Origin of the sequence: Spirillospora sp. NPDC048824, assembly GCF_043198455.1 — a bacterium.
Classification (GTDB): domain Bacteria; phylum Actinomycetota; class Actinomycetes; order Streptosporangiales; family Streptosporangiaceae; genus Spirillospora.
Window position 1 is genome coordinate 110,640 of the sequence record NZ_JBICUS010000005.1, and the last position, 110,070, is coordinate 220,709.

General features: G+C 70.8%; 118 protein-coding genes, 2 pseudogenes and 1 riboswitch (2 of these 121 running past the window's edge). Of the genes and pseudogenes, 58 read left to right on the forward strand and 62 right to left on the reverse strand.

The features are described 5' to 3' along the window. On the reverse strand, positions 1-255 hold the 5' end (the start) of the coding sequence (locus ACGFIS_RS11640) for a glycoside hydrolase family 11 protein (RefSeq protein ID WP_392912893.1). 747 nt of this gene lie to the left of the window's left edge; the window shows 255 of its 1,002 coding nt (coding positions 1-255); its start codon is at positions 253-255; the stop codon falls past the left edge of the window. Between the two features lie 481 nt (positions 256-736). Beyond that, positions 737-1,012 carry a hypothetical protein gene (locus ACGFIS_RS11645; RefSeq protein WP_392912820.1) on the reverse strand — a complete coding sequence of 92 codons (276 nt, stop codon included), beginning with the start codon at positions 1,010-1,012 and terminating at the stop codon, positions 737-739. A gap of 136 nt (positions 1,013-1,148) precedes the next feature. Here ACGFIS_RS11645 and ACGFIS_RS11650 point away from each other — a divergent pair, with 136 nt between their 5' ends. Beyond that, positions 1,149-1,643 carry a hypothetical protein gene (locus tag ACGFIS_RS11650; RefSeq protein WP_392912821.1) on the forward strand — a complete coding sequence of 165 codons (495 nt, stop codon included), beginning with the start codon at positions 1,149-1,151 and terminating at the stop codon, positions 1,641-1,643. 27 nt (positions 1,644-1,670) lie between these two features. Here the strand turns inward: ACGFIS_RS11650 and ACGFIS_RS11655 are convergent, their stop codons facing one another. Genes ACGFIS_RS11655 through ACGFIS_RS11670 form a run of 4 tightly spaced genes read right to left on the reverse strand, consistent with a single transcriptional unit; the run spans position 1,671 to position 4,450 of the window. After that, on the reverse strand, positions 1,671-2,132 hold the full coding sequence (locus ACGFIS_RS11655; RefSeq protein WP_392912822.1) for a pyridoxamine 5'-phosphate oxidase family protein: 462 nt from the start codon (positions 2,130-2,132) through the stop codon (positions 1,671-1,673). Beyond that, positions 2,129-2,374 (reverse strand): non-oxidative hydroxyarylic acid decarboxylases subunit D, encoded by a 246-nt coding sequence (locus tag ACGFIS_RS11660; RefSeq protein ID WP_392912823.1) that lies wholly within the window; start codon positions 2,372-2,374, stop codon positions 2,129-2,131. The genes ACGFIS_RS11655 and ACGFIS_RS11660 overlap by 4 nt, the downstream gene beginning before the upstream one ends. A gap of 29 nt (positions 2,375-2,403) precedes the next feature. After that, positions 2,404-3,828, reverse strand: coding sequence for a non-oxidative hydroxyarylic acid decarboxylases subunit C (locus ACGFIS_RS11665; RefSeq protein WP_392912824.1), 1,425 nt, complete (start codon positions 3,826-3,828; stop codon positions 2,404-2,406). Between the two features lie 16 nt (positions 3,829-3,844). Beyond that, positions 3,845-4,450 (reverse strand): UbiX family flavin prenyltransferase, encoded by a 606-nt coding sequence (locus tag ACGFIS_RS11670; protein ID WP_392912825.1) that lies wholly within the window; start codon positions 4,448-4,450, stop codon positions 3,845-3,847. 98 nt (positions 4,451-4,548) lie between these two features. Here ACGFIS_RS11670 and ACGFIS_RS11675 point away from each other — a divergent pair, with 98 nt between their 5' ends. Continuing rightward, positions 4,549-5,448, forward strand: coding sequence for a helix-turn-helix domain-containing protein (locus ACGFIS_RS11675; protein ID WP_392970500.1), 900 nt, complete (start codon positions 4,549-4,551; stop codon positions 5,446-5,448). Between the two features lie 380 nt (positions 5,449-5,828). Next, complete coding sequence (locus tag ACGFIS_RS11680; protein WP_392912827.1) at positions 5,829-7,370, forward strand: methyltransferase domain-containing protein; 1,542 nt, start codon at positions 5,829-5,831, stop codon at positions 7,368-7,370. Between the two features lie 59 nt (positions 7,371-7,429). Here ACGFIS_RS11680 and ACGFIS_RS11685 read toward each other — a convergent pair whose 3' ends face one another. After that, positions 7,430-8,191, reverse strand: a complete 762-nt coding sequence (locus ACGFIS_RS11685) for an ABC transporter permease (RefSeq protein ID WP_392970503.1) — start codon at positions 8,189-8,191, stop codon at positions 7,430-7,432. Next, entirely contained in the window at positions 8,188-9,144 is a 957-nt protein-coding gene (locus ACGFIS_RS11690; RefSeq protein ID WP_392912894.1) for an ABC transporter ATP-binding protein, read from the reverse strand. Before ACGFIS_RS11690 ends, ACGFIS_RS11685 begins: the two co-directional genes overlap by 4 nt. Positions 9,145-9,290: 146 nt before the next feature. On the opposite strand from ACGFIS_RS11690, the gene ACGFIS_RS11695 reads away from it, so the two are divergent. From ACGFIS_RS11695 to ACGFIS_RS11710, 4 genes are all read left to right on the forward strand, one after another. Next, complete coding sequence (locus ACGFIS_RS11695) at positions 9,291-10,403, forward strand: sensor histidine kinase (RefSeq protein WP_392912831.1); 1,113 nt, start codon at positions 9,291-9,293, stop codon at positions 10,401-10,403. After that, the gene (locus ACGFIS_RS11700; protein ID WP_392912832.1) at positions 10,400-11,071 is read left to right on the forward strand and encodes a response regulator; all 672 of its coding nucleotides are present in this window, start codon (positions 10,400-10,402) and stop codon (positions 11,069-11,071) included. The genes ACGFIS_RS11695 and ACGFIS_RS11700 overlap by 4 nt, the downstream gene beginning before the upstream one ends. 421 nt (positions 11,072-11,492) lie before the next feature. Beyond that, positions 11,493-11,879, forward strand: coding sequence for an STAS domain-containing protein (locus tag ACGFIS_RS11705; RefSeq protein WP_392912833.1), 387 nt, complete (start codon positions 11,493-11,495; stop codon positions 11,877-11,879). 41 nt (positions 11,880-11,920) lie between these two features. Then, a complete protein-coding gene (locus ACGFIS_RS11710; RefSeq protein WP_392912834.1) occupies positions 11,921-12,541 on the forward strand; it encodes a GAF domain-containing protein in 621 nt (206 codons plus the stop codon). A 151-nt stretch (positions 12,542-12,692) separates the two neighbouring features. Here the strand turns inward: ACGFIS_RS11710 and ACGFIS_RS11715 are convergent, their stop codons facing one another. Then, entirely contained in the window at positions 12,693-12,920 is a 228-nt protein-coding gene (locus ACGFIS_RS11715; RefSeq protein ID WP_392912835.1) for a hypothetical protein, read from the reverse strand. A 256-nt stretch (positions 12,921-13,176) separates the two neighbouring features. On the opposite strand from ACGFIS_RS11715, the gene ACGFIS_RS11720 reads away from it, so the two are divergent. From ACGFIS_RS11720 to ACGFIS_RS11740, 5 genes are all read left to right on the forward strand, one after another. Continuing rightward, entirely contained in the window at positions 13,177-13,380 is a 204-nt protein-coding gene (locus tag ACGFIS_RS11720; protein WP_024936225.1) for a cold-shock protein, read from the forward strand. 394 nt (positions 13,381-13,774) lie between these two features. After that, complete coding sequence (locus tag ACGFIS_RS11725; RefSeq protein WP_392970506.1) at positions 13,775-15,250, forward strand: DEAD/DEAH box helicase; 1,476 nt, start codon at positions 13,775-13,777, stop codon at positions 15,248-15,250. Between the two features lie 73 nt (positions 15,251-15,323). Next, positions 15,324-16,364, forward strand: a complete 1,041-nt coding sequence (locus tag ACGFIS_RS11730; protein ID WP_392912837.1) for a permease — start codon at positions 15,324-15,326, stop codon at positions 16,362-16,364. Further along, positions 16,361-17,116, forward strand: coding sequence for a TIGR03943 family putative permease subunit (locus ACGFIS_RS11735; protein WP_392912838.1), 756 nt, complete (start codon positions 16,361-16,363; stop codon positions 17,114-17,116). The genes ACGFIS_RS11730 and ACGFIS_RS11735 overlap by 4 nt, the downstream gene beginning before the upstream one ends. Positions 17,117-17,299: 183 nt before the next feature. After that, positions 17,300-18,904 carry a GMC family oxidoreductase gene (locus tag ACGFIS_RS11740; protein WP_392912839.1) on the forward strand — a complete coding sequence of 535 codons (1,605 nt, stop codon included), beginning with the start codon at positions 17,300-17,302 and terminating at the stop codon, positions 18,902-18,904. 63 nt (positions 18,905-18,967) lie between these two features. Here ACGFIS_RS11740 and ACGFIS_RS11745 read toward each other — a convergent pair whose 3' ends face one another. From ACGFIS_RS11745 to ACGFIS_RS11770, 6 genes are all read right to left on the reverse strand, one after another. Next, the gene (locus ACGFIS_RS11745) at positions 18,968-19,405 is read right to left on the reverse strand and encodes a protein-tyrosine phosphatase family protein (RefSeq protein WP_392970509.1); all 438 of its coding nucleotides are present in this window, start codon (positions 19,403-19,405) and stop codon (positions 18,968-18,970) included. A 97-nt stretch (positions 19,406-19,502) separates the two neighbouring features. Then, positions 19,503-22,016 (reverse strand): ATP-dependent Clp protease ATP-binding subunit, encoded by a 2,514-nt coding sequence (locus ACGFIS_RS11750; protein ID WP_392970512.1) that lies wholly within the window; start codon positions 22,014-22,016, stop codon positions 19,503-19,505. Positions 22,017-22,056: 40 nt separating this feature from the next. Further along, positions 22,057-23,055 (reverse strand): TIGR01777 family oxidoreductase, encoded by a 999-nt coding sequence (locus ACGFIS_RS11755; RefSeq protein ID WP_392912842.1) that lies wholly within the window; start codon positions 23,053-23,055, stop codon positions 22,057-22,059. Positions 23,056-23,165: 110 nt separating this feature from the next. After that, the gene (locus tag ACGFIS_RS11760; protein WP_392912843.1) at positions 23,166-23,363 is read right to left on the reverse strand and encodes a hypothetical protein; all 198 of its coding nucleotides are present in this window, start codon (positions 23,361-23,363) and stop codon (positions 23,166-23,168) included. Positions 23,364-23,380: 17 nt separating this feature from the next. Further along, positions 23,381-23,566, reverse strand: a complete 186-nt coding sequence (locus ACGFIS_RS11765; RefSeq protein WP_392912844.1) for a DUF397 domain-containing protein — start codon at positions 23,564-23,566, stop codon at positions 23,381-23,383. Further along, positions 23,550-24,437 (reverse strand): Scr1 family TA system antitoxin-like transcriptional regulator, encoded by an 888-nt coding sequence (locus tag ACGFIS_RS11770; protein ID WP_392970515.1) that lies wholly within the window; start codon positions 24,435-24,437, stop codon positions 23,550-23,552. The genes ACGFIS_RS11765 and ACGFIS_RS11770 overlap by 17 nt, the downstream gene beginning before the upstream one ends. Before the next feature lie 50 nt (positions 24,438-24,487). Here ACGFIS_RS11770 and ACGFIS_RS11775 point away from each other — a divergent pair, with 50 nt between their 5' ends. Then, positions 24,488-24,778: a hypothetical protein gene (locus ACGFIS_RS11775; protein WP_392912846.1), complete on the forward strand. Its 291-nt coding sequence runs from the start codon at positions 24,488-24,490 to the stop codon at positions 24,776-24,778. Between the two features lie 370 nt (positions 24,779-25,148). Here ACGFIS_RS11775 and ACGFIS_RS11780 read toward each other — a convergent pair whose 3' ends face one another. Both ACGFIS_RS11780 and gdhA read right to left on the reverse strand, forming a co-directional pair. Continuing rightward, positions 25,149-26,243 carry an STM4015 family protein gene (locus tag ACGFIS_RS11780; RefSeq protein WP_392970518.1) on the reverse strand — a complete coding sequence of 365 codons (1,095 nt, stop codon included), beginning with the start codon at positions 26,241-26,243 and terminating at the stop codon, positions 25,149-25,151. 172 nt (positions 26,244-26,415) lie between these two features. After that, positions 26,416-27,792, reverse strand: a complete 1,377-nt coding sequence (gdhA, locus tag ACGFIS_RS11785; protein ID WP_392970520.1) for an NADP-specific glutamate dehydrogenase — start codon at positions 27,790-27,792, stop codon at positions 26,416-26,418. Between the two features lie 259 nt (positions 27,793-28,051). Here gdhA and ACGFIS_RS11790 point away from each other — a divergent pair. Next, a pseudogene (locus ACGFIS_RS11790) lies at positions 28,052-28,812 on the forward strand (RNA-guided endonuclease TnpB family protein); the annotation flags it as partial. Between the two features lie 7 nt (positions 28,813-28,819). Here ACGFIS_RS11790 and ACGFIS_RS11795 read toward each other — a convergent pair. After that, complete coding sequence (locus ACGFIS_RS11795) at positions 28,820-29,215, reverse strand: DUF488 domain-containing protein (protein ID WP_392912850.1); 396 nt, start codon at positions 29,213-29,215, stop codon at positions 28,820-28,822. Between the two features lie 115 nt (positions 29,216-29,330). On the opposite strand from ACGFIS_RS11795, the gene ACGFIS_RS11800 reads away from it, so the two are divergent. Further along, a complete protein-coding gene (locus ACGFIS_RS11800; protein WP_392912851.1) occupies positions 29,331-30,575 on the forward strand; it encodes an MFS transporter in 1,245 nt (414 codons plus the stop codon). Between the two features lie 18 nt (positions 30,576-30,593). Here the strand turns inward: ACGFIS_RS11800 and ACGFIS_RS11805 are convergent, their stop codons facing one another. Beyond that, positions 30,594-30,956, reverse strand: a complete 363-nt coding sequence (locus ACGFIS_RS11805; protein WP_392912852.1) for a hypothetical protein — start codon at positions 30,954-30,956, stop codon at positions 30,594-30,596. A gap of 85 nt (positions 30,957-31,041) precedes the next feature. Here ACGFIS_RS11805 and ACGFIS_RS11810 point away from each other — a divergent pair, with 85 nt between their 5' ends. After that, positions 31,042-31,239 (forward strand): hypothetical protein, encoded by a 198-nt coding sequence (locus tag ACGFIS_RS11810; RefSeq protein ID WP_392912853.1) that lies wholly within the window; start codon positions 31,042-31,044, stop codon positions 31,237-31,239. Positions 31,240-31,301: 62 nt separating this feature from the next. On the opposite strand, the gene ACGFIS_RS11815 is transcribed toward ACGFIS_RS11810, so the two are convergent. Continuing rightward, complete coding sequence (locus tag ACGFIS_RS11815; RefSeq protein ID WP_392912854.1) at positions 31,302-32,102, reverse strand: hypothetical protein; 801 nt, start codon at positions 32,100-32,102, stop codon at positions 31,302-31,304. Between the two features lie 9 nt (positions 32,103-32,111). Next, positions 32,112-32,369, reverse strand: a complete 258-nt coding sequence (locus tag ACGFIS_RS11820; protein WP_392912855.1) for a hypothetical protein — start codon at positions 32,367-32,369, stop codon at positions 32,112-32,114. 555 nt (positions 32,370-32,924) lie between these two features. Here ACGFIS_RS11820 and ACGFIS_RS11825 point away from each other — a divergent pair. Next, entirely contained in the window at positions 32,925-34,151 is a 1,227-nt protein-coding gene (locus ACGFIS_RS11825; RefSeq protein WP_392970523.1) for a PucR family transcriptional regulator, read from the forward strand. A 101-nt stretch (positions 34,152-34,252) separates the two neighbouring features. Here ACGFIS_RS11825 and ACGFIS_RS11830 read toward each other — a convergent pair whose 3' ends face one another. Then, on the reverse strand, positions 34,253-35,173 hold the full coding sequence (locus ACGFIS_RS11830; protein ID WP_392970526.1) for an alpha/beta hydrolase family protein: 921 nt from the start codon (positions 35,171-35,173) through the stop codon (positions 34,253-34,255). Positions 35,174-35,615: 442 nt separating this feature from the next. On the opposite strand from ACGFIS_RS11830, the gene def reads away from it, so the two are divergent. Then, positions 35,616-36,155 carry a peptide deformylase gene (gene def, locus ACGFIS_RS11835; RefSeq protein ID WP_392970529.1) on the forward strand — a complete coding sequence of 180 codons (540 nt, stop codon included), beginning with the start codon at positions 35,616-35,618 and terminating at the stop codon, positions 36,153-36,155. Positions 36,156-36,175: 20 nt separating this feature from the next. Here the strand turns inward: def and ACGFIS_RS11840 are convergent, their stop codons facing one another. The 4 genes from ACGFIS_RS11840 to ACGFIS_RS11855 form a co-directional block, all read right to left on the reverse strand. Further along, complete coding sequence (locus ACGFIS_RS11840; RefSeq protein ID WP_392970532.1) at positions 36,176-37,822, reverse strand: CocE/NonD family hydrolase; 1,647 nt, start codon at positions 37,820-37,822, stop codon at positions 36,176-36,178. 110 nt (positions 37,823-37,932) lie between these two features. Next, entirely contained in the window at positions 37,933-39,072 is a 1,140-nt protein-coding gene (locus ACGFIS_RS11845) for a hypothetical protein (RefSeq protein ID WP_392970535.1), read from the reverse strand. 59 nt (positions 39,073-39,131) lie between these two features. Next, entirely contained in the window at positions 39,132-39,734 is a 603-nt protein-coding gene (locus ACGFIS_RS11850; RefSeq protein WP_392912861.1) for a DJ-1/PfpI family protein, read from the reverse strand. Positions 39,735-40,258: 524 nt separating this feature from the next. Continuing rightward, the gene (locus ACGFIS_RS11855) at positions 40,259-40,777 is read right to left on the reverse strand and encodes an ATP-binding protein (RefSeq protein WP_392970538.1); all 519 of its coding nucleotides are present in this window, start codon (positions 40,775-40,777) and stop codon (positions 40,259-40,261) included. Positions 40,778-41,110: 333 nt separating this feature from the next. Here ACGFIS_RS11855 and ACGFIS_RS11860 point away from each other — a divergent pair, with 333 nt between their 5' ends. The 4 genes from ACGFIS_RS11860 to ACGFIS_RS11875 all read left to right on the forward strand — a co-directional run bounded on the left by ACGFIS_RS11860 (position 41,111) and on the right by ACGFIS_RS11875 (position 44,428). Continuing rightward, the gene (locus ACGFIS_RS11860) at positions 41,111-42,508 is read left to right on the forward strand and encodes a sensor histidine kinase (RefSeq protein ID WP_392912863.1); all 1,398 of its coding nucleotides are present in this window, start codon (positions 41,111-41,113) and stop codon (positions 42,506-42,508) included. 126 nt (positions 42,509-42,634) lie between these two features. Further along, positions 42,635-43,504 (forward strand): arylamine N-acetyltransferase, encoded by an 870-nt coding sequence (locus ACGFIS_RS11865; RefSeq protein WP_392912864.1) that lies wholly within the window; start codon positions 42,635-42,637, stop codon positions 43,502-43,504. A gap of 78 nt (positions 43,505-43,582) precedes the next feature. Further along, positions 43,583-44,134, forward strand: a complete 552-nt coding sequence (locus ACGFIS_RS11870) for a hemerythrin domain-containing protein (protein ID WP_392912865.1) — start codon at positions 43,583-43,585, stop codon at positions 44,132-44,134. A 75-nt stretch (positions 44,135-44,209) separates the two neighbouring features. Further along, entirely contained in the window at positions 44,210-44,428 is a 219-nt protein-coding gene (locus ACGFIS_RS11875) for a hypothetical protein (RefSeq protein ID WP_392912866.1), read from the forward strand. A gap of 107 nt (positions 44,429-44,535) precedes the next feature. Here the strand turns inward: ACGFIS_RS11875 and ACGFIS_RS11880 are convergent, their stop codons facing one another. Then, positions 44,536-44,892, reverse strand: a complete 357-nt coding sequence (locus ACGFIS_RS11880) for a DUF3140 domain-containing protein (RefSeq protein WP_392912867.1) — start codon at positions 44,890-44,892, stop codon at positions 44,536-44,538. A 150-nt stretch (positions 44,893-45,042) separates the two neighbouring features. On the opposite strand from ACGFIS_RS11880, the gene ACGFIS_RS11885 reads away from it, so the two are divergent. Then, positions 45,043-45,876: a phosphoribosylaminoimidazolesuccinocarboxamide synthase gene (locus ACGFIS_RS11885; RefSeq protein ID WP_392912868.1), complete on the forward strand. Its 834-nt coding sequence runs from the start codon at positions 45,043-45,045 to the stop codon at positions 45,874-45,876. A 16-nt stretch (positions 45,877-45,892) separates the two neighbouring features. On the opposite strand, the gene ACGFIS_RS11890 is transcribed toward ACGFIS_RS11885, so the two are convergent. The 5 genes from ACGFIS_RS11890 to ACGFIS_RS11910 all read right to left on the reverse strand — a co-directional run bounded on the left by ACGFIS_RS11890 (position 45,893) and on the right by ACGFIS_RS11910 (position 50,071). Continuing rightward, the gene (locus ACGFIS_RS11890; RefSeq protein ID WP_392912869.1) at positions 45,893-46,282 is read right to left on the reverse strand and encodes a YccF domain-containing protein; all 390 of its coding nucleotides are present in this window, start codon (positions 46,280-46,282) and stop codon (positions 45,893-45,895) included. Positions 46,283-46,352: 70 nt separating this feature from the next. Further along, positions 46,353-46,667 carry a thioredoxin gene (gene trxA, locus ACGFIS_RS11895; protein ID WP_392912870.1) on the reverse strand — a complete coding sequence of 105 codons (315 nt, stop codon included), beginning with the start codon at positions 46,665-46,667 and terminating at the stop codon, positions 46,353-46,355. Beyond that, positions 46,549-47,043 carry a MerR family transcriptional regulator gene (locus tag ACGFIS_RS11900; RefSeq protein ID WP_392912871.1) on the reverse strand — a complete coding sequence of 165 codons (495 nt, stop codon included), beginning with the start codon at positions 47,041-47,043 and terminating at the stop codon, positions 46,549-46,551. The genes trxA and ACGFIS_RS11900 overlap by 119 nt, the downstream gene beginning before the upstream one ends. Positions 47,044-47,159: 116 nt before the next feature. Continuing rightward, on the reverse strand, positions 47,160-48,512 hold the full coding sequence (locus ACGFIS_RS11905; RefSeq protein ID WP_392912872.1) for a carbohydrate-binding protein: 1,353 nt from the start codon (positions 48,510-48,512) through the stop codon (positions 47,160-47,162). A gap of 509 nt (positions 48,513-49,021) precedes the next feature. Continuing rightward, positions 49,022-50,071, reverse strand: a complete 1,050-nt coding sequence (locus ACGFIS_RS11910; protein ID WP_392912873.1) for a nitronate monooxygenase — start codon at positions 50,069-50,071, stop codon at positions 49,022-49,024. A gap of 37 nt (positions 50,072-50,108) precedes the next feature. Here ACGFIS_RS11910 and ACGFIS_RS11915 point away from each other — a divergent pair, with 37 nt between their 5' ends. Continuing rightward, a complete protein-coding gene (locus ACGFIS_RS11915) occupies positions 50,109-51,017 on the forward strand; it encodes an NAD(P)-dependent oxidoreductase (protein WP_392970541.1) in 909 nt (302 codons plus the stop codon). Here the strand turns inward: ACGFIS_RS11915 and ACGFIS_RS11920 are convergent. The 3 genes from ACGFIS_RS11920 to ACGFIS_RS11930 all read right to left on the reverse strand — a co-directional run bounded on the left by ACGFIS_RS11920 (position 51,014) and on the right by ACGFIS_RS11930 (position 55,250). Continuing rightward, positions 51,014-52,108: an NAD(P)-dependent alcohol dehydrogenase gene (locus ACGFIS_RS11920; protein ID WP_392912876.1), complete on the reverse strand. Its 1,095-nt coding sequence runs from the start codon at positions 52,106-52,108 to the stop codon at positions 51,014-51,016. The genes ACGFIS_RS11915 and ACGFIS_RS11920 overlap by 4 nt on opposite strands. A 10-nt stretch (positions 52,109-52,118) precedes the next feature. Beyond that, positions 52,119-53,366 (reverse strand): cytochrome P450, encoded by a 1,248-nt coding sequence (locus ACGFIS_RS11925; protein WP_392912878.1) that lies wholly within the window; start codon positions 53,364-53,366, stop codon positions 52,119-52,121. 117 nt (positions 53,367-53,483) lie between these two features. Beyond that, positions 53,484-55,250 carry an acyl-CoA dehydrogenase family protein gene (locus ACGFIS_RS11930; protein WP_392912879.1) on the reverse strand — a complete coding sequence of 589 codons (1,767 nt, stop codon included), beginning with the start codon at positions 55,248-55,250 and terminating at the stop codon, positions 53,484-53,486. A gap of 91 nt (positions 55,251-55,341) precedes the next feature. Here ACGFIS_RS11930 and ACGFIS_RS11935 point away from each other — a divergent pair, with 91 nt between their 5' ends. Continuing rightward, positions 55,342-56,073, forward strand: coding sequence for a PaaX family transcriptional regulator C-terminal domain-containing protein (locus tag ACGFIS_RS11935; protein ID WP_392912880.1), 732 nt, complete (start codon positions 55,342-55,344; stop codon positions 56,071-56,073). Between the two features lie 16 nt (positions 56,074-56,089). Here the strand turns inward: ACGFIS_RS11935 and ACGFIS_RS11940 are convergent, their stop codons facing one another. Then, entirely contained in the window at positions 56,090-56,758 is a 669-nt protein-coding gene (locus ACGFIS_RS11940) for a lysophospholipid acyltransferase family protein (RefSeq protein ID WP_392912881.1), read from the reverse strand. Between the two features lie 187 nt (positions 56,759-56,945). Between ACGFIS_RS11940 and ACGFIS_RS11945 the strand changes: the two genes are divergently transcribed. The 8 genes from ACGFIS_RS11945 to ACGFIS_RS11980 all read left to right on the forward strand — a co-directional run bounded on the left by ACGFIS_RS11945 (position 56,946) and on the right by ACGFIS_RS11980 (position 69,351). Beyond that, positions 56,946-57,617: a TetR/AcrR family transcriptional regulator gene (locus ACGFIS_RS11945; protein WP_392912882.1), complete on the forward strand. Its 672-nt coding sequence runs from the start codon at positions 56,946-56,948 to the stop codon at positions 57,615-57,617. A 21-nt stretch (positions 57,618-57,638) separates the two neighbouring features. Further along, entirely contained in the window at positions 57,639-58,298 is a 660-nt protein-coding gene (locus tag ACGFIS_RS11950; protein ID WP_392912883.1) for a DNA-binding response regulator, read from the forward strand. 147 nt (positions 58,299-58,445) lie between these two features. Continuing rightward, positions 58,446-61,100: an AAA family ATPase gene (locus ACGFIS_RS11955; protein WP_392912884.1), complete on the forward strand. Its 2,655-nt coding sequence runs from the start codon at positions 58,446-58,448 to the stop codon at positions 61,098-61,100. Positions 61,101-61,367: 267 nt separating this feature from the next. Next, on the forward strand, positions 61,368-63,260 hold the full coding sequence (locus tag ACGFIS_RS11960) for a sensor histidine kinase (protein WP_392912885.1): 1,893 nt from the start codon (positions 61,368-61,370) through the stop codon (positions 63,258-63,260). A gap of 10 nt (positions 63,261-63,270) precedes the next feature. Beyond that, positions 63,271-65,604 carry an HAD-IB family hydrolase gene (locus ACGFIS_RS11965; protein ID WP_392970544.1) on the forward strand — a complete coding sequence of 778 codons (2,334 nt, stop codon included), beginning with the start codon at positions 63,271-63,273 and terminating at the stop codon, positions 65,602-65,604. Continuing rightward, a complete protein-coding gene (locus ACGFIS_RS11970; protein ID WP_392912887.1) occupies positions 65,601-66,857 on the forward strand; it encodes a zinc-binding dehydrogenase in 1,257 nt (418 codons plus the stop codon). The genes ACGFIS_RS11965 and ACGFIS_RS11970 overlap by 4 nt, the downstream gene beginning before the upstream one ends. Then, complete coding sequence (locus tag ACGFIS_RS11975; protein ID WP_392912888.1) at positions 66,857-68,434, forward strand: lactate racemase domain-containing protein; 1,578 nt, start codon at positions 66,857-66,859, stop codon at positions 68,432-68,434. Before ACGFIS_RS11970 ends, ACGFIS_RS11975 begins: the two co-directional genes overlap by 1 nt. Continuing rightward, entirely contained in the window at positions 68,431-69,351 is a 921-nt protein-coding gene (locus ACGFIS_RS11980; RefSeq protein ID WP_392970547.1) for a lysophospholipid acyltransferase family protein, read from the forward strand. The genes ACGFIS_RS11975 and ACGFIS_RS11980 overlap by 4 nt, the downstream gene beginning before the upstream one ends. A 110-nt stretch (positions 69,352-69,461) precedes the next feature. On the opposite strand, the gene ACGFIS_RS11985 is transcribed toward ACGFIS_RS11980, so the two are convergent. The 3 genes from ACGFIS_RS11985 to ACGFIS_RS11995 all read right to left on the reverse strand — a co-directional run bounded on the left by ACGFIS_RS11985 (position 69,462) and on the right by ACGFIS_RS11995 (position 71,105). Then, positions 69,462-69,905, reverse strand: coding sequence for a hypothetical protein (locus ACGFIS_RS11985; protein ID WP_392970550.1), 444 nt, complete (start codon positions 69,903-69,905; stop codon positions 69,462-69,464). Positions 69,906-69,923: 18 nt separating this feature from the next. After that, on the reverse strand, positions 69,924-70,601 hold the full coding sequence (locus ACGFIS_RS11990) for a DUF433 domain-containing protein (protein ID WP_392970553.1): 678 nt from the start codon (positions 70,599-70,601) through the stop codon (positions 69,924-69,926). 351 nt (positions 70,602-70,952) lie between these two features. Further along, a complete protein-coding gene (locus ACGFIS_RS11995; RefSeq protein WP_392970556.1) occupies positions 70,953-71,105 on the reverse strand; it encodes a hypothetical protein in 153 nt (50 codons plus the stop codon). 178 nt (positions 71,106-71,283) lie between these two features. Between ACGFIS_RS11995 and ACGFIS_RS12000 the strand changes: the two genes are divergently transcribed. After that, entirely contained in the window at positions 71,284-71,526 is a 243-nt protein-coding gene (locus ACGFIS_RS12000) for a hypothetical protein (protein ID WP_392970559.1), read from the forward strand. Between the two features lie 291 nt (positions 71,527-71,817). Here the strand turns inward: ACGFIS_RS12000 and ACGFIS_RS12005 are convergent, their stop codons facing one another. Next, positions 71,818-72,012, reverse strand: coding sequence for a DUF397 domain-containing protein (locus tag ACGFIS_RS12005; RefSeq protein WP_358455957.1), 195 nt, complete (start codon positions 72,010-72,012; stop codon positions 71,818-71,820). Continuing rightward, positions 72,009-72,821, reverse strand: coding sequence for a helix-turn-helix transcriptional regulator (locus tag ACGFIS_RS12010; RefSeq protein WP_392909287.1), 813 nt, complete (start codon positions 72,819-72,821; stop codon positions 72,009-72,011). Before ACGFIS_RS12010 ends, ACGFIS_RS12005 begins: the two co-directional genes overlap by 4 nt. A gap of 103 nt (positions 72,822-72,924) precedes the next feature. Here ACGFIS_RS12010 and ACGFIS_RS12015 point away from each other — a divergent pair, with 103 nt between their 5' ends. Further along, positions 72,925-73,350 carry an ATP-binding protein gene (locus ACGFIS_RS12015; protein ID WP_392970562.1) on the forward strand — a complete coding sequence of 142 codons (426 nt, stop codon included), beginning with the start codon at positions 72,925-72,927 and terminating at the stop codon, positions 73,348-73,350. Between the two features lie 23 nt (positions 73,351-73,373). On the opposite strand, the gene ACGFIS_RS12020 is transcribed toward ACGFIS_RS12015, so the two are convergent. The 5 genes from ACGFIS_RS12020 to ACGFIS_RS12040 all read right to left on the reverse strand — a co-directional run bounded on the left by ACGFIS_RS12020 (position 73,374) and on the right by ACGFIS_RS12040 (position 76,711). Further along, positions 73,374-74,111 carry a LarC family nickel insertion protein gene (locus ACGFIS_RS12020; protein ID WP_392909289.1) on the reverse strand — a complete coding sequence of 246 codons (738 nt, stop codon included), beginning with the start codon at positions 74,109-74,111 and terminating at the stop codon, positions 73,374-73,376. Next, entirely contained in the window at positions 74,108-74,728 is a 621-nt protein-coding gene (larB, locus tag ACGFIS_RS12025; protein ID WP_392970565.1) for a nickel pincer cofactor biosynthesis protein LarB, read from the reverse strand. Before larB ends, ACGFIS_RS12020 begins: the two co-directional genes overlap by 4 nt. Further along, positions 74,725-75,408, reverse strand: a complete 684-nt coding sequence (locus ACGFIS_RS12030) for an AIR carboxylase family protein (RefSeq protein WP_392970568.1) — start codon at positions 75,406-75,408, stop codon at positions 74,725-74,727. The genes larB and ACGFIS_RS12030 overlap by 4 nt, the downstream gene beginning before the upstream one ends. Continuing rightward, positions 75,405-76,262 (reverse strand): ATP-dependent sacrificial sulfur transferase LarE, encoded by an 858-nt coding sequence (larE, locus tag ACGFIS_RS12035; RefSeq protein ID WP_392909295.1) that lies wholly within the window; start codon positions 76,260-76,262, stop codon positions 75,405-75,407. Before larE ends, ACGFIS_RS12030 begins: the two co-directional genes overlap by 4 nt. Positions 76,263-76,417: 155 nt before the next feature. Further along, positions 76,418-76,711, reverse strand: a complete 294-nt coding sequence (locus ACGFIS_RS12040) for a hypothetical protein (RefSeq protein WP_392909297.1) — start codon at positions 76,709-76,711, stop codon at positions 76,418-76,420. 134 nt (positions 76,712-76,845) lie between these two features. On the opposite strand from ACGFIS_RS12040, the gene ACGFIS_RS12045 reads away from it, so the two are divergent. Then, on the forward strand, positions 76,846-77,553 hold the full coding sequence (locus ACGFIS_RS12045; RefSeq protein ID WP_392909299.1) for a HEAT repeat domain-containing protein: 708 nt from the start codon (positions 76,846-76,848) through the stop codon (positions 77,551-77,553). Between the two features lie 71 nt (positions 77,554-77,624). Here the strand turns inward: ACGFIS_RS12045 and ACGFIS_RS12050 are convergent, their stop codons facing one another. From ACGFIS_RS12050 to ACGFIS_RS12065, 4 genes are all read right to left on the reverse strand, one after another. Beyond that, entirely contained in the window at positions 77,625-78,746 is a 1,122-nt protein-coding gene (locus ACGFIS_RS12050) for a hypothetical protein (protein WP_392909301.1), read from the reverse strand. Between the two features lie 167 nt (positions 78,747-78,913). Then, complete coding sequence (locus ACGFIS_RS12055) at positions 78,914-79,072, reverse strand: hypothetical protein (protein WP_392909303.1); 159 nt, start codon at positions 79,070-79,072, stop codon at positions 78,914-78,916. A 77-nt stretch (positions 79,073-79,149) separates the two neighbouring features. Continuing rightward, positions 79,150-80,340, reverse strand: coding sequence for an MFS transporter (locus ACGFIS_RS12060; RefSeq protein WP_392909305.1), 1,191 nt, complete (start codon positions 80,338-80,340; stop codon positions 79,150-79,152). 32 nt (positions 80,341-80,372) lie between these two features. Next, positions 80,373-81,302, reverse strand: coding sequence for an EamA family transporter (locus ACGFIS_RS12065; protein WP_392909307.1), 930 nt, complete (start codon positions 81,300-81,302; stop codon positions 80,373-80,375). Positions 81,303-81,408: 106 nt separating this feature from the next. On the opposite strand from ACGFIS_RS12065, the gene ACGFIS_RS12070 reads away from it, so the two are divergent. After that, on the forward strand, positions 81,409-81,909 hold the full coding sequence (locus ACGFIS_RS12070; RefSeq protein ID WP_392909309.1) for a MarR family winged helix-turn-helix transcriptional regulator: 501 nt from the start codon (positions 81,409-81,411) through the stop codon (positions 81,907-81,909). Positions 81,910-81,947: 38 nt separating this feature from the next. On the opposite strand, the gene ACGFIS_RS12075 is transcribed toward ACGFIS_RS12070, so the two are convergent. Both ACGFIS_RS12075 and ACGFIS_RS12080 read right to left on the reverse strand, forming a co-directional pair. Continuing rightward, on the reverse strand, positions 81,948-82,943 hold the full coding sequence (locus ACGFIS_RS12075; protein ID WP_392970571.1) for a ribonucleotide-diphosphate reductase subunit beta: 996 nt from the start codon (positions 82,941-82,943) through the stop codon (positions 81,948-81,950). 23 nt (positions 82,944-82,966) lie between these two features. Beyond that, positions 82,967-85,306 (reverse strand): ribonucleoside-diphosphate reductase subunit alpha, encoded by a 2,340-nt coding sequence (locus tag ACGFIS_RS12080; RefSeq protein ID WP_392970574.1) that lies wholly within the window; start codon positions 85,304-85,306, stop codon positions 82,967-82,969. 124 nt (positions 85,307-85,430) lie between these two features. Next, positions 85,431-85,650: riboswitch (cobalamin riboswitch) on the reverse strand. Between the two features lie 106 nt (positions 85,651-85,756). On the opposite strand from ACGFIS_RS12080, the gene ACGFIS_RS12085 reads away from it, so the two are divergent. The 6 genes from ACGFIS_RS12085 to ACGFIS_RS12110 all read left to right on the forward strand — a co-directional run bounded on the left by ACGFIS_RS12085 (position 85,757) and on the right by ACGFIS_RS12110 (position 90,958). After that, entirely contained in the window at positions 85,757-86,395 is a 639-nt protein-coding gene (locus ACGFIS_RS12085; protein WP_392909315.1) for a hypothetical protein, read from the forward strand. A gap of 79 nt (positions 86,396-86,474) precedes the next feature. Then, on the forward strand, positions 86,475-86,618 hold the full coding sequence (locus tag ACGFIS_RS12090; protein WP_392909317.1) for a hypothetical protein: 144 nt from the start codon (positions 86,475-86,477) through the stop codon (positions 86,616-86,618). Positions 86,619-86,637: 19 nt separating this feature from the next. Next, positions 86,638-87,267, forward strand: a complete 630-nt coding sequence (locus ACGFIS_RS12095) for a copper resistance protein CopC (protein ID WP_392909319.1) — start codon at positions 86,638-86,640, stop codon at positions 87,265-87,267. A gap of 74 nt (positions 87,268-87,341) precedes the next feature. Continuing rightward, a complete protein-coding gene (locus ACGFIS_RS12100) occupies positions 87,342-88,112 on the forward strand; it encodes a group II truncated hemoglobin (RefSeq protein WP_392909321.1) in 771 nt (256 codons plus the stop codon). 126 nt (positions 88,113-88,238) lie between these two features. After that, entirely contained in the window at positions 88,239-90,365 is a 2,127-nt protein-coding gene (locus ACGFIS_RS12105) for an MMPL family transporter (protein ID WP_392909323.1), read from the forward strand. A 14-nt stretch (positions 90,366-90,379) separates the two neighbouring features. After that, positions 90,380-90,958 (forward strand): TetR family transcriptional regulator, encoded by a 579-nt coding sequence (locus ACGFIS_RS12110; protein WP_392970577.1) that lies wholly within the window; start codon positions 90,380-90,382, stop codon positions 90,956-90,958. Positions 90,959-91,029: 71 nt separating this feature from the next. On the opposite strand, the gene ACGFIS_RS12115 is transcribed toward ACGFIS_RS12110, so the two are convergent. Further along, complete coding sequence (locus tag ACGFIS_RS12115; RefSeq protein WP_358456011.1) at positions 91,030-92,028, reverse strand: NADPH:quinone oxidoreductase family protein; 999 nt, start codon at positions 92,026-92,028, stop codon at positions 91,030-91,032. Positions 92,029-92,140: 112 nt separating this feature from the next. Here ACGFIS_RS12115 and ACGFIS_RS12120 point away from each other — a divergent pair, with 112 nt between their 5' ends. Next, entirely contained in the window at positions 92,141-92,767 is a 627-nt protein-coding gene (locus ACGFIS_RS12120; RefSeq protein WP_358456013.1) for a TetR/AcrR family transcriptional regulator, read from the forward strand. Positions 92,768-92,807: 40 nt separating this feature from the next. Here the strand turns inward: ACGFIS_RS12120 and ACGFIS_RS12125 are convergent, their stop codons facing one another. The 4 genes from ACGFIS_RS12125 to ACGFIS_RS12140 form a co-directional block, all read right to left on the reverse strand. Then, on the reverse strand, positions 92,808-93,320 hold the full coding sequence (locus ACGFIS_RS12125) for a transcriptional regulator (RefSeq protein WP_392909328.1): 513 nt from the start codon (positions 93,318-93,320) through the stop codon (positions 92,808-92,810). A gap of 424 nt (positions 93,321-93,744) precedes the next feature. Beyond that, positions 93,745-93,939, reverse strand: coding sequence for a DUF397 domain-containing protein (locus ACGFIS_RS12130; RefSeq protein WP_392909330.1), 195 nt, complete (start codon positions 93,937-93,939; stop codon positions 93,745-93,747). Between the two features lie 2 nt (positions 93,940-93,941). Then, positions 93,942-94,145, reverse strand: coding sequence for a DUF397 domain-containing protein (locus ACGFIS_RS12135; protein WP_392909332.1), 204 nt, complete (start codon positions 94,143-94,145; stop codon positions 93,942-93,944). Next, entirely contained in the window at positions 94,142-94,936 is a 795-nt protein-coding gene (locus ACGFIS_RS12140; protein WP_392909334.1) for a helix-turn-helix domain-containing protein, read from the reverse strand. The genes ACGFIS_RS12135 and ACGFIS_RS12140 overlap by 4 nt, the downstream gene beginning before the upstream one ends. Before the next feature lie 209 nt (positions 94,937-95,145). Here ACGFIS_RS12140 and ACGFIS_RS12145 point away from each other — a divergent pair, with 209 nt between their 5' ends. Genes ACGFIS_RS12145 through ACGFIS_RS12155 form a run of 3 tightly spaced genes read left to right on the forward strand, consistent with a single transcriptional unit; the run spans position 95,146 to position 95,854 of the window. After that, positions 95,146-95,346, forward strand: a complete 201-nt coding sequence (locus ACGFIS_RS12145; RefSeq protein ID WP_358456028.1) for a hypothetical protein — start codon at positions 95,146-95,148, stop codon at positions 95,344-95,346. After that, on the forward strand, positions 95,343-95,657 hold the full coding sequence (locus tag ACGFIS_RS12150) for a hypothetical protein (RefSeq protein ID WP_358456030.1): 315 nt from the start codon (positions 95,343-95,345) through the stop codon (positions 95,655-95,657). The genes ACGFIS_RS12145 and ACGFIS_RS12150 overlap by 4 nt, the downstream gene beginning before the upstream one ends. Beyond that, positions 95,654-95,854 (forward strand): hypothetical protein, encoded by a 201-nt coding sequence (locus ACGFIS_RS12155; RefSeq protein ID WP_392909337.1) that lies wholly within the window; start codon positions 95,654-95,656, stop codon positions 95,852-95,854. Before ACGFIS_RS12150 ends, ACGFIS_RS12155 begins: the two co-directional genes overlap by 4 nt. A 61-nt stretch (positions 95,855-95,915) precedes the next feature. Here ACGFIS_RS12155 and ACGFIS_RS12160 read toward each other — a convergent pair whose 3' ends face one another. Further along, on the reverse strand, positions 95,916-96,446 hold the full coding sequence (locus ACGFIS_RS12160) for a hypothetical protein (RefSeq protein WP_358456033.1): 531 nt from the start codon (positions 96,444-96,446) through the stop codon (positions 95,916-95,918). A gap of 324 nt (positions 96,447-96,770) precedes the next feature. Then, entirely contained in the window at positions 96,771-97,373 is a 603-nt protein-coding gene (locus ACGFIS_RS12165; RefSeq protein WP_358456283.1) for a TetR/AcrR family transcriptional regulator, read from the reverse strand. Positions 97,374-97,486: 113 nt separating this feature from the next. Here ACGFIS_RS12165 and ACGFIS_RS12170 point away from each other — a divergent pair, with 113 nt between their 5' ends. Next, positions 97,487-98,308, forward strand: coding sequence for an SDR family NAD(P)-dependent oxidoreductase (locus tag ACGFIS_RS12170; RefSeq protein ID WP_392909339.1), 822 nt, complete (start codon positions 97,487-97,489; stop codon positions 98,306-98,308). A gap of 72 nt (positions 98,309-98,380) precedes the next feature. Here ACGFIS_RS12170 and ACGFIS_RS12175 read toward each other — a convergent pair whose 3' ends face one another. Both ACGFIS_RS12175 and ACGFIS_RS12180 read right to left on the reverse strand, forming a co-directional pair. Next, positions 98,381-98,812, reverse strand: a complete 432-nt coding sequence (locus ACGFIS_RS12175; protein ID WP_392909341.1) for an EF-hand domain-containing protein — start codon at positions 98,810-98,812, stop codon at positions 98,381-98,383. A gap of 54 nt (positions 98,813-98,866) precedes the next feature. Further along, positions 98,867-99,169 carry a hypothetical protein gene (locus ACGFIS_RS12180; protein ID WP_392909343.1) on the reverse strand — a complete coding sequence of 101 codons (303 nt, stop codon included), beginning with the start codon at positions 99,167-99,169 and terminating at the stop codon, positions 98,867-98,869. Between the two features lie 439 nt (positions 99,170-99,608). Between ACGFIS_RS12180 and ACGFIS_RS12185 the strand changes: the two genes are divergently transcribed. The 7 genes and pseudogenes from ACGFIS_RS12185 to ACGFIS_RS12215 all read left to right on the forward strand — a co-directional run bounded on the left by ACGFIS_RS12185 (position 99,609) and on the right by ACGFIS_RS12215 (position 106,508). Continuing rightward, positions 99,609-100,127: a DinB family protein gene (locus tag ACGFIS_RS12185; protein WP_392909345.1), complete on the forward strand. Its 519-nt coding sequence runs from the start codon at positions 99,609-99,611 to the stop codon at positions 100,125-100,127. Between the two features lie 112 nt (positions 100,128-100,239). Continuing rightward, a complete protein-coding gene (locus ACGFIS_RS12190; RefSeq protein ID WP_392909347.1) occupies positions 100,240-100,890 on the forward strand; it encodes a hypothetical protein in 651 nt (216 codons plus the stop codon). Further along, on the forward strand, positions 100,887-101,894 hold the full coding sequence (locus tag ACGFIS_RS12195; protein WP_358456048.1) for a nucleotidyl transferase AbiEii/AbiGii toxin family protein: 1,008 nt from the start codon (positions 100,887-100,889) through the stop codon (positions 101,892-101,894). Before ACGFIS_RS12190 ends, ACGFIS_RS12195 begins: the two co-directional genes overlap by 4 nt. Before the next feature lie 26 nt (positions 101,895-101,920). Continuing rightward, positions 101,921-101,995 (forward strand): annotated as a pseudogene (locus ACGFIS_RS12200) (DUF664 domain-containing protein); the annotation flags it as partial. 142 nt (positions 101,996-102,137) lie between these two features. Next, complete coding sequence (locus ACGFIS_RS12205) at positions 102,138-103,865, forward strand: AMP-binding protein (RefSeq protein ID WP_392909350.1); 1,728 nt, start codon at positions 102,138-102,140, stop codon at positions 103,863-103,865. Next, entirely contained in the window at positions 103,862-105,496 is a 1,635-nt protein-coding gene (locus ACGFIS_RS12210; protein WP_392909352.1) for an AMP-binding protein, read from the forward strand. The genes ACGFIS_RS12205 and ACGFIS_RS12210 overlap by 4 nt, the downstream gene beginning before the upstream one ends. A gap of 181 nt (positions 105,497-105,677) precedes the next feature. Next, positions 105,678-106,508: a response regulator transcription factor gene (locus tag ACGFIS_RS12215; RefSeq protein ID WP_392909354.1), complete on the forward strand. Its 831-nt coding sequence runs from the start codon at positions 105,678-105,680 to the stop codon at positions 106,506-106,508. Between the two features lie 308 nt (positions 106,509-106,816). Here the strand turns inward: ACGFIS_RS12215 and ACGFIS_RS12220 are convergent, their stop codons facing one another. Next, on the reverse strand, positions 106,817-107,284 hold the full coding sequence (locus ACGFIS_RS12220; protein ID WP_392970580.1) for a MarR family winged helix-turn-helix transcriptional regulator: 468 nt from the start codon (positions 107,282-107,284) through the stop codon (positions 106,817-106,819). Between the two features lie 87 nt (positions 107,285-107,371). Between ACGFIS_RS12220 and ACGFIS_RS12225 the strand changes: the two genes are divergently transcribed. The 3 genes from ACGFIS_RS12225 to ACGFIS_RS12235 form a co-directional block, all read left to right on the forward strand. Next, complete coding sequence (locus tag ACGFIS_RS12225) at positions 107,372-107,833, forward strand: ester cyclase (protein ID WP_392909358.1); 462 nt, start codon at positions 107,372-107,374, stop codon at positions 107,831-107,833. A gap of 172 nt (positions 107,834-108,005) precedes the next feature. Continuing rightward, entirely contained in the window at positions 108,006-109,076 is a 1,071-nt protein-coding gene (locus ACGFIS_RS12230) for an IS481 family transposase (protein WP_392909360.1), read from the forward strand. Positions 109,077-109,468: 392 nt separating this feature from the next. Then, on the forward strand, positions 109,469-110,070 hold the 5' portion of the coding sequence (locus ACGFIS_RS12235; RefSeq protein ID WP_392909362.1) for a TetR/AcrR family transcriptional regulator. It continues 28 nt past the right edge of the window; the window shows 602 of its 630 coding nt (coding positions 1-602); it begins with the start codon at positions 109,469-109,471; its stop codon lies beyond the right edge, outside the window.

A 110,070-nucleotide genomic window follows, 5' to 3' on the forward strand; every position in this document is an offset into this window, starting at 1 on the left:
GGCGACGAAGTTCCCGGTGTTGCTCCACGAGGTGCTGTAGTTGCCGCCGGACCCCAGTTCCATGGAGACCGTGCCCTGGCTGTCGGTCCAGAACGAGTAGAAGTAGCCGTCGTGGTTGCCGGTCTGGTTGGTGGTCACGGCCGCGTTGGCGACACCGGGCAGGGCCGCGACCATCACGACGGCGGAGGCGGCGCCGATGAACGCCCTGAGCCGGCCGCGTCCGCGGCTCCTCGGTCGGGCGGGGGCGGCGCTCATGCGCGCGGGTTTCGGATGCGTGATGCTCATGTGCGTTCTTCCTCCTCGTGAACGCTGGCGGGGGTGGCCAGGCAGCGCGACATGACCCGGCGAGGCCGCCGATGGCCGGACGGCAGCCGCCGCGGCGTCCTGCTGCGTGGCGGGTTTCGAGGGTGGAGGCGGGGGTGGGGTGGGGTGGCGGGGGTTGGCCGGTCATCGTGCGCCCGACGACCGGGGGACTGTCACGGGCGCCTGGCCCGCATCGACAGGGGACTAGGTCTGTCGATGGCGACAGTGTTGGACCGGCCCGGTAGACGTGTCAACACTTTTCGAAAAATTTCGATGACCCTAATTCATCATGGAAAGCATTGACCCTGCTCAGGGCCTACAACTGCTCGACCGCTCTCGAACTTGTCCATTGAGGACTCGATCGGGTGATCACGTTCCACACCGATGTACCGAAAGTTTCGACCGCCCTTGCTCCCGAGGCGACGGTCGTCGTTCACATGGTGTGGCGGTACCAGCCGCCGTCGGATCCGGTGGTCAGCCACGAGCGGTCTCCGAGGGGGACGATGTCCTCCCTGGTGATGAACTCGGAGGGGAGGGGGCCGAGTACCCGCCCGGTCCGGGTGTCGACCAGGTGGTTCCGGTGGAAGTCCAGATCCATGGGCTCGTCGGAGTCGTCCGGGGCGGTGCGCTCGCCGTGAACGGAGACGATCGCGGTGTCGGCGTCGGGGGACGCCGCATGGCCGTGCGGTTCGCCCTCGGCGGGGAACACCGCCGCCCGTTCGAGGAGGCCCCCGTTGACGACCGGCCGGGAAAGGTCGTAGGCGACAACGTGGTTGTGCGTAGCCTTTGTCAGGATGCGGCGATTCTCGGCCGTGGGCAGGTAGGTTAGCCGACTGCCCGCCGGGGTGACCGAGGTGTTCCGCCTGTTCTACCGGCTGGGCGGCAACTACATCTGCTTCAAGCAGCCCGATGAGATCCGCGGTCCGCACGAATGGGCGTTGCGGAGGTCCAATGAGCATTGCCCGCTGGGCGATCCCCTGGAGATCGGCCATGAACGTTACGGAATTCCGCCGGACGTCCTCGAAAGAATCGACGGCGGCGCCCCCATTCGCCTGGACCTCAGCAATGCTAGCGTCTACTACGTCGACCCGGACGACTACATCTTCTTTTACAAGAATGTTGAGATAGAGCAGATTGACAGCGAGGATTTCGCGGACGACATCGTGGCGTTCTTCAACCACCACGTTCTCGGCGAAGGCTATCCCCGGCTCGTCGAGGCCGTCCTGGGCAAGGGTGCCGCCACGGAGCATGACAGGCGCGGTCGGCACAAGGACAACTGGATGAGGCTCCTCTCAGCGAGCGGGCTTCTCACCGGCGGCGAATCCGGGGCCGCCGGGTAGGGCGCCGGGCGGAGCGGTCCGCGCCGTTCATCGCGGATCGGGGGCGGGCCATTCGGTCGTGTGGCCGAAGCCCTGGGAGTTGTCGATCAGGCGGAGCCGGGTCGGGCGGATTCGCCAGTGGCCGGCCGCCGCGAGGGCGCGGGCCAGGCGGTCGTCGACCGCCACGAAGGGAAAGCGCGCGGTGTAGGTCGTGCGGGCGTCGGCGAGTTCGGCGCCTTCCAAGTGGTGGCAGACGCCGCGGCCCTGCACGCCGCGCAGCGTCTGCCAGGTCTGGCGGTCGTCCTGGACGGTGAAGGCCACCGGAGTGCCGTCCGGGTCGGCGGCCAGGACGCGGCCGTGCCGGGTCGTGCGGGAACTGACGAACACCAGGGAGCCGTCGGCGGCGGGGGCGTAGAAGACGGCGCAGACCCGCGGGCCGCCGTCCTCGGCGACGTAGGCGAGGTTGAGGACGGTGCATGCGGCCAGCGCCTCCTCGAACGCGCCGGTCACGGGACGTTCTTCAGCGGCGGGACCGGCGGGAACTCGGGGGCGGAGGCGACGTCCTCGGCGGTCATCCTGAAGCTCTCGGGGTAGCACTCGCGCCGGGTGCGGCGGTCCGGCTCGGTGGTGCGCCAGCAGTACAGGCACAGGCGGCACTGAAGCACGTCCCACATTCCGGGGACGGGCGAGGTGAACAGCCGGTCGATCGTCTCGTGTGCGCAACGCGGGCAACTCGGGGTCGTGGTGGTCATCGCAGGACCTTCTTTGTGTCGGGGGGGGGTCAGCGGCGGGCGGCCAGTTCACGCAGGCGGACGAGCCATTCGGCGGCCTCGGGGAGGTCGCGGACCTGGTTGCCGTAGTTGCCGCGGACGTCGGGGGCGACCGGGGTGGTGGCGTCCATGACGAGTTTGTCGGTGATGCCCGGCGTCGTGGCCTGCGGTGCGAGCCCCAGGACGGGCATGTTGGGGATCTGGACCAGGTCTCCCGCCGGGTTCATCTTGGTGGACACCGCCCACATGACCTGCGGCAGGTCGAACGGGTCCACGTCCTCGTCCACGACGATGACCGTGGTGGCGTATCCCAGGCCGTGCGGCGTGCTGAGCACGCGCAGGCCGACGGCCTTGGCGAAGCCGCCGTAGCGCTTGGCGGTGGAGACGATGACGACCAGGCCGTGGGTGTACATGGCGTTGACCGCCCGCACCTCGGGAAACTCGGCTTTGAGCTGCTGGTACAGCGGAACGGAGGTGTTGGCCGCGATCATGTGGTCGATCTCCGTCCACGGCATGCCGAGATACAGGTGCTCGAAGATCGGGCCGGTGCGGTGGGAGATTCGGTCGATCCGGATGACGGGCATGTTGCGTCCCCCCGAGTAGTGCCCGGTGAACTCGCCGAACGGCCCCTCGATCTCGCGTACGCGTCCTTCGATGACGCCCTCGATCACCACTTCGGCTCCCCACGGCACCGGCAGGCCGGTCAGCGGCGCCGCGGCGATCGGGGCGGGCGCGCCGCGCAGGGCGCCGGCCAGCTCGTACTCGTTCTCGTCGTAGCGCATCGGGGTGGACGCCGCGATGGAGACGACGGGGTCGTTGCCGATGGTGATGGCGACCGGCAGGTCCTCGCCGGCCTCCTCGGCCTTGCGCAGGTGCTGGGCGATGTCGTGCATCGGGACCGGCTGAAGTGCGAGCCTGCGCGTGCCCTTGACCTCGATGCGGTAGACGCCGACGTTCTGCTTGCCGCTGTCGTCGGGGTCCTCGGGGTCCTTGGAGACGACCGAGGCCTTGTCCACGTAGAAGCCGCCGTCGCCGTCGTTGAGGCGGATCAGCGGGAGCACCTTGAAGATGTCCGCGTCGTCGCCGTCCATGGAGTTCTCGGCCCACGGCGGGTCATCGCGCCATTCGGGCGCGACGGGGAACCTTTCCCAGCGGCGGCTGAACTCGTTCACCTGTTCCTTGACGCGGGTTTCCTTGGGCAGTTCCAGCGCGAGCGCGTGGTTGGCCCAGGAGCCGTGGACGTTCATGGCGATACGGGCGTCGGTGAATCCCGCGATGTCGTCGAAGAAGAGGGCGGGGGCGTCGTCGCCCATCCGGGACGCGGCGTTGGCCGCGGCGGCGACGTCGGGCTCGGGCATGACCTGGTCGGTGATGCGCAGCAGTTGCCCCTCCCGGTCGAGGGTTTCCAGAAAACTCCGGAGATCGTCGTAGGGCACGGTTACTCCTCAGTGGTCAGACGGTCTGGCTGAGCCCGCGAGCGGCCCGCCGCCCGCGGGCTGCCTGCATGCCCTCCCAGCGGCGCGCGGGAACGGGCAGGTCGAACTGGTCCAGGACCCTGGCCGCGATGTGGTCGACGATGTCGTCGGCCGTCACCGGCTGGTTGTAGAAGGCGGGCATGGGCGGCACCACCTGCGCACCCATGCGAGCCAGGGCGAGCATGTTCTCCAGGTGGATCTCGCTGAGCGGCGTCTCACGGGGGACCAGCACGAGCCTGCGCCGCTCCTTGAGCACCACGTCCGCGGCGCGGGCGAGCAGTCCCTCGGCGTATCCGGCGCGGATCGCCGCCAGGGTCTTCATGGAGCACGGCGCGATGACCATCCCGTCGGTGCGGAATGAGCCGGAGGAGATGACCGCGCCCTGGTCGTCCGGTGCGTACGTCTCGTCGGCGAGGGCCGCGACCTGCCGCACCGACAGCCCGGTCTCCAGTTCGATGGTGGCCCTCGCCCAGCGGGACAGCACCAGGTGCGTCTCGACGTCCGGGAGCCGGGCGAGGTTCTCCAGAATGCGGATGCCCAGGACGGCGCCCGTCGCACCCGTCATTCCGACGATCAGCCGCATGGCGGTCAACTCCCTGAGATGTCGGTCACCCTTTTCCATCGCCGTTGATCACGCTATGGCCGGCGCCGATAATTTCTGGAATAGATCAAGGACAGCTGATGAAGAAAAACGGACAACCTCGGCGCACGGAGGTTCCGCACATCCCTTACCGGCCCGCCGCCGGCGCTCCGCCCGGCGTGGAGGTGATGGACTTCGCCCGGCTCGTCGAGCGCGCCCGCGGCCACGGGGTCGACATCTACGCTCCCAGGCGACCGGAATTCCATGAATTCATCGCCGTGCACGCAGGGGCGGTCCGTTGCTCTGCCGACTTCCTCGAACACCGCGTTCCCGCCGGGGGCTGGTTCTGGATGCGCCCCGGCCAGATCCACCGGTACATCAGCGACCTCACTGAGACCGAGGGGACGGTGGTCGTGTTCGCTCCGGAATTCCTTGACGCCGCGACCCGCGACGCCGTCGGACTCGACCGGCGCGTCCCGCAGCGTCCCGTGACGCCCGAAGGCACGCAGAAAGGGGCCTTGGACTCCACCCTCAGCCTCCTCAGGACCGAGCATGAGCGGCTCGCCGAACTCCCGCTGGAAGCCCACATCGACGTCATGCGGCATCTGCTCGCCGTCATCCTGCTGCGGCTGACCCACCTGAACGGCGGCCCCGGCGACCGGGCCGCGGGCCACGAGGTCTTCCTGCGCTTCCAGGAGGCCGTCGACCAGGACCTCGCCACCAGCCACCGGGTCGCGGACTACGCCGCCCGGCTCGGCTACAGCGTGCGCACCCTCACCCGCGCGACCCGCGCCGCGGCGGGATGCGGCGCCAAACGCTTCATCGACGACCAGATCCTGCTGGAGGCCAAACGCCTGCTGTCCCACACCGACCTGCCCCCGTCCGGGATCGGCGAACGTCTCGGCTTCGCCTACTCGACGGCGTTCAGCGCGTTCTTCCAGCAACGCACGGGCATGACCCCCACGGCGTTCCGCGCCGCGGCCCGCGGCACCGCCCCCTGAGACGTTCCACCGCGCCGGTCTGCCGCCGCCCCTTTCAGGAGCGCTGAGGGTGTCCTCGGAGACGCCGAATCTCCTGCGTACGCGGCCTCGATGTGGCGACGATCACACCGCGTGTTAGCAAGATCTACCGCGGTGACCCCTTATTTCCGGCCGTGCCCATGGCTAACGTTCGCCCTGTCCGTCCTGTCCGCACCAGTTCGTCACACAATGTGACGATATGACCGACCAGTGGTGACCACCGTGCGTTCCACGAGGGCCGCGGACGGTCACCAGGAGGCACGTCCACAGGAGGCATTCCGATTCAGCGCCAAGAGTTCGGGGACAATCCGACCGAGGTTCGCGACACCGATCACTACACGGAAGAGTACGTCCAGGGCTTCGTGGAGAAGTGGGACGAACTCATCGACTGGAAGAGGCGCTACGAAAGCGAAGGCAGCTTCTTCATCGACCAGCTCAGGGAGCGGGGCGTCCAGAAGGTACTCGACGTCGCCACCGGTACCGGCTTCCATTCGGTCCGGCTCCTTCAGGAAGGCTTCGACACGGTCAGTGTCGACGGCAGCCCGGAGATGCTGCGCAAGGCGTTCGACAACGGCTACGCGTTCGGCGGCCACATCCTCCGCGTGGTGCACGCCGACTGGCGCTTCCTGAACCGTGACGTCCACGGCGAGTTCGACGCGATCATCTGCCTGGGCAACTCGTTCACCCACCTGTTCTCGGAACGCGACCGGCGTAAGGCCCTGGCCGAGTTCTACGCCATGCTCAAGCACGACGGCGTGCTCATCATCGACCAGCGCAACTACGACTCCATCCTGGACAACGGATTCTCCAGCCAGCACTCCTACTACTACTGCGGTGAGGAGGTGCTGGCCGAACCGGAGTACGTCGACGAGGGACTCGCGCGATTCCGGTACCGGTTCCCGGACAACAGCGAGTACTGCCTCAACATGTATCCGCTGCGCAAGAACTACATGCGGCGGCTCATGCGCGAGGTCGGCTTCCAGCGCATCGACACGTACGGTGACTTCCAGGCGACCTACAATGACGACGACCCCGACTTCTTCATCCATGTGGCGGAGAAACGGTACTGGGAAGACGACATGAACACCGCCTACTCCACCGCGGTGAACACCGCCCGCGACTACTACAACTCCAGCGACGCCGACGCCTTCTACCACTCCGTGTGGGGCGGACAGCACATCCATGTCGGCGTCTACGAGGACGACGACACGATCGACGCGGCCAGCGACCGCACCGTCCAGCGGATGGCGTCCGGCCTGAACCTGACGCCGGAGACGCAGGTCGTCGATCTCGGCGCGGGATACGGCGGATCCGCCCGGCATCTCGCCCGCACCTACGGCTGCCGGGTCACCTGCCTCAACCTCAGCGAGGTGGAGAACGCGCGGAACCGCGCGATGAACGAGGAACAGGGACTCGACCACCTGATCGACGTGGTGGACGGCTCCTTCGAGGCGCTCCCGTTCAACGACAACGCGTTCCATGTCGTGTGGTCGCAGGACGCGCTGCTGCACGGCGGCGACCGGATCCGGGCACTGGAGGAGATCGCCCGCGTGCTCAAGCCGGGCGGTGACTTCGTCTTCACCGATCCCATGGCGGCGGACGACTGCACCCGGGACGCCCTGCGGCCCATCCTCGACCGCCTGCACCTCGACACGATGGGGTCACCCGGCTTCTACCAGCGCGAGATCGCCCGCCTCGGCATGACGCCGAGCTTCGACGACCTCACCACGCACCTCACCACCCACTACGGGCGGGTGCTCCAGGAGACCGAGCGGCGGGAGGCCGAGTTCACCGGGCAGATCAGCAGCGACTACCTCGAGCACATGAAGGCGGGCCTGCGGCACTGGGTCCGGGGTGGCGAGTCCGGCCACCTGAAATGGGGGATCTTCCGCTGTAAGGCGTGACGGAGGACGAGGCCGGGAGAGGGCGTTTCCTCTCCCGGCCTCGCCATGCCCCGCCCCCGTCAGTCCCAGCAGAACGCCTTGGCGGCCGCGGCACCGGCCAGTACGGCCGCGCCGGCGAGGGCGGCGAGGTGCCACAGGTCCGGTGCCACCCCCATCCAGGTGGCGCTCAACGCCTCCACTCCCGCCCCGTACGGCAGATATTCGCCGAGCGTGGCCAGCCCGTCCGGGAGGTTCTCCCGGGGTCCGAACCCGCCGCCGAGCGCCATCGTCGCGAAGAACAGCACCAGGCCGATGGCGACCGCCGCGTTCGGGGTGGGCGCGATCGCCGCCACCAGCATGCCGAGCGCGTACATCGCCGCCGTCACCAGGCAGAACACGCCGATCGCGATGAGCGGGTCCCGGGGCATCGACATGCCGAAGGCCAGCCGGGCCACCAGCAGGGCGAGCACGACGCCGACCAGCACCTGGGCCAGCGCGGCCACCACCTGCGCGACCAGGATCATCACCGGACGCGCGGGCGTCACCTCCAGCCGCCGCAGCACACCCGACCTGCGGTAGGCGGCGAGGACCGCCGGCATGTTCACCATGCCGATGAGCGCCACGACCATCACCAGCGTCATCGGCACGACATGGGCGTCGAAGGCCGGGACGCCGCGGAAGCGTTCGGTTCCCGCACCGTCCGCGCCGAGCCCGTACATCACCATGATCAGCATCGGCAGGACGAGCGGGATGACGAGCCCGGCGGTGTCCCTGGTCACCAGTTTGGCCTCGGTCCAGGCCAGCAGCGCCCACGCCCGCGCGGAGGGCCGGTACGTCGTCATGCCGCATCCCCTTCGCCGGGCCCCTCGCCTGGCCCCTCGTCAGGCCCATCGCCGGGCGTCCGGCCGGTCAGGGCGAGGAACGCGTCGTCGAGCGTGGCGTTCTCGAGCCGGGTCTCGGTGGCGACCACGCCGTGGCGGACGAGCGCCGAACCGACCGTGTGCAGCAGGTCCCCCGTCCCGGTGACGACGGTCTCGCCGCGGTCGGTGCGCACCTCGCCGACCCCGTCGAGCCCGGCCAGCACGGCGGCGTCGAACGGCGCGGCCACCCGGAACCGGACGCGCTGCGGGGAGTCCAGCCGTGCGATCAGCCCGCCGGGGGTGTCCAGCGCGGCCAGCCGCCCCCGGTCGATGACCGCGACCCGGTCGCACAGCCTCTCGGCCTCGGCCATGAAGTGCGTGACCAGCAGCACCGTCACGCCGGTGTCCCGGATCTGCTCGATGAGCTCCCAGACGCCCCTGCGCGCCTGCGGGTCGAGACCGGTGGTGAGCTCGTCCAGCACCGCGATCCGCGGCTTGCCGACCAGCGCGAGCGCGATCGACAGCCGCTGCGCCTGCCCACCCGACAGGTTCTCGAACGCCGTCTTCCGCTTGGCCGTCAGCCCCAGCTCGTCCAGCAGCCGGCCGGGGTCGGCGCCATCGGGGTAGAACGACCGGTACAGGGCGACCGCCTCACCGACCCGCAGCTTCTCCGGCAGCGCCCCGCCCTGGAGTTGCGCCCCCATCACCTGCCTGAGCCGCGCGCGGTCCCGCAACGGGTCCAGACCCAGCACCCTGATCCGGCCCCGGTCGGCCCGCCGCACCCCCTCGACGCATTCCACGAGCGTGGTCTTGCCGGCGCCGTTCGGGCCGATGATCCCGAAAATCTCTCCCCGCTCGACGGCGAACGACACGTCGTCGACGGCGACCGTCTCCCCGTACCGCTTGCACAGCCCCTCGACCTCGACCACGGCCATCGCCACGTCCCCTCCCCGCCGGCCTGTACCGGCACGGCAGACGCTAAGCCGCCACCGGACGCGTCCGCGCGTGCCGGAGGTCATGACCCGCGGCCATGACTTCCGGCACGGTCCGCCCCGGGCGCGATGCCCGTACCCTTCGTCGCATGGCCAGGTCCCATCTCGAAGCGTGGGGCGCGGTGAGCGCGCTGACCGTCTGCCTGCTGGTCGGATCGCCGGTGCTGTTCGCCGACGGGGACCCCACCCTCGGGCCGGCCTGGCTGTGGTGGGTCGCCTACCTGGGGTTCCTCGCGCTGTTCACGCTGACGCTGCTGGACGTCGCGCCGGGGCGGGCAGGCCGGCGGGCACTGCTGTTCGCCCTCGTCCCGGTGGCCGCCGCGACGGTGCTGCTGGGCGCGCGCGCCGGCTGGCTCTCGATCCTGCTGGTGTTCGTCACCGCGGTCGCGGCCCACTTCTCCTCACCTCGCACCACGCTCGCGGTGCTCGGGGTGAACAGCGCGGCGGCCGCGGCGGCGCCGCTGCTCCGGGACGGCACCCTCACCGACGTGACGCTGACCGCGATGATCTACACGATGCTCCAGGTCTGCACGGTGTGGGCCGTGCGGAGTGAGCAGCGGGAGGCCGCGGCGCGCGAACGCCTCGCCGTTGCCAACACCGAACTCCGCGCGGCGACCGCGCTGCTGGCCGAGTCGAGCCGGTCCGCCGAGCGGCTCCGCATCGCCCGCGAGCTGCACGATCTCGTCGGCCACCAGCTCACCGCGCTCGTCCTCGAACTGGAGGTCGCGGCGCACCACAGCACGCCCCCGGCCGGACGGCACGTGGAACGCGCCCGCGGCCTCGCCAGGGACCTGCTCGGCGACGTCCGCACCGCCGTCGGCGAACTGCGCGCCCGCACGCCGTCCCTGCACCAGGCGCTCACGGAGATCGTCGCGGACCTGCCCGCCCCGCGCGTGCACCTGAGCGTCGACGACTCCGCCGACCCGGACGAGGCGTGCACGGCCGCGCTGATCCGCTGCGTCCAGGAGGTCGTCACGAACACCATCCGCCATTCGGAGGCCGAGAACCTGTGGATCGACGTCGGGCGCGCCGGCACCGGGGAGATCGTCCTCACCGCCCGCGATGACGGGCGCGGCGCCTCGCTCCTGCGGCTGGGCAACGGCCTGACCGGGGTACGCGAACGCATCGCGCAGCTCGACGGCGTCGTGTCGTTCGACACCCGGTCGGGTTTCACCGTCAGCGCCAGGGTCCCGGCGCCGTGATCCGGGTGTGCGTCGCCGACGACCAGACGCTCGTGCGCCAGGGGATCCGGCACCTGCTGGAGCTGTCGCCCGAAGTGACCGTCACCGCCGAGGCCGCCGACGGCGACGAGGCGCTGGCCGTCCTCCGCGACGACCCGCCGGACGTGCTCCTGCTGGACCTGCGGATGCCGCGCCGGGACGGCATCGCCACGCTCACCGCCATGCGGGAGCGGAACATCACCGTGCCCACCCTCGTCCTGACCACCTTCGACGACGACGAACTCGTGTTGCGGGCCCTGCGCGCCGGAGCGTCCGGCTACCTGCTCAAGGACGTCACCCTCGACCAGGTCGTCGGCGCCATCCGGACCCTCGCACGCGGCGGCACGCTGGTCCGGCCCGCGCTGACCGAGCGCCTGATCCGGGCCACCGGGCACCTGCCGGACCCGGACGACCTCCAGGACCTCCAGGACCTCCCGCCCCAGCCGCTCACGGAACGGGAACAGGACGTCCTGCGCCTGCTGGCCGGCGGCTACGCCAACCGCGAGATCGCCGGTGCCCTGCACCTGGCGGAGGGCACCGTGAAGAACCACGTGTCCAGCCTTCTGGCCAAGCTCGGCGTCCGCGACCGCACCCGCGCCGTCCTGAAGGCGCTCCACCACGGCCTCCTCGACACCCCGCCGGATCACTGACAGGTCGTCGACGACCTGCGGGAAACCGGCGAGCGACGCACGGCCGCCGGACGGGTCCCGCCGGAACGCGCGCACCGACGCCCGAACCCCGGAAGGCGTAGACTCGTGGCGAACGAGGGGTTCTCGATGCGAGCGACCAAGCCCGCGTCCCCCTGGTTCCCAGCTACTCGGTCCCCTTCGGGGGCCCAGACAGGTCGGCGCCCATGACGCCGCAACACCAGCCCGTCCGGACGCGGACGTTCGATTCCCGCGCCGGGGCCGCAGCGGATGCCGCCCGTGACGCCGAGTGGCCGTCACGTTGACCTCCGGAGCCGCGGCGCCGACGCCGCAGGCTCCTCACCACGGGCCGACCGCCCGTGCCACCGTCCGGACCGGCCTCGGCCGCGACCGGCGCTCACACACTCCGGATCGGAGATCCAGCATGCCCGCCACCGCCACCGCCTCCCCCGAGGCCCGGCTGAGCCGAGAACGGTTCGCGGAACATACCGTCATCGCCATCGCCGGCGAACTCGACATCGCGTCCACACCGTCCCTGCGTGAACGCCTGCACACCGCGCTGCGGGACACCGGGCCCTACGTCGTCATCGACCTGGCGGGCGTGACGTTCTGCGACGCGTCGGGCCTGGCCCTGCTCGTCGACGCGCGCCGCCGGACGGAGCCGAAGGGCACCACCGTGGTCCTCGCCGCCCCGCGCCCGCAGATGGCCAGGCTGCTGCGCCTCACCGGGCTCGCCCGCGTCTTCACGATCCGCTCCTCCGTCACCGCCGCGCGGCTCCCCCGCACCGGCACCCGATCGGCCGCGGCCTGACCGCGGCGCCCCCGGCCGGAGGAGGAGAACGGAATGACGACATGACCGGCGACGAGCTGCCGCCGATCGGGTGGGGGCCCCCGGGGGTCACCCGCGGCGCGGACGACAACGCGCGGTTCGCGGCGTCGTTCGACCTGATGACGGCGGTCCTGAACGGGACGCGCCTGCCCGACCTGCTGACCCTCCTGGCGACGCACGCGCGCACGATGGCGCGCGTGCCGCTGGCGTTCATCGCCATGCCCGTCGAGGACGGCAACACGCTGCGGATCGAGGTCGCGGTCGGCAGCGACGGCGACCGGATCCGCGGCCTGATGGTGCGGCGCGGCCGGTCGATGCTCGGCCGGGCGTTCAGCTCCCGCCGGGCGCTGTCCGCGCGGATCGCCGCCGACCAGACGCTCAGCGCCCTGCCCGCCGGGCCGATCCTGATCCTGCCGCTGGACACGGGCGAGGACACCCGCGGGGTGCTCGCCGTCCTGGGGCATCCGGGCGCGCAGCCGTTCAGCCCGGCCACCGCCCGCCAGCTGCTCCTGTTCGCCGACATGTCGGCCCGGCTGATCGAGCTGGCCGAGGGACACCGTGCGACCGCCCCGGCGGATCCCGCCGCCGGCGGCGCGCACATCGTCCGCCCGCTCCGCCCGCCGCCGCGGTTCACGCAGATGTGAGGCGAATCGGGGCCGGATGACGGCGTTCGAAACCTGTCCGAGCCGGCGTGAGCCCCGGCGCGGTGGGGACTTTCCGTGCGCGGCGGCGCTCACCGGATTTCACGGACATGGGCGCGGCCGCGCGGGTTTCGTACGGGTCCGGGTGGGGATTTCAGAGTTTGAAGAGCTTCGCGTACGGGGCGAGAATCCGGACCTTCCGCGTCCCGAAGTCGACGAGGACGGCGCGGCCGTCCTCGACCTCGACGACGCGTCCGAGCCCGTACTTGTCGTGGGTGACCTGGTCGTGAGGGGCGAACTCCTTCGTCGGTGGCGCAGCGGGCGGGGGCTTGAAGGGGCTGGTGGGCAGATGTCGCCGCCTGGCGGGTCCTGTGGGTTTCATTACTGCCAGTATGCGCCCACCTGAGCCATGTGGGGAGCCCGGCCCCACGGTCGGCACGGAATTCGTGGTTTCCGGTTCCGTCCGGCGAACCACGTGGTAGTCTGTGAGGAGTTGCGGTTCCCATAGACATTGTGTGTGCGCCTGCCGGTTCTACCTCAGGCGCATTTTTGTTGTTCTGGATCTTCCGGATGGGCCATCGCGGCGTCCCCCGTCGCACAAGGTGTGCGACAGGGACCGACCCCAGAAGGAGACTGTCATGGCCACAGGCACTGTTAAGTGGTTCAACGCCGAAAAGGGCTTCGGCTTCATCGAGCAGGACGGCGGCGGCGCCGACGTCTTCGCTCACTACTCCAACATCGCGGCCCAGGGCTTCCGTGAGCTTCAGGAAGGCCAGAAGGTGTCGTTCGACATCACGCAGGGCCAGAAGGGCCTGCAGGCGGAGAACATCGTCCCCGCCTGATAGACCACGACACGGCGGGCAGGCCCTTCCGGGCCCGCCCGCCGTGTGCGGTGTCTGACGGCATCGCTTTCCCGGCCGCGGTTCACCGCGCGGCCACGCTTCACCACGCTGCCGCGGTTCGTCCCGGGGCCGGCGCTCCTATCCACGGCGCACGGCGCGAACGCCGCACGACGTTTCCCGGTTCGTTCTTGAGAATCCTTCGCCAGGCCGCTTCCAAGGCCGCGAGCCCCGCGCAGCGGAGCACTTCCTCGACACGCACCGCTTCGAGGAAGGCTCCACATTGCCCCGCAGTACCCCTCCGGCCGCCCGCGGCCGATCTTCCCGGTCCCGTCCCGCCGCCGGTCATCACCGTCCGGCGAAGGGACAGCGGCCCGGCGCCGAGTTCGCGCTCCCGGTGACCGCCACCCCGCCGCTGCCGCCGATCGAGTCGTTCGCGGAACTGCGGATGCCGGCGCCGATCCAGGAGGCCCTGGCCCGCGAAGGCGTGTCGGCCCCCTTCCCCATCCAGGCCACGGCCCTGCCGAACGCCCTCGCCGGACGCGACGTCCTCGGCCGGGGCCGCACCGGCTCCGGCAAGACCCTCGCCTTCGGGCTGGCGCTGCTCAGCCGCATCGCCGGCCGCCGCGCCGAACCCCACCGTCCCCTGGCCCTGGTCCTCGCCCCCACGCGGGAGCTCGCCCAGCAGGTCACCGGTGCGCTCACCCCGTACGCGGACGCCGTGGGCCTGCGGCTGACGACCGTGGTCGGCGGACTGCCGATCTCCCGGCAGGCGAACGCCCTCAAACGCGGCACCGAGGTCCTGGTCGCCACCCCCGGACGGCTCGCCGACCTGATCGAGCGCGGCGACTGCCGGCTGAGCGAGGTTCAGATCACCGTGCTGGACGAGGCCGACCAGATGACCGACATGGGCTTCCTGCCCCAGGTCACGCGGCTTCTTGAGCAGACCCCGCAGGGCGGGCAGCGGATGCTGTTCTCCGCGACGCTCGACCGCAACATCGACCAGCTCGTCCGCCGGTTCCTCAGCGACCCGGTCACACACTCGGTCGACCCGCCGGCCGGCGCGGTCACCACCATGGAACACCACCTGCTGCACGTCAGCGACACCGACAAGCACGAGACGACCGTGCACATCGCGGCCCGCGACGACCGGGTGATCATGTTCGTCGGCAAGAAGCACGGCGCGGACCGCCTCGTCCGTAAGCTGACGGCCCGCGGCGTCCGCGCCGCCGCGCTGCACGGCGGCAAGACCCAGTCGCAGCGCAACCGCGCGCTGGAGCGCTTCCGCAGCGAAGAGATCACCGTGCTGGTCGCCACCAACGTCGCGGCCCGGGGCATCCACATCGACGACATCGATCTCGTCGTCAACGTCGACCCGCCCGCCGACCACAAGGAGTACCTCCACCGCGGCGGACGCACCGCCCGCGCCGGAAGCACGGGAACCGTGGTCACCCTCGTCCTGCCCGACCAGCGGCGCGACGTGGACGACCTGATGGCCCAGGCCCGCATCACCCCGCACATCCTGCGCGCGCGTGCCGGCGACCCTGAGCTGGCCCGTGTCACCGGCGCCCGGCAGCCCGCCCACGCCGCCCCGGACCCCAACCGCCCCACCAGGCCGCGCCAGGCCGATTCCTCCGGCCGCGGTTCCGCCCGCAGGAACGCTCAGGCCGTCACCGGCGGACAGGGCACCGCCCGCACGAACGGCCAGGGCGCCGCCCGCACGAACGGCCAGGGCGCCGCCCGCACGAACGGCCAGGGCGCCGCCCGCACGAACGGCCAGGGCGCCGCCCGCACGAAGGGGCAGTCCGCCGGCGCCGGGCGCGCCGCCCCGGGGCGCAGGCCGCGGCGCCGCACGCCGTCCCAGAACACCTGACGGCACCCGGCCCGTACTGATCGGGCGGTGACCTGCCGGATCTCGGCGCGAACGCCCGGCGGACTCTGCAACGATGACGGCCATGAGCGACCGCGTCGGCCTGCGCGCGGCCGAAGACGATCTGCTTCCTCCCACGGACTGGGGGCGCCGCGAGCCCGCAGCGCCCGGTACCCGTGCCGCTTGGGCGTTCGGCCTGCTGACGGCGCTGCTGGTGCTCGGGCGGACGTGGGTGGCGCCCCTCATCGACGCGCGCGCCCTGGACGCGTGGACGACCATCTTCGTCGCGGTGTGCGTCCAGGCGCTGCCGTTCCTGGTCTTCGGGGTCGCGCTGTCGGCCGCGATCACCGCGTTCGTCCCGCCGTCGCTGTGGCGGCGGGTGCTGCCGCGCCGGCCGGGCGCGGCGGTGCCGGTCGCGGGCGCCATGGGCGCCGTGCTGCCGGGCTGCGAATGCGCGTCGGTGCCGGTCGCCGGGGGGCTGATGGCCCGCGGGGTCGTCCCCGCCGCCGCGCTGACCTTCCTGCTCGCGGCCCCCGCGATCAACCCGATCGTGCTCGTCGCCACCGCGGTCGCCTTCCCGGGCAGACCCGAGATGGTCGTGGGACGGTTCGTCGCGTCCCTGCTGGTGGCCGTGCTCGCGGGCTGGACGTGGCTGCTGCTGGGCAAAGGTGAATGGATCAGAATCCCGTCCAGGCCGGAGGCGCACGGGGCGGGTGCGCGGCTGGAGGCGTTCCGGCAGGCCATGCGGCACGACATCGTGCACGCCGGAGGGTTCCTGGTGGTCGGCGCCTTCGCGGCCGCCACCATCAACGTGATCGTGCCCGCCGGGTGGGTGTCCGCGGCCGCCGGGAATGCGGTGGTGTCGGTGCTGCTGCTGGCGACGCTGGCGGTGCTGATGTCCATCTGCTCGGAGGCGGACGCGTTCGTCGCGGCGAGCCTCTCGCAGTTCTCGACCACCGCGCGGCTGACCTTCCTCGTGGTGGGGCCGATGGTGGACCTGAAGCTGATCGCGCTCCAGACGGGCTTCTTCGGGCGCCGCTTCGCGGTCCGGTTCGTTCCGCTGACGTTCTGCCTCGCGGTCGGGGTCAGCGTCCTGGTGGGAGGGCTGCTCTCGTGAGCAGGGCCGCACAGAACCTGCTGCTCATCGGTCTCGGCGCCGCGGTTTTGTGGATCACGCTGGGCAGCGGCGAGTACGTCAACTACGTCCGGCCGGCCTTCCGGTATCCGCTGGTAGCCGCGGCGGTGGCGCTGCTGGTGCTGGGCGCCGCCGGGCTGCGCCGCGAATGGCGGGACGCCGGCGACGCCCACGGGAGCCATGAGCACGGGCGCCATGAACACGGGCACGATCATTCGCGGGGGCCGCGGGTGGCGTGGCTGCTGGGCCTGCCCGTCCTGGCGATCTTCGTGATCGCTCCCCCGGCGCTCGGGTCGTTCACCGCAGCCCGCGGCGGCGACCGCGCGGCGCCCCCGCCGGTGCCTCCGGACGACGGTTTCCGCAGGCTGCCCACCACCGGCGGGCCCGTCGCGATGACCATGGGCGAGTTCATCGGCCGCGCGTACGAGGCCCAGACCGGCGATCCCGCGAGCTTCCAGGGCGTGCCCGTCCGGCTGACGGGGTTCGTGACCCCCGCCGCGAAGGGACAGGGCGGCTGGCAGATCACCCGGATGAAGATCGCCTGCTGCGCGGGCGACGCCGTCCCGTTCCCGGTCGAGGTTCGCGGCGTCCCGCAGCCGCCCGCCGACTCGTGGGTCCGGGTCGTGGGCGTCTGGGAGCCGCCCGGCCCCGGTGACCGCGACAGGACGGTCGTGCAGACGCTCCGCGCCCGCTCCCTGCAGAAGATCAAGAAGCCGGAGAACCCGTACGAGTGACCGCCGCCCGTCAGGGCTCGCGCAGGGCGGCGAGTTCCTTAGTCCTGCGCGGTTCCGGTCACCGGGACCTCCCTTGGCAGGGCCGCCGAGGGCTTCTACCGTCGGCCTGTTCGGGGCGACCGGGCCAGGCGCGGGTCCTCACGAATGGTCGCCCGGCCATCGGCGGACGCTGAGAGGGATCACATGGACCAGACCGCTGATTACGTCGTCGTGGGGGCCGGCAGCGCGGGGTGCGTGCTGGCGAAGCGCCTGGCCGAGTCGGGAGCGGACGTCGTCCTGGTGGAGGCCGGTGGCCCCGACAAGACGGCGCTCGTCCGCAAGCCGGGGCTGATCGCCGTCTTCCACAACGTCCCGCAGCTGAAGAAGCGGCTGGACTGGGGGTTCTACAGCGTCCCGCAGCCGAACGCGCTCGACCGGAAGATCCCGCAGACGCGGGGCCGGGTGCTGGGCGGCTCCGGATCGATCAACGGGCTGCTGTTCGTGCGCGGCAACCGCAGGAACTACGACGACTGGGCGGCGGACGGCTGCACCGGCTGGGGCTACGACGACGTCCTTCCCAGTTTCAAGCGGATGGAGAACTGGGAGGACGGCGCGACCGACCTGCGTGGTGCGGGCGGGCCGATCCAGGTGACCCGGCAGCGGGACGTCACTCCCGCGTCCGAGGCGTTCATGGAGGCGCTCGCCGAGACGGCGGGCGTGAAGCGGAACGACGACTACAACGGCGAGGTCCAGGACGGTGTGGGCGTCTTCCAGCAGAGCGCCCACGAGGGGCTGCGCTACAGCTCGTCCGTCGGCTATCTCGACGACCACGGGCTGCCGAACCTGACGATCCTGACCAAGGCCGCCGTGGGACGCGTCGTGGTGCGCGACGGGCGCGCCACGGGCGTCGAGGTCGTCACCGGGAAGGGACGCGGAACGATCAACGCGACCCGTGAGGTGATCCTCGCGGCGGGCGCGTTCGGTTCACCGCATCTGCTGATGCTGTCCGGGGTCGGACCGGCGGGTCATCTCCGGGAGCACGGCATCGAGGTCCACGCGGACCTGCCCGTCGGCGACAACCTCCACGACCACATGTTCATGCCGATGACCTACATCATGAAGACCGCGCGCAACCGCGGCACCGCCCCGTACTTCGCGTCGGGCGTGGTGAAGGAGTGGACCCGCGGCGGCACGTGGGTGGCGCGCACCGTGTTCGAGGCGGTCGGGTTCGTCCGCAGCCCGCAGGCCGGCGACCTCCCCGACCTGCAGATCCACGCGCTGCCGTGGTCGTACCCGTTCCCCAACCAGGACGCGCCGGTGCGCCACAAGGTGGACAAGCGCCCCGCCCTCACGATCATGCCGACGCTGATCTACCCGAAGAGCCGCGGCACGGTGCGGCTCGCGTCCGCCGACCCGGCCGACCCGCCGGTCATCGACCCCGGCTACCTCAGCGACCCCGACGACGCGCGGCTGCTGCTGGACGGGATCGAACTCGTCCGCGAGACGATGGCCGCCCAGAGCATCGCCGGCGGGGTGACCGCCGAGCTGTCCCCCGGGCCGGACTTCTCCGACCGGGCCGCGATGGCGAAGGAACTCCCGAACCGGGCGACGACCGTCTACCACCCGGTCGGCAGCTGCCGGATGGGCGCGGACGAACGCGCCGTGGTCGATCCCGCGCTGCGCGTCCGCGGCATCGAGGGCCTGCGCGTCGCCGACGCCTCGATCATGCCGAGCATCACCGGGGGGAACACCGCCGCCCCGAGCATGATGATCGGCGAACACGCCGCGAAGCTCATCCTCGGCGACTGACCCCGCCCGGCGGGTCCGGCCCGGCGGATCCCGGGCCGGGGGATCCCGGGCCGGCGGGTCCGGTCAGGCCGGGAATCCGGTCACCCAGCGGCGTTGCCATGGGGTTTCGACGGCTTTGGGGTGGTGGTGTTCGCGGGCCCAGGCGACGGCCTCGGACGGGTCCACGCCGGACAGGACGGCCAGGCAGGCGATGACCGTTCCGGTGCGTCCGACGCCGCCTCCGCAGGCGACCTCGACCGACGCACCGGACCGGGCCCGCTCGTGCAGCGCGCGGACCTGCCGGACGGCCTCGTCCCGGTCGCGGGGAAGCAGGAAGTCGGGCCAGTCGATCCACGCGGTGGACCAGCTCAAATCCGGTTCGTTGCGCCGGCGGAGACGACGGGAGCCCAGGTAGAGGCCGAAGTCGGGGACCGGGCCGTCCGGCGCCGGTTTGCGCAGGCCGCGTCCCCGGACCCAGGTGCCGTCCGGGAGTCGCAGGGAGCCGGTGAGGGGGGCGGTCACGAGGGGAACTGTATCCCGCCGCAGGCTCCTTGATCCTTTACCCCGTGATCCTTTACCCCGTGATCCTTTACCCCGTGATCCTTTACCCCGTGATCCTTTACACCGTCTCCTCGGTGGTGACGTGGAACTCCAGGCCGCCGTCCGCGGCGGAGACGTCGACGTGGCCGCCGTGCCGCAGATCACCGGCGAGCAGCAGGTCGGACAGCTGGTCGTCGACCTCCCGCTGGATGGTGCGGCGCAGCGGGCGGGCGCCGAACTCGGGCTGGTGGCCGCGCTCGGCGAGCCAGTCGACCGCCTCGGTGGTGAAGGTGACGTCCACATCCTGCGCGCGGAGGCGGCGGCGCGTCTCGTCCAGCAGCAGGTCGGTGATCTGGCGGAGCTGGCCCGCCTCCAGTCGCTGGAACACGATGATCTCGTCGATCCGGTTGAGGAACTCGGGCCGGAACGCCTCGCGCAGCCGGCGCATGATCCGGTCGCTGAGCGCGGAGCCCTCCCCGCCGGGCGTCCCGAAACCGATCTCGGTCCGGCCGGTGATCAGCTCGGAGCCGAGGTTGCTGGTCATGATGACCACGGTGTTGCGGAAGTCGACGGTGCGGCCCTGCGCGTCGGTGAGGCGGCCGTCGTCGAGAAGCTGCAGGAGGACGTTGAAGACGTCCTGGTGCGCCTTCTCGATCTCGTCCAGCAGGATCACCGAGTACGGCTGCCTGCGGACCGCGTCGGTGAGCTGCCCGGCCTCCTCGTACCCGACGTATCCGGGCGGCGCGCCCATCAGCCGGCTCACCGTGTGCCGCTCCTGGAACTCGCTCATGTCGAACCTGACCAGGCGGTCGCGGCTGCCGAACAGCGCCTCGGCGAGCGCCTTGGCCAGCTCGGTCTTGCCGACGCCGGTCGGGCCGAGGAACAGGAACCCGCCGATCGGGCGGTCCGGGTCGCCCATGCCCGCACGGGACCGGCGGACGGCCCGCGCCACCGCGGCGACCGCGTCGTCCTGCCCGATCACCCGGCCGTGCAGATGCTCTTCGAGCCGGGTCAGCCGCTCGCGTTCGGCCTGGGTGAGCTGCGTGACGGGGACGCCGGAGATCCGGGAGACGACCTCGGCGATGTCGTCCGTCGTCACCTCGGGGACCGTCGTGGGCCCGCCGTCGTCCCGCGTCGTCACGAGGTCCTTCTCCAGCCGGACGATCTCGTCGCGGAGCTCGGACGCCTTCTCGTAGTCCTCGTCGGCGACGGCCTGGTCCTTCTCCCGGCGCCGCCGGTCGAGCCGTTCCTCCAGCTCGCGGCGGCCGCCGTCGCGCGTCCCCGAACGCAGCCGGACCCTGGCGCCGGCCTGGTCGATCAGGTCGATCGCCTTGTCCGGCAGGAAACGGTCGGTCAGATAGCGGTTGGACAGGTCCACGGCCGCGATCAGCGCCTCGTCGCTGAACCGCACCGAATGGTGCGCCTCGTACCGGTCGCGGAGGCCGCGCAGGATCTCGACGCTGTCGCCGACGCTCGGCTCCGGCACCAGGATCGGCTGGAACCGGCGTTCCAGCGCGGCGTCCTTCTCGATGTTGCGGCGGTACTCGTCGATGGTCGTCGCGCCGACCACGTGCAGCTCACCGCGCGCCAGCGCGGGCTTCAGCATGTTGCCCGCCGACATCGCGCCCTCGCCGCCGCCCGCGCCCACGATCGTGTGGATCTCGTCGATGAACACGATCAGCTCGTCGGCGTGCTCGCGGATCTCGTCCACGACCTTCTTCAGCCGCTCCTCGAAGTCGCCGCGGTAGCGGGTTCCGGCGACGACGCCGCCGAGGTCGAGCTGGACGATCCGCTTGCCGCGCAGCGTCTCCGGGAGGCCGTCGTCCACGATCCGCTGCGCGAGCCCCTCGGCGATCGCCGTCTTCCCGACGCCCGGGTCGCCGATCAGCACCGGGTTGTTCTTGGTGCGCCGCGACAGGACCTCGACGGTCTCCTCGATCTCGTCCTCGCGCCCGATCACCGGGTCGATGCGGCCCTCCCGCGCCAGCGCGGTCAGGTCGCGGCCGAACTCGTCCAGCGTCGGGGTGCCGGTCGCCTGCCCGCCGCCGCCCTGCCCGCCCGGAGGGTGCTGGCCGCCGCCGCCCGCCGCCGACTGCAGCGTGTCGGGCGTCACGTGCTCGGCGTCCAGGATCCGCCCGGCACCGGAGGCGCGGTCGAGGGCCAGCGCGAAAAGCAGGTGCTCAGGCCCGATGTAGGACGACCCCAACGCGCGCGAAACCTGGTGCGAATCCAGCAGGGCGCGCTTCGCCGACGGTGTCAGCTCGGGCGGCACGTCCCGCGGCTCGCCCCGCCGGGCGGCTTCCTCGATCTCGTTCTTGATCTTGTCGGGGTCGGCGCCGGCCCGTTCCAGCCAGTGCCGGGTGCCCTGCTGCCGCGTCGCCGCCCACAGCAGGTGATCGGTGTCCAGGTCGACGCTCCCCCACTGCGCCGCCTGCGTCGCCGCGTCCCGCACCAGCTCGCGCGCGGGCTCGCTCATCAGCCGGGCGATGCTGATCCGCTCCATCGGGCGGCGGTGCGCCCGCGCCCCGAAGAAGCGGGCGAGCATCTCCTCGAACGGGTCCATGCCGCCCGATCCGTACCACCCCGAGGTCATCTCAGATCCCCCCTGCACAAGCCGTCTCGGCAACGGTCAATCACGTGCCCGTGGACGACTCCCGGAAACCCGCCGGCCCGGCCGCCCGGAGGAAGCGCTCGCCGCGTCGCGAGCGGCCGGCGAGGTCGCCGGCGGCCGACGGCCATTGGGGATGGTCGAAGGCGAAGCCCGCTTCGAGGAGGCGGCCGGGGACGACGCGGCGGCTTTTCAGCAGGAGTTCGGTGTCCGAGCGCATCGCCAGCGCCCCGAGTTCCGCCATCCAGGCGGTCGCGGGCAGGCCCACCGGGACGCCCCACGCCGCACGCAGCGCCCGCATGAACTCGCGCTGCGGAAGGGGGCCCGGCGCGGCGAGGTTCACCGGCCCGGCGATGTCGTCCCGTTCGACCAGGAACTCGATCGCGCGGACGAAGTCCCGGTCGTGGATCCAGGACACGTACTGCGCCCCTCCCGCGACGGGTCCGCCGAGGCCGAGCCGCGCCAGCCGCAAAAGAACGTCGAAGACGCCGCCGCGGTCCGGGCTCATGACCATGGCGGCGCGCAGGGCGACCTTGCGGGTGGACGGGGTCGCGGCCCGCTCCTGCGCCCGCTCCCAGTTCTCGGCGATCTTGACGCTGTAGGCCCAGTACCCCGGGACGCCGGGTTCGGCGCCGCCGATCACACCGGTCGCCTCGTCGTTGGGGGCGTCGAAGCGGTGGGCGTAGACGGTCGCGGTGCTCATCTGCAGCCAGACCCGCGGAGGCCGCGCGGCGCCCGCGATCGCCTCACCCACGACCTCGGTGGACTGCACCCGCGAATCCATCATGGCCTGCAGGTTGGCCGGCGTGTAACGGCAGCTGACGCTGCGGCCGGCCAGGTTGATCACCACGTCGCTGCCGTCGATGACCTCCGCCCAGGGGCCCAGCGTCCGGCCGTCCCAGCCGACCTCGCGTTCGCGCACCGGCCTCCTGGTCACGACCACGACCTCGTGGCCCGCCGCCGTCAGGGCGCGATCCAGAATCGTGCCCACCTGCCCGGTCCCACCGGGAATCACGATCTTCATCGCCTCACCCCTCGCCTGTGCGAACAGCCTAAACCCGAGAACTGAACACGTTCAAAGAGAGGTGCGCCACTCCCGCATCACGGGATTCGAGCAGGTGTCCGCGTCGGCGGCTACCCGGCGTCGGTGAGGTAGCCCCGCAGGCCGGCCAGGTCGTCGGGGACGCCCCATGACTGGAGCATGGACTCGATCACCGCGTCGTCCCACGCGTCCGGGGGCAGGCCGGCGAGCGCCCGGACGACGTCGCGCTGCCGGTCATCGAGGTCCTCGAACGGTTCGAGCTCGTCGCCTGCCGTTGAATCATCCCGCACCGTCCTCAACACAAGCGCTACAGGTCGAGGTTCCCGGCCTTGATCTGGCCGACCAGAACCGCCAACGCGCCTGGCACGAGAGCCAGCCGCGGCCCCTCCGGGTCCTTCGAATCCCGGATCAGCGGAGCGGAGGTATTGGTCGAGACCTCGACGCACTCGCCTTGGCCGCCTTGGCTGTGGCTGCTCTTACGCCAATGAATCATCCCGCATCATCTCCATCGTCTTCCGGATCAGGCCCCGGGTGGCCTCTTCGGGCAGCGCATGGCATCTGATCTCGTCGAACCGAAGCGCCAGCCGAACGATCTCGCCCGGGTCTTCGATCAGTCTGCCACCGAATTGTGCTTCCACATACCCCACGCGGCCTTGGTCAGCCTTGTTGAGGAGCACCATCGCACCATCGAGTCCAGCGTGCCACCCATCGGTAATCTGGACTGCCTGTATATGTATATGAGGCATCGCTCCAACGTCGAGCAGGTACTGAAGCTGCTCCCGCATAACGTTCCCGTCAGGCCACCGGCGGAGAATGGCAGCGTGGTCGAGGACGACGAAGAGGTGGGGCAGATTCCTGTCCCGAGTAAGGATGTCCCGTCGTGACAGGCGCTGTGCGATGAAATCCTCATCCATCCGCCCCGGGGGTGTGGTGGCCCGCATGTAGCCCTCGGTCTGGAGTAGGCCAGGGATGTAGAGCGGTTGGAACGTGCGTATCTCAGTCGACTCGTTTTCATGGCTGATATACACCTCGAACCACTCGTTGAGGTGTTCTCGTTGGGCGTGGTACCAGAGGCCCTGGAACATCTCGCCGGTGTCGAAGAACTTGTCCAGCTTCATGCAGAAGTCTTCGTCGGGATGGTTCCGCCTGCCTTCGTAGGCCGCGATGGACTCGCGAGTCGTATAGAGCTCCTTCGCGAGGTCGTTCTGGCTCATGTTCCGGGCTTCGCGCATCAGGCGCAGCGTGTACGCGAGTTGGGCGCGCATGCTCTGGCGGGGGTCAATTGGGACAGAGGGGGCATTTGCGATCCTCCACGGTTGGTATATCGCGAAGTACCACGTGATTGTGTAGCCACGATATGTCACGGGCGTCAACCTGGGAGTCAGAAGCCGCAATCGCAGCGAAGGTGAATCCGATGAGCGCGACGTCACAGGGAAACAAGATCGACGCATTCGAGCCATTGCCGGCGGTCGGGGAGCCGCCGGCCGGACGCTGGGCCGCGCCGTACCTGGCCGGAAGGACCGGCCTTTGGACGGTCCACCTCCGGCGACCGCTGACGCGCAGGCAGATCGACTCCGGTTTGGCGGACACGATCCGCGCCTCGACGCTGGAGGCGTTGGAGGCGGCCATGGAACGTCAAGACGAAGCGGCCGGAGAACTGAACGCGAGCCCGGACCCGGCGCCGACATGGTCGCGCCAGGGGTGATCATGCAGCCGGAATTCGGAGCGGTCCTGGTCTGGCTGCTGATCTACGGCGCGGTCTGCATGCTGTTCGGGTTCGGCCTGACCTGGCTGATCTGGCCCTGGATTCACCATCGCGGAACCCACCGCCGGAACCGTGCTCGTCTCGCCGTTCCCGCTCCCCGGCGCTCTCCGGCCCGTCCGGCCCGTCCGGCCCGAACTTCGGCGGCACGGCATTCCTTGCCACCGTCCCGCACCCGCCGTTCCAACGTCGCTAAAGGAGGAGGGTGGTCCATGTAGTTCAGATCGCGAGTGGGCGACGGGGCCCCGGTGACACCCCTGTGGAGCATGGCATCACCGGGGCCCTCCTCTTTCCTCTGTGGGCGGGGCGATACTCAGTCGACGATCGCCGGATAGATCGGCTCTTCCTCGTACTCGTACTCGTCGTCCTCGTACTCTTCGAGCTCCTGGCGCCCGCCGACGTCGATGGCGACTCCGGCCTCGGTGAACCGGCTGCGGATCTGCTCGGTCATCTCCTCCGACATGTGGTGGTGATGCAGATCGAGGCGGTCCAGGTCGAGGAACGCCGGAGTGTCGAGCAGAATCTGGGCGCCCTTGTCGGTGAGGGTGCCCAGCGAAAGGTCGAGGACGGACAGGCGGCCCGTGACGGGGGCATCGGCCATGGCGGCGACCAGCGCGTCGGTGTCCTGCCCGTTGCGCAGACCGAGGGACGTCAGGGACGGGAAGGCCGCGCCCGCGAGCAGCGGAGCCAGGTCCTCCGGGGAGGCGCCGTCACCGTCCGCCGAGCCGAGGAACAACTCCAGGTGCTCCAGCGCCGGAAGGTCCGAGGAGAGGACGCCGCGCACCACCACCGGATCGAGCCGATGGGTCTGGAACGTCAGGCGTCGCAGTTCTTCGTGCCGGGGCACGTTCCAGGCGAGCGTGAACGTCCCCCAACTCCCTCCGAACGTCATCTCGTCGGCCCCTCGAACGACGAATTCGCGTACTCGGGGAAAGGCGGCCAGAAGCGGTGAGACATCGGCCTGCGCGATCCAGGAGTACCTGTCGGCCTCCTCACGGGTGACCTCACCGAAGAACAGGGCGCGCAGCGCGGGGAACGCCCCGGCGTGCTCGGTCAGAGCGTCGCGGACGGCGTCCACGTGGTCGTTGGCCGGACCGGGATCCCAGCAGTTCCCGATGATCAGCGCGGTGACGGCGGCGGTGTCGATCTCGGCGATGAAACGGCCGAGGTAGGTCCGGAAGTCCTCCTCATCCCCGAAGGGCATCAGCCGCAGCCGCCACGCGAACGCGCCCGGCTCGGCCTTCGCCGCCATGAACGCTTCGTCCGGCGGAAGCGCGTCGGGCTTGGGAAGGCCCCGCTCCTCCGCCTCGTACCCGGCGCGGGCAAGCCGCGTGCCGAGCTCCTCGCGTGAGGGGAAATCGAAGGTTCGCAGCCCCGCGAACTCAGGGAGGTGGTTGCGGTTCGGCATGCGCGGGCTCCTCGCGACGACAGGTGCCGATCGACGACAGTGCCGATCAAGGTACAGCGCGAGCCCGACATCCCACCGGACGACAACGGCCCCTGGGGCCGGGGACGACGATGCCGGCGCCTTCGCCGTTGAAGGCGGCCGTTCCGCCGGGCCGGGCGAGGCCCCGGGCGGGTTAGATGAGGCCCTGGGCGAGCATCGCGTCGGCGACGAGTTCGAAGCCCGCGATGTTGGCGCCGACGACGTAGTCGCCGGGGGCGCCGTAGCGCTCCGCGGTCTCGTAGCAGTTGTCGTGGATGCCGATCATGATCCCGGCCAGTTCCTCCTCGACGCGGGAGAACGTCCAGGACGCGCGGGACGCGTTCTGGCGCATCTCCAGCGCGCTGACCGCGACGCCGCCGGCGTTGGCGGCCTTGCCCGGCCCGAACGCGACGTCGGCCTGCTGGAAGATGTGGACGGCCTCGGGCGTCGTGGGCATGTTCGCGCCCTCCGAGACGGCCTTCACGCCGTTGCGGACGAGGGTCCTCGCGGCGGCGGCGTCCAGCTCGTTCTGCGTCGCGGACGGCAGCGCGATGTCGGCGGGTACGTCCCATACGCAGCCGCCGGGTACGTAGCGGGCCGAGCCGCCGCGCAGGTCGGCGTAGTCGGAGACGCGGCCGCGGTCGACCTCCTTGACGTGCTTGAGGAGGTCGAGGTCGATGCCCTTCTCGTCCACCACGTAGCCGCCGGAGTCGGACACGGTGACCACGTTGGCGCCGAGCTGCTGCGCCTTCTCGACCGTGTAGATGGCCACGTTCCCGGATCCGGACACCACGATCTGCTGGCCGTCCAGGTCCTCGCCGCGCCGCCTGAGCATCTCGGCCGTGAACAGCACGTTGCCGTAGCCGGTCGCCTCCGTCCGGCCCGCGGACCCGCCCCACAGCATGCCCTTGCCGGTGAGCATCCCCGCCTCCCACCGGTTGGTGACGCGGCGGTACTGGCCGAACAGGTAGCCGATCTCGCGGGTTCCGACGCCGATGTCACCGGCGGGGACGTCGGTGTGCTCGCCGACGTGCCGGTACAGCTCGGTCATGAACGACTGGCAGAACCGCATGACCTCCTCGTCCGAGCGTCCGTGCGGGTCGAAGTCGCTGCCGCCCTTGCCGCCGCCGATGCCGAGCCCGGTCAGCGCGTTCTTGAAGACCTGCTCGAAGCCGAGGAACTTCACGATCCCGAGGTTCACGGTGGGGTGGAAGCGGAGGCCGCCCTTGTAGGGGCCGAGCGCGCCGTTGTACTCGACGCGGAAACCGCGGTTGACGTGGACGCGGCCCTGGTCGTCGTGCCAGGGGACCCGGAACATGATCTGGCGTTCCGGCTCGACGAGGCGCTCTACCAGCTTGGCGGCGGCGAGGCCGGGACGCGCCGCCAGCACCGGCCCGAGGGTCTCCAGCACCTCGTGGACGGCCTGATGGAACTCCGCCTCGCCCGGGTCGCGGCGCAGCACCCTGTCATAGGTCTCCTCTAGGGACGACAACGTCTCGGGTGGGGCCGGCAGGCGGGGGGCCAACGGCATGTGGGGATCCCTTCCTCGAAGTCCCCTCCACTCTAAAACGTGTTCTTCACCGCCTGTGACGGGGCCCTTCGCAGGTCCGGGCCGCTGTGGCGCCGATCCGGGGCCGCGCGGCGCTTGCGGACGAGAACCGGGCCGCGCCCTCCCTGGGTGAGAGCGCGGCCCGGCGGGACGGGACGTCAGCGGCCCGGGCACTTCTTCCACGCGAAGTGGTAGGTCGTCTTGACGCTGCCGTCGGCGGAGTCGAAGGCCATGAAGCGCCTGGAAGCAGGACCCCGAGTTGGCGTTCCTGCGCGAGGTGTCCAACGTCCCGCTCCAGCAGTGCCTGCGCGTGCAGCAAAACGCCTTCACCAACTTCTTCGCCCAACGGTCTGGGTACCCCGCTTCAAGTCCAAGCGCAAGTCGCGCAGGTCTGCGAATTTCCAGAACAACGCCTTCACCTTCCGCGGCGGAGAGTTGAAGCTGGCCAAGGCCCACAAGGACTTGTCCCGCAAGGAGAGAGGGTCGGCGAACCGGGACAAGGCCAGGGCACGGGTGGCGCGGATCCACGCCCGGATCGCCGACCGGCGTCGTGATCACCTGCACAAGCTGTCCACGAGGCTGGTACGCGAAAACCAAGCGCTGGCCATCGAGGACCTGACCGTGCGTAACATGCTCAAGAACCACTCTGTGGCGCGGGCGATCAGCGATGCGTCATGGTCGCGGTTGCGGAGCATGCTGGAGTACAAGTCCGGCTGGTACGGGCGGGATCTGCTGCTGGTCGACCGGTGGTTTCCGTCCTCGAAGCTGTGCTCTGCGCCCGGGTGCGGCCATATGCGCGACAAGATGCTGCTGAACGTACGGTCGTGGGCGTGCCCGCGATGCGGCACCGTCCACGATCGGGACGTGAACGCGGCAAAGAACATTCTGGCCGCCGGGCTGGCGGACAGATAAAACGCCTGTGGAGGGCTGGTAAGGCCAGCCCCGGAGAACTCCGGGGGGCACGGCCCGTTGAAGCAGGAACCTCAATCCCGCGAGGGATGAAACTCCTTCATTCAGGGAGGGGAGGAGTCACCTGGCAGTTCTTGCGAGAGCCGCCGTCGCGCAGCCGGGACGCCAGGACGGCGGCCTGGCTGTGGTCGATGTCCTTGGTCGCGGTCAGCAGGGTGACGGGCCCCTGACCCGCGGTTTCCCGCAGGCGGTCGAAGGCGGCCGCATGTTCGGGGTCGTCCAGCTCCGCCTCATAGCGGCGGGTGAACTCCTCGAACCGGTCGACGTCGTGGCCGTACCACTTGCGAAGCCCGGTCGACGGGGCGACGTCCTTCTCCCACTCGTCCAGGTGCGCCTTCTCCTTCGACAAACCCCGCGGCCACACCCGGTCGACCAGGATCCGCTTGCCGTCGTCGGACGAGACCGGGTCGTACACCCTGCGCAGTCGTACCTCCATGATTCCTCCCAGCCCCGTCTATACCCACGGCCGCACGTCCGCCAGCCCGCCGGCCCACCGGCGGAACCCCGCCGGTGCCGGGGTTTTGTCGGTGCCGGCGTCTAACGTCCCGGGGGTGGCGGACGCGGGCGAGGCACGGGTGCCGCTGTGGCGGCTCACTCCGGCGCAGCGGCTTCTCGAAGGGGGCGCGCTGCTGAACTCGCTCGCCTTCTTCGCGGCGATGCCGTTCGCGCCGCTGTACCTGACCGAGCACACGAGCCTGGGCAAGCCCGCGGTCGGCGCCGTCGTCGGGGCCGTCGCGCTCACCGCCGCGTTCGGGGGGCTGCTCGGCGGGATGATCGTCGACCGGCTCGGCGCGGTGCCGCTCATGCGGGTCGGGCTGGCCGGCTACGTCGCCGTGTACGGGCTGCTGGCCTCGGTCCGCGGAGCCGCGGCGATCATCGTGCTGTTCCTGCTGCTGGGCGGGGCGCGGCTGATGGTGGAGCCGGGCGCGAAGAAGCTGCTGTCGCATGCGGCGGACGACGAGGGCCGCATGTTCCGGGTGCGGTACATGACGCTGTGCACGGGCGCCATCGTCGGGCCCGCGATCGGCGGTGCGCTCTACCACGTCGGCCCGGTGGCGTTCTTCGCCGTCCCGGCCGTCTTCTACGCGTCCTACCTGGTGCTGGTGCTGGTGCGGAACCGTGATCTGGTGGCGCTCCAGCCACCCGCGGGCGAGGGCGGGGCGTCCTCGCCGTCGGCGCGGGAGTCGGCCGGGGCGGTCCTGCGGGACCGGCGGCTCCTCGCGGTCGTCGCCGGTGGGATCGTGGTCTTCTTCGTCTTCTCACAGCTGGAGTCGATGCTCCCGCTGTACATGAAAGGCCAGTACGGCGACAGCACCGAGGCCTACTTCGCCGTGTTGTTCATCACCAACGCCGTCCTCGCCCTGGCGTTGCAGGTGCCGATCGACCGGGTGTCGGGCAGGCTCGGCCGCAACACCATGATCACGCTGGGCGCGGTGAACTTCACGGTCGCGTTCGCGTGCTTCTGGGCGAGCCCCTGGAGCCTGGCGTGGCTGTACGCCGGGATCGTGTTCTGGACGATCGGCGAGGGCGTCCTGCTGCCGATGCCGGACATGGCCGTCCACGAGATGGCGTCCGACGAGCACAAGGGGGCCTACTTCGGCCTGTCGGAGGTCCGTCAGCTCGGGTTCTTCCTCGGCCCGTTCGCCGGCGGTTTCCTGCTGGACGCCGGGACCACGCCGTACTTCGTCGTCATGGGGACGTCCGTCTTCCTGTGCGTCCCGCTGCTGATGCGCAGAACCTCCCGGGCGCCGGAGAACGCCGGTGGGCCCGCGATGAAGGCGGCGGCGAGCGGCTGAGCCGGCCGCGGGGCGTGGTCACGGACGGGGGCGACGGGCACCACCTGGCTCCGGAGCCGAGGGCGTCCACGGTGGGCCGACGGGGCCGGTCGAGTCCCCGCGGCCGGTCACGTCCTCCGGGCCCGCCGGGTCCCCTCGGCCGGTGGGATCAGCGCGGCCGGCGGCGGTTCGGTGGGCGAACTCGGCGGCGGCGGTGCGGCGGGCGAACTCGCCGGCCAGGGCGCGGCCGAGGACGTCGTCGTCGGGACGGTGCCGTTCGAGGTATCCGAGGGCCTCAGCGAGCTCGCCGGCGGTCAGCTGCCGCACCGGCTTCACGGCCCAGCACGGAAGCGCGGGATCCGGGCGGCCGGCGGGCGGCGCGGCGCGCGGTTCGGTGTTCACGGTTTCGAATCCTTTCCTTTTCGGTCTGCGTAATATGCGGCGCGGCGGCAGGTGACGCATTCGGCGACTCGAATAGGATCGCCGCGTGCATTGGTGGAGCCAGCAGGCCTGTGATGCGGCCGCGGAGGCACAGGCCGCCGATCCCTCGCCGCAGAACCTCATGGCGGCCGCCCAGGTGCAGGCGATGATCTCGATGGCGGAGGCGCTGCACCGCATCGCCGCGGCCCTGGAGGAACAGGGCGCCTCCGAAATCGTCCCGCCAATGCCCGTCCGGCCGAAATAGCGCGGGGGAGTCAGCAAAATACCGGTGCACCCGCCGGGGGCACACCGGTATTTCACGGGGTTTCAGGCATCGCTGAACGACTTGCGTTCCGTCCTGCCGTTGGTGCTCGCGGCGAGGCGGGAGGTCTTGGCGATGGGCGGGCGGGGCGGGACGGTCTCCGTGCCGTACTCGGTGTCGGGCACCGGGGAGGCCGGACGTTCCTCGGGCGCGGCGGGGCGGGGCTCCTCACGCGGACGGTCCCGCAACCGCCGCGCGGCCTGCCGGAGGGCGCGCTCGCCGACGAGACGGGTCAACTCCAGTCCCCAGCAGTCGAGCTTGTCGGCGTCGGTGAGGTCGTCGCGGTGGCTGAGTTCGGCGGCGAGCCCGCCGAGCCGCTGCGCCTCCGCCAGGTCGAACTCGCGCATGAGGTGGCAGCACAGTTCGGCGAGGGCGGCGTGGTCGCGTTCGAACGACAGGCCCGACAGGTCGTTGTGCGACAGCCGGCTGAGCGCGCGTTTGCGTTCCAGTTCGCCGTCGGCGATCCGGAGGATGCCGTTGAGGAGGGCGATGGGGCCGGTGCCGCTCGACCTGCTCTGGGCGGGGCCGAACGACATGCGCAGGAGGGCCGCGGAGCCGACCCCGGCGGTGATCACCTGAATCACCGCGAGGCTCGCCGGAGGCGTGGTGACGGGCAGCCCGAACGTCCAGCCGGAGGCGGTCACCGCGATCAGCGCGACGATCGCGGCGCTGGCGTTGACGAAGACGAACAGCAGCCCGCCCGGTGACATCAGGGCGGCGACCGGCTTGTCGCGGTAGCGCGCGACGAGTTCGGCGAGGCCGATCGCGCCGCCGATCAGGGCGGCGAGAAGCATCTCGATGGTCATGACCTTCCTCTACGCGCTGCGGGCGGTCAGCCGGCCGAACGGGGACTCCTCGGGCCTGCCACGCCGCGACAGCATGGGCGCGGGACGCTCGGGACGCTGCCGGGAGGCGAGTTCGGCGCGCTCGACCTCCAGGAAGACCAAGAGCCATTCCGCGGGGCCGGCGGCGAGTCCGGTGTGGGTGCGCATCGTCTGCTCGCGTGCGCCGAGGAAGGCCAGGAGCCATCCGGTGGGCCCGGACGTCCGGGCGGCTCGAATTCGTGAATACATGGGGAGACCATTTCGCAGCCGGGCCTGGAAGTCGACTTCCGCCGGGTCAAATTTTCGCGGCGCGGTCCGTTCGTGAACACCTTTGGCGTTACGCCGGAAACGTCCCGGCACCGTCCGCTGATCTTCTCTCCATTGGCCGGTCGGCAATGCCGTTTGGACGGGGCCGGGAATTCCTTTACGAAGAATTCCGGTTGGGCCCGGCGATGGAGATCGCTTTTCAGGCGACGGTGAGCGTCTCGTCGCGGGAGACGATCGCGGCGTGACGGCCGCCGAGCGCGAGAAGTTCGCCGCGCGCCGCGCTCGGCGACGCGCCCACGGCCGAGGACGGTGTCGACCGCCGGCCGTCCGGGTGCCGGAGCCGCCGTGTGCCGGGGGGGAAGGGGACGGGCGGAGACTGTCAGCCGGTTGATAATCGGGCGGCGCCGAACCTTCCGTCCCGCATCTATCGTGGGGCGTCCTTACAACCGAGCCTGAAGGAACGGTATCCGGGGGGCTGGGGTGACCCCCGGGACGACGTCCAGAACGTTCGGGGGCCGGTGTTCCAGGAGGGCGCCCATGAGCCGGACCAGCCCGTCCCCTGCCTCGGACTTCCCGCTTTCCGATGTGCCGGTGGAGTTCGCCGATCCGATGCACCCCCATCTGGAGGCGGCGGCGGTGGAGATGATCCAGGAGATCCAGTCGCTGGTGCCCGAGTACGCGCGGCCGCCGGAGAGCCGCTACGGCCGCCGGATGCGCTGGGCCGTGCAGGAGAGCGTCCGGCAGTTCGTCGACGCGATCGGCCGGCCCGACATGGAGTGGGCGCCCGTCACCGCCATCTTCGAGGGGATCGGCGCGCACGAGGCCCGCAAGGGGCGCAGCCTGGACGGCCTGCAGTCGGCGATCCGCGTCAGCGGGCAGGTCGCCTGCCGGCGGTTCATCAAGGACGCGCGGCGCCTCGGCTGGTCGCTGGACACCCTCGGCAAGATCACCGAGTCGCTGTTCGTGTATCTGGAACGCATCGCCAGCGCGGCCGGCCAGGGCTACGCGCAGGCGCAGGGCGAGCTGGCGGGCGAGCGGGAGCGGTTCCGGTGGCGGCTCCGCGACCTGCTGGTCATGGATCCGCCGGCCAGCGCCGAGGCGATCGGGGAACTTGCGCGGGCGGCGGGCTGGCCGGCGCCGAAGACCCTCGCCGTCGTCGCGGTCGCCCCGGACCCGGCGCGGGACGTCCCGGTGCTGCCGCCCTCGCTTCTCGTCGACTGGCACGCCCCCGGGCCGTACCTGATCTGCCCCGACCCGGACGGCCCCGGGCAGGACCGGCTGCTCGCCGCGATCAAGGGGACGCGGGCGGCGGCGATCGGGCCGACCGTCCCGCCGGCCCGCGCCGCGCTGTCGCTGCGCTGGGCCCGGCGCGGGCTGGCGCTGGCCGAGCGGGGCGTGCTGCCCGGCAAGGAGCCGCTGCGCTGCCTCGACCATCTGCCGAGCCTGGTGGCGGCGCAGAGCGAGGAGCTGATCGACGTCGCGCTGAGCTCCCGGCTGGCGCCGCTGATGCGGCTGCCGCCGCACCGGCGGGACGCGCTGTCGCGGACGCTGCTGACCTACATGGAGAGCCGCGACAACGCGGTGGCGGCCGCGGAACGGCTCATGGTGCACGAGCAGACCGTCCGGTACCGGATCCGGCGCCTTGAGGAGATGCTCGGCGGCGTCCTGCTCGACCCGGGCCGCCGCATCGAGTTGCTGCTCCTCCTGCACTACCTGGTCCGGCTCGATTCGGGCGACCGGCGCCTGTCCCCCGGCGACCCGTAAGCTCCCGCCGGCTCGCGGGAGCGCACGGGAGAACGGTGGTGACGACCTCATGCCGGTCGTCACCACCGTTCCCGGAACCGGCGGGAGTCAGCCGGTGCGAGTCAGCCGGTGGGGCAGGTGCCCGTGTACTTGGCGATGCCGTCGCCCGGCGCCGGCGCCGGGCAGAGGAACCGCTCGTAGCGGACGTCATCGTCGACGAACCGCTTCATCCACGCGATGCCGTACTTCGCGATGGTGGTGTGCGGCGAGTTGAACGTCATGTGCCCGGCGTTCCGCAATTCCAGATACGCCTTTTCGGGTGCGGCGGTAAGGCCGTTGAAATACGACTCCGCCATCGCGCCCGCCGGGGCGATGAAGTCGTTGTCCGCCGCCATGATCATCGTGGGGACCCGGACGTTCGCCCAGTCGTAGTCGGTGTTCCAGGGCGCGAGCGGAATCGCCGCCTGCAGTGACGCGCGTTCGTCGGCGGCCTCCAGCGTCCCGCCGCCGCCCATCGAATGGCCCATGACGGCGAGGCGGGACGCGTCGATGCGGTCCTTCACCTTGCTGTCGCCGGTCAGGTAGTCGAGCGCGGCGAGGAGCTGCTCACCGCGGGCGGCGGGCACGTCGAGGAGGCTGTTGGTCTCCAGGGTCATGACCACGAACCCCTGGGACGCCAGGCGCGGGCCGTACCAGCTGATCCAAGCCTCGGGGGAGACGAAGCCGGGCGATACGGCGATGGCGCCGAAGGTACCCTCGCCCAGGTCGGTCGGCGCGTAGATCGTGCCCTGGTTGAAGCCCTCTCCGCTGCCCGCCGGAACATCGATCTTCTCGATGTCGAACGGACCCTTTTCCGCCGTGATGCTCTCTTCCGTCGGCGCGGGGCCGCGCTCATACGGATTGGCGGCGAGCTGAATCGCCGCGGGACGTTCGGGGGCGGCGGCGTGGGCGGCTGCCGCGCCGCCGGCGGACAGGACGGTGCCCGCGGCGAGCACGGCGGCTGCGGGGAGCACTCGGAACGCATGCGCCAAATGTTCGTTCATCGGGGGCGTACCCTTCACTAGCCGAACCGCGATGGACGTGGAATTCGCGGTTCCAAGGATTCTGGGACGCCCGGCCGGCATTTACTTCTGATATGCCGACGCCTTTTTCGCGGCAGCCTTATAGTCAACTTACAAACGTCCCCGGAACGGACGGAGGGGCCACTTCCCCCGAAGTGACCCCTCTCCCCCCGTTCCGCTGTGTCGGCCCCGGCGCACACAACCACCGGCCGCTCCCCCCGAAGCGACTCGCGCCGGCCGTTCAGCGGATGCGTCGAAGGTAGCGAGCCGGGTGCGACGGCATCGAGGCTTCGAACCTCCCGCGTCGACGAGCGGGCCACGGTATGCGACGAACGGAACACGCTCCGCATCTGGGCGGGCGGCGGATCGATATTTGCTCCATCCTTGGGGGTAAGGACGTGGCGGGCTTGGAGGGGTGCGGGCGATGGCGGGACTGGTGCGACCGATCACGCTGGTGGGGACGCCGGTCCTGCATCGGCCCTGCCGGCCCGTCGAGGAGTTCGGCCCGGCACTGAGGGAACTGGCCGACGACATGTTCGCCAGCATGTACGAGGCGGACGGTGTCGGCCTGGCCGCGAACCAGATCGGTGTGGACCTGTGCGTCTTCGTCTACGACTGCCCAGACGAGGATGGTGAGCGGCACAAGGGGGCCGTCGTGAATCCCGTCCTGGAGCTTCCGGTGTTGGAGAACCGCCGCCTGGACGACGACGAAGAGGGTTGCCTTTCCGTACCGGGCCCGCACGCACGTCTGGCACGTCCCGACCGTGCGGTCGTTCACGGCTTCGACGTCACCGGAGGGCAGGTCACCGTGGCGGGGACGGGCCTGCTGGCCCGCTGTCTCCAGCACGAGACCGACCACCTTGAGGGCAGGCTCTACATCGACCGGCTGTCCGCCCGTTCACGCAAGAAGGTCTTGAAGGAGTTCGAGGCCCTCCGCGCGGAAGCCGACGCCCTGCCCGGTTGACGCCCTGCCCCGGTTGACGGTCAGCCGCTCCATACGGGGAGGTGGACGGCGGACGGGTGCGCCGCGTCGCCGAAGACCTCGAAGCGGGTGCGGTGGGACGCGACGGCCCGCCCGGCGGGTTCGCCGGTGCCGTGGTTGCGCGCGAACCGGGGGAAGGCGCCGCCGGCCAGCATGACGCGGAGCCGGTGCCCGCGCAGGAACCGGTACGCGGTCGGATGCATCTCGATCTCCGCCCGGATGATGCCGTCCTCCGGGGTGCCGTCGGATGGGGTGCCGTCCGGCGGGATGTCGTCCGGGTTCAGGCGGAGGATTCCGTCCGTGACATTCCTGGAGACGCCTTCGCGGTCGACGTCGCACAGGCGGATGAACAGGTCGCCGTGGCCGGTACTGGTGCGGACGTTGATCGTCGCCGAGACCGGGCCGATCAGGTCGAGGTCGCGGTCCAGGGGTGCGCCGGTGAAGACGACCACGTCGCGGCGGCGTTCGATGGGGGTGTTGTCGCGCTGTCCGCCCTTGCCCGGCGACAGCAGCGGGCCGCCGACGGTCGGCGTGGGGTCGAGAGGGTCATAGGTGAACGTGGAGGGGCCGGTGTCGGCAGCGCCTGACTCGTCCCAGGAGAGGCTTCGGGACAGGTAGAGCGGTGTGGGCTTGGTTTCAGGTGGAGGCCACTGGTCGAAGTCCAGCCACCGGTTGGCCTTCTGCAGGTGAAGCCTCACCGGTGCCTGACGCAGCCGGGCCGTGTCGCCGTTCAAGTGGGCATCGAGCCAGGACACCTGGTCGGAAAGCGTCGCGCGGAGGGCTCTCGTGTCGTGTCCCCATGGGCCGATGGTGATGCGGACGTGGCGGCCGGCGGCGTGCAGAGCAGCGAAGTCACGGAGCTGACCCCGGAGGAAGAGGTCCCACCAGCCCGTCACCATCGTGGCGGGCGCGGTGGTTCCGGGCACGGCGGCACTGTGGTCGGTGGCCTTCCAGAAGTCGTCGCCGGGCTCGGCGTGGGCGGTGACCTCACGGAGGAACGGTTCGGGACGTCCGATCGCGGCGAGGTCGGCCTCGCCCACCGGCAGGTGCCGCATCGCCCGGCGGACGCGCCTGCTGTGCAGCGGGCGCTTCATGTCGTCCCGGATGCCCATCGACGACGACCACACGAGCGTGTTGTGCAGGGCCAGCGCGCCACCCGGGTAGAACGAACTCACGAACTCGGACGCGGTGACGCCGAGCGCCACCGCCTCCAGCGGCGGGTCCGCGTAGGGCGCGACCGCCCACTCGGCGAACCCGAGGTAGCTCGCCCCTGCCATCGCGACCCGGCCGTCGCACCACGGTTGCGCGCGGAGCCATGTGAGCGTGGCAAGGCCGTCGTCCTTCTCGTTGTGGAAGGCGCGCCACTCGCCGCCCGATCCGCGGACGCCGCGGACGCTCTGGACGACGACCTGGAGGCCGCGCCGAGCGAGCACTCCCGCGAACAGGCGGATGACCGGCTGCCGCGTGCCGTACGGGGTGCGGATCAGCACGACGGGCAGGATCCCGGCTCCGCGCGGACGGTACAGGTCGGCGACGAGCGTGACCCCGTCCGGCATGGGGACACGCAGGTCACGCACCATCCCGACGTCCGGCGCCGGCGCCTCGGGGAGGCCGAGGACGCGGTCCGCGAGTCGTCCCAGAACGGCCATCGGACGCCCCCTTCGCATGTTCCCGATCGATCCCTGGTTCGGGTCGACCGGTGATCTAGGTCGACCCGTGGTTCGTGTCGGCCCGTGGTCTCAGCATGGCGGACGCGGCGCTAGCGGACGCGCTCGCCGCCGCCCTCGGGCACCAGAAGGCGTTCGTATTCGTGCAGGACGCGGGCGAACTCGCCCGTCGGTATCTCGCAGGCGTGCCCGGGCAGCCACAGATGCTCCAGGCGGACGGTCTGGACGTCCAGCCGCAGATGGCAGGCGTTGCCCGTGTGCTCCCAGCCCGGACGCGCCGCGCGGACGACGTCCAGATGGTGCCGGTGGCTCTGGACGTCATGGAGCAGGAACGCGGCCAGGACGTGGCGTGGCCCGTACACCGACGAGGTGAACCCGCTCGCGGCCGACGCGGCCGACTGCAGATCGACACCGGAATCAGCCAGTTCCGGGAAGAACACCCGCACGTGTTGCACGACTCCCCCGACCGCGATCGGCTGGCAGGGGAGGCGTAGGACCGCGTCCGGGTCGATGTAGCCATGTACGGGGACGCCCGCGACGTATCCGCACCACGCTCCTGGAACGGCCGTGAGGAACCGGGCCTGCGTCAGGGCGTTGCCCAGTTCCGTCATGAGCCGTTCTGGGTCGATGCCACGCGGCATGAACGTTTTGGTGCCTCCGCGCAGCCGCGTTCCCGTCTCGTCCAGGACGGCGAGGTCCGCCCAGCACGCACCTGAGCCGGTTTCCAGGACGCCGTGCGGAAGGCAGGCGTCCGGGTGCGGGGTGAGACCGGCCATGTCCTCAAGGACGGCGCGCGGAGTCTGGATAAGGCCCCAGCCCTGCGTCCGGTGTGAGACGGAGCCGAGGGCGAGCGAGGTGGCCACCGGCTCACGAGACCGCGCCTCGCCCAGCGTGCGTTCGAGGCTGCGGCGGTTCCGCAGTGCGCCGACCTCCCGGAGGTACTCGTCCAGGCACCGCCGCAGGACGGCCGGGTCGAGGTCGCACGACGCCCACCCGCCGATGTCGCGCACGTGGACGATCGCCCCGTCGAAGTCGAGGCGGTGGTAGCGGTAGAGCTCCTCCCATGGCTCGAACCGGTCACCGCGCAGCCGTCCCTGGGCGCGGACGATCGCCGGTATATCCTCGCCGAGATCGTTGAGGAGGAAGTCGCGCAACGGGGCGTGCAGGGGGTCGGTCTCCACCGCCACCCGCACCCCGTCGCTGCGGAACCGCACCGGGAGCGATATCGCCACTCGGGTGATTATGCCGATAAGCGAAGATCATCACCGGTTTGGCGGAATGTTCGATCCGATCAGATCGGTTCGTCGGCCAGATACGGCGGGGCGGGCTCGTACTGGATGTACCGGCGCACCGACCGTGCGTGATCCCGGCCGTGGATACGCCCGATCAGCCAGAGGGCCATGTCGATCCCCGCCGAGACGCCCTGGCTGGTCACGAGGTTGCCGTCCACGACGTAGCGCGCGTCCCGGACGACGGTCACGTCACCGCGCGCCTCCAGGGTGTCCTCCGACGCCCAGTGGGTCGCGACCCTCCGCCCCTTGGCCGGGCCTGCCGCGTGCAGGAGGATCGAGCCGGTGCACACGCTCGTCACCCAGTCGGCCTGTTCGGCGACCTTCGCTATCCATCCCGTGACGGACGTGTTGGACGGTTGCGTCTCCCTGGCACCGCGCCCACCGGGGACCAGAAGCACATCCAGCTTCGGGTGGTCGTCCAAGACGTGATCTGGCACGACCCGCAGCCCCTTGGCGCAGCGCACAGGCTCGGGCCGCTCGGCGACCAGTACCGCCCTGTCGTCTTCCGCGCGCAACATCGCCGACGCCGTGAACACCTCCCACGGACCGACGAAGTCCAGCTCCTCCGCGTCCTCGAAGACCAGCAACCCGTACGTCGTCATGCGTACTCCCCGTTCATCACAACGGTCTCCGTCACCGGATCCGGCGGTCGTGTGCCGACGCGCAGGCTTCAGGTTCCTCGCGACCGGGTCATGACGTCAACGACGGCCGTCACACCCGGCACGCCACCGGCGGCCGCCATTCATCCGCCGAAATTAATGGGTTGACAGCATCGAAGAGCTGTGGCTAACTCTTACGCATGAAGCTTTGATACTTCTCCGGTCGAGCCGCCCGTCGGCAATGTCCCCGGGCCCGCTCCCGTCACTCGGCACCACCGTCGCACCCGTATCAAACCGGCTGTGACCTGTGCCGTATTACCGTACATCCCTTTTCATCGGCCCCCCATGGCCGAATTCAAACGTGCCCGGAGGTATTCACTTCATGCGTGCCATAAACAACCCCGAAGCCAATCCTTCCAGCAAGTCCAAGAGGAAGGGAAAGCGGAAGAACACCGACTTCAGGTCGGTGAAATTCGCGAACGGCGCGAACAACCGGCGCAATGCCCGTCAGCTGCCCACCCGGCAGCTCAACCGGGGCCGCTGAGCGGCGCCCGGCCCTGACCCTGGCCCCGGTCCCGGTCCCGGTCCCGCTTCTCGGCGGCCGGGGCCGGGAACTCCGCCCACACCACCGTCCGGGCACCTTCGATCCGGAAACCCCAGCGGGACGCGAGCGCCTCCACGATCCGCATCCCCCGCCCGCTCTCCGCGCCCACCTCCTCCTTCACGTGCGGCCGCTGCCCCGTCGCCCCGTCGTCGGCGACCTCCAGCCGGAACACCCCGTCCCCGGCCCACAGGACGAGTGTCACCTCCCCACCCTCCAGGCCCGACGCGGTATGCGTGATCGCATTCGCGACCGTCTCGCTCGCCACCGTGACCATGTCGTCCAGCACCGTGTCGTCCAGCACCGTGTCGTCCACCATCACGCCGTCCGGGCCGCGACGGCCGCCCGCGACCTCCCGGACGAAACTCCGGGCACACCCGACGGACCGCCGCACCCCCGGCAACGTGACCTCACCGACCACCGCGCGGGCCCCCGCCTCGTCCACGGCCCCGCCTCCCCGCCGCCGGGAACGGCCGGCCGCGAGGCCCGCTTCTCCGGCACCGGCCCGACCAGTAGCTCGCAACCCGTCCTCGACGCCCACCGAGACGGCTCCCTTCGCGTCCGGAAAGTCGCCCGTCACCCTCGCTGTACGGCCCGGAACCCGGCTACCGTTCACGCCCCGGCGAACGTTTCCCCAGATCGCGCAGCCCGCCCACGGCGAGGACGGCACGTCCGAGGCGCCAGGTGCGGCAGAGACCGGTGAGACGGCCACTTACCCTGAGATAAGGACAGTTACTCTGGGTATTTGATCGACGATCCGGGATTCGGGGGAACGGCTGTGACTACGGAGTGGCGAGAAGGTGTCCGCAGTTGGTGGGCCCGGCTGCTCTTCTCGGTGCGGGGGCGCGCGACGGTCATCACCGTGGCGGTGTCGGCGCTGATCCTGGCACTGGCGTTCATCCTGCTGATGGTGCTCGCGCGGGACTGGGCGGAGAACCGGGTCTGGCGGACGTCGGAACGCACCGTCGAGCGGATCGTTTACGACATCGTCCTGGAGAAGGACGGCCAGATCCTCGCCACCCGGCCGGGCGAGACGTCGCTGGTGCAGATCGTGAACCCGGAGGGCCGGGTGGTGGCGGCCACACCCGCGCTCCGCGGACGCCGGGCGCTGGCCAGATCGGAGGTGACGGCGGGCAAGCTGCTCGTCGACGGCCGATACTGCCCGGACTTCCTGGACGAATGCGTCTGGGTCTTCGGTCTGCGGGTACGGGAGTCGCGGTGGGGGCCGGGTGTGATGGTCATCGCGGCGACGCCGCTGCCGGGTCTGCTGAACCTGGTGGTGCTGCCGCTGTCCATCGCGCTGGTGGCGGCGGGGCTCCTCGCCCTCATCGCCTGGTGGACGTGGCACACGATCGGGCGGGTGTTCGTCCCGGTCGACCAGATCCGGGCGGGGATGGCGGCGTTCAGCGCCAAGGGCCTCGGCCACCGGGTACCCGTCCCGCAGAACGGCGGCGAGATCCAGTCCCTCGCCGAGACCGTCAACACCACGCTCGCACAACTGGAGGAGGCGAGGGTCCGGGAGCGCCGCTTCATCTCGGACGCCTCCCACGACCTGCGGAACCCGATCGCCGGGCTGCAGATGCAACTGGAACTCGCGCTGGACGAACCTGACGGCGGCGACTGGAAGCCGATGGTCCGCTCGGCGCTGTACGACACGCAGCGGCTCAACGACATCATCATCGACCTGCTGGAGCTGTCCCGGCTCGACGCCCGCGCCCCGGCCGCGGCCGAGTCGATCGACCTCGCCGGCCTCGCCCGCCGGGAGGTCGAACGCCGCCACTCCCGCGTCCCGATCGAGACGCGGCTGGAACGCGACGTGATCGTACGGGCGAACCCGGTGCGGCTGACCCGGGTCCTGAACAACCTGCTGAGCAACGCCGAACGGCACGCCGAGTCGCGCATCGAGGTGACCGTCGCGCGGACCGGCGCCGACGCCGTCCTCCAAGTGCTGGACGATGGAGCCGGCGTCCCGGAGGAGTCCAGGGAACGGGTCTTCGAGCGGTTCGCCCGGCTTTCGGCGTCGCGCACCCGCGACCCGGAGGGCACCGGCCTCGGCCTGCCCATCGCCCGCGAGATCGCCGAGATCTACGGCGGCTCCCTCCGCATCGCCGACAGCCCCCGTGGCGCCCGCTTCGTCCTCCGCCTCCCCCTCGCCGCCTGGCACGCGACCCCGTAGCCGTACGCGCCCCGCGGTCGTGCACCCGGCGGGGCCACCGGAGGCCGCCACCAGGCCGACCGGGAGGATTCGGGTGGTCTCCGGTGTTGGCACCGGCATGAGCGCGGCCCGAGGCGAGAGGAAATCATGACCGAGGATCTCGGATACGGGTGGCAGGGCGACCTCATCGACCTGCCCGCCTATCTGAAGCGGATCGGCCACGACGGCGACCTGGACCCCACGGACGGGACGCTGCGCGCCCTGCACCGCGCCCACACCACGACCATCCCGTTCGAGAACCTTGAGATCATGTTGGGCCGGCCGGTCGACCTGGCGCTGGACGCCGTCCAGGCGAAGCTCGTGGAACGTCCGCGCGGCGGCTACTGCTTCGAGCACAACCGGCTGTTCGCGGCGGTCCTGGAGAGGCTGGGGTACGAGGTCACCGCGCTGTCCGCACGGGTGACGCTGGGGGCGCGCGGCACCCGCCCGTCCACGCACGCGCTGCTGCACGTCCGTCCGCCGGGCCGGTCGCGCGACGAGCCGGCCTGGCTGTGCGACGTCGGTTTCGGCGCCGGGCCGCTGGAGCCGCTGCTGTTCCGCGACGGCGAGGAGGTCGAGCAGGACGGCTGGGGCTTCCGGCTCCGGAAAGGACGGACCGTCACCACCTGGAGCCCCGGCACGGTCGGCTGGGAACTGCACCAGCGCGGCCCGGACGGATGGGTCCAGCGCCACACGTTCGCCATGAACGAGACGTTCCGCATCGACTTCGAGGTGCTCAACCACTACGTCTCGACCAGCCCGCGTTCGCCGTTCACGGCGCGTCCGTTCACGCAGAAGTTCTCGTCCGACGCCCTCCACGTCCTGGACGGGACGAACCTGACCACCACCCGCCCCGACGGCACGACCGAGACCCGCGCGTTCACCCCGGAGGAACTGCCCGAGGCTCTGGCGACCTACTTCGACATCGTTCTGGAAGCCGAGGACGTGCCCCGCCTCATCCGGTACCTGCGCCGCTGAACCCGCCGATGGTTGAAGCCCACCCCTCGGGTACCGCCCAGCCAGGGAACACCGGCTGATACCAGGAGGAGGATGACCATGGCACAACCTGCCGAGAACGTCGTCGACCTGCTGCTCTCGCAGCACGAGGAGATCCGCAGCCTCGCGGCGACCGTGGAGAACACCAGCGGCGAAACCCGCAGGGTCGCCTTCGACCGGCTCCGCGAACTGCTCGCCGTCCACGAGACCGCCGAGGAAGAGGTGGTCCACCCGTTCGCCCGCCGCGCCATCGACGACGGCTCCCACATCGTGGACGAGCGGCTGGAGGAGGAGAACGAGGCCAAGGGCGCCCTGTCGCGGCTGGAGAAGCTCGACCCCGACTCGGCGCAGTTCCAGGAGATGTTCGCCGACTTCCACAAGGACCTGGAGGCGCACGCCTCGCACGAGGAGAAGGAAGAGTTCCCGCGCCTGCGCCGGGAGGCCACGGACGAGCAGATGCGCGGCATGGCCAAGGCCGTCCGCGCCGCCGAGGCGGTCGCCCCGACGCATCCCCACCAGGGCGTGGAGTCGCCCACCAAGAACATCATGGCCGGTCCCGTGGCGGCCGTCGTCGACCGTGTCCGCGACGCCATCGGCAAGGCCCGCCGCTGAACACGCCCGCGGCGGCCCGCCCGGGAGCGGGCCGTCCGGCCGGCCCGTCCGGCCGGCCACGACGAAGGAGGGATGATGGGCGAACACCGAAACCACGTGCCCCAGAACCACGGGCGGAAGAACGACCAGGACAAACCGCTCGCCGACCGTCGCGCCGAAGGGAACGCCCCGCAGGAGGACGACCACGACTTCGCGGACGAGCACACCCCGGGCCCCACCGACCCGCCGATCGCCGAAGCCGAGACCCCCGGCGGCGAGGACGACGGCTACACCTCCCAGACGGAGATCCCCTGACAGTCGGCGGACCCGGTGCCCTCCTCCCGACCCGCCCCCCAAGCAAGCCCCGTCCGCTCCGACCGCCGGATCTCGGGCTGCTGCGGGTTCGGCATGATCTTCGCCTCCTATGCGCTGGACGGTTGGGGACGCAGCGGGTCGTGCCCCACGCTCATGAGCGCGTGACGCCACTCCTCGTCCCGTTCCGCATTCTGCGGGCGGTTCTCCAGCCGGTCCTCCACGTAGTCCACGACCTCCTGCATCACCTCGGCGTCGCCGTCGGTCAGGTCGACCTTCCGCTTGCGCAGCACGTCCACCACGCGGGCGCCGAGCTCGGAGACCCCCGGGCTCGGACCCGCCGGGAAGGCCTCCTCACCCGAGGCGTCGGTGAGCAGCCACGTCCGCAGCTCGTCGGAGGTCATGTTGACGAGCCGGTGGAAGTCCTCCCAGGCCAGCTCCGCCTCAGCCGGAATGCGATCGTTCATCGGTAACTCCCTGTCGGCCGTTCACGGCCGCCGTACCCGAGTCCCGGCTCCCCATTCACCTCGCCGCGGGCGGCCGGGGCCCGGTGTGCCAGACTCCTGCGGGCAGGACCTCCGAGGTCGGCCGGACGGATCGCGAGCAGAGGGAGCACCATGGAACTCGTCCACTCGGGCAAGGTCAGGGACGTCTATGCGGACGGGGACGAACTGATCCTCGTCGCGTCCGACCGGGTGAGCGTGTACGACGTCGTCCTGCCGACGCAGATCCCCGACAAGGGGAAGATTCTCACGCAGCTCTCCCTCTGGTGGTTCGAGCAGCTCGCCGACATCATCCCGAACCACATCGTGTCCGCGACCGACGTGCCCGGTGAGTGGGCGGGACGCGCCGTCCGCTGCCGCCGCCTCACCATGCTCCCCGTGGAGTGGATCGCCCGCGGCTACCTCGCCGGCCTGGGTCTCAAGGAGTACGAGAAGACCGGCACCGTCTCCGGGATCCCGCTGCCGGACGGCCTGGTCGAGGCGTCCAGGCTGCCCGAGCCGATCTTCACCCCGACGACCAAGGCCACCGAGGGCCACGACGAGTTCATCACCTATGACGACGTGGTGAACGAGATCGGCGACGACACCGCCACCCGCCTCCGCGAAATCACGCTGGAGATCTACAGGCGCGGCGCCGCCATCGCCGCCGAGCGCGGCATCATCATCGCCGACACCAAACTGGAGTTCGGACGCGCCGCCGACGGCACCCTCACCCTCGGCGACGAAGTTCTGACCTCGGACTCCTCGCGTTTCTGGCCTGCCGGGCAGTGGCAGCCAGGCCGGCCCCAGCACGCGCTGGACAAGCAGTTCGTCCGCGACTGGAGCAGCACCCTCGACTGGGACCGCACCCCTCCCGGCCCCGCCATCCCCCAGGAAGTCGTGGACGCCACCCGCGCCCGCTACATCGACGTCTACGAACGCCTCACCGGCCGCCCCTGGACCTCCTGAGGAGCCCCGACGGCCCTCAGAAGGCGGAGCGGTCGCCGCTCGCCACGATCTCCCGCCCCAGCGGGGCCAGCGAGACCGGGATCAGCTTGAAGTTGGCGATGCCGAACGGGATGCCGATGATCGTGAGGCAGAGCAGGACGCCGGTGACGATGTGCCCGAGGGCGAGCCACCACCCGGCGACGATGATCCAGATGACGTTCCCCACGAGCGAGCCCAGGCCCGCGTCCCGCCTGGGTACGGTCGTCCGGCCGAAGGGCCACAGCGCGAACCCCGCGATGCGGAACGAGGCGATGCCGAACGGGATCGTGATGATCAGGACGCAGCAGACGATCCCGGCGATCACATAACTCACCGCCAGCCAGAACCCCGCCAGCACCAGCCACAGGACGTTCAACAGAGTGCGCACAAGAGCCTCCCGACGGCAGCATAGATCGTCCCGCCGGTGAACGTCCGGCGGACGAGCCGCCGGTGGGACGTCAGAAGTGGCCGTCCAGGTCGGCGAGGAGGCGCCGTTTCGGCTTCGCGCCGATGATCTGGCGGACGACCTCGCCGTCGCGGTAGAGGTTGAGCGTGGGGAACCCCATGACGCCGTACCGCGCCACGATCTCCGGGTGGTCGTCGCCGTTGAGTTTGGCGACGGTCAGGCGGTCGCCGTGCTCCGCCTCGATCTCCTCAAGGATCGGCGCGATCATTTTGCAGGGCGGGCACCAGTCCGCCCAGAATTCGACCAGTACCGGCTTGCCGGCGTGGAGCACCCGCTCGTCGAAGTTCTCGGTCGTCAGCGTGATCATTCGTTTCCTCCGGTGACAGGGCACAGCCGGGGCAGGCACGCGCCAGTTGACCGGCCACGTCGGCACGGTGGCGGATCAGGGTGCGGATCTCGGCGTCGATCTCGGCGAGCCTGCGCTGGTAGACGGCGACCGATTCGGGGCACGCGGCGCCGTCGGAATGACCGGCGCGCAGACAGTCCACGAACGGGCGCGTGTCGTCCAGCGTGAAACCGGACGCCAGCAGCGAGCGGATCTCCATGACGAGCCGCACGTCGGCCTCCTCGTACTGCCGGTAGCCGTTGGCCGCGCGCCGCGCCGGGAGCAGCCCCTGCTCCTCGTAGTAGCGCAGCGTGCGGGTGCTCACCCCCGCCCGCGCCGCAAGTTCCCCGATCCGCATCCGGGCCCCTCCTCGCTTCATGGCCGCTTGCGACCGTAACCCTTCACACCGGCGTCAAGGTCAAGCCCGGTCGGGGACGGGGCCCGGCGAAACCGCGCCGGGCCCGTCCCGTCCGGTCAGCGGCCCTGGAGCGCGCGGACGTTGTCGCCGAACGTCCAGCCCTTCGACCCGTCCCAGTTGACGGACCAGGTCATCAGACCCTTCAACCGTCCGTCGTAGTGGTTCCATGCCTGCGCGACCAGGCCCGTCGGCATGTGGCCGCCGCCGGCGCCCGGCTGCGCGGGCAGGCCCGGCACCTGCTTGTCGTAAGGCACCCGGATGGTGGTGCCCTGGATGACGAGGCCGTCGTTCAGGCAGTCGGTCTGCGCGACGAAGCCCTCGACCGTCCCGGCGGGGTAGGAGTCGCCGGAGCAGCCGTACATGCTGCCGTTGTAGTACTGCATGTTGAGCCACCAGAGCCGGCCGTTGTCCGCGTACTTCTTGATGATCGGCAGGTAGGCGCCCCAGATCGAGCCGTAGACGACGCTGCCGCCGGTCACGTAGGCGGTCTCGGGCGCCATCGTGAGCCCGAAGCCGGACGGCATCCGCGCGAGCACGCCGTCGATGATGCGGATCAGGTTGGCCTGCGACGCGGACAGGCTGTCGATGTCGCCGCTGCCCGTCAGGCCCGTCTCGATGTCGATGTCGATCCCGTCGAAGTTGTACCTCTTCAGGATGGGCACGACCGTCTCGACGAACCGGTCCGCGACGGCGCTGGAGCCGAGGTCGATGCCGGCCGTCGCACCGCCGATCGACATCAGGATGGTGGCGCCGGCCGCCTTGGCCGCACACATCTCCGCCGGTGTGGCGACCTGCACCGTCCGGTCCATGCCGTCCTCCCACAGGACGGTGCCGTCCGAGCGGATGACGGGGAACGCCGCGTTGATCACGTTGTAGCCGTGCTGCCCGATCACGGGGTTGTCGATCGGGGTCCAGCCGAACGGCGGGTGGACGCCGTTGGACGCGCCGTCCCAGTTCTCCCAGTAGCCCTGCAGCACCTTGCCGGCGGGCTTCGGCTTCACCGGGCAGGTCTCATCACCGGTGGGCGGCGTCGTCGGCGGGGTGGTCGGCGGGGTGGTCGGCGGCGTCGTGGGCGGCGTGGTCGGCGGGGTGGTGGGCGGTTGCGAGCCGTCACAGGCGCCCAGGTCGCGCCACAGCGTCGGTGTGGCCGCCGGGTTCCAGCCGGTGCCCGGGTACGCGGTGTGGGCGACGATGGCCTCGTACCCTCGGCCGCTGTAGGCGACCTTGTCACCCACCGCGTAACTGCCGCCTTCGGCCCAGGCCGGGAAGGTGCAGGCGACGAGGGACACGGGTCGGGCGGACGACGGCGCGGACAACACGACCACGGCGCCGAGCGACAGGACCAGCGCCACCAGCGCCGAGCCGAACGCGGCGACGGCCGCGGACCATCGCCTGTGCTTGGGGTTCATGAGTGCGACTCCTCCAGAACGGGGACAGAGGAGCCGGCGCAGAGCCAAACGAGTCCCGCGGACGAGACCCTCCCAGGCCGCAAGGCGCATAACCGGCGTGGACGCCAGTAGCAGCGTAACCGCTCCGGTCTAGACCGGGAAGGGTCAGGATCTCGCCGCACCAAGAGTCACGAACCGATGGCGGAGCGTCATGCGATGGTCAAGAATCACCTGATGATCAGCCACTGAGATCCCGCATCGGGAGTGGAGTCGCCCTGATCGGCCTCACGAGGCCCAGAAAAGCCGATGGGGAGCGGCCCTTTCGGGCGGCTCCCCTGCCTAAGCGTGGCTCCACCATAAGCGATACCCAACGTGACCGCAAGCGACACAGAGGAAGCAGGGAATGGTCGGACAGGACGAACTTCTCAAGGCACGCATCTGCGAACTCCTGGAGTCATGGCAGCCATGGCAGCGACGCCTCTGGGACGGCTGGCCTCTCCATGAGCTCCTCGAAGCCTGATGGGGCCGGCTCAGTCGTGGTGTCCTCGACGGGGCGGGCGTCCGGTGAGGCGGGCGACGAGGTGGGCGGCGGGGAAGTCGGTGGCCGACCGGAAGGACTCGCCGGCCCACAGGTTGACGCCTTCCGGGTCGCCTTGGGCGATGGACGCCTTGCGCAGGGGTGAGGTCACGTAATGGACGTCGGGGTAGGCGGCCGGTGCGTGCGCCGAGTGTTCGGTGAGGAACCGGTTGACGAGGCCGCGGGCGGGCCGTCCGCTGAACGCTCTGGTCATCGCGGTGGAGGTGAAGCGGGGGTCGGCCAGCGCCGCCTTGTGAACGGGGTTCGCGCCGCTCTCCGGGCAGCGGACGAATGCCGTCCCGAGCTGGGCGGCGACGGCGCCGAGGTCCAGTATCTCCGCGACGTCGGATGCGGTGGCGAGGCCGCCGGCGGCGATCAGGGGTTGCGCGGTGATGGCCCGGACGTCCTGGAGGAGGGTCCGCAGCGGCACGGGTTCGCCGGACGTGTTGGTGAACGAGCCGCGGTGTCCGCCGGCCTCGGAGCCTTGGAGGCAGAGTGCGTCGGCGGCGGAGGCCCGGCGGGCTTCGCCGGTGGTGGTGACGGTGACGATCACGACGGTGCCGCGCTTCTGGAAGGCGTCGATGACGGCCGGGTCGGGGCAGCCGAAGGTGAAGCTCACGTAGGGCGGCGGGTCGTCCAGCAGGTCGGCGACCTTGGCGTCGTAGGCGTCGTCGCGGGCGGACGGGGTGCCCGGGGAGACGCCGAGGCGTTCGGCTTCGGGGGCCAGGCGGTCGCGGTAGGCGGCGACGGCGGCCGGGGCGATGTCGTCGAGTGACGGCATGAAGACGTTCATCCCGAACGGGCGGGACGTGAGCCGCCGTGTCGCGGTGATGTCCGCGCGCATGGCCTCGGCGGTCTTGTAGCCGGCGGCGAGGAAGCCGAGGCCGCCCGCGTCCGACACGGCGGCGGCCAGCTCGGGAGTCGAGGGTCCGCCCGCCATCGGCGCCTGGACGATCGGGAGTTCCGGCCACATGACGCTCACCCTCGTCTCCGCATGCGCCATGATCGGCACGATAGCCCGGTGGACGGAAGGGGGCGGCATGCGGGTGCTGCTGCACTACGACATGGACCACGAAGAGGCCGGCCTGGACGTCGTGAGCTGTTCGGAGCAGGACGACGAGCGGTTCGCGGAACTGCTGCCCGACACCGAGGTCATCTGGCATGTGCTGCGTCCCCTCACGGCCGCCGACATGGACCGGGCGCCGGAGCTGAGGCTGATCCAGAAGCTCGGTACCGGGGTGAACACCATCGATCTGGACGCCGCCCGGGAGCGCGGGATCGCGGTGGCCAACATGCCCGGCCAGAACGCGCAGGCCGTCGCGGAGACGAGCCTGCTGCTGGCGCTGGCGACGCTGCGGAGGATCGTCCCGTTCGACGCGCGGACGCGCCGCGGTGAGGGCTGGCCCGCCGGCCGTTCCCTGGTCGGCGGTGAGCTGGCGGGACGGACGGTGGGGCTCCTCGGCGGCGGTCAGATCGCGAATCTGCTGCGCGGGATGCTGGAGGCGGTCGGCGCGACCGTCCTCTACACGTCCCGGAGCCCGCGCCCCGGCGACCCCGCCTGGCGGGAGCTGGACGACCTGCTGAGGTCGAGCGACGTCGTGTCGGTGCACGTTCCGCTGACCGGCGAGACCCGCCATCTGCTGGACGCGGAGCGGCTGGCGCTGCTCCCGGAGGGCGCGATCGTGGTGAACACGGCGCGCGGCGCGGTCATCGACGAGGCGGCGCTGGTGGAGGCGCTACGGTCGGGGCGTCTGGGCGGCGCCGGGCTGGACGTCTTCGAGGAGGAGCCGGTGGACGCGGGCAACCCGCTGCTCGCCCTGTCCAACGTCGTCGTGATGCCGCACGTGGCGTGGCTGACCGGGGAGACGTGGGACCGGTACTTCGCGGTCGCGGCGGAGAACTGCCGCCGCCTCATGCGGGGCGACGGCCTGCTCCACCGCGTCGTCTAGGGGATCAGCACCGGCTTGACGACCTTGCCGGACTGGGCGTCCGCCTCCGCCTGGTTGATCTGGTCGAGCGGGTAGGACGTGATGAGCCGGTCGAACGGGAACCGGCCCTGCCGCCACAGCTCGATCATCTTCGGGATGAAGGTCTGCGGGACGGCGTCGCCCTCGATGATGCCCTTGACCGTGCGTCCCATCAGCAGGAGGTTCGCGTCCAGGGTGTATTCGGCGGCGCCGACGCCGACGAGGCCGCAGACGCCGGTGGTGCGCAGCGACGTGACGGCCGTCGCGACGACCTCGGGGACGGCGGTGGTGTCGAATGAGTACTGGACGCCCTCGCCGCCGGAGATCGCCCGGATCTGCCCGGCGATGTCGTCGTCCGCGCCGTTCAGGACGTGGGTGGCGCCGAGTTCGCGGGCCAGGTCGAGCCGTGACTCGTGCAGGTCGACGGCGATGATCGTGGTGGCGCCGGCGACGCGCGCGGCCATCACGGCGGACAGGCCGACCGCGCCCGCCCCGAACACCGCGATGGAGTCCCCGGCGCCGACGCCGAGCGAGATCAGCACGGACGCGGCACCGGTCTGGACGCCGCAGCCGAGCGGCCCCAGCTGTTCGAGCGGGACGTCCCGGGTCACCGGCACGACGTTGTGGACGGTTCCGAGCGCGTGGCTCGCGAACGACGACTGCCCGAACCAGCGGGTGTGGACGGCCTCGCCGTCGCCGGTCGTCGCGCGGGGCGTCCCGTCGAGGGGGACGGCGAGCATGTTGAGCGCCATCATCTGCGGGCAGGCGCCGGGGACCGCGGCGCGGCAGTTGTCGCACACGCCGCACGAGTCGAACGACATGACCACGTGGTCGCCTTCGGTGAATCCGGTGACGCCGGGGCCGGTGGCCTCGACCACCCCGGAGCCCTCGTGGCCGAGGACGACGGGCTTGGTGACCAGGTCTCCCGGTATCCGCCCGAGCAGGTCGGTGTGGCACATGCCGGCGCCCGCGATCCGCACGAGGACCTCGCCGGGGCCGGGGTCGGCCAGGTCGAGGGATTCGATCGTGTAGGGCGCGTCTGCGGCGCGCAGCACCGCGGCGTTGATCTGCACCAGGGGTTCCTCAATCCAGGGAGTAGCGGACCGGCAGGCGCTTGAGGCCGCCGACGAACGTGGTGGCGGTGTTCTCCGGCGTCCCGGCGAGCCCGATCGAGCCGAGGCGGGGCAGCAGTTCCTCGAAGAACGCGCGGACCTCGATGCGGGCCAGCGCCGCGCCCAGGCAGTAGTGGACGCCGAACCCGAACGCCAGGTGCTTGTTCGGGTCTCGTCCGACGTCGAAGCGGAACGGGTCGTCGAAGACGTCCTCGTCCCGGTTCGCGGACGGATACGACAGCAGCACCGCGTCGCCTTCGCGGATCGTGACGCCGCGCAGCTCGTAGTCCTCGGTGGCGGTGCGCATGAACTCCTTGACGGGCGTGACCCAGCGGATCATCTCGTCCACGGCGAACGGCATCAGCTCCGGCTTCCCGCGGAGCCGGTCGAGCTGGTCCGGGTTCTCGATGAGGGCGTGCAGGCCGCCGGAGATCGTCGCGCTGGTCGTGTCGTGCCCGGCGGTCGCGACGATGACGTAGTAGGAGGCGGTGTCGAAGTCGTTCAGGGGCTCGCCGTCGATGCGCGCATTGGCGATCGCGGACGCGAGGTCGTCCGTGGGGTTCTTGCGGCGCGCCTCCGTCAGCTCCTGGAAGTAGGCGAAGAAGTCGAGGAGGACCTGGAGTTTCTCCTCGTTGGACGCTCCGCGCTGGAACTCGTCGTCATCGCCGCCGAACAGCTCCTGCGTGAGCTTCAGCATGCGGTCGAAGTCGCTTTCGGGCAGGCCGAGCAGCGAGAGGATCACGTACAGCGGGAAATGGACGGCGACCTCCTGCGCGAAGTCGCATTCGCCGCCGAGGTCGACCATCCGGTCGACGTACCGTTTCGCCAGCTCTTTCACGCGCGGTTCGAGGGCCCGCATCGCGCGCGGCCGGAACCAGTCGGCGCCGATCGCCCGGATGACCCGGTGGTCGGGGTCGTCCATGTGGATCAGCGTGCGCAGCGCGATGCCCTGCTCCGCCCGCTCCCGGTTCATCTGGTCGAACTCGGCGGTCGCGAGCAGCGGACGCGGCGCGTTGAGGAACAGCTCATGGTTGCGTTCGACCTCGAGGACGTCCTCGTGCTTCGTGATCGCCCAGAACGGGTTGTAGCCGGGCGCGTCCACGAAGTGCACCGGCGATTCGCGGCGCAGCAGCGTGAGCGAATCGTGCAGGCGGCGGTCGTCCGCGTAGGCCTTCGGGTCGGCGAGGGCCAGGCCCGCCTCGTTCACGGTCAGCGTCATTGCTCGACTCCTCCGTCACGCGCTACTGGCAACGGGGCACGCGCTCTGGGCGGCGGGCCGTCCCAGAAACCTACGGGGCCGAATCTCGTTCGGTCAACGCTTTCCGCAGAGCGCCGCCTACTCGCGGCCGTCGATGAACGCGCCGTCGGCCAGATCCTTGAAGCGTTCGAGATCCTCGGCGGGGGCGTCGATCCCGCGCAGCGGCCCGGCGTCGGCGAGGTGGGTCCGGGCGTAGAGCCGCGCGACCAGCGCCTTGCGGTCGCCGCCCGAGTCCGCGCGCTCCCACCCGGCCTGCTCCAGCAGCAGCGCCGCCGCGTACACGTCGGCCATGTACTGGGCCAGCGGGAAGAGCCTCGCCTCGGCGACGGTCCTGTCCAGCCCGCGCCACTTCTCGATGGCCTGCCGGAGATGCCCGATGCGGTCGCCGACCAGCTCGGCGGTGGCGTCGTCGCCCTCGGGTGCCCGCCGGACGGCCTCGGTGAGCCGGTCGAGGAACGGCTCGTGCGCGTCCTGCCGCTCGACGGCGCGGCGCACGTCCAGGCACAGGACGTTGTCGCCGCCCTCCCAGATCGGGTTGACCTGCGCGTCCCGGAGGATCCGCGCCACCGGCCACTGCTCGATGTAGCCGTTCCCGCCGTGCACCTCGATGGCGTCGCTCGCGGCCGTCACACCCAGCCTGGCCGCCCTCAGCTTGATCAGCGCCGCGCCGATGCGCAGCCGCGGACGCCCCAGGTACCCGTCGAACACGAGCGCCTGGGCGGCCTCGGTCTCCACGATCAGCTCGGCGAGCTTGCGCCGCATCAGCGGCTGCTCGGCCAGCGGGGCACCGAACGCCTCCCGCGCCCGCGCGTAGCAGAGCGACTCGACCAGCGCCCTCCGCGCGCACCCGACGCCCATCATCGAGATGCCGAGTCGGGCGCCGTTCGTCAGCTCCATCATCCGGGCGAGGCCCTTGCCGTCGCCGCCCTGCCCGGCGCTCGACGCCGGGGCCAGCAGGAACGCCTCCGCGTCGGTGAACTCGATCTCCGCCGACGCCACCGACCGCGTGCCGAGCTTGTCCTTGAGCCGCCGGATCCTGACGCCGTTGCGCGTCCCGTCCCGCCGCTCCTTGAGGACGAGGAACGGCGCGATCCCCCGCACCCCGTCGGCGGCGCCCTCGGGCTTGGCCAGCACCACGAACGCCGAGCCGTTCGCGTTGGACGCGAACCACTTGAACCCGCTGAGCCGCCACGCGTCCCCCTCCCGGGACGCCGTCGACTCCAGCGCGCCCAGGTCGGAACCACCGGAACGCTCGGTGAGCATCTGCGCGGCCTCACCGGACATCTCCCCGGCCGCGAACAGTTCCCGGACCCGCGCCTTCACGTCCTCGGGCGCGAACATCTCCGTCAGGCCCACGACCATGTCGCCGCCCGTGCCCAGCGCGCACGCCATGCCGATGTCGGCCTGATCCAGCAGGTAGCTCCAGGCCACGCCCATGGGCGCGGGGTCGACGCCGTTCCGCTTCGCCTCCGCGACGAAGTCGGGCCGCGTGAAGGACGTCGCGACGATGTCCTTGCGCGCCGCCTCGAACGACGGCGGCATGACGACCTCGCTGACGTCGCGTCCCCACCGGTCGTACTTCTCCAGCCGCGGCGGGTTCCTGTCCGTCTCCTCGGCCCGCTCGGCGATCGGCCCGCCCATCAGCGCACCCATCTCCCGCAGCCTCGGCTCGGCCCAGCCGAACCCGTTCCCCAGGTGCCGGCGCATCAGGAACCGCAGCGTGGGGTCGCAGTCGTACCAGTTGAGGCCCGCGGCCCCCTGGTAACGCTCCGTCGCGTACCGGCGGGCCTTCTCCGCGCCGCCGAACGGGAGCCGGTCGAACGGCTCGATCAGATAGGACGCCATACCCCGGACGTTACACTTCTCCATCACGCGATGGAAGGCTGTAATCTCGGTCGAGCCGCCTCCGCGAACCCCGGTAAGGTCACCAGCAGAGATGAGAAGCCCGGAGATCCGCCCGCTCACGGCGCGCTCGGTGGTGCTGAGCACGCTGCTGGGCGTCCACCCTCCCCGGCTTCCCGCCCGCTACCTCGTCCGCGTCGGCGACCTGTTCGGCATCGCCGAGGGGACGGTCCGGGTCGCGCTCTCCCGCATGGTCGCCTCGGGCGACCTCGTCCAGTCCGGCGGCACCTACGCCCTCACCGAACGGCTCCTCGAACGCCAGGCCCGGCAGGACGAGAGTCTCCTCCCTCCGGCCGTCACCTGGGACGGCACCTGGGAGATCGCCGTCATCACCGCCGAACGCCGTCCCGCCGCCGACCGCGCCGCCCTGCGCCGGGCCATGTCCGCGCTCCGCCTCGCCGAACTCCGCGAAGGCACCTGGCTGCGCCCCGCCAACCTGACCCGCCCCCGCCCCGGCATCGTCGTCCGCCAGTGCACCTTCCTGTCCGGCCGCCCCGAAGAGGACCCCGCCGCCTTGGCCGCCACCCTCTGGGACCTCGATGCCTGGGCGGCCAAGGCGCGCACCCTCCACACCGCCCTGACCGAGGCGACCACGATCGCCGAACGCTTCACCCTCGCCGCCGCCGTCCTGCGCCACCTCCTGAACGACCCGCTCCTTCCCCCGCCCCTCGTTCCCTCCGACTGGCCGGGCCCGGACCTCCGCACCCACTACGAGCGTTTCGAGACCGACTTCGAGGAGCTCCTCACCAACCACGTCCTCACCTAGCGTCTGCGGTGGTTCGTCACTCTTCGTCGGCGCGGGGGTTGTAGGTGCCGGCCCATTCGCGGTCCGAGAGTTTGCAGATGGCGTCCATGACCTCGTCGGTGATGACGCGGCGGGCCCGGCCCGGCGGGAGGTCGCGGTAGCGGGTGAAGTCCATCGGCTCCCCGATGCGGATCGTGGGACGGACGCGGAGCCGCGGGCGCCACGTGCCGAGCGGGATGATGTGGTCGGTCTCCCCGATGGCCACGGGGATGACCTTGGCGCCGGAGGCCATGGCCAGCCAGGCGACGCCCGTGCGGCCCCGGTAGATGCGGCCGTCCGGGGAACGGCTGCCCTCCGGGTAGATGGCGACGCCGCCGCCCGCGTCCAGGACGGCCGCGATCTGCTCCAGTGCGCGGACGGCGGCACGGGTCGGGCCCCGCTTGACCGGGACGTTCCCCAGCGCGAAGAGGCCCCACCGGATCAGCCGCCCGAACCGGCCGGGCAGTTCGAAGTACTCCGACCTGGCCAGGTAGAAGAGGCGGCGGTGGACGACCGGTGACAGGGCGAAGCTGTCGGCGAACGACAGGTGGTTGCTCGCCAGGATGAACGGGCCCTCGGCAGGGATGTTGGCCTTGCCCTCCACCTTGGGGCGCAGCAGAAGCCGGAGCACGGTCCCGGCCGTGCGCGAGAAGACGCCGTAGATCACGCGGCCTCCTGCAAGTCGGTAGCGAGACCGAATCTAGGAAGCCTCCGGGTGGTGCGAATCCGCCAAGTGACCGGCGTCATGCCTCCGCCCGAGCCGGCCGCCTCGTGACGGATCCTCTGGGACGGGTCCACCGGAGCGTCCGGTGGACCCGTCCGGCACGATCTCTCATGAGACGAGGAGGTGGAAGGTGTCGATCAAGCCGGGGGACCCGGTGCGCCGGCGTCCCGGACGCCCGCCCAAGACGGAGGCCGGGGACACCAAGGCGGCGCTGGTCGAGGCGGCGCTGCGGCTCTTCGCGCAGAAGGGGTACGCGGGCACCTCGATCCGCGCGATCGCCCGCGAGGTCGGGCTCAGTGAGAGCGTGCTCTACGCACATTTCGCCAGCAAGCAGGACATCTTCGAGGCGGCCGTGGCCCAGCTCGGGCCGCAGGGCCTGATGTCCGGGCGGGAGGAACTGACCCAGGAGCTGATCGACGGCGACCCGGGCGCCGCCGTCCGCGCGCTGGTCGCGCACGTCCTCGACGCCTGGGACTCGCCGAGCGGACGGCTGTTCATCAGCCTGATGGTCCGGGACGGCCTGGTCCACACCGCCGACATGGGCCACACGATCACGCGGTCGATGTCGGAGATGGCGCCGCTCTTCCAGCACTGGATCGACACCGGCCGGATCGCGCCCGATCTCGGCCGTCCCGCCGATCTGGCCTGGGCGCTGTTCGGGCCGATCGGCCAAGCGCGGTTACTGTGGTTGCACGCCGATGCCGCGCCCGACGAACGGCAGGAGGCCCGGGAAAGGGCGCTGCGGCACACCGAACTGTTCGTCAGGGCGGTCTTCCGCGAGCGGGAGTCCCCGGACGGGTGATCGTGGAGGACGTGATCAGCGATGGCGGGCCTGGACGGTGACTTCTCCGGCGGACCGGTGGAGACGGTGCCCGGGGCGATCCGGATCCTGCTGGCCGAGGACGTCGCGCTCCTGCGCGGCGCGCTGATCGGCCTGCTCGACCTGGAGCCCGACCTGGAGGTCGTGGCGGAGATCGAGAGCGGCGACGCGATCGTGCGGGCGGCGCTGCGGCACCGGCCGGACGTCGCCGTGCTGGACGTCGACCTGCCCGGGGTGGACGGCGTCACCGCCGCCGCGGAACTGCACGAGCGGCTGCCGGAGTGCCGGGTGCTCATCCTGACCGGGCTCGGGCGTCCCGGTGACCTGCGGCGGGCGCTGGACGCGCACGCGAACGGCTTCGTCCTCAAGGACATGCCGCCCGCCGAACTGGCCGAGGCGATCCGCCGGGTCGCGGCGGGCGAGCAGGTGGTCGACCCGCAGCTCGCGCTGGTGGCGCTGCGGCAGCCCGAGAGCCCCCTCACGCCCCGGGAGGCGCAGGTACTGCGGCTGGCGGCCGAGGGCGCGGACGTCGACGACATCGCGCTGGCGCTCGGCCTGACGGTCGGCACCGTCCGCAACTATCTGGCGAACTGCATCACCAAGCTGAACGCGCGCAACCGGATCGACGCGGTGCGCATCGCCGGCGAGTTCGGCTGGGTGTGAGGCACCCCGGGCATGGCCGGATGTGGCCGCGTCCGGCGGGTGTGGCGACGATGTGAGAAACGCATGGCCGGACCCTCGGGCGATTCACATGCGGACCGGTGAGCGGCGCACTGGGCAGGGCGAACACGCGATGACACGCTCCGAGGCATGGGGCACTCGCTGTACGGGCGCGCGGCCGAGGTCGCCGAGATCGACCATCTGGTGGGACGTGCGCGGGCCGGTGCGGGCGGCGGGGTCCTGGTTCTGCGCGGCGAGGCCGGAATCGGGAAGACCGCGCTGCTCGACCACGCCGAGGCGACCGCGGACGGGATACGCGTCCTGCGCGGCGGCGGGATCGAGGCGGAGGCCGGCGTTCCGTTCGCGGCCCTGCATCTGCTGCTCGGCGACACCGCGTTCGAGGATCTGCCCGCTCCGCAGGCGGAGGCACTGAAGGCCGCGCTCGGGCTCGCCCGGCCGCGCGCGGAGGAGCGGCTGCTCGTCGGGCTGGCGCTGCTGACGCTGCTCGGCGGCCCGGCGGCGGACACGCCGGTGCTGTGCCTGGTGGACGACGCGCAGTGGCTCGACCGGGAGTCGGCGGACGCGCTGCTGTTCGCCGCACGCCGGGTCGCCGCGCGCGACGTCGTCTTCCTCATCGCGGTACGGGACGACACCGCCGCGTGGCCCCGGACGGACCTCCCCGAACGTCACCTGGCCCGCCTCGACACCGAGGACGCGCGGCTCCTGCTGGACGAGCGGGCGCCGCGCACCCCGGCGGAGCGGCGCGACCGCGTCGTCGGGCAGGCGCGCGGCAACCCCCTCGCGCTCATCGAGTTCGCCGCCGCCGGGTCGGGGCGGCTCGCCCACGTCCCGGCGGAGTTCGAACGGGCCGTCCGCGACCTGCCCGAACCGGCGCGGGTGCTGCTCGCCGTCGTGGCCGCCGACGACACCGGTGAGCCGGGTGTCGCGGTCCAGGCGGCGCGGCGCCTGGGCGTGCCGTTCGACGCGCTGGAACCGGCGGAGGACGCGGGGCTGGTGGAGGTGACCCGCACCTCGATCGGTTTCCGGCATCCGCTGGCCCGCGCCGCCGCGTACCAGGGCGTCCCGGTCACCCGGCGCATCGCCGTCCACCATGCGCTCGCCGACGTCCACGCGCGGGCGGGCGACGCGGGCCGGCGGGTCCGGCATCTGGCCGCCGCGGCCCTCGGGACCGACGACTCCGTCGCCGCGGAACTGGAGTCGGCGGCGGGCGACATCCGGGACCGGGGCGGCCCGTCCGTCGCGGCCTTCGCCTACGAGCGCGCCGCCCGCCTCGCCGGTGAACCGGAGGTGCGCGCCCGGCGGCTGGTGGCGGCGGCCGAGGCGGAACTGGCCGGCGGACGCCCCGGGCGGGCCCGGACGCTCGCGGACGAGGCGGCCCGGGCGGACGGCCCCGAGGAGACGCGAGCGCGCGTCGATCTCGTGCGGGCCGGGATCGAACTGGAGCACGGTGCGCCGCAGGCCGCCGGGCGGCTGCTGCTGGAACGGGCCCGGAGCTGCGGCGATCCGGAGATCCGCGCGCGGATGCTCGACGAGGCCGTGTTCCACGCGTGGTCCTGCGGCGACCGGGAGACGGCGGTCGAAGCGCGGGACCGGTACCCCGGCACGTCGGTCATGGCGCGGGCGCTGTCGGCGCTGCTGGACGATGACGTCGCGTCCGCCCGGCGGCTCCTGCGCGACGCGGGCGGCGAGCCGGACGAGCGGCTGCGGCTGCTCGGCGCCGAGGTCGCCCTGCTGATCGGCGACGACGCGGCCGCCGCCGAGATGTCGGCGCAGCTGGCCGCCCGGTGCCGCGAACGCGGGCTGCTCGCCCTCGTCCCGCGCGCGCTCGCCGTCCAGGCGTGGGCCCGGCTCTTCCACGGCGCGCACGACGACGCCCGGTCGCTGACCGGGGAGGCGCTGGAGATCGCGGAGGACGCGGGGCAGCGCCGGCAGGCCGCGGCACTGCGCATCATCCGGGCACGGCAGGCGGCGATCGAGGGGGACGAGGTCCGCTGCCGCGCACTGTCGGCCGACGGGCGGGTCGGTGCCGCGCTCGGCCTGCTCGCCCTCGGTCTGGGCCGTCCCGAGGACGCCTTCGAGCACCTCCAGGACGCGCACCCCGGCTCGGCGGCGCACACCCCGCCGGTGGTCCTCGCGCTCGCCGACACCGTGGAGGCCGCCGTCGCGTCGGGGCGTCCCGACGCGGGCCGCGAGCCGATGGAGCGGCTGGCGGCGTTCGCCCGCAACGCCGGGCAGCCGTGGGCGGACGGCGTCGCCTCACGCTGCCGGGCCCTGCTCACGACCACGGCGTCCACGGCCACGGCGTCCACCGGCACGGGGGACGGCGAGGTCGAGCGGCATTTCACGCTCGCGCTCGCGTCCCACCGGCGGGGCGGGCGGCCGTTCGAACGCGCGCGGACGGAGCTGCTGTACGGCGAGTGGCTGCGCCGGTCGCGGCGCCGCGCGCAGGCGCGGGCCCGCCTCCGCGCCGCGCTGGAGATCTTCGAGCGGCTCGGCGCGGTCCCGTGGGCGGAGCGGGCCCGCGGGGAGCTGCGCGCCGCCGGCCAGGGCGTGCGGGCGGACGGGGACGATCTGCCGGGGCGGCTGACCGCGCAGGAGATGCAGGTCGTCCGGCTGGCGATGACGGGCGCGACCAACCGGCAGATCGCGGCCCGGCTGCGGCTGAGCCACCGCACGGTCGCCTACCACCTGTACAAGGCGTTCCCGAAGCTCGGTGTCGCGTCCCGCGCCGAGCTGCACCGGTACGTCCCGGCCGCCGACACCGGCGCGGGCCGCCCCGCCTGACGCGTGCCGCCGGCACCCTGCCTGCCGTGCCCCGCCCGGTCCCACCTGACGGCCCCTGGCGTCCCCGCCACAAAAATATTCAGTCGCTAATTTTTCTTGATCGTGGGCCCCCGCCGTTTCATCATCCGAAGAGACGGCGTTGGGGGGCCGGTGGACGTGGCGCGACGGTACGGATCCGCTCGGCGACGAGACCAGCCGGCGGGGCCTGCACCTGCTTCAGCGGGCCTCGCGGGCCGGACGCCCCTGTTCGCACGCGTCATCACCGGCATGTACCTGGTACTGATGCTGCAGACCCGGCTGCTGAAGCAGGCCGAGACCGGCCCGTCCCACATGCTGCTGTCGGCCACCATCGTGATCACCGGCATCTTCGGGGTGCAGTGGCTGCTCGTCCTGTACGGCCCGCGCTCGCAGCAGCCCCGCCGGTGGGTGATCGTGACGCATCTGGCGGTGCAGTCGGCGCTGGCGCTGCTGCCGCTGCTGGTGTTCGGCACGCACTGGTATCCCATCGTGGGCGGGTTCCTCGCCGGCGCGATGCTGCTTCTGCTGCGTCCGCCGCTGTCGTGGTTCATGGTGGGGCTGGTCGCGGCGGCGGAGGGCCTGCTGCGGTACTCCCAGGGCTGGTCCGCGCAGGACGTGTCGTTCTGTGTCATGGCGACGATGAACGTCGGGCTGTCGATGTACGCGCTGACGCGGCTGTCCGGGTTCGTCCGGGAACTGCACGCCACCCGGGCGCAGTTCGCGGCGGCCGCGGCGGCGCGGGAGCGGCTGGAGGCGGCGGGCAGCCTGCGCGCGGTGCTGGGCGCGGCGCTCACCCGGGTCGAGCTGGTGAGCCGGCGCGCCCGGGAGCGGCTGCCGCTCGACGCGGCCGCGGCCCGCGCCGACCTGGACGAGGTGGCCCGCACCGCGCGGCGCGCGGCGACGGACGTCCGGTCGATCGTCGGCGCGCTGCAGGGCCCCTCCCCCAGGCGCCACCGTCCCGGACGTGTGACGCAGTCGCGTCTGGCCTGGACGATCCTGGTGTTCGTGACCGTCGGCTTCGGCTGGCAGCAGGTCACGTACGTTCACACGGGCACGGGCGGTTCGTGGCGGGCGACCGGCGCGGCGGCGGTCGTGGCGGTCGCGATCTCGGTGTTGCAGCTCCGGCACTCCTCGACCGTGCTGCGCGGGCGGCGGCCGAGGGCGGGGGCGTGGACGCTGTCCGCACAGGTCCTGCTGATCTTCGTCCCGTACGCCCTGCTCGGCCCGGCCTGGGCGACGATGGCGTGCCTGGCGACCGGTTCGGTGCTGCTGGTGTCGCGCGGGCGGTGGGCGTGGATCCTGTTCTCGCTGACCATCGCCCTGTGGTGCGTCCCGGCTCTGTGGGCCTCGTACGGGACGCTGTTCTACCTCTACACGTGTGCGGTCTCGGTGCAGATCGGCGTGGTCGTGTACGCGCTGTACCGGCTGCCGCAGCTGGCCCGGGAGGTCGATGTCGCCCGTGAGCGGCTGGCGCGGATGGCGGCGCTGCACGAGCGGCTGCGCATCTCCCGCGACGTCCACGATCTGCTCGGCCTCGGGCTGTCGACGATCACGGTCAAGGCGGAGCTGGCGCGGCGGCTGGTCACCACCGATCCGGTGCGCGCGGCGGCCGAGCTGGGCGAGCTCGCCGCCCTCGCCGAGCGGTCGCGGGCGGACGCCAGCGCGGTCGCCGAGGAGGACAGGGCCCTGTCCCTGCGGGACGAGGCCGTGTCGGCACGTGCCGCGCTGACCGCCGCCGGCGCCGAGGTCCACCTGAAGCTGCCCGACCTCCGGGACCTGGCGCCGTCCTCCCCAGTGGACGGCGCACTGGCGGCCGTGCTGCGCGAATCCGTCACCAACGTCCTGCGGCATGCGCATCCGGAGCGCTGCGACATCACGGTCACCGTCCACCAGGGGATCGTGCGGCTCACGGTCGTCAACGACGGCGTCATCCCGCCGTCGTTCACCGGGACCGACCCCGGGACGGGCAAGGGCCTGTCGAACCTGACGGTCCGGACCGGCGCCCTCGGCGGCTCCCTCTCAGCCGGGACGGACGGGAACGGCGGGTTCACACTCGTCGCGGAGATCCCCCTCCACGCGGGCGGGGGGATGGTGGAAGAGCCCCGTCACATGACGGATTCGCCGCTTCCCTTCCGTGCCTAGCGTTCCGGGCATGACGCAGGATTTCGACCTTGACCGCTCACAACGATCCGGCGTGATCAATGGCCTGGCCGGGCGTACCGTCCTGCTCACAGGCGTCACGGGGTTCATCGGGCAGGCCCTCCTGGAGCGCCTGCTGTCCGGATATCCCGCGACCCGGATCGTCGCGCTGCTGCGGGAGCGGCCCGGCGTCACCGCGGACCAGCGGCTCGACGAAGTGATCGCCAAGCCGGTGTTCGCGCCGTGGCGGGAGCGGACCGGCGAGGACGCGGCCCGCGAGATCGTGCGGGAACGGGTCCGGGTCGTCGCGGCCGACATCACCGAGTCCGTGCCGGAACTGCCCGACGACGTGGACGTGGTCATCCACGGCGCGTCCATCGTGTCGTTCGACCCGCCGATCGACGAGGCGTTCGCGACCAACGTCGTCGGCACGATCAACCTGTACGAGTCGGCGAAGCGCGCCGGGGAGCGGTCCGGGAGAACCCCGCACATCGTGCACGTCTCCACCGCCTACGTCGCGGGTTCCCGCAAGGGCGTCGTCCCGGAGACCAGCCTGGACCACACCGTTGACTGGGCCACCGAACTGGAGTACGCGGTCGACGCGCGCCGGTCCGTCGAACGCCACTCCCGGCGGCCCGAGGTCCTCGGGCGGCTGCGCGCCGCCGCGCTCGGCGAGCAGGGCAAGGCGGGCCCGACCGCCGTCGCCGCCGACACCGAGCGCCGCCGCCGCGAGGAGGTCGACAGCCGCCTGACCGACTACGGGCGGGAACGGGCCCGCAGCCTCGGCTGGCCGGACGTGTACACCTTCACCAAGGCCCTCGGGGAACGCACCGCCGAGGACACGGCCCGCGACCTGCCGCTGTCGATCGTCCGGCCCGCGATCGTGGAGAGCGCGCTGCGGCACCCCTACCCCGGCTGGATCGACGGGTTCAAGATGGCCGACCCGCTGATCCTCGCCTACGGGCAGGGGATGCTGCGGGCGCTCGCCGGCATCCCGGACGGGATCGTCGACATCATCCCCGTCGACCTGGTCGTGAACGCGCTGCTCGGCGCCGCCGCGGCCGTCCCGGAGCCGGGCGCCCCCGCCTACTACCACGTCGGGTCCGGCGCCCGTAACCCGCTGACGCTGCAGCGGCTGGTCGAGCTCGTCCAGGGCTACTTCACCGAGTATCCGCTGCCCGGCGGCGACGGGCGCGGCGCGATCCGCCCCCGCGAGGTGGCGCTGCTCAGCGACGGCCGCGCCGAGAAGATGCTGGGCACGGCGGAACGCGCGATGGACATCGCCGAACGCGCCCTGATGATGCTCCCCAGCGGGGACCGCACCCGCGGCTGGCAGCGCACCCTGTACAAGCAGGGACGCGAGGTGAAGATGCTGCGCCGCTACCGCGACCTGTACGGGGCCTACGGCGCCGCCGAGGTCGTGTACGCCGACTCCGGCACCGTCGCGCTCGACCGTTCGCTGCCGGACGGCGCGGGCTGCGACTCGGCGGTCATCGACTGGGCGCACTACCTCGGCGAGGTGCACTGCCCCGCCGTGACGGCGGCGTTCCGGCTCGCGCCGGCGCACCATCCGGAGCCGCGTCCGGCGCTGACGTCGGGACGCCCCGCCCCGCCCGCGGTCCGGTTCGAGGAGCGGCGCGACGTCGCGGCCGTGTTCGACCTCGACGGCACGATCGTCGCGTCCGACGTGGTGGAGGCGCACCTGTGGGCGCGGCTGCTGGACGTGCCCGTCCGGTCGTGGGCGGGGACGCTGGTGCCGGTCCTGCGGGCCGCGCCCCGCTACCTGCGCACCGAGCACCGCGACCGCGGCGAGTTCCTGCGCGAGTTCGTCCGCCGCTACGAGGGCGCGAACGAGGCGCAGCTGCGCGCGCTGGCGCGGCAGCGGCTCGGGGACGTGCTGCTGCGGCGGGCCTGGCCGCAGGCGATCCGCCGGATCCGCGGGCATCGCGCCGCCGGGCACCGCACGGTGCTGCTCACCGGGACCGTGGACGTCTTCGTCGAGCCGCTCCGCACCCTGTTCGACGACGTGCTCGCCGCCGAACTCCGCGTCGTCGACGGGCACTACACGGGGCATTTCGAACGTCCACCGCTCATCGGGGAGGCGCGCGCCGCGTGGCTGCGCGCCTGGGCCCGCGACGAGGGCGTCGACCTGGCGGGGAGTTGGGCGTACGGCGACCACTATTCCGACCGGCCCGTCCTGGAGCAGGTCGGCAACCCGGTCGCCGTCAACCCCGACCCCCGCCTGTACCGGCACGCCAAACGGCAGCGCTGGTCGATCGCGGACTGGGACGGCGACTCGGGAGCAGTCTCCACCCTCCTCGACGCCGCATTGGAGGACGCCCGATGATTTTGGCGTTGGAGTATCACCGTTCGCCCGCGCGCTATCTCGCCGCGGCGCGGCTGCCCGGGCGGCTCCGCCCGGCGGCCGTCCCCTCGCTGGCGCCGCTGCGGCTGTCGCACCGGCAGCCGCCCGGCAAACCCGGACCCGGCTGGGTGCGGCTGCGGACCGTCCTGTCGGGGATCTGCGGGTCGGACCTGGCGATGGCGGCGGGGAAGGTGTCCCCGTACCTGGGGCCGCTGACGTCGATGCCGTTCGTCCCGGGCCACGAGGTCGTCGCCGAACTCCTCGACGACGCCGGCGACATGCCCGCCGGGACGCGCGTGGTCATCGACCCGGTGCTGCCGTGCCGGGCGCGCGGGACGGGCCCGTGCGAACCGTGCGCGAGCGGCCACGCGAACAGATGCGACCACGTCAACGCCGGGCGGATCTCGTCGGGGCTGCAGACCGGGTTCTGCGCCGACACGGGCGGCGGCTGGTCGGAACGCCTCGTCGCGCACCACAGCCAGCTGCACCGGGTGCCGGAGTCGCTGCCGTCCGAACGGGCCGTGCTGTCGGAACCGCTCGCGTGCGCGGTGCGGTCCGTGCGCCGCATCGACGTCCCGCGCGGCACGTCGATCGTCGTGGTCGGCGCCGGGACGGTCGGGCTGCTGACCGTCCTCGCGCTCCGCGAGCTGACCGCCGCCGGGCCGATCACCGTCATCGCCCGGCACGCGGGGCAGCGGCGGCGGGCACGGGCGCTCGGCGCGACGGAGACGATCGACCCGTCGGCGGCGCTGCGCGGGCTGCGGCGCATCACCGGCGGCTCGCTCGTCCGTCCCGAACTCGGCCCCGGGTACCTGCTCGGCGGCGCCGACATCGTCGTCGAATGCACCGGCGGCGAGGGCCTCGACACCGCGCTGCGCCTCGTCCGGGCGGGCGGGACGGTGCTGCTGTCCGGCATGCCGTCCAAGCCGGCCGACCTGACGCCGGCCTGGTTCCGGGAGCTGAACATCGTCGGCTCCTACGCCAGCCGCGGCGCGGACGACTTCCAGGCCGCGATCGACCTGGCCTCCCACGACGCCCTCGACGGCTTCGTCGACAGCGTCTACCCCCTCACCCGCTGGCGGGACGCGCTGTCGCACGCGCTGTCCGCCGGCCGCTCGGGCAGCGTCAAGATCGCGTTCGCCCCGCAGAACGGCACGGGACCGCGGAACGGCGCCGCGGCCGCCGCGCTGAACGGCGACAGCACCGACCACCTCGATCGCGAAGGAGCCGTTTGATGAGCAGACCGGGACTCGTGCTGGAGGTGGACGAGCGGACGCCCCCGATCCTGGTGCACGAGGGAGAGGGGTTCCGGCTGGAGCGGTTCCCGCTCGGCACCCGCGTGATCTACCCGCCGGACTCCCTGCCCGGCCTCCGCGACGTGAACGGCCGGATCCGCGACGCGCTGCTGCATCCGCTCGGCAGTGAGCCGCTGCCCGAGCTGCTGCATTCGGGCATGCGGCTGACGATCGTGTTCGACGACCTGTCGCTGCCGCTGCCGCCGATGCGGGCGCCCGACGTCCGGCAGCGGGTGATCGAGCAGGTGCTGGAGATGGCCGCGTCCGCCGGTGTGGACGACGTCGAGCTGATCGCCGGGAACGCCCTGCACCGCCGGATGACCCCGGCGGAGATCAAGCACATCGTCGGGGAGCGCGTGTTCGACTCGTTCTGGCCGGACAAGCTCCGCAACCACGACGCCGAGGACCCCGACGACCTCAAGGCGCTCGGGCAGACCCGGCACGGCGAGGACGTCGAGATCAACAAGCGGGCCGCCGAGAGCGACCTGCTCGTGTACGTGAACATCAACCTGGTGGCGATGAACGGCGGCGCGAAGTCCGTCGCGGTCGGGCTCGCGTCGTACAAGAGCCTGCGCCACCACCACAACGTCCACACGCTGCGCGAGTCCCGCTCGTTCAACGACCCGCCGAACTCGGCGATGCACCACTCCTATGACCGGATGCACAAGCTGCTGTCGGAGTCGGTGCGGGTCTTCCACATCGAGTGCACCCTCAACAACGACCAGTTCCCCTCGCCGTTCGAGTTCCTCAACAAGCGCGAGTGGGAGTGGACGCTGAAGGACCAGGCGAAATTCCTCGCCGCCAAACGCGCCAACGACCTGGCCCCCGCCGGGGCGCGGCACCGCGTGTGGCAGGGGATGCGGGCGCCGTACGGGGTCACCGGCGTGAACGCCGGCGCCACCGACGCCGTCCACGAGCGGACCCTCGCGGCGGTGCACCGCCAGCAGCTCACCGAGGTGCACGGCCAGTCGGACGTGCTGATGCTGGGCCTGCCGTACCTGTGCCCCTACAACGTCAACTCGGTGATGAACCCGATCCTCGTGTACAGCCTGGGGCTCGGCTACTACTTCAACATGTACCGGAACAAGCCGCTGGTGCGCGAGGGCGGCGCCCTCATCATGTACCACCCGATGAAGTCGGAGTTCCATCCGCTGCACCACCCCTCCTACATCGACTTCTACGAGGAGGTGCTGACGCAGACGACGGACCCGGCGACGATCGAGACGAAGTACGAGGAGCAGTACGCCACCGACCCCTGGTACGTCCACCTGTACCGGAACTCGTACGCCTACCACGGCGTCCACCCGTTCTACATGTGGTACTGGGGTGCGCATGCCCGCGCCCACCTGGGCGACGTCATCTGCGTGGGCGCCGACCGGCGGGTCGCGGCCCGGCTCGGGTTCCGCGCGGCCAGCACCCTCGCCGACGCCCTGGAGATGGCGGGCGAGACGGTCGGCCGCAGCCCCAGCCTCACCTACCTGCACACGCCGCCGATGACGTTGGCGGACGTCCGATGAGCGGGGGCCGGATGAAACTGGTGGAGGAGATCCGGCTGCTGCGCCGCGGACGCGACTGGCGCGGCCGCGCCCCCGCACCGCGGTCCGCGCAGCCGTGGTCGGAGGGGCCGCGCACGCGGCCGTTCCCCACCGAGTGGGCACGCACGCCCCTCGCCGCCGCGGCCCGGACGGTCGCGTTCGACGGCGTGCTCCGAACCGTCACCTGGAGCCAGACCCGGCCCGAGATCCACGGCCTGGACCTCCTCGAAGGGCTGAAGGGCCCGGCCGTGTTCGTCGCCAACCACGCCAGCCACCTCGACACACCGCTCATCCTCGGGTCGCTGCCCGTCGAGGTGCGCCGCCGGGTCGCGGTCGCGGCGGCGGCCGACTACTTCTTCGACGCCCGCTGGCGCGCCGTCGCCACCGCGCTCACCTTCAACGCGTTCCCGATCGAGCGGCGCGGCGTCGAACGGTCCCTCGACCTCGCGTCCGAACTCGTCCAGGACGGGTGGAGCCTGCTCATCTACCCGGAGGGGACCCGGTCGCCGGACGGCTGGGCCCGCCGGTTCCGGATGGGCGCCGCGCTGATGTGCCGCGAGCACGGCATACCGGCCGTGCCGCTGGTGCTGCGCGGCACGTACCAGGCGATGCCGCGCGGAGGGTTCTGGCCGAAGCGCGGCCGCCCGGTCGTGTCCGTGCGGTACGGCCGGCCGCTCACCCCCGAGCCGGACGAGTCGACCGGCACGTTCAACGGCCGCCTTGAGGACGAGGTCGGCCGCCTGTGGGTCGAGCACGACGAGGGCTGGTGGGCGTCGATGCACTCCCCCGGCCGCCGCCGCGCCCCGCGCGGCCCGGACGCCTCTGAATGGCGCCGCAAATGGGAGTCCACGCGTCCGACGCCACCGTCCTCACGCCACCACCGCATCTGGCGCCGCTGACCCGCGCCCCACCGAGCACGGGTACCGCCGGCCAACGACGTCCGGCGGTGCCCAAATCCCTTCCCACCGGCTTTACGGCGGAGCACACTCCGAAAGTTGGCATGCTGCTGTCACTGGTGCGAGGAGCGGCCGACGTCACGGTCTTTGATATGGAGGTCGGCGAGACGGGATGCGTTGACCATCTTGAACCACGGGCCAGGGCCGTGTTCCTTGAGTTCCCGTTCAATGTCGCTCCACCGATGAACCACGCGGACCAGAGTCTCCCAGTTGCTCAGGTTCTGCTTGCCGCCGATGGCGAAAACCCTCAACCCATAATCGCTGTACAGCAAGGTCTTCGCATGCTTGTTGCGGATCTTCTTGTCGCGGGTGATGACGGCCAAGCCGAACTCGGCGACGATCGGCATCCATTCATCGTCGAGCGCGCCGCAAGGAACCTCGGGGATCAGCCGATGTCCGGTGTGGATGACGTCCTGGCGGGCGATCGCCAGCACCTTGCCGAGTCCGAGGGACGTTTCATCGACGAAGAACCGTAGCCCGTCGGGGGCGGGGGCCATAGTGGGGGGCTTTCCTTCTCAGGCGGCGCGCCGACGCTGCTCGAAACGGATGGCGGCTTCGACTTGCGCCAATTCCAGGTCGTACATTTCCGCGATCCACTCGGGAGAGTCCCCGGCCTCGGTGAGATCGATGATGACCTCGGTAGGGACGGCTCTGACGACTGGATCGCCCGACGCCCTGAGCGGGTCGATGACCACCTGGGGGATGTCGGCCGCTGGATGCAGCATGGCGGCCCGCCCATCGTGGTACTTGACGGCGTCCATGAACTCCCGCACAGGCGCAGACAGCATGAGCTGCCCATTGCTGCCCAGACGCACCAACTGCAGATCTTCATCGAGGTCCACATCGGTCTGAATCCGAAGCACCACCTCCTGCCCTTCCGCCGAAATGAAAGGTGCCGACTTGGCCAAGGGGTAGTCCCCGAAGTGGTCGCGCAACTCGGCCACCACGGCACGCATCTTGTTGATGCGCACACCGGCGTCCCGATACTCCGATAGCAGCCGGGCTTCGACGAACTCTCCCCAGGTGACGAGGGCGCCGCCCGTAGGGCTCAGGCGCACGATCGGCTCGTAGAACTGGCTGTTGCGCCAGTAGCCGTCGATCCAGCGGCGCGCGGTGCCCGACTTGAGACGCAGCAGACGATCAACCTGCGCCATGCCGTAGACAGGGCGATCCAGTAGGTCAACCACGCTCATACCGACACCTCCCTTCCGCCCTTACCCGGCCCGACGGCCATCATCGCATCCTCGCACGTAGGTCCGGCTGGAGCTCAGCATCGCACGGCATCTGACCAGGTCTGACCTGAGCGGCTCCCCGAACGGACGGCGATTTCCGAACTTAATAGCGCCAAACCGACAGCGCGCCGGTTCATGCGTCCATTTCCGGCCATGGCTTGACGCCCAGAGACGCGGAGGAGCGAGAGTTGCGCGGTGCGGTGGTGCCCCTTGGCCCCGGTACGGGACTGGTTCTCGCGGGTCAGGGTGAGATGACTTCGCCGAGGACGGCCTGGGTGACGTTGGGGAAGCAGTTGAAATAGGCGACCGTCTTCACGTGAGCAATCTCCGGGCTAGCACTGCGGCCCCCAGGCCGTCGTCGATGCCGGTGACGGCCAGGCCCGGTGCGCCCGAGGTCAGCAGCGCCGCCAGGGCCGCGAGACCGCCTTCGGAACTGCCGTAGCGGACGCTGGTCGGCACCGCCACCACCGGACGGGACGACGGGCGCCGCGCTGATGTGCCGCGAGCACGGCGTACCGGCCGTCCCGCTGGTGCTGCGCGGCACGTACCAGGTGATGCCGCGCCGCGACACCCGCTGGGCCGCACGTACCGGGCGATGCCGCGCGGAGGGTTCTGGCCGAAGCGCGGCCGCCCGGTCGTGTCCGTGCGGTACGGTCGGCCGCTCACCCCCGAACCGGACGAGTCGACCGGCACGTTCAACGGCCGCCTTGAGGACGAGGTCGGCCGCCTGTGGGTCGAGCACGACGAGGGCTGGTGGGCGTCGATGCACTCCCCCGGCCGCCGCCGCGCCCCGCGCGGCCCGGACGCGTCGGAATGGCGCCGGAAGTGGGAGTCCACGAGTCCGACGCCGCCGTCCTCGCGCCACCACCGCATCTGGCGCCGCTGACCCGCGCCCCACCGAGCACGGGTACCGCCGGCCAACGACGTCCGGCGGTGCCCAAATCCCTTCCCACCGGCTTTACGGCGGAGCACACTCCGAAAGTTGGCATGCTGCTGTCACTGGTGCGAGGAGCGGCCGACTTCACGGTCTTGATATGGAGGTCGGCGAGACGGGACGCCCTGCCCCCCGTTCCCTAGCTCGTGCACAAGCGCCCCGGCGCCTTCCTCATGTGGCGCCCGGGGCGTGCCGCGTTCTGATCGGCAACTGAGGACCACGCCACAAGTCCGGCCGTGTTCATCAGGCCCTGTCGAACGCCCCTTCCTTGATCGCCTGCAACAGGCTCCCGAACTGGACCCGGTTCACGACAAGCCGCCCGCAGTCCGGACTCTTGGAGTCTCTGACTCCGACTCCCTCGGGCAACACAGCCACCTCGACACATGCCTCATCGGTCGCGCTTCCGCTGCGGGTGCTCTTGCGCCAGTGGATCGTCATGAGAAACCTTCCATGATCTCAACGACCAGGGCGCTGGAAGCGTCCTCGCTCAACGCCTTCGCCCCGATCATCTCGAAATCTACGGCGAGCTCCCGCACTTCAACAGGATCTTGGACCAATCGCCCACCATGGAACGCGCCGATGTAGGCGACGTCAGACTCGCGGCTCATGACCTGGAACGGCCCGTTGAGGCCGATATGCGCGCCAACCTCGCGGGGGACGATGCGGGTGATCACATCTGATCGCTCCCCCAGATCAAGAAGATGCTGGAGCTGCGCTTTCATCACATCGAAGCCACCCACTGGACGATCTATCGCGTCCTCATCCAGCAGGACAAGGAGGACGGGCGGCTTCGGGCGCTCGAAGATCGCGTCCTGCCGAGCGACGCGCGCCGCCAGCGCACGGTCGACGTCTTTGACGCCCGCCACGGTAAGGAACGCTCGGGCGTAGTCATCTGTCTGCAATGGGACGGGTATGACCTGCCCCTGGTAGATCCGGATGATTTCGGCCTTCGATTCGTACTCGGTGTACTGCCGGAACCAATCCGGATCATGGGATGTGTTCGCGAAGAAGATCAGCAACTCGAACATATGCGGGGTGTTGTACCGCGCATCGAGCTTCCTGGCCTGGTCATCGCCGAGCTTGAGCCTGCCCGCCTCGATGTTGGAAACAGTCGAACGAGCAGCGTTAATGATCTCGCCACACTGGGCCAGCGAGAGACCGTGTTTCTCGCGCTCAAAGCGCAGGGCATATGCCAGAAAGTGCCAGAGCGAGATCTTGGGGTCGAGGGGATCTCTGACGCGGGCCACGCAACCTCCCGTGTTTCCGGTTTTCGGAGATACACAAGAAGATAGCTCCAGTTGCCCAATCCTTGGAGGAGAAACAAGGAAACAGCACCCGAGAGGCTCGACCATGATCGCAACCCCCGACTGCCTGCTGATCCCCATGCTGGCGTCAAAGGCTGCCCCCGGCCTTGCTCGCACTCTGACGCGATCGCGACTTAATAAATGGGGTTATGTGCATATTTCGGACGATGCATTCCTGATCGCCTCGGAATTGATCACTAACGCCGTGGTGGCCACGCCCGGCAAGGAGATCCGCTACCAGTGCAGCCGAGACGAACACGGCGTCCTCATCGCCGTGTGGGACGGGAGCCCGACTCGCCCCCGAGTGCGCCCCCAGATCGACATGACGCTCAACACGCTCGATGTCTCCGAAGACCACTGGGACGACAACGGCGGCCGGGGCCTCCCGATCATCGCGGCCCTCGCCACCAAGTGCGGCCACACCCCCGACCCAACCGGCGGCAAGTGGGTCTGGGCCCGCCTCAAACCCTGATCTCACCGCACCGGCTCTCCGCGTTATGGTCCCGGGGGGACCTCGCCGAGGACGGCCTGGGTGACGTTGGGGAAGTCGCCGAAGATCTTCGTTCCGGCGCCGAAGCCGTTGGCGGTGACGGTCATCGCGGGCATCGGGCCGAACTCGGCCGCGAGGGTGACCAGGAGCGCCGTACCGGTCGGGGTGGCCATCTCGGCGTCGATGTCGTGCCCGTGGATGGGCGCGCGTGCGCGGGCCAGCAGTTCGACGACCGCGGGGCCCGGGTTGGGGATCAGGCCATGCCGGCACCGGATGAAGCCGCGTCCGACCGGGACCGGCGCGGCCCGAACCTCGTCCACGCCGAGGGTCTCCAGCGCGGCGCACGTCCCGACGATGTCGACGATCGCGTCGTGCCCGCCGACCTCGTGGAAATGCACGTCCTCCGGGGGGAGCCCGTGCACCCGTCCCTCCGCTTCGGCGAGTGTCCGGAACACCGCGAGCGCGCGGTCCCGCACGCGCCCCGGCAGGGGCGCGGACCCTACGAGGTCTTCGATGACGGCGTGCGTCCGGGACACGGCGTCGTCCTCGACGCCGACGATGGCGCGGGTGGCCGCGATGCCGCGCCGCGACACCTGCTCGGCGTCCAGGGACCAGCCGGGGACGTCCAGGCCCTTGAGCATGGCGCGCACCTCGTCCAGCTCGGCGCCCGCGTCGAGCAGCGAACCGAGGGCCATGTCGCCGGCGACCCCGGCGAAGCAGTTGAAGTAGGCGACCGTCTTCACGTCATCAACCTCCGCGCCAGCACTGCGGCCCCGAGGCCGTCGTCGATTCCGGTGACGGCCAGGCCCGGCGCCCCCGAGGTCAGCAGCGCCGCCAGGGCCGCGAGTCCGCCTTCGGAACTGCCGTAGCCGACGCTGGTCGGCACCGCCACCACCGGGCGGGACGACAACCGCGCCACGACCGACGGCAGCGCGCCGTCCATGCCCGCCACGACGATGAGGAGCCGCGCCAGGTCGAGTTCGTCCCGCACGGCGAGCAGGCGGTGCAGCCCCGCCACGCCGACGTCGGCCGTCAGCGTGGCGGGCAGGCCGAACGTGTGCGCCGCGACCATCGCCTCCTCCGCCACCGGCAGGTCGGCCGTCCCCGCCGAGACGACGGCGACCGGCAGCGGCACCCGGGAACAGGGGCGGGGCCGCGGACGGGTCAGCACCACGAGCCCGGACCGCGGATGGTGGACGGCGTCGGGCGCGGCCTCCCGCGCGGCCTCGTACTGGTCCCGCGACGCCCGCCGCAAGAAGGCGGCCTCGGCGTCGCGGGCGAGCAGTTCCTTGACTCGGTCGCGCACCTGGTCCGGGTCGAGGCCGCCGGCGTCGGCGGCGGCGACGATCGCGTGGCTCACACATCCTCCCGTGGTCCGCCGGGGCGCGTGTTGTGGAGGTGGGCGGCGTATCCGGCGCCGTACCCGTTGTCGATGTTGACCGCGACGACGCCCGGCGAACAGGCGTTCAGCGCCGACAGCAGCGCGGCCCGTCCCGGCAGGTCGCCGCTCGCCGACGTCGGAAGCGCGATGACCATGCGGTCCACCAGCCCGGACACGAGCGTCGGCAGGGCCCCGCCCGTCCCGTCGGCGACGATGAACACCTCGGGTCCGTCCTGCTCGTGAAGCCACCCCGGCAGGGCGGCGGGATCGTGCACGGGTGCGTCATAACGCCGCATCACCCGGCTCCCCATCGCCTCCGCGACCAGCGCCGCCTCCTCGGCGGCGGGCTCGTCCTCGGGCCGCCCGCACACGACCTCGACCCGTCCGGCACCACCCCGCGCGACCGGTGACAGAACGGCCAGCCGGGCACGCTCGTGGACCACCGTCCCGGGGAACGCCGTCCGCAGCGCCAGCAGGGTCCGAGCCGTCGCGCGGGTCGCGAGCACGTTCGTCGCGCCCGCACGGGTCAGGCTTTCGGCGATCGCGACGACCTCCGCCGTCGTCTTGCCCTCGCAGAAGACCGCCTCCGGGTGGCCGCGGCGCCGCCCCCGCCCGATGTCGACCCGGGCGAAGCCCAGCTCGTCGACCTCGGCGGTCATGTGGCGGCCGCCCGCACGCGGGGAAGGCCGAGCACGGCGTTGTGGCTGCCCTGCCGGTACGGTTCGAGATCCAGAGTCACGTACCGGAACCCGGCGTCCTTCAGCAGGGCGGCGATCTCGGACGCCCGCTCGGCGGCACGCGCGATATCGGCCGCCTCCACCTCGATCCGCGCCAGGTCGCCGCCCTGGTCGCGGACGCGGAACCTCCCGCCGAACCCGGCCCGCCGCAGCGCGTCCTCGGCGTCCTCGATCCGCCGCAGCGCCTCCCGCGTGACCGGCACGCCATAGGCGAGACGCGACGACAGGCACGCGGACGCCGGCTTGTCGGACGTGGGCAGCCCCAGCCCGCGGGCGGCGAGCCGCACGTCGGCCTTGCTGAGCCCCGCGTCCACCATGGGGAACCGCGCCCCCATCCGGCGGGCCGCGCTCTGACCGGGCCGGTGGTCGCCGAGGTCGTCGGTGTTCACGCCGAGCAGGACGGGCCAGTCCCCCGCCTCCGCCGCAACCGCGTTCAGCACCGAGACCAGGGCCTCCTTGCAGAACCGGCAGCGGTCGGCGCGGTTGGCCGCATACCGCTCGTCGTCCATCTCGTCGGTCGTCACCACCCGGTGCCGCATCCCGAGCCGCGCGGCCTGCGCACGCGCGTCCGCCAGCTCCGTCCGGGCCAGCGACGGCGAGTCGGCGGTCACCGCGACGGCCCGCTCTCCCAGCTCCCGATGCGCGAGGTAGGCCAGCAGTGAACTGTCCACACCGCCCGAGTAGGCGACCACGGCACCCGGCAGCGAAGCAAGCGCCCTGCGCAGGGCCGTGACCTTCGACGTGTCCGGGAGCCGCGAAACGGGCCTGTCGGCCATGGATTCTCCTTCGGCGTAGTCCTCCGCCTCGTGACGCTAGGCGCGAAGGAGCCGCCCCGAATCCGTCATCCGACGGGCGACCTCCCCCGGCTTCGGCACGCCGGCGGAACGAAGGGCCCGCTCCAGAGAGGAGCAGGCCCTTCGCGGACACTCGTTCAGTGGCGGCGGCCACCACGCAGCCGCGCCAGCAGGCTGCGCGCCTTCTCCTGATTACGCGGATCGTTCACGAACCGCTCCGCCCTCGCACGCGCCTTCTGCGCCTGGGGGCTCCGCGCGGCCTGCTCGGCCTTGGCACGCGCCTTATGCGCCTGGGGGCTCCGCGCGGCCTGCTCGGCCTTGGCCCGCGCCTTCTGCGCCTGCGGGCTCCGCGCCGCCTGCTCCGCCTTGGCACGTGCCCTCTGCACCTGAGGCCCCCGCGCGAACCGCATGATCCGATCTATCAACGCCATGGTGATCCTCCCTACCCCTCTACACCCCAACGACCACTCACCACCGAAAGTTCAGAGCAGGGGCACCCGGCCCAAGGCGGCGCGGCGGTCCGATCGCGTGGCGGACCCGGAGCGTTCGCGGCAAGATGGCGGGCATGTCGCTTCTGGCCCAGTTGATCCACCTGCTGCCCGGGGAGGATCCAGAAGAGGACCGGGATCTCGATGACGAGTTCGACAAGATCACCGAGTTGACCGGCATGCTGATCGACGGCGCCGATCTCACGCTGGTCCCCGAACTGGAGGGACACCTGGAGACCTTCCTGGAGCGGAAGGACTTCTACGGGCGCGACGTGATCGGGGAGGTTCTGGCGGGCATCGCCGGCGTGGACGCGCTCCCGGTCCTGCTGCGCGCCGCGGCCCGGGACCTGGGGGACGACCAGGACACCTTCCTGGCGATCATCTGCGACCTCCTCGAACAGGACCCCGCGCGGGCGCGTCCGGCGGTGCTCGACCTGGTCGACGCCGATGACGGCGAACTGCGCGCCACAGGCGTCTGGGCCCTGGACTTCATCGTCTCCGACGAGGACCTTCCCCGGGTGACGGCCGCGCTCAAGGATCCGCATTTCCGCGTGCGGTCCGCGGCGGCGGGTCCCGCCGGTATGCTCGCCCGGCGGCTCCCGGAGGCCATGGACGCGATGGCCGCCGCGCTGAAGGACCGCGACCCTCAGGTGCGGATATCGCTGCTCAGCGCTCTCGGCTACACCAGGTCCGCCGCCGCGGTCCCGCACGCCATACGGCTCCGCAACGACCCGGACCGCCGAGTGCGCGAATGGGCCGCCATCGCCTTGAACCAACTCCCCTGACAGCACGGATCGCGGTGATCCGTTCCGGCCGAGGTACTCATGCCGGGTGTCGGCCTTCGGCAGAGGTGAGGTCAGCCGAGGTGGCCGCCGTCGCCGGTGTCGATGTCCACACCTGCCGTGGTGAAGGTCTGGCGGACCGTTTCGACCATCTCGGCGGACATGTAGTGGCGGCGAAGGTCCAGGCGGGTGAGGCTCCGGAAGGCGTCGGCGGTCAGCAGCGTCCGCGCGCCCGCGTCGGTGACGGCGCTGCGGGACAGGTCGAGGGTGTGGAGCCGGGGCAGCAGAGGCGAGGCCGCCAGTTCTTCGACCATCTCGTCGGCGAACGTGAACTCGCGCAGGCCCAGATGGCGCAAGCGCGGCATCGTCTCGCTCCCGAACAGCAGGCCGAACGCCTCCCGCTCGCCCGGATCCGGTTCATCGGCCATCTGCTCCTGTGACCACACCTCCAGATGTTCGAGGGCGGGAAGCGCGCTGCCGGCGAGGCCGATGACTTCGTCGTCCATCAACGCGCCATGGAGCGCGAGGCGGCGCAGGCGGGCGTGATCGGCCACGCGGATTCGCAGCGAGAGGAAGGCGCACGCGGTGAGCTCTTCCAGCCGGGGGAAGGCCTCCAGCAGCGCCGCCACGTCGACGTCCTCGCAATGGTGCTGCTGGCCGGTGTCGATCTCCCCGACGTACAGAGCGCGCAGATTCGGAAGGTCCGCAGCACGCCGCGCCAGCGCCTGGACGGCGTCGGGCAGCGCCTCCTCGTTGCTGGACGGGTCCTTCGCGGGCGCGGAGAAGGTCCGCCCCCTGTTCGGGGCGACCGGCTCTTCTCCGTCGTCCTCGACCTGGAGGTGGTCGACGGTGCCGCCGATCACCAGCGTGGTGATCGCCTCGCCGGGCACTTGCCGTAGGAGCCATTCCAGGTGGTCATCGGCGTAGCGGTGACCGTCGTCCTCCCAGGACACCAGGGGCAGCCACCACGCGACCGAACCCGGGTCGCCGAGCGCCGCGGCCAGGCGCGTGGCGTCACGATCCTCATCGGGCTCAAGATGGGGCGGGACGGCCGCGCCAAGGCGGTCCAACGCCTTCGCCGCGTCCCGCCGCAGGTTCCAGCTGCTCTGCGTGGGCACCGCGTCCAGCACGGGCAGACCGCCGAACTCGACGATCTGGGTCAGCGGCAACGAAACAATGACGATCTCGGTGGTCATGAGGAGGTCTCCGGGGCTGCGCCGTCCGCGTCAATGGATCACGCTTAGGCGGGTATCGGCACTCCGCGGTTCCCGGGATCCGCGAGCATGACACGGGGCTTCGGCACGGCGAAGGCCCGCCCCGGGGTGGGGACGGGCCAGTTCGGCGATTGGTTGGGGGCCGAGGGTCAGTGGCGGGCGCCGCCGCCGCCGCGGAACTTGCCGAGCAGGCGGCGGGCCTTGGCCTGGGTACGCGGGTCACGGGCCATCCGCTGGGCCCTGGCCCGCGCCTTCTGGCCCTGCGGACTCCGGAGAAACCTCTTGATCCGGATGACGATGGAAGCCATCTTCTTCCTCCTCGGCCTAGCGGTACCCAGTTAACGCGTGCCCTATCCGGAAAGTTCGGCCCGCGCCGTCCGCAGGGTCACGTCCTCCGGGCGGAGCGGACGGCGAGGAAGGTCATGGCGGTGAGGAGCGCTCCGAACCACAAGACCGCGGTGGTGGACGCGCCGTCGACGACGAAGCCGCCGAACAGGGCGCCTACGGCGATGGCGAGGTTGAACATGACGGTGTTGAGGGCGGTGGCGGGTTCGGCGTGGTCGGGTGCGGCCTTGAAGATCCACATTTGGACGCCGACGGGGACGCCGCCGAAGGCCAGCCCCCACAGGATCAGGAAGGCGATGCCGGTCACGGGGGTCGCGCCGGCGAGGGGGAAGAGTGCCAGGACGGCGGTGAGCAGGACGCCGCCGGCGACGATGGTGGCGCGGACGTCGCGTCCGGCGGCGGCTCCGGCGACGAAGGTGCCCGCGACGCCGGCGACGCCGAACACGAGCAGCACCGGGCCGATGAGGCCCTCGTCGATGCCGGAGATCTCCTGGAGGATGGGGCTGATGAAGGTGTAGGCCGCCATGTGGCCGCTGACCAGCAGGAAGGTGGTCAGCGTGGCGGCGCGCACGATCGGGTCGCGCAGCAGCCCGAGCAGGGTGCCGAGCCGGATGGAGCCGGCGGCGGGGATGGCGGGCAGCAGCACGAACAGTGCCGCGAGGGCCAGGAGTCCGAGGCCGGCCAGGGTGAGGAACGCGATGCGCCAGTCGGTGAGGCCGCCGATCAGGGTGCCGGCCGGGACACCGAGAACGCTGGCGGCGGTGGCGCCGCCGAAGGCGATCGAGGTGGCGCGGGCGACCTGACCGTCCGGGACGAGCCGGACGGCGATGCCGGCGGCGATTGCCCAGAACCCGCCGATGCTGATCCCGACCAGGAAACGCGACGCCAGCAGGATCGGGAAGCCGGGGGCCAGGAACGACAGCACGTTGGCCACCACCATCAGGCTGATCAGGCCGAGGAGGACGACCCGGCGGTCGATGCGTCCGATCGCCACCGGGACCAGCAGTGCGCTCGCGGCGGCGACCAGGCCGGGCACGGTGACCATCAGGCCCGCGGTGCCCGTGGATATCCCGAGGTCGCCGCCGACGGAGGTGAGCAGGCCCACGGGCAGCTGTTCGGCCGTCACGACGAGGAACGTCCCGACCGCGACCGCCGCGACGGCCAGCCAGCGCTTGAGGGACACGTGTTCGGAGACGGGTTCGGTGGTGGCGGGTGCGTCGATGTGGTTCATGGTTCTCGGCTCCAGGTTCGGCGAGTCGGGTCTCAGGCGGCCAGCTCGGCCGTCGGCGTCCGGGCCGGTGGGGGCTGCACGGCCGGGGTGGGCGGGGTCTTCGCGGGGGTCTGGCCGAGCAGGGTGCCGCCGAAGGCGATGGCCATGCCCAGCAACTGGAGCGGGGTGAGGGCCTGGCCGAGGGCGACCCAGCCGATGACGGCCGCGGACAGCGGGCTCAGCAGGGTAAGGAACGCGACCGAGGTGGCGGGGAGGCGGGAGATGCCGCGGAACCAGATCCAGTACGCGAGGGCGGTGCCGACGACGCCGAGGTAGAGGTAGCCGGTGACGGCGCGGCCGTCGAGTGCGGGCGGGGCGCCCTCCACGAGCAGGGCCACCGGGGCGAGCAGCACGCCGCCGACCGTGAGCTGCCAGCCGGTGAAGGTCAGCAGGCTCACCCCGTCCGGCCGGCCCCAGCGTTTGGTGAGGACGGTCCCCGCGGCCATGGACGCGGCCCCGGCGAGCCCGGCGGCGATACCGATGGTGTCGAGGGTCACGTCGGAGCGCACGACCACCAGGCCGACCCCCAGCATCCCGGTGAACCCGGCGAGGATCTTCCGCCCGGTGGGACGTTCGGACAGCAGGGTGGCGGCGAAGGCGAGCACGAACAGCGGCCCGACCGCGCCGAGGACGGCGGCGACGCCGCCGGGAAGCCGGTAGGCGGCGAGGAAGAGCATCGGGAGGAACACGCCGATGTTCAGCGCACCGAGTATCGCGGACCGCCATATCCACACACCGCGGGGCAGGACCCGGGTGATGGCCAGCAGCGCCAGCCCGGCGGGCAGCGCCCGCAGCAGCGCGGTCAGCAGGGGACGGTCGGGCGGCAGCAGCTCGGTGGTGACGATGTAGGTCGATCCCCAGACGATGGGGGTGAGCGCGGTGAGCGCGACCGTCCCGGAGGCGCGCGATGAGGTACTGGACATCTCGTTGCCTTCCCGTCGATAATCTCAATGCTGAGATAATGCCCGAGATGAGATTCAACGTCAAGTAGATGAACGTTAAGATTTATCCGGAGGGAGAGGATCGGCGATGAGCGATGCGGTGGACCAGGTGCTGGAGCAGTGGAGGCGGGAGCGGCCCGACGTCCCCGTCTGGCCGATGGGGATCATCGGGCGGATCTCCCGGCTGTCGCTGCTGCTGGAGCGCGAGCTGAAGGAGTTCTTCGGTGCGCACGGGCTGGAACGGTGGGAGTTCGACGTGCTGGCCACGCTGCGCCGGTCCGGCCCGCCCTACGAGCTGACGGCCGGGGCCCTGAACAAGGCCGCCATGGTGACCTCCGGGGCGATCACCAACCGGATCGACCGGCTGGCGGCCAGGGGCCTCGTCGAACGGATCCGGGACGACGGCGACCGGCGGTCGGTGCGGGTCCGGCTGACCGAGCCGGGGTGGACCTTGATCGAGGAGATCCTCCTACTGCACGTGGCGAACGAGGAGCGCATTCTGGGAGCGCTCCGGACGGAGGAGCGGGATCACCTCGCGGGTGCGCTGCGCGAGCTACTGGAATCGCTCGGCGACACGTCCCTGATGTAGGACGTGCCGCCGGAGCGGTCAGCGGACGGGCGGTTCGGTCAGAAGGCCTCGTCCAGGGCGACGTCGCCCTCGACGCCGATCTGGTAGGCCGAAACGCGGCGTTCGAAGAAGTTGGACAACTCCTGGACGTCCTGGAGCTCCATGAACGCGAACGGGTTCGCGGTGCCATAGCGGACGGGGAGGCCCAGGCGGACCAGGCGCTGGTCGGCGACGTATTCGAGGTAGGCGCGCATGTCGTCCGCGCTCATGCCGGGCAGGCCGTCGCCGCACAGGTCGCGGGCGAAGTCGAGTTCCGCCTGGACGGCCTCTTCCACCATGCGAGTGACCTGGTCGGTCAGGTCGGCGTCGAACAGTTCGGGTTCCTCCGCGCGGACGGTGTCCACCACGGAGAACGCGAACGCCATGTGCATGCTCTCGTCCCGGAAGACCCAGTTCGTTCCGGACGCGAGGCCGTTCAGCAGGCCGCGGGAGCGGAGCCAGTACACGTAGGCGAACGCGCCGTAGAAGAACAGGCCCTCGATGCACGCGGCGAAGCAGATGAGGTTGAGCAGGAACGCCCGGCGGTCGGCGGCGGTACGCAGCTCGTCCAGTGAGCCGAGTGTGTCGATCCAGCGGAAACAGAACTCCGCCTTGGAGCGGATCGACGGGATGTGCTCGATCGCCGCGAAAGCCTTGGCGCGCTCGTCCTGATCGGGCAGATAGGTGTCCAGGAGGGTCAGGTAGAACTGAACGTGGACGGCCTCCTCGTACAGCTGCCGGGACAGGTAGAGCCGGGCCTCCGGAGCGTTCACGTGCTTGTAGAGGTTGAGCACCAGGTTGTTCGCCACGATCGAGTCTCCGGTGGCGAAGAACGCGACCAGGCGGTTGACGAGATGCACCTCGGCGGGCGTGAGGCGGGCGAGGTCCACGAGGTCGGACGCGAGGTCGACCTCCTCGACCGTCCACGTGTTGCGGATCGCGGCGCGGTAGCGCTCGTAGAAGCCGGGGTAGCGCATGGGCCGCAGGGTCAGGTCCATACCGGGGTCGAGCAGCATGCCGCTTCCTTCTGTTCGCGCGCTCACTGGCACGCCTCGCAGGTCTCGGGGTTCTCCAGGGAGCACGCGGCCCCAGCGGTCTGCGTGCCAGTGGTCTGCGTGCCCGCGGTCTGGGCGACGGTCGTCTGCGCGATCCGGGTGGCCGGGCGGGAGCGCAGGTAGTAGGTCGTCTTGAGGCCGCGCCGCCACGCGTAGGCGTACATCGAGGAGAGCTTGCCGATGGTCGGCGTCTCCATGAACAGGTTCAGCGAGTGGGACTGGTCGATGTACGGGGTGCGAGCGGCGGCGAGGTCGATCAGCGCCTTCTGCGGCAGTTCCCAGGCCGTCCGGTAGAGGGTCCGCATCTCGTCGGGAAGGCCGGCGATGCCCTGGACGGAGCCGTTCGCCCTCTTGATCGCCTCGCGGACCGGCGGCGTCCAGAGGCCGAGCGACTTCAGGTCGTCCACCAGGTAGCCGTTGATCTGCAGGAACTCCCCGGACAGCGTCTCGCGCTTGAACAGGTTGGACACCTGCGGCTCAATGCACTCGTAGCAGCCCGCGATCGACGCGATCGTGGCGGTCGGCGCGATCGCGATCAGCAGCGAGTTGCGGAGCCCGACCTCGGCGACGCGCGCCCGCAGCCGCTCCCATTCGGCGGGACGGGTCGGCGCCGCGTCCGGGAAATGGTCGAGGTGGAGCCGGCCGCGGGCCGTGCGCGTCCGGTCGTAGGCGGGCAGCGGTCCGTGCGCGGCGGCCAGGTCGGCGGACGCGTCGTAGGCCGCCAGCGCGATCTCCTCGGAGATGCGCGTCGACAGCTCGCGGGCCTCCGGCGAGTCGAACGGCAGGCGGAGCGTGAAGAAGACGTCGGCCAGGCCCATCACGCCCAGGCCGATCGGCCGCCACTTGCCGTTCGCCGCCTCCGCCTCGGGCGTCGGGTAGAAGCCGCGGTCGATGGTGCGGTCCAGGAACCGGACGGCGGTGCGGACGGTCGCGCGGAGCCGCGCCCAGTCCATGCCGGACGCGCCGACGTGCGCGGCCAGGTTCACCGACCCGAGGTTGCACACGGCCGCCTCACCGTCGCTCGTCACCTCCAGGATCTCCGTGCACAGGTTGGAGAGGTGGACGGTCTCCCCCGGTTCGGCGGTCTGGTTGCAGGCGCGGTTGGCGGCGTCCTTGAACGTCATCCATCCGTTGCCCGTCTCGGCGAGGGTCCGCATCATCCGCCCGTACAGCTTGCGGGCCGGGATCTGCCGGACGTACCGGCCCTCCTTCTCGGCCGTCCGGTACGCCGCGTCGAACGCGTCGCCCCACAGGTCGGCCAGCTCGGGGACCTCCTTCGGGTCGAACAGCGACCATGTCGCGTCGTCCTCGACGCGGCGCATGAACTCGTCCGGGATCCAGTTGGCGAGGTTGAGGTTGTGGGTGCGGCGCGCGTCCTCGCCGGTGTTGTCGCGCAGCTCCAGGAACTCCTCGACGTCGGCGTGCCACGGCTCCAGGTACACGCACGCCGCGCCCTTGCGGCGTCCGCCCTGGTTGACGGCGGCGACGGACGAGTCGAGCGTGCGCAGCCACGGGACGATCCCGTTCGAGTGCCCGTTGGTGCCGCGGATCAGCGAGCCCCGCGACCGGACCTTCGTCCACGAGATCCCGATGCCGCCCGCGTACTTGCTGAGCCGCGCGACCTGCCCGTACCGCTCGTAGATCGACTCCAGCTCGTCGCGCGGCGAGTCGAGCAGGAAGCAGGACGACAGCTGGGGGCGCCGGGCGGCGGAGTTGAACAGCGTCGGCGAGCTCGGCAGGTACGACAGCGTGCTGAGCAGGCCGTACAGCTCGGCGGCATCGTCCACGGTGTCGGCGAGGCCGCACGCCACGCGCAGGAGGAAGTGCTGGGGGCGTTCGAGGACGAGCCGTGTCCGCGGATGCCGCAGCAGGTACCGGTCGTAGAGGGTGCGGAGCCCGAAGTACTCGAAGCGGTCGTCGGCCGGCTCGTCGATGAGGGCGTTGAGCGCCGGCGCGTGGGCGGCGGCGAACGCGGCCGGGGCGTCGGCCAGGAGGCCTTCCCGGTGCGCGGCGGCGACGGATTCGGCGAACGTCCGGACACCGGCGGCGGCCGCCTCGTCCCGGATCCTGGTGCCGAGCAGCCGCGCGGCGACCCGGGAGTAGCCGGGTTCGGCGGGCACCAGCGCGCCGGCCTCGCCGATCGCGAGGTCCCGCAGCGCCGCCGCGTCCATCCCGCCGGAGGCGCGGACGGCGGCCAGCACCCGTCCCGCGTCGGCGCCCGGTACCCCGTCGCAGGCCGCCTCGACCTCGGCGGCGATCTCCGCCTCGGCGGTGATCTCGGCGGGCGGCGCCGGTGCCGGCGGCGCGGCCAGGTCCTGTGTCACGTGCTTCTCCCCTCGCAAGCCGCCTCGCGGAGGCATGCGAACGGGACGCGAGCCGTCCCCACCGGGGCACGCCGCGCTCCGTCCCCGGCCCACCCGCGAAGCCTGGACGTGTCGGTCCGGGACGCGTCCCGGACACCGTGCGGGCAGGTCTTCGGACTCGCGGGCGCCGCCTCTTCCGAGGCGTCCTACTGGCCGTCGCTTCCCGGGCCGCGTGGGCCCAGTGCTTCATGACGGCGGTCGTTCCCGCTCACCGCTGCGGGGCAGTCCCGGACTCGCACCGGGTTCCCTCTCGCGTCGCCCCCGCCGCGAAACGGCGGGGGCGAACCAGCACGGGATTGAACCCTACATCTAGATGACGATCTTTGCGCAACCCCAAGATGTTGGGCGGGTCTGAAAGGTGGCAAGGGGCGGATGCGTGGACGGCGACCCGGGTGGGAGGATGGTCGCGCCATGTCCCCGCATGCCCCGCACTCCGCTCTGCGAACCGCCCGCGCGGTGGTGTTCGCCACCGTGTGCGTCACGCTTGCGATCACGGGGCACGTGCTCGCGTCGGGGACGGTTGCGGCCTGGGCGGCGGTCGCGGGATTCTGCGCCGTGCTGGGCGTGACGTTCATGCTGGTCGGCCACGAACGCTCGCTGGCGACGATCCTCGGCGGCCTCCTCGGCGGCCAGTTCGCTCTGCACGCCCTGTTCACGGCCGCGTCCGAGCCGATCCAGCGGCACTCGGCGGAGATGCACGCGGCGATGGGCGGGGCGGCGCCGGCCGGTCCGGACGTGATGCTGCCGGTCGCGCACGGCACGGGCGGGACGGCGATGACGCTCGCGCACACCGTGGCCGCGCTGGTGGCGGCGTGGTGGCTGCGGCGCGGCGAGCGGGCCGCATGGTCGCTGGCCCGGCGGGTCGCCGCCATGGCGGACCGCCCGATCCGGCTCCTGGTCGCCCTGCCGGCCGTTGAACCCGCGGCGCCTCCGCGCCGTACCCCCGTGGTACCGGCGTCGGCCGCCGTCATGGCCATCGGCCGTGTGCTGCGGCACCAGGTCCTCCGGCGGGGTCCCCCGCCGCGTTCGAGGGCGCTCGCCCGCATCTGAGGCGAGCGCCGTACGTCACCGGACGCCGATTCAGCGGCGTTTCCGGCTTCTTCTCGTACGACTCGAACGGAGTTCCGTCATGTCCTTCGTCCCGCATGCCCGCAGGGTGGGCGCGGTCGCTTCCCTGTCCGCCATATCCGTGCTCGGGCTGGCGACGGCCGCGTCCGCGCACGTCACCGCCAACCCGAAGACCGCCGAGAAGGCGTCGGCGGACTCGGCCTGACCCGCGCCCGGAGCCGGGCATGACCCACCTCGAAAGGAATGCCGAGATGCACACCTTCACGCACCCCGTCATGAACGCCGTGAGGCGGTCCGCGGCGGGCGCCGCGGCCGCGGGGCTGGTACTGGCGATGTCCGCGGCCCCGGCGTCCGCGCACACCGCGCTGACGTCCGCCGACCCGGAGGAGGATTCGACGGTCAAGGCGCCGTCCCAGATCGTCCTGACGTATTCGGAACCGGTGCGGCTGCCGCGGGTGATCGTGACGGACGCGTCCGAGAAGCAGGTCCAGTCCGGGGAGCCGCGCGCGGTCGACAACAAGGTCACGCAGCGGCTCGGCGGCACGCTGCCCAACGGCGAGTACACGGTGGCCTGGCGTGTCGTGTCCGCGGACGGCCATCCTGTGCAGGACGCCTACACGTTCACCGTGGAGGGCTCGCCCGCCAAGGCGCTGGGTGACGCAGCCGGCGACTCGCCCGGTGCCGGCGCCCAGCCCCCGGCCGGGTCCCCCGAGTCCTCCCCGGCGAACGCCACGTCCGCCGAGGATTCGGGCACCTCGTCGGGCTGGCTGTGGATCGGGCTGATCGGGCTCGTCATCGCGGGGGCCGCCGGCGCGGTCGCGTGGCTGCGACGTTCAGCGGCGCCCAAGAGTTGATCATTTCGCTACCGGTCGGGTGATTACAGGATTACTGTGATTACCCGACCGGTTTGCATCCCCTGGGGGCCCGAATGATCGTCGAGTACATCCGCTACCGCATCGACCCGCCGTCCATCGAAGACTTCGAGGCCGCCTACGCGCGGGCGTCCGCCTCCCTCGCCGCCGCGCCCCAGTGCGTGGACTACGAACTCTCCCGGTGCGTCGAGGAGCCGTCCGTCTACATCCTGCGCATCGGCTGGACGTCCGCCGACGACCACATGAAAGGCTTCCGGGGCGGCGAGCACTTCCCCGCGTTCTTCGCCGAGATCAAGCCGTACGTCCAGGCCATCGAGGAGATGCGGCACTACGAGCGGACGTCCGTGCGCGGCGCCGGCTCGTCCGTCCCGACGATGTACGCGTGGGCGGGCGGCGGCGAGGCGCTCGAACGGCTCACCGAGGTGTTCTACACCAACGTGCTGAAGGACGACCTGCTCAGGCCGCTGTTCGAGCACATGGCCCCGGACCACCCGAAGTGGGTCGCGATCTGGCTGGGCGAGGTCTTCCGCGGCCCCGAGCGCTACAGCGCGGAACGCGGCGGCTACCACCACATGATCCGGCACCACCTCCGCAGGGCCATCTCCGAGCCGCAGCGGCGCCGCTGGGTCTCCCTTCTCATGGACGCCGCGGACGAGGTCGGCCTCCCCGACGACCCCGAGTTCCGCGCCGCGTTCACGTCCTACATCGAGTGGGGCACCCGTATCGCCCTCGCCAACTCCCAGCCGGACGCGAAGCCGCCCCTGGAAGCCCCGATGCCGCACTGGGACTGGGGCGTGGCCCCGCCCTACATCCCGTCCCAGCCCTGATCCACAACCCTTACGTGCCGTCCTCCCAGCGTGGGAGGGCGGCACGTTCGCGTTCTCGGGAGGACGTTGACAGGAAACGCTAGTTGACTAATACTTCCTATTCAATCGCAAAAGGGAGTGACTGTCATGGCGGTGTACCTGTCCAGGCTGGGCCGGTTGTGCTTCCGGCGGCGCCGGCTCGTCGTCCTGCTGTGGGCCGGGCTGCTCGTGGTCACCGCGTTGGGCGGGGCGTTCCTGTCCGAACCGGCCCCGGAGACGTTCTCGGTGCCCGGCACCGAGTCCCAGCGTGCGAACGACCTGCTCAAGGAGCGGTTTCCGCAGGTCGCCACCGACGGGGCCCGCGCCCGGGTCGTCTTCGCCGCCCCCGCGGGGACCTCGCTGAACGAGCCCGCGAGCCGGACCGCCGTGGAGCAGGCCGCCGCCCGGATCAAGGACGCGCCGAAGGTCGCCGGCGTCAGCGGACCCGTCGTCTCCCAGGACGGCCGGGTCGCGCTGGCCGAGGTCGGCTACCGCGTCCCCGAGTACGAGCTGACCGATGCGGACCGGAACGCGCTCGGGGAGGCCGCCGCGATCCGCGGCGTCCGCGTGGAGATGAGCGGCGACGCCGTGGCGCCCCCCGGGGAGGGTGCGGGCGAACTGCTCGGCGTCGCGGCCGCCGCGATCGTCCTGCTCGTCACGCTGGGGTCGCTCATCGCCGCCGGGCTGCCGCTGCTCACCGCCGCCACCGGAATCGTCATCGCCCTGTCGCTGATCAGCGTGACGTCCGCGTTCATCGAGCTGAGCTCCGACACCCTGGCTCTCGCGCTCATGCTCGGCCTCGCCGTCGCGATCGACTACGCGCTGCTCATCATCTCCCGCTACCGCCAGGAGGTCCTGGACGGACGGCAGCCCATCGACGCCGCCGGTCAGGCGGCGGGCACCGCCGGGTCCGCCGTCGTGTTCGCCGGGCTGACGGTCATCATCGCGCTGGCCGGGCTCGCGGTCGTGAACATCCCCGTCCTGACCCAGCTCGGCCTGGCGGCCGCGTTCACCGTGGCGGTCGCGGTGCTCGTCGCCCTGACGCTGCTTCCCGCGCTGCTCGGGTTCGCGGGCCACCGTGCCCTCGCCCGCCGCCGTCCCGCCGCGGCGGCCGGGCGCCGCTGGGGACGGCTCGTCACGTCCCGTCCCCTCCCCGTGCTCGCCCTCGCCGCCGGCGGGCTGCTCATCGCCGCGGCACCCGCGCTGGACCTGCGGCTGGGACTCCCCGACGACGGCACCGCCCCGCCCGAGACGACCCAGCGGCAGGCGTACGACCTGCTCGCCGAGAGCTTCGGCCCCGGAATCAACGGCCCCCTCATGCTCGTCGTGCAGGCCCCGCGAGACACCGAGGCCGCCGCCGAACGCGTCGCGCGGGACGTCACGTCCCTGGACGGCGTCGCGGCGGTCGAACCGCCCATGCTCAACCCGGCCGGCGACACGGCCCTGATCGGCGTCGTTCCCACCGGCGGGCCGACCAGCGAGGCCACCGAAGACCTCATCACCACCATCCGGGACCGGTTCGCCGCCCGCGACGGAGCCACGGTCGCGGTCACGGGGCAGACCGCGATCGACATCGACACCTCCGAGAAGCTCGCCGGCGCCCTGGTCCCCTACCTGGCCGTCGTCGTCGGCCTCGCCTTCGTCCTGCTGACGCTCGTGTTCCGCTCGATTCTGGTGCCGCTGAAGGCGACGGCGGGCTTCCTGCTCAGCGTCGCCGCGACGTTCGGCGCGGTCGTCGCCGTGTTCCAGTGGGGCTGGCTGAACGGTCTTCTGGGCGTCCACTCGTCCGGCGTCATCGTCCACCTGCTCCCGGTCATGCTGATCGGCATGGTGTTCGGGCTGGCGATGGACTACCAGGTCTTCCTCGTCACCCGGATGCGCGAAGAACACGTCCGGGGCGCGTCCCCCACCGACGCCGTCGTCGCCGGTCTCGGGCACGGCGCCCGTGTCGTCACCGCCGCCGCCGTCATCATGATCAGCGTGTTCGCGGGGTTCATGCTGTCGGACACGCCCATGGTGCAGTCGTTCGGTTTCGCGCTCGCCGCCGCCGTCCTCTTCGACGCGTTCCTCGTCCGCATGACGATCGTCCCCGCCGTCATGGCGCTGCTCGGCCGCGCCGGCTGGTGGCTGCCCTCCCGCCTGGACGACGTCCTCCCGCACGTGGACGTCGAAGGCGAACGCCTCCACGACCGGACGCCACCGGCGCCAGTAGGCTCCTCGTCCAGGACGGGGTGACGAAAGGCTGGGCGATGGCGTCGAAGCAGGGCCTGCGGGAGCTGAAGAAGGCCAGGACCCGCGCCGCGATCCAAAGGGAAGCCCTGCGGCTGTTCACCGAGCGCGGCTACGACGCGACGACCGTCGAGCAGGTCGCCCACGCGGCGGAGGTCGCGCACACGACCGTCTTCCGCTACTTCCCCACCAAGGAAGACCTGGTCGTCACCGACGAGGCCGACCCGGTGTTCTATGAGGCGCTGCGCACCCAGCCACCGGAGCTGACGCCGATCCAGGCACTCCGCGCCGCCATCCGCGACGTACTCGGCGCCTTCTCCGAGGACATCGCCACGGCGCGCGAGCGGACCGTCCTCATCCTGTCGGTCCCCGCGCTGCGCGGCGCCGCCTTCGGCAACTACCTCGAGACCATGCGCGCCGTGACCGCCATCCTCGCCGAACGCGCGGACCGCGGCCCGGACGACGTCACCGTCCGCACCCTCACCGGCGCGGCCTTCGGCATCATGCTCGACATCATGCTCCGCTGGTCCGAAGACCCGTCCCTAGACCTCCCCCAGTCCCTGGACAAAGCCCTCGCCACCCTCGACCCCGACCACTGAGCCATCAGACGGTGGTCGGTGCCCTCCTCGGAAAGCCGAGGAGGGCACCGACACCTGGCGTCACGGTCTGTTCAGGGCAGCAGTGCCAGCTTGCCCACGGTCGCCCGCGCCTCCAGCTCCGCGAGTACTTTCGGCCCCTCGGCCAGCTCATGCACGGCCGGCCGGCCAGGACCGAGCACCCCCGCTGCGAGGAGCCCGGACAACTGGCCCATGACCTCGCCGAATATCTGCGGTGCGGCCTGGATCAGGGTGCCGATGTTCAGGCCGATGACGTGGATCTGGTGCTTGTAGACCAGTTCCCAGTTGGTGATCGCGGCTTCGCCGCCGGCCACGCCGTAGACGACGACCCGGCCGGTGACCCGCTTGGTCGCGGCCAAGCTGGCGCCCAGGGTGGCGCCGCCGACCGACTCCAGTACCAGGTCGGCGCCCGCGCCGCCGGTCAGCCGCAGGACCTCGGCGGCGATATCGCCGCCGCGGGAGTCGATGACGTGGTCGGCGCCCAGCGCCCGCACCACCTCGTGCTTTCCTGGCGAGGCCGTGCCGATCACCGTTGCGCCGTAGTGTTTGGCCATCTTCACCGCGGCCTGGCCGGTCCCGCCGGCCGCGGCGTGGATCAGCACGGTCTGCCCAGCGGTGACGCCGCCCAGCGGCTTGAGCGCCGCCAGTGCGGTCGGCCAGTTCACGACCAGGCCCAGGGCCTGCTCGTCGGCCCAGCCCGTCGGCACCGGGACCGCGGCGTCCGCGGGCAGCACCATGTACTCGGCGAAGGCGCCGCCTTTGACGCCGACGCCGATGACGTGGGCGCCGGGCTCCAGGTCCGTCACCCCCTCGCCCACGGCGGTGACCTCACCGGCGCCCTCGATTCCCGCCAGATACGGCGGCCGCGGTCCGTCTGCGAACGTGCCAAGGGCCTGTGAGATGTCGACGAAGTTGACGCCGGCGGCGGTGACGCGGATCAGCACCTCACCCGGGCCAGGGCTCGGTACCGGCGCGTCTGTGATCAGGCGTAGATCCTGTGGGCCGTTCAGCGACGTCTGCTGCAAGGCGCACATGGTGGACGGGACGCTCACGACGATCGGCTCCCTCTTTATTTATCGAACGACAAACAAAGCGTGGCATGACACTGCAACGCGGGTCAACGTAAACTTGATCGAACGACAAAGAAGTCCGGAGGGACGCTGGATGGCTGCTCGCGGCAGGCCGCGCACATTCGACCCCGACGTCGCCCTGCGCAAGGCGCTGGCTCTGTTCTGGGAACGGGGCTACGAGGGCACCTCGCTCAACGACCTGGCCCAAGCCATGGGAATCGCCTCGGCCAGCATCTACGCCTGCTTCGGGAGCAAGGAGGATCTGTTCCGCAAGGTCATGGCGCTCTACGGCAGAACCTCAGGCGAGCCGCCCAGGCGCGCGCTGCGCGAACAGCCGACCGCACGCGCCGCGATCCACGCCATGCTGCGCGCTACCGCCGATGAGATAACACGCCCGGACACGCCGCACGGCTGCATGCTCATCCTGGCCGCGCCCACCGGCGCCGTAGAGAACCACGCGATCCGGGAGTTCCTAGCCGACCTTCGGTTCGACATGCTCAGCACCATCAAAGACCGGCTCGCCCGCGGCGTCACCGACGGTGACCTCACCCCGCCGGCCGTCGGCCTCGACGCCATCGCCCGCTACTACACCACCGTCGTGCAAGGCCTATCCGTACAAGCCCGCGACGGCGCGAACCGCGCCGAGCTGGAAGAGGTCATCACCTGCGCGATGGCCGCCTGGGACACGCTCACCTCCGCACCGTCACACCCAGTGAGCTAGATGACCACCGGCAGCCGCAGATTCGACCGGGACGAGACCGTCACCGACCTGTACGGCAGCGACGAACACCCGACGGTGACTTCGATTTCGCCGACGCGGCCGATGCCCAGGCCGACTTCGCGACATATGCCCGCGAGGTTGATCTGGCACGCCAGGCGGCGGCGGGGCCGGTCACGGAACGAGGAATTCCCGGAAGGGGCGGCATCCTTGCGCTCGACCCCATCGCCTGATGGGCCGTCAGGCGGTGGGCGGTGGCTGGGGGACGACCCGAGCGGCGGCGACGATCCGTTCCAAGGCCGCCGCGTGGCGCCGGAACGCCTCGCGCCCCTGCGGGTGAGCCGGACATGGGTGCGCCGCACGGCCCCGTCCCGCCCTTCCTGACGGTGACGTAGCCGGCGTTCGCGAGCGCCGTGATCTGCTTGGAGAGCGCAGAGTCGCCGGTCCCGACGCTGTCGCGGATGAAGGCGAACTCGGCCCAGTCCGCCGGGGCCAGCAGCGCGACGATCGACAGCCGCGCCGGAACATGCAGGAATTCGTCGAAGCCCGCGTCCATCGCTACCGGACGACCTGCTCGTAAGCCCGGCGCACCGGGCGGGTCGACGCGATGCACCCGAGGGCCGTCGCGGCACCCGCCATCGTGTAAGGCGCCGGCGGGCTTTCGACGGACGGACGCGCGGGCGTACCCGACGGCGAGCACCCCGAGGATCAGGCCGTCCCCGAGCAGCACGGCGACAAGGTCCCAGGGATCCGGTAGATCGAACGACGCGAAGCACGATGAACAGCCCGAGCGCGACAAGCAGCACGCTCGGGCGCGAGGTGCCCTGGCGGATGTACTCGTTCCGGGTTCTGTCCTGAAGACGACGGATCTCGTCGAGCGAAGCGCGAGCCTCATCAGGGTTCATGACACCTCCCGAGCTACTTTCCCCAGAGGAAAGTTGAGCCCCAGCCACCATCCGGCCAGGGCTCGCAGGGGGACGTCAGGTCAGGTCGTGCGCACCGGACTTGATGCCGCCGGTGAACGCGTCCCAGGCGGCCGGAGAGAACGCCAGCTTCGGCCCCTCCGGATCCTTGGAGTCACGCACCCCGACCATGGACGGGAGGCTCGCCACTTCGACGCACTCACCGCCCTCATGAGCACTACGGCTACTCTTGCGCCAGTGGACGTTTCGCATGATCACATCTTGTCGTGCACGCCGGACTTGATCTCGCTGGTGAAGTTGCTCCAGGCGGATGGAGAGAACGTGAACTTCGACCCCTCTGGGTCCTTAGAATCACGCACTCCGACCGTGGTGGCCAGGTCTGCCACCTCAACGCAGTCGCCACCCTGATGGTCGCTGTGGCTGCTCTTACGCCACCTGACGTTCTGCCCGTTGTTCATAGGTTCTCCAACACGGTCCTGATCATGGCCCGCGACTCCACTACGGGGAGCGCATGACCTCGGAGCATCTCCCAGCGTAGAGCGAAGCCCGCGACTTTGTCGTGCTGCTGGATCAGCGTTCCAACTCCCGCCGACTCCGAATAGGCGACGTCAGAGCCGTCGAAACTGAGGATTGTGAAGCTCCCACCAAGTCCGGCGTGGTAGCCGACGTCCTGTGGCACGACGTTGACCATGATGTTGGGACGCTCACCAAGTTCAAGCAGGAACTCCAGCTGCCCCTTCGTGACTTCGGGGCCGCCAACCATGCGGCGCAGCACGGTCTCGTCCAGTGTGAAGCACACGAAGGGAGGAGGGTCGCGCAAGAGTAGAGCCTGCCGTTCCATACGTTGCGCCACCAGTTCCTCGACATCGGCGGCTATATCGTCGCTAAGTATAGACCGAGCGTATTGATCGTTTTGGAACAGGCCATTCACGAGGAGGGCCGAGAAGACACGGACCGAGGACGCTTTCTTCTCACGCTCGGCGTACTCAGCAAAACCCGGGGGCAGCGAAGTCTGGAGTTCTACCTCGTTGATGAGTTTCCAGTGGCGGCGGAAGTAGTCTCCCGTCTTGAAGTAGGTGTCGAGGTCCTCGGCGCTCTGCTTGGAGACCTTGCGGCCGCTTTCCATGGTGCTTATCCACTGCGGGGTGCAGCCGAGTGCGTCCGCCAGCTCCTTGCCGGTGAGACCGGCCTCCTCGCGCTTGCGGCGGAGTTCGGTGCCGAAGAAGATGCGCGCTCGATTCTCGCTCATGGGAGCCTTCGGGGGATTAACCAGCGGGCGCTGGTTGAGGTGATCTTGGCTCGGCTTGACCGGCAGTGTGAAACGGTCACTAGCTCCCTTTTACCTAGCCTGTGAGTCTGATCGCAAGTCTTTTCGACGCTGCGACGGACAACGAGGTCTTCGACATGGCAAAGAAGCCGGTATCAACTAATTCCGAGAAAGTGAGGGGAATGCCCCTCATGTCCGATTGGTATGGGGAACCGTCGGACGACGGGTTCGTCGCGCACCGGATCGCCGAGCTGAGCGAATACCAGATGTCGAACGGCTGCCTGGCCGAAGTCCAGGCCAAGGACGAGGGCGAATTGTGGTTGCTGTGCGATGCGCAGACCCGGCTGTCCGAGCGGGTCGCCGTCGCCGAGTCCACGAGGAGGCGGCCGTGAGCGTCCCCGAGCACGAATCCCCGGCGGTGGAGTCCTACGTCCGGCTGCAAGTCCTCGGGATGCACCTCAAGGCGCATGGGTTCACGATCCATCACGTGGCCGGTGGCCTGGTCGTCCGCAACGTGACCTCTACCGCGCGGGGCCTCTGCGGGGGTGGGGGCGTGTCCGGCGACACCGTCGCGTGCCTTCCACACGACGGGGACGGAGGCCGCTATTGGTTCTTCACGTCCTGGCGGCAGCCCATCGCGGAGTGCGAGCGCATCACCGACGCCCTGGTCGTGATCAAGGGCTATCTGGGAGCCCCGGATTGAAGCCCGCCGACGATGGGGCATGGCGGCTGGACCCGGCGTCCTACCTCGCCGCGTTGAGGCGCGAGTTTCCGGGGTTCGGCATCATCGCCGACCCGGAACGTCCGATCTGGATCGCGGTCCGGGGCAACGACGTGTTCATCAGGGCGTCGGACGGCCCGGTTCTCCGACGGCGCCTTCTCGAGTTGTCCGGGCACTGACGCCAGGCCCGCCCCCGCCGGAGCCGAGAGGACACATTCAGGCGAACCGGTTGAAGCCGCGCTACCAGGTCCCGGACAACTGCCTCAGATGGTGGGCGATTCCCGGGGCGTTGGGGTCGGTCCGATTCTCAGCGATGGCGCGTATCAGGGCGTCGAGTTCGTGCTGGGGAGGAGGGCGGAGGGGATCGTCCGAGGTTCCGAGCGGCAGGTGGACCGCGGCCTTGCCGGGCGGGAAGACGATCAGCATGCGGGGCTCCGGCCGGCCGCTCATGGTTATCGCCGAGCGGTGCAACGCGAATCGAACGGTGCGCAGGTCGTACTTCCGGTACCCGCGTACCTGTCGCTGGACCAGCACGGGCCCGTCCAACCAGAACGCCTTCCGATACTCCTGAAGGCCCCGCCACAGCACGGCCGGACCGACGACGACGGGAATCACCAGCAGCACGGCCGCCGTGGCGCCCTGCCCGATCAGCGCCAGGACGATGGAGACGACCGGCGGCACAAGGGGTACGGGTGCCACCAGCGACCAGAAGATGGTCCAGCTCTTCGACGTCGCCCCAACCGACAGCCGCTGCCCGCGCATCACGTCCACCGCCCCTTCTCGCCACCGGTGTATACGACGGAGCGAGGCGCCATCAGGTTCGTCCACGGCCCCCACCGGTGAAGGGCGGCGACGTTGCGCGGTCTGTGCTCGCCACTTGCAGCAATGGTTCGGTCGGGTCGGCCCAGCGGTGTCACGAACCACTCATCTCCTTGGCCGCAGGGACGTGGTCGTCGTGAGAGCCGGGTCACGGCTCGGCGCCAGCGGCTTCTCCTCGGCGACCCCGCATGTGGGGGTGCAGGTCCGCCAGCCGAACGACGCCCTGGCCACGCTCGAACCCGCGTCGCTTGATCAGCGCCGTCCGTTCCGTACGGCTCAGGAGGCGAATGCGCGGAGGGTGATCTCCACCAACGCGTCCGCGTACTCAGGGGTGAGTGGTCCCGATCGGTGGAGCCAGCGCTGGTAGAGCGGGGCGTACAGCACCTCTAGGACCAGGTCGAGGTCGGCGTCCGCGGCCAGTTGGCCCGCCTGCTGGGCACTGCGCAGCCGCTCCTTCTTGGCCTCGTCCACGGGGCCGGCCAGCTTCTCGCGGTACTGGGCCGCGAGAGCGGGGTCGCCGATGATCTCCATGTTGAGCGCCCTGATGGGCGCCTCGAAGGCCGGGTCGGCGAATTCGGCGACGGTCGCCCGCATGACGGTCTTGAGGTCGGCCTCCAGGTCACCGGTGTCGGGGAGCCGCATGCCCTCGTCGGTTTCGCTGAGCTCCAGGAACGAGTCGAAGATCACCGCGCCTTTGGACGGCCACCAGCGGTAGATCGTCTGCTTGCCCACTCCCGCCCGCGCCGCGATGGCCTCGATCGACACCTTGGCGTACCCGAGTTCGGAGACCAGATCGCGTGCGGCGCCGAGGACGGCCCGCCGGGACCGCTCACTGCGCCGGGCCGGGTTCGGCTTTCCAGGGTGCGACACGGTCGGAATCGTAACACCTAGCGAGACGAGACGTTCCGTCTTGACTTCACCAGGGACGTGACGCATACTCCTACGAAGCGAAACGAGACGAACCGTCTCGTCTCACGTGAGGGGGAGATTGCATGACGACTGCGAGAGTTTGGTTCATCACCGGCGCGTCGAGGGGTCTGGGCCGGGCGTTCGCCGAGGCGGCGCTCGCCGCGGGAGACCGTGTCGTGGCCGCCGCGCGTGATCTCGGCCCGCTCGCTGATCTAGCCGATGCCCACCCGGACCAGCTCGTTCGGTTGACGCTGGACGTCACCGATCGGGCGGCCGTCCAAAAGACGGTGGACGAGGCCGCGGCGGCGTTCGGCCGGCTCGACGTCGTGGTCAACAACGCGGGCGCGATGCTGCTCGGCATGGTCGAGGAGGCGGACGAGGAGCAGATCCGCGCGCAGTTCGACGTCAACTTCTTCGGCGCGGTCTGGGTGGCGCAGGCCGTGGTCCCGCACCTGCGGGCACAGGGCTCCGGCCACATCCTGCAGGTCACCTCGATGGGGACCGGTGGCGGGGTCGCGTCCGCCGGGTTCTACGCGGCGAGCAAGTCGGCGCTCGACTCGCTGAGCCAGGCGCTGGCGATGGAGGTGGCGCCGTTCGGGGTCAAGGTGACGATCGTGCAGCCGGGCGGATACGGCACGGACCTGTTCAAGCGCGGCACCACGATGACCGAGCCGCGCACCGAATACGAGCCGCTACGCGTCCAGCTGGCCGAGATGTGGGGCGAGGACGCCGGTCCCGATCCGAGCACCGCCGCTCCGGTGATCATGGAGTTGGCCAATCTGGCGGAGCCGCCGCTGCGCCTCATCGTCGGCAGCGCCTCCTACGACATGGTTCAGCAGATGGACGAGGCCCGCACGGCGCAGTACCGCGCCTGGGAGCATCTCAGCCGCAAGGCGCCGGGCTGACCTGCAGTGCGGTCTCACCAGGCGTTGCGACAGGGACGGGGGCGGGGGCGAACACCCGGACGCGGGCGCTCGTCAACGGTCCCAGGCGACGAGGAACTCCGCCAGCGAGATGCGCCCGTCGGCGTCCCCGTCGCGCTGGTCCGCCGCCTGGAAGATCGAGTCGAGCTCGTCCGAGGTGACGTCCTCTCCGCGCCCCTTCATGGCGGCGGTGAACTCTTCACGGGTGATGTAACCGTCGCCGTCACGGTCGAACTCTTTGAACGTGGCGGTCGGGTCGAGATCGGCCATGACAAGCCTTTCCATGCGCACTTTCAGGACAGGCAACATCGAAGCACGATCTTGTGTCCTGGCGGGCCGAATTCTCCAATAGGCACACTCACGGCGAGGATCGGCAGGTCGTCGCAGCGGCGTCCACCAGGGCGTGCACCTCTTGCTCGGCCGCCGGTTCAGGTCCGATAGCGAGCGTGGCGTCCACGCCGGCGAGCCCGCCACCGGAGTCCACATCCCGTCGCCGGAGCCGATGATTGTTCCGTCGGGGATCGAGCAGAGTGGCGGTGGCTATCCGTGCCGGTCGAATCCGGCGGCGGTGAGCGCCTCGAAGTCGGGGTGCCTGGACTCCAGGTCGTCCTCGTCCTCGTCCTCGTCTTCGCCATTCGGGAAGCCGAACTTCTCGTGGTCGCCGATGAGCAGTGCGTAGACCACATCGGCGACGCCGCAGGTCAGTGGCGGGCCCTGGTCGTTGTGCCGGGGCCAGAAGATCAGCGGCCAGGATTCGGGGTCTTCGCCCTCGGTCAGCCAGCCCAGATAATCTCCGTTCGCGGACTCGGCGACCGGCAGGAAGCCGCCCGGCTCCGGCCACACCGGGAGGCGGAACTCTTCCGGGAAATCGGCGCGCAGCGTGCGGTACCCGTCGCGGGCCCGCGCGGACTTTCTCCGGCATTCCGTATCTTCCCGATCGGCCCGGCGGGAAGAACTTCAGCCAGCCCGCCCACACCCCGGCGCCGTAGTGGTTGATCAGCTCCACGTACTCGTTCGGCAGCCGGGTGCCCACGTCCGCGAAGACCGCTTCCCAGCCGCGTTCACCGATGTAGGGGGACTCGGGTGGTGGGACCAGGCTCAGGAGCGTGTCCAGTGCGGAATTTCCCATGCCGGGGATTATGGCGATCACCCATGACGATGTCCCCGATCCCCTGGACAGAGGCGGTGGACGACACGTCTGGCGACCGCGCCGGGTGAGCCAGGCCTCCGGGAGCGCTAATTTCGTTGACCGGCCGATGTTCCGCGGCGAGGATCGCCTTCCATGACATGGACGGCACCTGCGGTCGATCGCGGCGACTTCCCGAGCGGCGACGACGAGCGGACATCACTGGCGGCGTTTCTGGATTTCCATCGCAGCACGCTGCTGTCCAAGTGCAGCGGGCTGACCGGTGAGCAACTGGCGTCGAAGCCGGTGCCGAGCACGAGCCTGAGCCTTCTGGGACTTGTGCGGCATCTCGCCGAGAACGAGCGCTGGTGGTTCCGCCGCAGATTCGACCGGGACGAGACCGTCACCGACCTGTACTGCAGCGACGAACACCCCGACGGTGACTTCGATTTCGCGGACGCGGCCGATGCCGAGGCCGACTTCGCGACATATGCCCGCGAGGTCGATCTGGCACGCCGGACGGTGGCTGCTCGGTCGCTGGACGAGGAATTCCCCGGAAGGGGCGGCACTCTGACTCTGCGCTGGGTGTACCTGCACATGTTCGAGGAGTACGCACGCCACAACGGTCATGCCGATCTGCTTCGCGAAGCCATCGACGGCACCACCGGCGAATAAGACCTGGCGCTGACGGGTGACGTCGTCCGCGCCGTCCTGCGTGATGTCAGTGGCGTTCGGCAGAATGAGCGGCGGCGAGTCAGTACAGGGGCGGAGCGATTGCAAGGGTGCGGTGAAGGACTTCGCGGGCGTGTTCGAGACCCATCTGACGGTGCTGCCCCCGCGCCCGTCGGAGGACGGCGATGAGGTGATCCGCCGGTGGGCGGCGCGCCACGAGATGAAGTACACCAGGATTCTCCTGGAGCAAGGCAGAACCCCCGACCAGCCGATGCTCAGTTACCGCGGGCCGGGGGTACTCACCATGCAGCAGGCGCAGGCGCGGGAGTGGGTGCAGCGGCTGCGCGTGGAGGGGGTCGGCGTCACCCGGGTGAAAATCGAGGCGGCGCCCTGGAACGCGGACGTCCCGCAGACCGCGCAGGAGTGCGCGGCGCTGCCGCCGGAGTGCTACTTCGAACACCACGTGAAGCTGGTTCTGGCCGGTGCGGACGAGCTGACCGAGGTGCGGGAGCTGGGCCGGAGCCACGCGGCGCACCTGTCGTGGAACGCACGCCGGATGGTGGGCGGGGGCCGCCATGAACGCTTCGTCACCCAGCGGTGCCGGCGGGTCGGCCGTCCGGAAGCGCGCCGGAGACTGACGGCCCTGCTGGACGATCTCGCCCGAGCCGGGCACACGCCCGTGGAGGTCGAGGAGGAGTTCGTGGTGCACGACGACAACCCGGGCATCGACGCCGGGTGGGCCGGCGGCCCGGAGACCGGTACATGAACGGCGACCGGGAGAGCTCGGCGCGGCGCCGCGCGGCACACCGCGCGGCGCTGGATCATGTGCTGGGCCTCGTCGCGGGTGCCGAATGGTGCGCGAGCCTGGTCCTGCGCGGCAGCATGAGCATGTGCGCGTGGGCGGGGAACCTGGCGCGCGAGCCGGCCGACCTGGATTTCGTGGTGCTTCCGGAATCGACCTGGCGTCCTGATGAACTGGATCCCTATCCCTATGTGGACCGGTTCGACGTCGTCCAGCAGTGGCCTGAAGCCGCCTGGGGCGCGACTGAGTACGACATCTGGATGGACGGGGAGGAAGAGTTCGAAACGCGCGGGCTGCATCCTCGTGTCTCCCCGGACGGTCTGCACTGGGAGATCGACGCCACGCCGGCGGCCCCGCCGTATGGTGACCTGCTCGACCTGCTGCGGCAGCGGCCGAGAGCGGCCCCGGACGTGATGATCCAGGCGGACCACGCTCAGGTGGACGGCGACTGGGGATATGCCTACAACGACGCCGGCGGGGATGAAACCGCCGGGAGCCGCGTGATCATCCCGTGGCGGGCGGAGGGACTGCCCCCGGGGCAGGTGCAACTCGACTTCGCCGCGGACGAGCGGCTGCCCGAACCCCCTGTGTGGAGCCTGGTGCCCCGTGCGGACGGCCGCGCACCGGCGGTCCTCAGGACGGCGAGCCGGGAACTGTCGCTGGCCTGGAAGCTGCTCTGGCTGCAAACCGATGCCGCGACCGGCACGAGATCGCGGTCCAAGGACCTGTACGACGCCGTCTTGCTGGCCGAAGACGATCGCACCCGGCTCGCCCCGCACCTCCTGCGCACGGTTTTCCGGCGGCGGGCCACCGACGACTTCGAACTGGAAGCCATCAGGCTCGAGGACACGGACTGGGCGGCATTCACGGCCGAGCATCCCCGCGTCCACGGAACCGCCCGGCAATGGCTTCAACGGCTCGGCACGGCCCTCGCGCCGATGCTCGCCGTCCGCGACGAGACCGACTGAAGACGATCTTCGCGGACGAGGTACCGCTGGAGGAGTACGCACGCCACAACGGCCACGCCGACCTGCTGCGCGAAGCCATCGACGGCACCACCGGCGAATAGTCGCCTCCGGTGCGCCTTCGTCGCCAGCGGGTAGGGGGCGGGCAAAGGATCGCGCCGGTACCCCCGTTCGGGGGTGGCGTGGGTCACTCGGTGTGGCGACGATTCGTTGTACCGGGTGTCCGTGCGGCTTCGAGGAGAGACCATGCCCGCAGTCGAGTTCCGTGCGGCGCGCGACTTCCTGCTCGCGCATCGCGATGACTACGCGACCGCGTACGAGAAGTTCCGCTGGCCGGTCCTGACCGGCTTCAACTGGGCGCTGGACTGGTTCGACAAGATCGCCGAGAGCAACGACTCGCCCGCGCTGTGGATCGTGGAGGAGGACGGCTCGGAGGCCAGGTACTCCTTCTCGCAGCTGTCGCGGCGGTCGAACCAGGTGGCGAACCTGCTGCGGCGGTCGGGGGTGCGGCGCGGCGACCGGATCATCCTGATGCTCGGCAACCAGGTCGAGCTGTGGGAGACGGTACTGGCCGCGATGAAGCTCGGCGCGATCCTGATCCCGAGCACGCCGCTGCTGGGCACGGCGGACCTCCAGGACCGGCTGACGCGCGGCAAGGCGCGTCATGTCGTGGTCGGCTCGGGCGACACCGGCAAGTTCGACGGCGTCGAGGGCGAGTACACGAAGATCGCCGTGGGCGGCGCCGTGGACGGGTGGGTGCGCTACGCCGACGCCTACGAGGAGGCGGAGTCGTTCACGCCCTACGGCCTGACGATGTCGCAGGACACGCTGCTGCTGTACTTCACGTCCGGAACGACGGCGAAGCCCAAGCTCGTCGAGCACACGCACGCGACCTACCCCGCGGGCCACCTGTCGACGATGTACTGGATCGGGCTGCGACCCGGGGACGTCCATCTGAACATCTCGTCGCCGGGGTGGGCGAAGCACGCGTGGAGCAACGTCTTCGCGCCGTGGGACGCCGAGGCGTGCGTGTTCATCTTCAACTACACGCGGTTCGACGCGGACCGGCTGCTCGACACGATCGAACGGTGCGGCATCACGAGTTTCTGCGCGCCGCCGACGGTGTGGCGGATGCTGATCCAGTCCGATCTGGGACGGCTGGCGACGCCGCCGCGGGAGGTCGTCGCGGCGGGCGAGCCGCTCAACCCCGAGGTGATCGAGCGTGTCCGGGACGCGTGGGGCCGGACGATCCGGGACGGTTTCGGGCAGACCGAGACGACCGTGCAGATCGCCAACACGCCGGGCCAGCCCGTCAAGCCGGGTTCCATGGGACGCGCCGCGCCCGGCTACAAGATCGCGCTGATCGACCCGCTCACCGGGCAGCCGGGCGACGAGGGTGAGATCTGCCTTGAGCTGGAGGACCCTCCGCTCGGGCTGATGAAGGGCTACCACGGCGACGACGCCCGCACCGAGGAGGCGATGGCCGGCGGCTACTACCACACCGGCGACATCGGCTCCCGGGACGAGGACGGATACATCACCTATGTCGGGCGGGCCGATGACGTGTTCAAGGCGTCCGACTACAAGATCTCGCCGTTCGAGCTGGAGAGCGTGCTGATCGAGCACGAGGCGGTGGCGGAGGCCGCCGTGGTTCCGTCGCCCGACCCGGTCAGGGCCGCCGTCCCGAAGGCGTACGTGACGCTCGCGAACGGCTGGGAGCCGAACGCGGACACCGCGAAGTCGATCTTCGAGCACAGCCGGGCGCAGCTGTCGCCGTTCAAGCGGATCCGGCTGCTGGAGTTCGGCGAGCTGCCCAAGACGATCTCCGGCAAGATCCGCCGCGTCGAGCTGCGGACCAGCGAGATCGACAAGCACCCCGGCGCGGCTCCCGGTGGGGGGACGACCCCCCACGCCCCCCGGAACGGCGTGGAGGACCGCCCCGCCGGCGAGTACCGCGAGGAGGACCTGCGGTGACGCTCTCCTACGCCTCCGGAGTCTCGGCCACCCCGCTCCTCGGCGACACCATCGGCGCGAACCTCGACAAGACGGTCGCCGCGTTCTCCGAACGGGAGGCGCTCGTCGACAGGGCGTCCGGGCGCCGCTGGACGTACGAGCAGTTCAACGACGATGTCGACGCCGTCGCGCTCGGGCTGCGCGGCCTCGGCGTCGTCAAGGGCGACCGGGTCGGGATCTGGGCGCCGAACTGCGCCGAGTGGATGCTCGTCCAGTACGCCACGGCCAAGCTCGGCGCGATCCTCGTCAACATCAACCCCGCGTACCGGGTCCACGAACTGGAGTTCGTCCTCAACCAGGCGGGCATCCGGACGCTGGTGGCGGCGTCGTCGTTCAAGACGTCCGACTACGCGGCGATGATCGAGGAGGTCGCGCCGAAGTGCGCCGCGCTGCGCGACGTGGTGCTCATCGGCACCCCGGAGTGGGACTCGCTCGTCGAGTCGGGCCGGGCGGGTGACGCGTCCGTCCTCACCGGGATCGGCCGGACGCTCAGCACCGACGACCCGATCAACATCCAGTACACGTCCGGGACGACGGGCTTCCCCAAGGGCGCGACACTGTCGCACCACAACATCCTGAACAACGGCTACTTCGTCGGCGAACTGTGCGGCTACGACGAAGAGGACCGCATCTGCGTTCCGGTGCCGTTCTACCACTGCTTCGGCATGGTGATGGGCAACCTCGCGTCGACCAGCCACGGCGCGTGCGTCGTGATCCCGGCGCCGGCGTTCGACCCGAAGGCGACGCTGGAGGCCGCCGCGGCCGAACGCTGCACGTCGCTGTACGGGGTGCCGACCATGTTCATCGCCGCGCTGGCCGAGCCGTCGCTGGACGAGCTCGACCTGTCCGCCCTCCGCACCGGGATCATGGCCGGGTCGCCGTGCCCCGTCGAGGTGATGAAGCAGGTCATCGAGCGGCTCGGGATGAGCGAGGTCGCGATCTGCTACGGCATGACGGAGACGTCGCCGGTGTCGACGCAGACCCGCGCGGGCGACTCCCTCGACCGGCGCGTGTCGACGGTCGGGACCGTCCTCCCCCACCTGGAGATCAAGGTCGTCGACCCCGACACCGGCGTCACCGCCCCGCGCGGCCAGCCCGGCGAGTTCTGCACGCGCGGCTACTCGGTGATGCTCGGCTACTGGGACCAGCCGGACAAGACGGCCGAGGCCGTCGACGCGGCCCGCTGGATGCACACCGGCGACCTCGCGGTCATGGACGACGACGGCTACGTCAACATCACCGGCCGGATCAAGGACATGGTCATCCGGGGCGGCGAGAACATCTACCCGCGCGAGATCGAGGAGTTCCTCTACACCCACCCCGACATCGTGGACGCGCAGGTCATCGGCGTCCCGGACGAGAGGTACGGCGAGGAGCTGATGGCGTGGGTGCGGCTGCGCGAGGGCGTGCCGGACCTGACCGCCGGGGAGCTGCGCGCGTTCTGCGAGGGCAAGCTGGCCCACTTCAAGATCCCGCGCTATGTGCATGTCGTGGACGAGTTCCCGATGACGGTCACCGGGAAGGTCCGCAAGGTGCAGATGCGGACCGAGGCCGTCGACATCCTCGGCCTGGACGACACCGAACACGACTGAGCGGCCCGGTCGCCGGGCGCACGATGACCAGCCGGCCCCGAAGCGAGCCGGGGGGCCTCCCCCCACATTGAACACACATGAGTTTTGGGTTGGCGGACCCTTTCGTGGCAGGTCCCGGGCGGGGCATGCTCTGAGGATGGGTGCGCCTACTCCGGGTGGCCTGAAAGGTCGTCCTCCCAGAATGTCGCGTGATGACGCGGGTGCCGTCCGGTCGGCCGTGCTGACGCTGCAGCGAACGACCGGTCTGCCCGTCGTCTTCGGCGGTGCCGTGTCCGGCGGCGGGCAGGACCGCCTGCGCATCACCGAACTCGTCGGCAACACCACCGACTCGCTGAACGGCCTGGTCGTCCACCACGGCAACGGGCTCGGCGGCAAGGCGATGGCCACGGGACGCCCGCTGTGGGTGAGCAACTACCCGTGCTCGGCGTCGATCAGCCACGACTACGACAAGCCCGTCGGCCGCGAGGGGCTGCTGTCGATCGTCGCGGTCCCGATCGTCGTCCGGCGGCGCGTCCGCGGCGTGCTGTACGGGGCGCTGCGGGAACCGCTGTCGCTCGCCGACCGTGTGGTGGGCTCCGCCGTCCAGGCGGCCCGCGACCTCGAACAGGACCTCGCCGTCCAGGACAGGGCGGACGAGGCGCTCGCCCGCACGCCGCCGGGCACGTCGACCGCCCGGTGGGAAGAGGTCAGGGCCGTGCACGCCGAGCTGCGCGCCCTGGCGGAAGAGGTTCTCGACCTGCCGACCCGCGACCGGCTCCGCGCCGCGTCGCTGCGCCTGGCCGCCGCCGGGCTGGACGAGCCGGACGATCCGCCGCGGCCCGTGCTGTCGCCGCGCGAGCTGGACGTCCTGTCGTATGTCGCGATCGGCTGCACCAACGCGGAGGCCGCCGAACGTCTCGGCCTGCTGCCCGAGACGGTGAAGAGCTATCTGCGTTCGGCGATGCGCAAGCTCGACAGCCACACCCGGCTGGAGGCCGTCACCACCGCACGCCGCGCCGGTCTTCTCCCCTAGATGTGCTATCTCGGGAGATTGGTGCCGTCTGTGGGGCTCAGAGCGTGTCGTTGAACTCTTGGTGGAGGTCGGGGAGGAAGGAAGGTGGTTCAACTCGGCGGCACACTGGAAGACCAGGTCGTACCCGAAGGTGGAGCCGAGCACCTTCGAAGTGACGTGGGGCAACGTGGAGTCACCCAGCTTCTGAGTCGCATCACCTTGATGACCCAGCGGATCACCCGCGGCGGCAAGCACTGCACCGACCGCTGGCACAGGAAAGCCCCACCGTCGACCTGACGCCGACGGCACAGAGGCGCGGGCGGGAGCGGTCAGCCGGTGCGCAGGCGTGCGGTTTGTTCGATGCCGACGTCGGTGGTGCGCCGCAGGTAGCGCTCGATCACGGTGAGCTCGTCGTCGGTAAAGCCCTCCAGTGCCTGGTCGAAGGCTTTGCCGGGGGTGTCCCAGGCCGCTTCGATCTCAGGGGTGCGGCCGCGGGTGAGGGTGACGAGCATCTTGCGCCGGTCATGGGTGTCGGTGTGGCGCTCGGCCAGGCCGGCCTTTGTGAGGCGGTCGACCAGGCGTGTGGCCGATCCAGAGGTCAGACCGGTCAGCTCCGCGATCTCGCCGGTGGTGCGGGGTCCGGGTTCCAGGGCGAGCAGGCTTACGCACTGCAGGTCGGTGGGGTGCAGGCCGAGGTGTTCGGCCATGGCCTGGTTGAACAGCGTGTAGGCGGCATGGTGGCGCCGGGCCGTCGTGGTTACCGCCCTGACCAGCTCGTTACGGGTTCGGTTTGACATGAAAGCGCCCTCGTGTCCTACTTATATCTGCGTCGCGCAGATAATGTGCGGTGCAGATTCTTTTGTAGCACAACCCCGGGAGAACCCATGACCACCCACACCCCAGAACAGCTTCGCGCCCTATACGACCGCTGGAGCGAGCTGTGGCGCGGCGACTTCAGCCACGCCGAAGAGATCCTCGACCCCGGCTTCGTCGTCCACCAGGCCCGCCCCGACGGCAGCGACTCCGAGGCCCTCACCGGCCCTGCGCGCCTGCTGCCCGAGATCGAGCAGACCATGGCCGCCTTTGGCGACATCGCCATCAGCGTCGACCTCGGCCCGATCGTCGACGGCGACCTGATCTCCGCCCGATGGACCATGCGAGCCACCTACAGTGGTGGCATCCCCCAGGCCACCGCCCCCATCGGCACGAAGATCTCCTTCAGCGGCAACGACATCCTGCGCGTCCGCGACGGCCGGTTCGTCGAGTACTGGACCTGCACCGACATCCTCGACGGTCTGTCCCAGCTCGGCGCCATCTCCGGCCCCAACGGTCCTGCCCACCACTGACAGACGCGGCCATTCCAAGGCGCCTCCACGGGGCGCCCCGTCACCGCGGCATCGCCGTCGCTGCACCGTCACCGAAACACTCTGGCCCCGTCGGCGACGGGGCCAGAGCCACGAAGGCCACAGGTCAACGAATCAAAATGCTCACTCAGAGCCGCCAATCCGATGGGCCGATATGGCGAGGCATCCCAACGCCCCGCTGACGCCGGAAGGGCGTCGCCGACTCTGTGAGCGCGTGGACGCCGGGCGTCCGATCTCGCACGTCGCGGCCGAAGCCGGGATCTCCCGCCGCTGCCTGGCCAAGTGGTACGCCCGCTGGCGCGCGCACGGCGAGAACGGGCTGCTGGATCACTCCTCGCGTCCACACGCGAGCCCGGCCCGCACCAGCGAGACGCTCGCCGATCTGGTAGAGGCGCTGCGGCGGCAGACCAAGCACGGCCCTGCCCGCCTCGCCGCTGACCTTGAGCGGCTGTACGGCGTCACTATCGCGCCGGCCACCGTGCACCGCATACTCGTCCGTCGCGGCCTCAACCGGCTCCGCGACCTCGACCCTCCGACCGGCGAGGAACTGCGCGAGGTCATCCGCTACGAACACGAGCGCGTCGGCGACCTGATCCACGTCGACGTGAAGAAGCTCGGACGCATCCCGACCGGCGGCGGCTGGTGCATGCACGGCGTCGGCACCGACGCGGCCCGCGCCTCCAAACGCACCGGTCAGGGCACCGGCAAGGTCGGATACACCTACCTGCACTCGGCGCTCGACGACCACTCCCGGCTGGCGTACACCGAGGCCCTGAACGACGAGAAGGCCGTCACCGCGGTCGCCTTCTGGCACCGCGCCGTCGCCTTCTTCGCCGCCCACGACATCACCCCGATCCGCCGCTGCCTCACCGACAACGGCTCGTGCTACCGGTCCACGACCTGGGCCAACGCCCTCGCCGCGACCGGCACAAAGCACAAGCGGACACGGCCCTACACGCCGCGCACGAATGGGAAGGTGGAGCGCTATAACGGGACGCTCGCCCGCGAGTGGGCGTACGTACGCGGCTACACCTCCGAACACGAACGCCGCGTCGCGCTCGCCGAGTTCGTGAACTACTACAACCACGACCGGCCCCACGCCGCCCTCGGGGGCCGACCGCCCATCAGCCGGACCGCCGGGAGCGACTACCGCCTCGTATTCGACCAGCCGCCCGAACCGCTCCTCGACATCCCGCAGCAACTCACGTTCGAGGACTTCGTGTAACCAATGTCCCGAGACACCACACCTAGACACCAGCCCAAGCCCCAACCCCGCGACGACCGAAGCCGCCGCGATCGCGTCCGAAGGCGGGGAACTGCAAGAAAAACCGCGGGGCCGCGCGATTCTTCCGGCGGATCCAGCCCGGCGACGGGGTCAGCATCGCGGATGGCGGACGTCGTCCATGACAGATCGGCCCCCGTGGCGCACTGCCTGGACGGAACGGTCACCACTCGCCGGCTGCGCCGGGCCGTGATCGCACGGCCGTCCCGCCTCGTTCCCGGGCAGGGACGTCCGACCCCCGAATTGCACTCGAAACCGTAACACCTCGGCGAACAGAGTTGTTCATGGTTAATCGATTTCGTCATGCGCCACAGGCCCGTTGATAGCTTGTGGGGGTGGACTCCGACGGCTTCACCTCGCTGCCGCGCGGGCGCCATCACCTCACCCGCGAACAGGTCGCGGCCTCCCAGCGGGACCGTCTGCTCCAGGGCATGACGCAGACGGTCGGGGAGAAGGGATACGCCCGCACCTCCGTCGCCGACGTTCTCAAGCGGGCGCACGTGTCCCGCGAGACGTTCTACGAGCATTTCACCGACAAGCAGGCGTGTTTCCTCGCGGCCTACGAGGCGGCGGCGGAACGCATCATGGGCGTCGTCAACGACGCGCTCGCGGCCCGCGACCAGCCGCTGATGCTGAGGCTGGAACGGGCGCTGCGCGCCTACCTGCGGGAACTCGCCGGCGACGCGGGCGCGGCCCGCACGTTCCTGCTGGAGATCTACGCGGTGGGGCCGGCCGCGACGACCATGCGCTGCACGGTGCAGAGCGGCTTCATCGAGATCATCGACGGGCTGCTGGCGGAGGACGAGCGGTTCCGCTCGCTGCCCGACCCGCAGTTCGCGTGCCGGATGCTCGTCGGCGGGGTGGCGTCGCTGGTCACCGGGAAGGTCGCGATGGGCCAGCACGCCGCGCTCCCCAAGCTGTGCGCGCCGATCCTGGC

Coding starts and splice junctions, on each gene's coding strand:
- ACGFIS_RS11660 (WP_392912823.1), bottom strand. CDS start 2,374: ATGACCACCACGACCCCGAGTTGCCCGCGTTGCGCACACGAGACGATC.
- ACGFIS_RS11670 (WP_392912825.1), bottom strand. CDS start 4,450: ATGCGGCTGATCGTCGGAATGACGGGTGCGACGGGCGCCGTCCTGGGC.
- ACGFIS_RS11675 (WP_392970500.1), top strand. CDS start 4,549: ATGAAGAAAAACGGACAACCTCGGCGCACGGAGGTTCCGCACATCCCT.
- ACGFIS_RS11685 (WP_392970503.1), bottom strand. CDS start 8,191: ATGACGACGTACCGGCCCTCCGCGCGGGCGTGGGCGCTGCTGGCCTGG.
- ACGFIS_RS11690 (WP_392912894.1), bottom strand. CDS start 9,144: ATGGCCGTGGTCGAGGTCGAGGGGCTGTGCAAGCGGTACGGGGAGACG.
- ACGFIS_RS11695 (WP_392912831.1), top strand. CDS start 9,291: ATGGCCAGGTCCCATCTCGAAGCGTGGGGCGCGGTGAGCGCGCTGACC.
- ACGFIS_RS11705 (WP_392912833.1), top strand. CDS start 11,493: ATGCCCGCCACCGCCACCGCCTCCCCCGAGGCCCGGCTGAGCCGAGAA.
- ACGFIS_RS11710 (WP_392912834.1), top strand. CDS start 11,921: ATGACCGGCGACGAGCTGCCGCCGATCGGGTGGGGGCCCCCGGGGGTC.
- ACGFIS_RS11715 (WP_392912835.1), bottom strand. CDS start 12,920: ATGAAACCCACAGGACCCGCCAGGCGGCGACATCTGCCCACCAGCCCC.
- ACGFIS_RS11720 (WP_024936225.1), top strand. CDS start 13,177: ATGGCCACAGGCACTGTTAAGTGGTTCAACGCCGAAAAGGGCTTCGGC.
- ACGFIS_RS11730 (WP_392912837.1), top strand. CDS start 15,324: ATGACGGCCATGAGCGACCGCGTCGGCCTGCGCGCGGCCGAAGACGAT.
- ACGFIS_RS11740 (WP_392912839.1), top strand. CDS start 17,300: ATGGACCAGACCGCTGATTACGTCGTCGTGGGGGCCGGCAGCGCGGGG.
- ACGFIS_RS11750 (WP_392970512.1), bottom strand. CDS start 22,016: ATGACCTCGGGGTGGTACGGATCGGGCGGCATGGACCCGTTCGAGGAG.
- ACGFIS_RS11755 (WP_392912842.1), bottom strand. CDS start 23,055: ATGAAGATCGTGATTCCCGGTGGGACCGGGCAGGTGGGCACGATTCTG.
- ACGFIS_RS11765 (WP_392912844.1), bottom strand. CDS start 23,566: ATGATTCATTGGCGTAAGAGCAGCCACAGCCAAGGCGGCCAAGGCGAG.
- ACGFIS_RS11775 (WP_392912846.1), top strand. CDS start 24,488: ATGAGCGCGACGTCACAGGGAAACAAGATCGACGCATTCGAGCCATTG.
- ACGFIS_RS11780 (WP_392970518.1), bottom strand. CDS start 26,243: ATGCCGAACCGCAACCACCTCCCTGAGTTCGCGGGGCTGCGAACCTTC.
- gdhA (WP_392970520.1), bottom strand. CDS start 27,792: ATGCCGTTGGCCCCCCGCCTGCCGGCCCCACCCGAGACGTTGTCGTCC.
- ACGFIS_RS11795 (WP_392912850.1), bottom strand. CDS start 29,215: ATGGAGGTACGACTGCGCAGGGTGTACGACCCGGTCTCGTCCGACGAC.
- ACGFIS_RS11815 (WP_392912854.1), bottom strand. CDS start 32,102: ATGACCATCGAGATGCTTCTCGCCGCCCTGATCGGCGGCGCGATCGGC.
- ACGFIS_RS11820 (WP_392912855.1), bottom strand. CDS start 32,369: ATGTATTCACGAATTCGAGCCGCCCGGACGTCCGGGCCCACCGGATGG.
- ACGFIS_RS11825 (WP_392970523.1), top strand. CDS start 32,925: ATGAGCCGGACCAGCCCGTCCCCTGCCTCGGACTTCCCGCTTTCCGAT.
- ACGFIS_RS11830 (WP_392970526.1), bottom strand. CDS start 35,173: ATGAACGAACATTTGGCGCATGCGTTCCGAGTGCTCCCCGCAGCCGCC.
- def (WP_392970529.1), top strand. CDS start 35,616: ATGGCGGGACTGGTGCGACCGATCACGCTGGTGGGGACGCCGGTCCTG.
- ACGFIS_RS11840 (WP_392970532.1), bottom strand. CDS start 37,822: ATGGCCGTTCTGGGACGACTCGCGGACCGCGTCCTCGGCCTCCCCGAG.
- ACGFIS_RS11850 (WP_392912861.1), bottom strand. CDS start 39,734: ATGACGACGTACGGGTTGCTGGTCTTCGAGGACGCGGAGGAGCTGGAC.
- ACGFIS_RS11865 (WP_392912864.1), top strand. CDS start 42,635: ATGACCGAGGATCTCGGATACGGGTGGCAGGGCGACCTCATCGACCTG.
- ACGFIS_RS11870 (WP_392912865.1), top strand. CDS start 43,583: ATGGCACAACCTGCCGAGAACGTCGTCGACCTGCTGCTCTCGCAGCAC.
- ACGFIS_RS11875 (WP_392912866.1), top strand. CDS start 44,210: ATGGGCGAACACCGAAACCACGTGCCCCAGAACCACGGGCGGAAGAAC.
- ACGFIS_RS11880 (WP_392912867.1), bottom strand. CDS start 44,892: ATGAACGATCGCATTCCGGCTGAGGCGGAGCTGGCCTGGGAGGACTTC.
- ACGFIS_RS11885 (WP_392912868.1), top strand. CDS start 45,043: ATGGAACTCGTCCACTCGGGCAAGGTCAGGGACGTCTATGCGGACGGG.
- trxA (WP_392912870.1), bottom strand. CDS start 46,667: ATGATCACGCTGACGACCGAGAACTTCGACGAGCGGGTGCTCCACGCC.
- ACGFIS_RS11900 (WP_392912871.1), bottom strand. CDS start 47,043: ATGCGGATCGGGGAACTTGCGGCGCGGGCGGGGGTGAGCACCCGCACG.
- ACGFIS_RS11905 (WP_392912872.1), bottom strand. CDS start 48,512: ATGAACCCCAAGCACAGGCGATGGTCCGCGGCCGTCGCCGCGTTCGGC.
- ACGFIS_RS11910 (WP_392912873.1), bottom strand. CDS start 50,071: ATGGCGCATGCGGAGACGAGGGTGAGCGTCATGTGGCCGGAACTCCCG.
- ACGFIS_RS11915 (WP_392970541.1), top strand. CDS start 50,109: ATGCGGGTGCTGCTGCACTACGACATGGACCACGAAGAGGCCGGCCTG.
- ACGFIS_RS11925 (WP_392912878.1), bottom strand. CDS start 53,366: ATGACGCTGACCGTGAACGAGGCGGGCCTGGCCCTCGCCGACCCGAAG.
- ACGFIS_RS11930 (WP_392912879.1), bottom strand. CDS start 55,250: ATGGCGTCCTATCTGATCGAGCCGTTCGACCGGCTCCCGTTCGGCGGC.
- ACGFIS_RS11935 (WP_392912880.1), top strand. CDS start 55,342: ATGAGAAGCCCGGAGATCCGCCCGCTCACGGCGCGCTCGGTGGTGCTG.
- ACGFIS_RS11950 (WP_392912883.1), top strand. CDS start 57,639: ATGGCGGGCCTGGACGGTGACTTCTCCGGCGGACCGGTGGAGACGGTG.
- ACGFIS_RS11955 (WP_392912884.1), top strand. CDS start 58,446: ATGGGGCACTCGCTGTACGGGCGCGCGGCCGAGGTCGCCGAGATCGAC.
- ACGFIS_RS11960 (WP_392912885.1), top strand. CDS start 61,368: ATGTACCTGGTACTGATGCTGCAGACCCGGCTGCTGAAGCAGGCCGAG.
- ACGFIS_RS11965 (WP_392970544.1), top strand. CDS start 63,271: ATGACGCAGGATTTCGACCTTGACCGCTCACAACGATCCGGCGTGATC.
- ACGFIS_RS11970 (WP_392912887.1), top strand. CDS start 65,601: ATGATTTTGGCGTTGGAGTATCACCGTTCGCCCGCGCGCTATCTCGCC.
- ACGFIS_RS11975 (WP_392912888.1), top strand. CDS start 66,857: ATGAGCAGACCGGGACTCGTGCTGGAGGTGGACGAGCGGACGCCCCCG.
- ACGFIS_RS11980 (WP_392970547.1), top strand. CDS start 68,431: ATGAGCGGGGGCCGGATGAAACTGGTGGAGGAGATCCGGCTGCTGCGC.
- ACGFIS_RS11985 (WP_392970550.1), bottom strand. CDS start 69,905: ATGGCCCCCGCCCCCGACGGGCTACGGTTCTTCGTCGATGAAACGTCC.
- ACGFIS_RS11990 (WP_392970553.1), bottom strand. CDS start 70,601: ATGAGCGTGGTTGACCTACTGGATCGCCCTGTCTACGGCATGGCGCAG.
- ACGFIS_RS12005 (WP_358455957.1), bottom strand. CDS start 72,012: ATGACGATCCACTGGCGCAAGAGCACCCGCAGCGGAAGCGCGACCGAT.
- ACGFIS_RS12015 (WP_392970562.1), top strand. CDS start 72,925: ATGATCGCAACCCCCGACTGCCTGCTGATCCCCATGCTGGCGTCAAAG.
- ACGFIS_RS12030 (WP_392970568.1), bottom strand. CDS start 75,408: ATGACCGCCGAGGTCGACGAGCTGGGCTTCGCCCGGGTCGACATCGGG.
- larE (WP_392909295.1), bottom strand. CDS start 76,262: ATGGCCGACAGGCCCGTTTCGCGGCTCCCGGACACGTCGAAGGTCACG.
- ACGFIS_RS12040 (WP_392909297.1), bottom strand. CDS start 76,711: ATGGCGTTGATAGATCGGATCATGCGGTTCGCGCGGGGGCCTCAGGTG.
- ACGFIS_RS12045 (WP_392909299.1), top strand. CDS start 76,846: ATGTCGCTTCTGGCCCAGTTGATCCACCTGCTGCCCGGGGAGGATCCA.
- ACGFIS_RS12050 (WP_392909301.1), bottom strand. CDS start 78,746: ATGACCACCGAGATCGTCATTGTTTCGTTGCCGCTGACCCAGATCGTC.
- ACGFIS_RS12055 (WP_392909303.1), bottom strand. CDS start 79,072: ATGGCTTCCATCGTCATCCGGATCAAGAGGTTTCTCCGGAGTCCGCAG.
- ACGFIS_RS12060 (WP_392909305.1), bottom strand. CDS start 80,340: ATGAACCACATCGACGCACCCGCCACCACCGAACCCGTCTCCGAACAC.
- ACGFIS_RS12065 (WP_392909307.1), bottom strand. CDS start 81,302: ATGTCCAGTACCTCATCGCGCGCCTCCGGGACGGTCGCGCTCACCGCG.
- ACGFIS_RS12070 (WP_392909309.1), top strand. CDS start 81,409: ATGAGCGATGCGGTGGACCAGGTGCTGGAGCAGTGGAGGCGGGAGCGG.
- ACGFIS_RS12075 (WP_392970571.1), bottom strand. CDS start 82,943: ATGCTGCTCGACCCCGGTATGGACCTGACCCTGCGGCCCATGCGCTAC.
- ACGFIS_RS12085 (WP_392909315.1), top strand. CDS start 85,757: ATGTCCCCGCATGCCCCGCACTCCGCTCTGCGAACCGCCCGCGCGGTG.
- ACGFIS_RS12090 (WP_392909317.1), top strand. CDS start 86,475: ATGTCCTTCGTCCCGCATGCCCGCAGGGTGGGCGCGGTCGCTTCCCTG.
- ACGFIS_RS12095 (WP_392909319.1), top strand. CDS start 86,638: ATGACCCACCTCGAAAGGAATGCCGAGATGCACACCTTCACGCACCCC.
- ACGFIS_RS12100 (WP_392909321.1), top strand. CDS start 87,342: ATGATCGTCGAGTACATCCGCTACCGCATCGACCCGCCGTCCATCGAA.
- ACGFIS_RS12105 (WP_392909323.1), top strand. CDS start 88,239: ATGGCGGTGTACCTGTCCAGGCTGGGCCGGTTGTGCTTCCGGCGGCGC.
- ACGFIS_RS12110 (WP_392970577.1), top strand. CDS start 90,380: ATGGCGTCGAAGCAGGGCCTGCGGGAGCTGAAGAAGGCCAGGACCCGC.
- ACGFIS_RS12120 (WP_358456013.1), top strand. CDS start 92,141: ATGGCTGCTCGCGGCAGGCCGCGCACATTCGACCCCGACGTCGCCCTG.
- ACGFIS_RS12125 (WP_392909328.1), bottom strand. CDS start 93,320: ATGGACGCGGGCTTCGACGAATTCCTGCATGTTCCGGCGCGGCTGTCG.
- ACGFIS_RS12130 (WP_392909330.1), bottom strand. CDS start 93,939: ATGCGAAACGTCCACTGGCGCAAGAGTAGCCGTAGTGCTCATGAGGGC.
- ACGFIS_RS12135 (WP_392909332.1), bottom strand. CDS start 94,145: ATGAACAACGGGCAGAACGTCAGGTGGCGTAAGAGCAGCCACAGCGAC.
- ACGFIS_RS12140 (WP_392909334.1), bottom strand. CDS start 94,936: ATGAGCGAGAATCGAGCGCGCATCTTCTTCGGCACCGAACTCCGCCGC.
- ACGFIS_RS12145 (WP_358456028.1), top strand. CDS start 95,146: ATGTCCGATTGGTATGGGGAACCGTCGGACGACGGGTTCGTCGCGCAC.
- ACGFIS_RS12170 (WP_392909339.1), top strand. CDS start 97,487: ATGACGACTGCGAGAGTTTGGTTCATCACCGGCGCGTCGAGGGGTCTG.
- ACGFIS_RS12175 (WP_392909341.1), bottom strand. CDS start 98,812: ATGTGGACTCCGGTGGCGGGCTCGCCGGCGTGGACGCCACGCTCGCTA.
- ACGFIS_RS12185 (WP_392909345.1), top strand. CDS start 99,609: ATGACATGGACGGCACCTGCGGTCGATCGCGGCGACTTCCCGAGCGGC.
- ACGFIS_RS12195 (WP_358456048.1), top strand. CDS start 100,887: ATGAACGGCGACCGGGAGAGCTCGGCGCGGCGCCGCGCGGCACACCGC.
- ACGFIS_RS12205 (WP_392909350.1), top strand. CDS start 102,138: ATGCCCGCAGTCGAGTTCCGTGCGGCGCGCGACTTCCTGCTCGCGCAT.
- ACGFIS_RS12215 (WP_392909354.1), top strand. CDS start 105,678: ATGTCGCGTGATGACGCGGGTGCCGTCCGGTCGGCCGTGCTGACGCTG.
- ACGFIS_RS12220 (WP_392970580.1), bottom strand. CDS start 107,284: ATGTCAAACCGAACCCGTAACGAGCTGGTCAGGGCGGTAACCACGACG.
- ACGFIS_RS12225 (WP_392909358.1), top strand. CDS start 107,372: ATGACCACCCACACCCCAGAACAGCTTCGCGCCCTATACGACCGCTGG.
- ACGFIS_RS12230 (WP_392909360.1), top strand. CDS start 108,006: ATGGCGAGGCATCCCAACGCCCCGCTGACGCCGGAAGGGCGTCGCCGA.